The organism is Microcoleus sp. MON1_C5, assembly GCF_036701875.1.
In the GTDB taxonomy this organism is placed as follows: Bacteria; Cyanobacteriota; Cyanobacteriia; order Cyanobacteriales; family Microcoleaceae; genus Microcoleus.
This window is the reverse complement of sequence record NZ_JAUBRN010000001.1, coordinates 115,344-230,686: the sequence shown is the minus strand read 5'-3', so window position 1 is coordinate 230,686 and position 115,343 is coordinate 115,344. Positions and strand designations below refer to the sequence as shown.

The window sequence follows — 115,343 nt, the reverse complement described above, 5'->3', positions numbered from 1 at the left end:
TCCCCTGCAAAAATTTTATTTAATTGCTCTAAGGTAGGCTGCACGTCTTCAGGAAAAACCCACCTATCCCAATTCTCGTGCAAAAAATCTTGGCGATCGTATCCCAGCAAATCGCACAAAGCATCGTTCGCTTCCAACCACTGGCATTTTTCTGGGGCTGAGGGGGAAATAGGAGGAGCCAGAATGGCTATTCCGACGAGAGAATTCTCCACTACCGACCGATATTTTTCTTCGCTTTTTCGTAAAGCTTCTTGGTTGTGCTGTCGCTCAACTGCGTAGCGAAGCGATCTAATTAACACTTCGCTGTCGATTTTTCGCTTGACTAAATAATCTTGAGCTCCGGCTTGGATTGACTGCACAGCAAGCTCTTCATCGTTGCGGGCCGTCAGTACGACAATCGGAGTATTTAGGCTATATTCTTGTATTTTGACAATTGTATTTAAGTCTTGGCTGTCGGGCAGCGAAAGATCTAGTAAAATCACATCAAAATGTTCGCCGACCAAAAGTTTCTGCGCTTTGCTGAGACGGTCTGTACAAGTTACTGATAGCCTTTGGCGTTCGGCTCTACTGACATTTGTTTCTAATAATAATTCTTCGATCAGATCGGCTTCTGCGTGATTGTCTTCGACCAGAAGAACTTTAAAGCCGTTTCGCTTTGCGGGGGGGCTCAAAACTGATATCATATACCTTGTTCTTTGTCATAAAGCAGTCGAGCTAACTATTATAGCATATAAATAATTCCCTCGCTCAAAATCCCGCCGCTCCAAGTTAAAAACTCTGTGGTTCAATAATTACAATCCACTCTATGCGACTGTTTTTTGGCTCTAAGTAGATCCACGCAATCAGAGGCCAAAATTTTACGGTTTTTAGGATCTCGGTTTCAGGAAAAAACTAAGCTGCTGGGTGTTGTGTTTTTTTGAGCTAGCACCCCGGTCAGTCGATTTTAGATTTTAGATTTTAGATTTACTCCACAAATGAATCGGGGAGCTTGAACCTTAGTATAAAATTTTTGCCGAATCAGGACTCCTGTAGGAAACTTGTATCCGTTTTTGGGCGGGTTCAGCCGATCGCGCGATCGCACCCCACCCTTTGTTACCCTTCGATTCCGCTACCAACAAAATCCGAGCCATATCCCCGCAGCAATGTGCGCTCAGCGCCAAAAAAGCGGTGGCAAGTATATTCGATCTTCAGATTTTTACCATTTTTTTTATGATAGCTTACAGAAACTCCTTACTGCTATTTCTTTACTTTTTGCAATCAAATAAATTTTCTCCACAGGTCTTGCTATTTAGCAAAAAAGTGATAGTCTTTAAATAGAGGGGATCAAAAAATCTGCTGGATAGAGCATCGGGAAAAGTTAAATATTTTTGGCGACAAAACTACGTTTCAGAAATGACAGTAATTTGTTGAATGTCATTTGTTTACTCTCTTTAGACCTAAGAGAGATGAAGTTAAGAGGAAAAAAGTAATGCTAGAAAAATTAGCGCTTCAAGAAAAACAAGCTTTAATTCCGAAAGAAAAAGCCTTAGTATTGTGGTTTGATGAAGTCGGCATCGGCGACATCCCATTAGTAGGCGGAAAAAATGCTTCTTTAGGCGAAATGATTCAACAGTTAACCGCCCAAGGAGTCAGAGTTCCCAGCGGATTTGCAACTACAGCACACGCTTACCGCTACTTCATCCAGTCAGCGGGTTTAGAAGCTAAATTGCGCGAAATTTTTGCCGATTTAGACGTAGAAGATTTGCAAAACCTGCGACAAAAAGGCAAGCAAGCGCGGGCACTGATTCTGGACACGCCGTTTCCCCGAGAACTGCAAGCGGCGATCGCGGATGCTTACGAAAAATTGTGCGCTCGCTACGGCGACAGTACAGACGTAGCAGTGCGTTCCTCCGCCACCGCCGAAGACTTACCAGACGCCAGTTTTGCGGGACAGCAAGAAACCTACCTCAACGTCCAAGCTTGCGCTGGCGTCCTCGAATGCTGTCACAAATGCTTTGCTTCCATATTCACCGATCGCGCGATTTCCTACCGCCAACAGCGAGGTTTCGATCACTTTGAAGTCGCCCTATCAGTCGGCGTCCAAAAAATGGTGCGATCGGACTTAGCATCCTCCGGCGTCATGTTCAGCATCGACACCGAAACCGGATTCAAAAACGCCGTATTAGTCACCGCCGCCTACGGATTAGGCGAAAACGTCGTCCAAGGCACCGTCAACCCCGACGAATACTTCGTCTTTAAACCAACATTAAAACAAGGTTTTCTCCCGATTTTAGACAAACGCCTCGGCAGCAAAACACTCAAAATGGTGTACGATATCGGCGGTTCTAAATACACCAAAAACGTCTCCGTGATAGCAGCAGAAAAAAATAAATTTGCTATACAAGATGATGAAATTCTGCAACTAGCAAAATGGGCAGTCATCATCGAAGAACACTACTCTAAAGTGCGCGGAACTTATACCCCGATGGACATTGAGTGGGCAAAAGACGGCAATACGGGCGAATTGTTTATCGTCCAAGCGCGACCAGAAACAGTACAATCTCAAAAGTCGGCTAAAATTTTGCGAAACTACAAATTGCAAGGCACCAGTGCAGTTTTAGCAAAAGGACGCGCCGTTGGCGAATCAATCGGACAAGGAAAAGCCCGCGTAATTTTAGATGTTCACAGAATCGCTGAATTTCAATCAGGAGAAGTTTTAGTTACCAACAAAACAGACCCCGATTGGGAACCGATTATGAAAAAAGCAAGTGCGATCGTCACCAATTCCGGCGGCCGCACTTGTCACGCCGCCATCATCGCCAGAGAAATGGGAATTCCCGCCATTGTCGGCACCGGCGACTCCACCCAAATCTTGAAAAACGGGCAAGAAATCACGATTTCTTGTTCAGAAGGAGACGAAGGCAAAGTTTATGCCGGTTTGCTTCCTTTTGAAATTCAAGAAACTGCGATCGAGAATTTACCCCGCACCCGCACTCAAATTTTAATGAATGTCGGGAATCCAGAAGAAGCCTTTGGTTTATCAGCAATTCCTTGCGACGGCGTAGGCTTGGCGCGACTGGAATTCATCATTGCCAATCACATTAAAGCACACCCGCTGGCACTAATTCACTTTGACGAATTGGTAGATGAATCAGTCAAAGAAGAGATTGCAGAACTGACAGCACTTTACCCACACAAACCCGATTTCTTCACCGACAAACTCGCCCACGGGATTGCCACAATTGCCGCCGCATTTTATCCAAATCCAGTCATCGTGCGGATGAGCGATTTCAAGAGCAACGAATATGCTAACCTTTTGGGAGGGCGGCAGTTTGAGCCCAAGGAAGAAAACCCGATGATCGGGTGGCGCGGCGCCTCTCGCTACTACGACCCAAATTACCGCGAAGCTTACGCTTTGGAATGCAAAGCATTAAAGCGAGTTCGCGACGAAATGGGCTTGACAAATGTGATTCCGATGATTCCATTTTGTCGCACCCCGGAGGAAGGACGAAAAGTGTTAGCCGAGATGGCAAAACACGGTTTAGTTAAGGGCGAGAACGGCTTGCAAGTGTATGTGATGTGCGAATTGCCGAGCAATGTGATATTTGCTGACGAATTCGCCCAAGTTTTTGACGGATTCTCGATCGGCTCTAACGATTTAACTCAGCTAACATTAGGATTAGACCGGGATTCTGCTTTAGTCGCGCACATTTTTGACGAACGGAATGAAGCTGTCAAGCGAATGGTAGAAATTGCTATTAAAGCCGCTAAGAAGTACGGCCGCAAGATTGGGATTTGCGGTCAAGCGCCCAGCGATTATCCTGAGTTTGCTCGTTTCTTGGTTGAGTTGGGAATTGATTCGATTAGTTTGAATCCCGATTCGGTTTTGAAGACTTTGTTAGATGTTGCTAAAGTGGAAGGTGCGGGTTCGTTGATGGATTTAGCGGGGGATGTTGCTAAGGTTTAACCGTTTTGGTTTTTGAGAGCAACCGGGTTTCTCAAACAATAGCTGCCCCATGTTCTGACTTGGTTGTTTTTGAACTCGACCCGGTTTCTCATATCTAGTCCTGTAAAATAACCGATCTCGCGTTTGTAGTGATGAATCCAAGTCCTCTGATTTTTATCAGGACTTGCAGTCGTCACTACAAACCTATTTTATTGCGGGTAATTGACTGAACATAATATCACACCCTACCTGGGCTTCTGGCTTTGTTGGGCCGTGGCGATGCGCTTTACGAAGAAAGTGGCGCCAACAGCTCGCGCCCTCCTCACGAGCCAGCAAACGGTTAACGGTTTAATAGTTTGAGACTTGGCTCGGAACTTTTATGATTTAAAACCGTCTTTTCGGGGATGATTTTCTGTTGCCGATCGCCTAAATTAAAACAAATATTCTCCACATAAGCTCTGAAAAAGTGCTAACTGCTCTCCTGATTATTTTCATAGGTTTAGCTCCCTCGCTGCTGTCTTTGTGGGTGATGCGCTCTGCCCAGGGACAAGCCCGCGACAGAATTGCAGCGGCCAGACTTGCGGTAGCCAATAGATCCATGCCAACTCAACTACCAACTGCCGATCGCACTTACATACAAGGTCTCGGTTATCCGATCGGCGATATCACTTGCGAGTATAACGCCCGCTCTAATTACATTCGCTGCGCTGTCAATCCTTCTGGGCCCTGTCAAGATTGTCGGTACTACCAAGCCAGAACTCTTGACGTTCGCGGTGAAAAGATATAGCTTATATTGATGCTTGTATCTATGCCTATTTGGGGATGTAATAATCAATGAGTTAATATATACTTACGTGTAATGATTCTTGTTGGAGCTTGTTTTGGACGACCCACGCCAAAACTCAGCAATTAAAACCTAATCGAGCATTATTGCTTGGTTACAGTTGCCATAACTGGCGGAGTGCGATCGGTGTTTTTCTAGTTGAGGATTTACGATCAGAAACCAAGTTTAGATGATAAATTTTGGTTGGGCGGCGAGAAACCTAGGAATAAATTGGGTTTCTAGTCTTCTGGGCGTAACTCCTGCAGTTAAGAAAATTAGCCAACAAAAATCGTAAGTAGCTGAGGGGCAAATCTCCAAATCAGTTTCTCCAAAACATCATAAAAAATTCTGCACGAAACATTGTCCCGAGCATTTATCTTAAACAGAAACCAGCTCGAAGACTCTAAGTTGACAACTTGAGAAGTTGCTTGTGGGCGGCACTAATCTGTTTTTGCGATCGTAGCGAAACAGTCTCAAACCTAGATTGCTATCTCCAGACTCCAAGTCATGAATTTTTAAGACACTTCGTCGATACAGGGTATGCCAATTTCAATTGAATCTCATATGTTGCACCATTTTCAAGAATAGGCTTTCCGGCCTGTTTCACAACAAGTGAATTTTCTTATGGGCTGGGCAGGAGAACCCCCCAGAGAAGGCTTATTGAGAATGGTACAAGATTTCAGTTGAATAACACTTCGGGCACGGCCGCCATAATTATGTCACGGCTATAACTTCCTAATTAATGTCTGGTTGCTATTGTGAACCGGGCTGACACACCAAAACCAAAGAAACCTAGTTGTTTACCGGGAGCGAGGGCTGCAAAGAAGTCTTTTCGTCCCTCAAACCAGGTTTATACATCTAGAAATAGTGAATTTTCTCTGCTGATTAAAGTGCATTAGACGATGTACAGAAAACCTCATTAAGTAAATTTTTGAGAACTCGTGTTATTATCTACTGCGCTATGTAAGAGATAAGCGTGTAACAGATACACTCGCTAACAGAAAAGAAAAAAGCCGAAGGCAAAATATCACCTGATAGAGAGATTATGGGGATTTAACCCCCCAATCCTCAGCGCTTCTGCCGGCGATATTGGCAATGCTATCAAATATCAATATAGCACTGCTTTGTGCTGAGTAAAATTCGCTTTTTGCTCTTGCTCCAAGTCAAGCAGCAGAGCCTCTTACTCTGCAATTAAACCTTTTCAATAGGTGATAATGATCATCGGGAAATGGGTACATCATCTACAATCCGTGAGCCAATTTGACCATGCAAAGCATCTGCAACAAACCAATTTTTATCGCCCCCAAAATATGTGACTCCACCGCAAGGATTGCGGGCGCTAACTCCCAATCAACAGCAACTTATCATCAGAAAAAACCAATAAAACAAGTAAAAACAGAGGAGTGTTTCCTGTCCCAGAAACTTCGTGGCGACATCAGAATTGGGCATCCCCACAGAGAATTTTTGCGAGCAACCGTAGGGGCAAACCCCCCGTGGTTGCCCCCTCGGACTCTAAAAAATGTACTGTTCCTCGATGCCAGAGTAGAGAACGCCGACAGCTTGGCAAGAGGAGCAACAGCCGATACAGAGGTATTTGTACTGGACTCGACGCGGGATGGAGTCGAGCAAATTACTAGAATTTTGGCTAATTACAGCGATTTAGACAGCCTTCAGATAGTTTCTCACGGTCGAGAAGCGGGGGTGCAGCTAGGGTCGATCGAACTCTGCAACGACGACTTAGAAACCTACAGCCATTTGTTGCAGCAGTGGGGAAAAGCCCTCAGCGAGAGAGGAGATATCTTGTTATTCGGGTGCAGCGTCGCAGCGGGGGAAAGGGGCGAAGCCTTCGTGCGGCGGCTGAGCTTGATAGTCGGTGCAGATATTGCAGCTTCCGACAACTTGACGGGGAGTGCGGCACTCGGCGGCGACTGGCAATTAAAATTTGCGACCGGGGAAATAAAAGCGAGAATCGCCATTGAAAAAGAAGTGCTCGAAGCCTACCCTTACGCCCTCGGCACATTAGTTAACGAAACTTTCAAAAACTCCACAGTTAGGGGGCCTTGGATTTACGGGGGAAACAACGGGGCACTGTTCAATCCCACCAGCGGGGTTCCAGCAGCCAATCAACGTATCCCCGGCATTACCGGAGGCACAGTATCCGGCGTACTTCCGGCTTTGGGCGGTTCGACTCCCGGGGATGGCGCTCTGCAATTAACTCCAGCAGCACGTGATAGGGAAGCCTTTGTCATCTACAACAACCCCATTCCTTCAACCGACGGTCTCAGAGTCCAGTTTGATTTTTATTCTTACAATTCAAACCAGCAATATAGGGCTGAGGGCCCCTTTATTAGCCCTCAGCCAGGGGATGGTCTGGGTTTTTTCTTGATTGACGGCACTGCCAGCCCAACAAGGACTGGGGGTTATGGTGGTTCTCTGGCCTACGCTCCACGAACGGGTATACCCGGTATTAAGGGAGGTTATTTAGGCATTGGACTTGACGAGTTTGGCAATTTTTCCACATCCACAGAAGGGCGCTCCGGCCCGCAGCCACCTCCGATTCCCGGCTCCTCTATTGGTTCTTTCAGACCTGATTCAGTAACGGTTAGAGGCAAGGAAGCAGATGGTTATAAGTTTTTAACAAATGCGATCGTTCCCTTCGGCATCGATAACATTCCTACGAGCATTGACTTTAGCGGCCCTGAACCCGGCACCAGTTTTAACTTCAGCAATACGTTCACCAGCGATCGCAATTTAGCCAAAAGATCCGTTCAAATTACGCTGAATCCATCTAACGATCCGGTGAATCCGTCTCGCCTCACCGTTGCCTTCGATCAAAATTTCGACGACATCTACGAAACTACATTAATTGACATCCGCAACTTGGCCACCGAAAACGGCCCAGTACCGCCAATTTTCAAATTTGGTTTTGGCAGTTCCACAGGAGGCGCCAACAACATTCACGAACTTCAAAACGTGGTAGTTGAAACTATCAATCCTCCCACTCTCGCCGCTGAGGTTGCCACTATTAAGACCGGCCCGCAGTTCGTCAAGTCCCAAGGCAGCATTACCTACACGATTACTACAGTAAACAAGGGGCCAGCGCCTGCTACCAATGTTCTGATTCAAGACGAAATACCTTTAGAACTCCTGCTTCCGGGCGGATTGCAGCCGGATCTGATTGCCTCCAACAACGGCACTTACGTGAACGAAACGAAAGCTGTCACCTGGCCGTTAATTCCGGTTCTCAATGCCGGCGAGACTGTGACTTACACCCTGACAATTGATTTGCCGCCCGGTTTAACCAGCGGTAGCAGTTTTGCCAACGTTGCATTCAGCACTAGCTCGACTTTCGACCCCGACCTCAGCAACAACAGCGGTGTGCTTGCACCCGGGCAAATCGAGGGGCCTGGTGTAGTCTTTACCACAGTTGTCGATACAGTCGCGGATTTAGTTACTACCAAAAGTGGCCCTGTGACTACTTCGGCCGGGTCAAGCGTCGCCTACACATTGACTACCACTAACATAGGGCCAGACCCCGCTGCCGATGTGACCATCACTGACAGCATTATTCCGGGTTTAACAGGAGTCAGCGTATCGGACGGCGGCAGTTACGACCCAGTTTCGGGCATTGTCACCTTCCCAGCACTGACAGCGCTGGCAAATGCGGCTACTGCGACCCGCACCATCAGTTTCATTGCCCCAGCCACCCGTACCGACATCAGCAACACCGCCCGGAGTAGCGCGGCGACTTTCGATCCGATCGCCACTAACAACAACGGCTCGACAACCAACAAAGACGGCACTCCCACTAACTCTACGGTTACGACAAGTATTGCGCCCAACGCGGATCTGGCAACCACCAAAACCGGCTCTACGGATGCTCGCGCCGATAGCTCGGTCAGCTATACGATCGCCACAGTCAACTTAGGCCCGAGCCCTGCAGAAGCTGTAACCATCACTGACAGCATAGTTCCCGGGTTAACCGGAGTCACGGCATCTAACGGCGGCGTTTACGACCCAGTAACCGGCATTGTCACCTTCGGGCCCGTGGCAATAGCCAACGCGGAGACAGTCACCCGGACGATCGGCTTCACACTACCGCCCACCCTAACTTCCATCAGCAACACGGCAAGAAGTACCTCCATCACTCCCGACTCCACTCCGGCCAACAACAACGGTACAAACCCCAACGCCACCGTCACTACCTCGATCGATGCTGTGGCCGATGTTGTCACCCAAAAAACGGCTCCGGCCAGCATCAAGGTGGGCGACACGCTCCTTTATACAATTACTACTACCAACAACGGGCCGAGTCCCGCGACCAACGTAGTCATCACCGACAGCCTGATTCCCGGCTTAACGGGAGTCACCGTATTCGACGGCGGAACCTACAATCCTGCCACAGGGACGATCGAGTTCCCAGCGATCGCGACTTTAGCCAGCGGCAGCAGTGTCACCCGCCGCCTAATTTTTGTACCCCCGCCTACCCTGACGAGCATCACCAACATTGTATTGAGCCGATCGGACACTCCAGACCCGGACTTAACGAACAACAACGGTTCGACAGTCGCAGTGTCCGGTGAGGCGGGGGGCCGAGTCACCACCTCGATCGATCCTGTGGCCGACGTGGTTACGTCCAAAAGCGGTCTCACATCTGCTCCTGCTGGTAGTTCCGTAACTTATACTATAACTACCGCCAACACTGGGCCGAATGCTGCTGAAAACGTAGTGATTACAGACAGCATCATTCCCGGTTTAACGGGAGTCAGCGCATCCGATAACGGCACTTACGACCCCGTGACAGGGGTTGTCACCTTCCCAACAATTCCCAGTTTGACTAGCGGCAGCAACATCAACCGCGAGGTAACAGTAGTCGTTCCAGCGACAGGCACCATTAGCAATACTTCCCAGAGTCGAGCGACCACTTTTGACCCCGAACCCAGCAATAACAACGGTTCCGAGTCCAGAGCCACTGTCACCACCGCCATCAGCGCGCAGGCAACACCCAACAAACTTCCATCAGCCAACAGCAGCAACGCTGCGCTAGCGCCCAACAGCGTTGTCCAAATTAGCGGGCTCGGAGGCAGAGACTCAGACGGTACAGTGGTTACATTCACCATCAGCACCCTGCCACCGGCAAATCAAGGCGTCCTGTTATTGGGCGACCCCGCGACGGGGGGAGTCGCCGTCACGGCTGGTCAAACCCTGACAGCCGAGCAAATGACGCAGTTATTCTTCCAGTCGGCCGGCAATTTTACAGGGGCAAACTTTAGCTACACCAGCAAGGACAATCTCGGTGGCAGCAGTCCTGCAGCCACAGTTTCTCTGGTGTCGCTGGCGTTCAACTACCCGCCGGTACCTACAAACTTCAGCAAGACCCTGGCGCCAAACAGCACCGTCAACCTCACAGGGCTGACGGCCAAAGACCCCGACGACTCGATCGAATTCTTCACCATCCACACCCTGCCACCCACTAATCAAGGCGTCCTGTTCTTGGGCGATCCCAGCCAGGGAATCAGGATCACGGCAGGCCAAAGACTGAGCCCAACTCAAATCAGCCAGTTATTCTTCCAAGCAACCAGTGAATTCGCAGCCACCAACTTTACCTACAGCGCCACAGACCGCCGCGGCGCCATCAGTCCAGCCCCCGCTACAGCCTCCCTGCTAGCAGTATTAGCGACGGGCGACCAGCCACCCGTCGCCAACAACTCCAGCGTCGCTTTGTTGCTGGAAACAACCGTGAACATCCCCGGACTCGGAGGAACCGACCCAGACGGGACGGTGGTTTCCTTTACCATCAACACCTTGCCGCCCGCCAATGAGGGCACGCTGTTCTTGGGTGATTCCAGCCAGGGAGTCGCCGTCACGGCTGGTCAAACCCTAACAGCCGAGCAAATTACCGAGTTGTTCTTCCAGGCGTCCGGCAATTTCACAGGGGCAAACTTCACCTACAGCGCTACAGACAACCTCGGCGCCACCAGTGCGGCAGTCGCCACTGTCTCTCTCATTCCCCTTAAAGAATCGATACCGACGCCGACACCCGCGCCGACGCCGACACCCGCCCCGATACCGACACCCGTCCCAGAACCGGAACCAACGCCGACGCAGACACCTGCGCCGACGCCGACACCCGCGCCAGAACCAACACCCGTCCCAGAACCGGAACCGATACCCGTCCCAGAACCAACACCAACACCCGCGCCGACGCCGACACCCGCCCCGATACCGACACCCGTCCCAGAACCGGAACCGACACCCGTCCCAGAACCGGAACCGACACCCGCGCCGGAACCAATACCAACACCCGCGCCGGAACCAACTCCAACACCCGCGCCGGAACCAACTCCAACACCCGCGCCAACACCCACACCACCAACACCAGCCCCGGAACCAACACCAATACCAACACCCGCGCCGGAACCAACACCCGCGCCGGAACCAACACCCGCGCCGGAACCAACACCAACACCCGCGCCGGAACCAACACCAACACCCGCGCCAACACCAGCGCCGGAACCCGCCCCAGAACCAACCCCTATATTCAACCGAGTACCCGAACCCGATACCGGTTGCGGTTGCGACCCCTTGAAAGGGCCACCGAACTTCACATTTATCCAACCCCAGCCAGAGCAAATACTCAACTTCGACTCCAACGCCGCCCAACTCATCGACATCCAAAACACGATACTAGGCACTCTCGGAAACGATTCCTTAACAGGAAACGAAACTAACGAACTGTTTCTCTCCAAAGGCGGCGACGACACAGTGTTAGGTGAAGGCGGCAGCGATATCGTTTACGCCGACCAACAGCGAGACTTCATCGCAGCAGGTAAGGGCGACGACATCGTTTACGGCGGCAAAGAAACCGACGCCGTATTTGGCGGCAAACAAGACGATCGCGTTTTTGGTGATCGCAATGGAGACACATTGTACGGTGATCGTGGTTCCGACACCATAGTCGGCGACAACGGCAACAACATCGACTTGACCGACAACGACAGTGACCTGATTTTCGGCGGGTCTTCAAGCGACGCCATTGCAGGCACTCAAGGCAGCGACACCGTTTACTCCGGCAAAGGCCCTGACAGCGCCTATGGTGGCATCGACAACGACTCGATCTGGGGTGACAAAGGCCCGGACACCCTTTCCGGCGACAACGGAGACGACTCTTTGTTTGGTGGCGTACTCAACTCCCTAGACAGTGACCCCGACGGCTTCGATTTGCTATTGGGAGGTGATGGCAACGACGTACTTAACAGCCAAGAACAAGACGACACCTTGCTGGGCGGCAACGGAGGGGATTGGGTGTTTGCAGGCAAAGGGGGCGATCGCATTTTCGGCGAAACTGACTCGGATACTCTCTACGGCAATCGAGGTTCCGACACCATACTCGGCGACTACGGCACTCAGCAAGGCAGCACAATTGCGACTTCTGAAGCCGACTTAATTTTCGGTAACGACACCGGCGACATCATCGGCGGCGGCAGCGGTAACGACAGCATTTTTGCCGGCAAAGGTAATGACTTAGTTTACGGCGGCAAAGACAGCGACCGGATTTGGGGCGAACTCGGTTCCGATACCATTGTCGGCGATGAGGGAGACGACTCGCTTTACGGTGGCTTGCAAAACCAGTTAGTGTCCGATGTTGACGGCCGCGACTTGCTGTTTGGGGGAGATGGCAATGACTTTCTCAATGGTGGTGAAAGTTCCGACTCTTTGAGTGGGGGTTTTGCTAACGATACCCTTCGTGGAGGCAAGGATGACGATGTAGTACAGGCAGATGCTGGCGATGACTCGATCTACGGCGATGATGGCAGCGATATTTTGTGCGGCGATCAGGGTAACGATACCATTAGTGGCGATCGCGGGCAAAATGAGCAAGGCGCTGTAGGTGAAGACGGTCAGCAAGACTGTATTAACGGTGGTAGTGGCGATGACCTGTTATACGGCAATGAAGGTCAAGATACTCTCAACGGTGATGATGGTAATGACACTATTTACGGAGGGAAAGATAGCGATATTCTCAATGGGGGTGTTGGGGATGACTGGCTGTTTGGTGATGGGGGAGATGATACTTTGATTGGAGGTAATGGGAACGATCAGTTTGTGTTAAGCGCTAATAGCGGTATGGATACAGTGCTCAATTTTGATGTAGGAACTGATAAGTTTGTCCTGGCTGGTGGCTTGAGTTTTGAGGCTTTGCAAATTAACTTTACGGCGAATGCCACACTGCTGCAAGTTGCGGAGACTGGTCAGGTTTTGGCTCAGGTTTTTGGGGCTAATAATTCTTTGACTGCTGTGGATTTTCTGAGTCTTTCTCGTTAATACCAAAGCGCCGTAAACAGCGTGTAAGGTTTCATTTACACAGCACCTTACCGCTGTTTATTCAAAAAATCTAGTCCTAAAAAAATAGCTGCGATGCTTCCTGCTACACAAATTTCGCGGTTTTTTATTTTTCCCAAAACTTCAGCAATGGGGACTAACACTACTTCAATCTCTTCTGTAATATCTAATTGTGTTGTGGTGGCAAGCTTGACATTTTTAGCAAAGTATAGGTAGATAGAATTGGTGTCTTTTACAGGGTTATCATATAAGGTTGCTAGTTCCAAAATTTCTTCAGCAACATATCCCGTTTCTTCGGCAAGTTCCCTGGTTGCTGCCGATTTCCCGCTCTCTTCAGCAGGGTTGAAAGATCCAGCAGGCAGTTCCAGCAAAATTTCGCCTACTCCGTGCCTGTATTGGCGCACTAATACAAGTTCTTGCTGCTCTGTCGTGGCAAATACGAGGGCGATATTGGGTCGGACATTAACAAAAAAGTCGTCTATAATTTGTCCGCTTGGCAATTCTATTTCATCTTGTCTAACCTGACACCACTGGTTGTTAAGAACGAAGCGCGATCGCAATAATTTCCATTTAGTTAAATTTTTCATATCGCCATAATGCTAAACTTTCAGCGTCATCCGAAGGCACAATTTTCCCATCCATAATCTATTTGCGATCAAAAATTTCACCCAGCCGCCATGCCATACAAAAAATTACTCACCAGATTTGGGGAAGACTTACAAAAATTGACTGTTAATTCTCTACCAGCGGGATTGTTTGCGATCGAGTCACTGAGTCTGAGTCTAGCAGTCGTCGCCGCAGTTGCGACGGTGCCGGCAACACTGGAACCAGCAAATGCTTCTACAGTCACAAGTTGGAAATTCGATCCGGCCACAAATCAGCTAGAAATTACTCTTCCAGAGGGAATGACGCCCCAGTATTCTCTACTAAATCCCAGTCAGATTGCTGTGGATTTGCCCAATACGGACCTCGGAGTAGATGCAACTCAGCTATACCCAGAAGGCACAGTGCGTTCTGTGGGGGTTAGTCAAGTTCAACCGGGAAGGGCGAGAATTCTGGTCAATTTGGCTCCCGGAGTCGGTTTTAGCGGGGGGAAAGTTCAATTCCAAAGAATTGGGGTAGAAAATCGCTGGGTGTTACGCCCTTCGATCGAACCGACTGCGAGTATGGAAACTCCCGAAACTCAACCCCAGCCTGCAATACAAGTACCGCAAAACCAGTCGCCGACAGATTCCAACTCAACTGCTGCCACAGAGGTCGATCGACCTGAATCTCCTACTTCCCCGAATCCCGCTATAAGTTTTTCGCCGCAGTCAACTCCAAATGACCAAATCCGGCCGCTAAGAGTGCCTTTAGTCAATGTTCGCCTTGACGAACGCCGTGGGGTACAAGCGGCAGCAGTACCCCGTCTAGACCCTCAAAGAACGGCTGCTGCTGCACCCCAACAGCGGACGCTTACTTTTGGTGAACCACTTCCTCGCGGCCGCTCAAATGCTCCTTTGCAGGCTGCCGCTGGGGCGAATGTCTTGTTGCCGGCGGGCACGGAGCTAAGTTTGCTATACCCGGGCGATCGGGCTTTGCGGCTGCAAGCGAAGCCCAGCCCACAGGAATTGCTGCTGCTGCAAGGGGGAATTCTCGACAGTCGCGGTAATACGATCGTACCTGCTAATACGCCAGTCATCGGTCGGTTTGAAACAACCAACCTCGGCAGTCGATTTGTGGTCGAAGCTATTAGTCTCAACGGTCGCAATATTCCTCTCTTGGCTCGCTCGGAACCCGTGGGAGGCCGACGAGCTCAGCCTTCCGATCGCAGTTTGTTGCGAAATACTGGTATTGGTGGCTTAGCTTTGTTCTTGCTGAGCGGCTTTTCCGGCATCGGTTTGTTGGTTGGAGCAGCCGGTGGTGTTGCTACCACTTACGTGGCTGCTCCTCAACCTGCTACGATTCAACCCGGTCAAATTTTGCAAGTTCAGTTAACGGAAGATTTCCCCCAGTTTGGTTTTTGAAGGAAGAAGGAAGAAGGAAGAGGGAAGAAGGAAGAAGGAAGAGGGAAGAAGGAAGAAGCAAGAAGGAAGAAGGAAGAAGCAAGACTTTCTTCTTCGCTCGAACCTCTTCGTTCTATATTTACTTAGAGCAGTTTTCCATTCTCTGAAGTAAAGTAGGGACTTAAGCCAAGCCTAAGTCCCTACCCCATATCTGAAATTGACTCAACTGAAAACCGCTATATCGGCGATTTAGAAATTTTGACCTTCCGTGGTTGGAGCTATCGAACCCGGTTGGTTGAGGAACAGGTTTTTAGCGCCGTCGTTTTGGTAGATACAGTTAATTTCGGGTTGAGCTTCCAGCGGGCCGGTGAACCCAAAGGTGTTCATGCGATTTTTGCAATCCCGCACTTGGTCTTGGCTGATGAGTTTTCTTTGTTCCAGAATTGCCCAGTTATTGGTTCGCAGGACGCATCCGGGGCGCATACTCGGCTGCGAGATGTAAACGTTGAAGGGGTTGAGGGTGACGTAGAGGCGCATATCTGTCACCATCGCGCTTGCTCCAAACTGCACGCAAAGTTCTGGGTTCGGGGCGCTGCGATCGATAAATTCACGGGAGGCTACGTTCTCAGGACTAATTGTAGCTGTAGAGCTAAAGGCAATGCCAATCCCAATTCCCAGAATAAAGACGGCTGTTAAAATCCCTAGGGTGGCAGAATTGAGGAAAGAGGGTTTACCGGACTGAGGTTGACGCCGCGACTGTCCGCCAAATGAGCCGGAGTCTTCATCTCCCCGGGATGGGTCGCCGCTGAATCTGTCGTCGTTGTAGGATTTAGGTTTGCGTTTCATATAAGGTTCCCTCAGTTCTGGAGACTCAACAGGTAGTAGTTTGTTATTTTTAACCGATATCGCCTTTCTAATATTATGGCGCTAGGAAGGTGGTTGCGGAGGGCCCAGGACGCCCCCTCTGGGTTGGGTGGTGCCGTTCACAACTCGCGATCGACCTAGGGGCTGCCTTGTCTGAATTTTCAGATTTCAATAAAATAGCTGAAAGTGACATACTCTTGCACAGCGGAGGAATCCGGCTCAAGATTGTTGACAAATTTTAACATTTTACAAGTCAGGAGGTATAGATTAGTGTCTGTCGAAATTATTCAAAAGCCTTCCACAGTCCGCAAGCTTGCACCGCGCTACCGCGTTCTGCTGCACAATGATGATTTCAATCCTATGGAGTACGTGGTGCAGACTTTGATGGCGACGGTACCGAGTCTGACTCAGCCACAGGCGGTAAATGTGATGATGGAAGCCCATACTAACGGGATGGGATTGGTGATTGTTTGCGCTCTCGAACACGCTGAGTTTTACGCTGAAACGCTCAATAACCACGGATTGAGCAGCACCATCGAACCTGACGATTAGAACCTGACGGTACTGCAACGGATTCGCCCAGTTGGTTTCCGGCTCATACCGTCAACCCTCATACCAAAAAGCCAAGGGTTCGGCCCTTGGCTTTTTGGTATATTTAATCCGGTAGATATGGAAATTTGAAGAGCATAGGTTTTTCGGAACGGCCGGAAGTGGTTCCGAGCTAGGTGAGCTCGATCGCCACTTTCAACTCTCCAATCTCAAATCTTTATCCGAAGAAACTAAAGAGGAAATTAATAACGTCCTCCTCCGCCTCCTCCTCCGCGAGCAAATTTTCCAGGACCGCCGCCGCCCCGGTTGCCGCCACCCCGGCCGCCTTCATCTTCGCGGGGCTTAGCTTTGTTAACTTTGAGGTCGCGACCCATCCACTCTGCTCCGTCGAGAGCACTAATGGCTGCATCTTCTTCTGCATCTGTGGACATTTCTACAAAACCGAAGCCGCGGGGGCGACTGGTTTCTCTGTCGGTAGGTAGATGTACTCGCTTAACGGTTCCGTATTCGGCGAAGACGGTGGTGATGTCTTCTTGGGTAACTTGGTAGGATAAGTTACCGACGTATATCGACATGAGGAATAACTCCAAAATTTAGACAGTGCGAAGATTTCAGTTTCGGAGAGTCCCCTGCCGATACAGAAGGGCAAGTTTTTAGACAATTCTGTAGCAATGAACAAAGCCTGCAACTGAATCTGATTCACACTTGGTACTTTAACATAGAATAGCGTCTTTTGAGTAGGTTTCAGCAGTTAATTAAGTCGTTCTAATTAAACGTAAAACTTTTAGGCTATTCATAAACCTGGTTTATCGGTGTGATGTTTTGCCTGCAGTGGAAGCAGAGAAAGTTATGCCGCCCGCTTTCACCGCAGGAAAGATACATCCACCTTGCCAAAGTTGGTACTCAAAGCTAGGTTTACGTTTTCCAGGGCTTTGACTAACCACACCACGCCTTCTCGGGTACTGCATTCGTAGTGACCGAACAAAATTGCCAGCCGCTTTTCTAGGTAGGGCTTGACTTTGCCGCAAATTAGTACGATTTTCAGCAGCAAACCAGTGGTTTGGGTCGGCCCGAGGTTTGAGATCAGGTCGATGAAGACAAAGTGGTTGGGCCGCACAGGACTCTCTACTACTAAAAAGTTCAATAACTGGCTGCAAGTTCTGATCATTAAAAATTCATTAAACTTTTGATCGTCGCTGTGGGGCAGGGTATTTTGTAGTTGCTTATACAATTTTTCGTTAAAGAGACGTTTGCCGTAGCGCTCATCGGTGACAGAAGAAATCAGGTATTCGTACAAGTCGTCTTTAAAAGAACGGTAGGACTGATGTGTGCTGGCGTTCGCCGTGAAACGGCCCGCTAGCTCTCTGTAGGTATCGGCTCCTTCTACTTTGCCGACAAATTGCTTGAGGGCAAAGAATAGTTCCGGGTCGGTCAACAGGGTCGGATTTTTTATAGGCTGTATATTTCGGCCGAAGGAAATGGAGGTTTCCCGACGCGCTATTTGAGCTTTTCTCACTTGGTGAGCAACATATTGTGAGAGGTTGATCTCAAATTGCTGCTGCTTTTGAGCTTGGATTTTTTTAATAATTTTTTGTTGTTCGTAGGTGCTGTCGTCGCTGAGGAGGCAGTGTTTGTAGAGGTAAGGGTAACGGGGAATTAAGGTTCCGAGGGCAAGGCTAGCAGGGGTTTTGCTGTTGCTGCTATCTTCATTGCTGTGAGTTATGACTTTGGCTAAGCGTTTGAGGGTGAGGTACTGTTCGCTTTCGATAAATTGATTTACTAATTTGGGGATGGAGCCTCGCCCCCCCGATCGATTGTATCCAAATAATATTTTGGGCGCTTCTTCAAACACAGCTATCAATTCAGGGATGGCGGCTTGCTTGCTGGGGTAAGTTTGCCAGCGGTTGATCAGGATGTGGCAGCAGCGGTTGAGGATGTATTTGAATTCTTGTTGAGCGTGTGCTGAGCGTGCTATTTTTTCGAGGGCGTCGGCGATCGAGCGATCGGGATATCCGACGCCCTCGATAAACAAAGTGCGAAAGCGGCCGATCAGTTCTGCCGGCTGCTCTCGTTGTACCAACTCCAGCCAGTGGTTGTAAAGTAGCTGTTCTTCTTCGTAACTCTGTCTATTGTAGTCGTTCACTGTGGATTAACCCTCCGAGGCTAGGGCAGGAGCTTTCAGCGCTCTTAGCTTAATGAATTGGCCAATGAATCCCAATAATTGAGTCAACCGAGCTGCTCGCCGGATGAGGCTTATGGGTAGAATCTGCCAGCAGCTAAAGCAGATCGATATTTTTTGCTTAGTTAAACTAATTACCAACACCAGCATGACATGAATTGTTGGTAATTAGCAAGGCCTTAAATCACCATAGACTTTGTAAAGTATTGGTAAAGATTGTGAGGGGTACGGGAGAATTTCTTGGTTGCCTGACGATTTAATATTAGGATTGTCAAGGTCAATCCTGGTCGGCAGCCCCCAATCAGTTAAATGTGAGGTCGGGCGAGGTAGGATTAGCTATGAAAATAATTATTTGAAATGTGAGTGCTAGTTATGGTTTGTCGCGTAAGTATCGCCCAACTTGCTGAAATTTTAACTGTACCTTTGCCTGCTGTGTCTGAGGGCATTTTGACAGCTTTAGGGACAGGTATTGCCACGGATACGCGCACTCTTAAGGGGGGCGAAATATTTTTGGCGCTGCGGGGAGACAATTTTGACGGCCATCAATTTGTGGCAAAAGCCCGGGATTTGGGGGCAATTGCAGCGATTGTCGATCGAGAGTGGCAAGAGGAAGTGCCTAATTTTCCGCTGTTGCGCGTTGACGATACTTTAAAAGCTTATCAGTCGATCGCCCGTTGGTGGCGCGACCAATTCAGTATACCTGTAGTTGCTGTTACTGGTTCTGTAGGTAAAACTACTGTTAAAGAGTTAATTGCGGCGGTTTTGTCAACGAAGGGAAATGTTCTTAAAACTCAATATAACTATAACAATGAAATTGGCGTACCAAAAACTCTGCTGGAGCTTTCACCTTCCCACCATTATGCTGTAATTGAAATGGGAATGCGCGGGAGTGGCGAAATTGCGCTGCTGTCGCAAATTGCGAGTCCTACTGTGGCGGTAATTACTAATGTAGGAACGGCACATATCGGACGCTTGGGCTCGGAAGATGCGATAGCCCAAGCTAAGTGCGAACTGTTAGCCGAAATGCCTGCGGATAGCATTGCTATACTCAATCACGATTGTGACAGCTTAATCGCAACTGCGACCCAAGTTTGGCAGGGAAAAACTTTAAGTTACGGTTTAGAAGGCGGGGATTTGTGCGGGGAATTGCTGAATCATAATACAATGTTTGTAGAAGGTGTGGAATTGCCCCTGCCACTGCCGGGACGCCACAATGCTGTAAATTATTTGGCGGCTTTGGCGGTAGGAAAAGTGTTAGGTATTGATTGGGAATTTTTAAAGCAAGGTTTGTCTGTGCAGTTACCGGATGGACGGGCGCGCCGCTACGATTTGCCGCAGGATATTGTGATTCTGGATGAGACTTATAATGCTGGTTTGGAGTCGATGTTGGCGGCGCTGAGACTGTTAGCAGATACTCCAGGAAAGCGCCGGATTGCGGTGTTGGGAACGATGAAGGAATTGGGCGATAGGGCGATCGAATTTCACCGACAAGTGGGAAGGGCCGCGCGAGATTTGCATCTGGATGCTTTGTTTGTTTTTGCTGATTTTGAGGAAGCGGCGGCGATGGCGGCTGGTGCGGCGGGTTTGCCTTTTGTGGAGGTAGAAGATATTGCGAGGGAGAATTCCCGCGAAGATTTAGCAAGGCATTTAAAGGAGTTTGTCACACCGGGCGATCGTATTTTATTTAAGGCCTCTCATTCGGTGGAGTTAAATCGAGTTGTGGAGAAGTTTAGGGCAGATTTTGCGGGGGAGTAATAGAAAAGAAATTTTGGGGATTTGAAATTATGCGAGCGCTTCTAGTCGATCGTCGCGTCAAACTCACGTTTCGATCGCTGATGCGTAGGGTAAGATGCCCATCTGCACCTAAGTCCCGAGGGTTCAATATCCCGATCGCTCTAACGGCTCGATTTCGATATCTGGAGCAATCTCAATGGCTGCAATTCTGGCATTCTCAACTATCGTATTTCCTATCATTGTATTGTGTACTGCGTCAAACTTAGATTCGGCTTCCGAAATTTCTTCGTAGTGTACAATCACATGATAATATTTATTAATTGGTTTTCCAGAATCTGAAATTTCCACGGCAAGCGAATCTATATTCTGAGATTCTTCGGCTTTCTCGCGATACTCGTCGGCTAAATGTTCCAGGGCGATCGCGATCGCGTGTTCTTTCGTTTGTCCGTAAAAATTCATGGTATCATCAGGGCGATCGCTCATAGAGGAGGAAATCTGACAAAGATACTGCCCGTTTGATTGAGCGCAAACGTCGATCGCAATTGTTCCAGTAGTGCGATCGGGATTTATTTGATTCATAAGCTGTTCGGCATTTAAAAGACGATAGTAGGGTGCATCAGTCCATAAGCGTTTCCCTTGTCCAGTAAGTATTCTAACTGACGCACCCTACAAGGCTCAAACTCACCACAGCACAAGTTTTAGGAGCCGGGGAAGCATGACCTATTTCAGGATATGTCGAAAAAAAGCTAAAATATCGATTAGTTTTCGTTGGACTTGTAATGTCGGAGAACAAATATGAATTCAGTTGAGGAAACCGAATTGTCACAAATCGTTGACTTGCCACTGATAGGGTCTGCTGAACAATATCTCTTCTCAGTCGAAGACAATCGAGAGCGTGCTGATAAGCTAAAAGAATTACTTGCCCCTAAGCTTAAAATAATCATTAAACAAGCTTGTGACCAAATTCACCAAGTTTATGGCACAGATGTACTCTCAGATTGTCAGATATTGACTACACCATGGCACAGCCTTGTAGCCAAGAAAACCCGGCCCTTCAAAATAGCAACCGCTGGCTTGGCTATAAAAGGAAAAGGTTGGTATTTCCAACAGAGATTCGAGTGTACTTCTTATAGTTTATTTGTGAATTTTTTTGGATTAAGAGGGCTAGAAAGCAATCCGATTGTTCACGTTCTGAAAAACCATTTAGAAGATGTTACTAGGATTTTGAAGCATGGTAGATATAATATTTCCTCTGATAATATTGCACCGGAAAAATATGGTAAGTTAAAGTATGATGAGTTCATTAACAAACTGCAATTAATTCATGAAGGAGGTAGGAATGGTACTTATATTCAGAGTCCATCCCTAGTTATTCCTATTAAAGACCTAGATGCAGCTCAGCCAGTGATTAATAACTTTGTCGAAATCTTTGCTATCTTTCGTGCTGCAGCAAATGTGTTTCTTGGTGAGGAAGACCGTTTTGAGGAATACCTAAAATGTTTGTTGGATTGGCAAAATCAAAATCCGCTTCAGGTTCAGGAATCTGTAACTACTAGATTCTTTCCTGATGAAGTAGATGCAGTACAAACATTTCGTGAAGGGGCTGTACGGCAAGTTTCAGTCAATGCCTATGAACGAGAGCCTAAAGCTCGGCAAAAATGTATTGATTATTACGGTTCAAGTTGCTATATTTGTGATTTCGATTTTGGCAGAGCTTTTGGGCAACCGGGAAAAGGTTTCATTCATGTTCATCATCTAAAACCCCTTTCAGAAATTGCAGAAGAGTATGAAATTGACCCTATAAAAGATTTGCGTCCTGTTTGCCCAAATTGTCACGCTATGATTCATCGTCGTTCACCACCATTTAGTCTTGAAGAAATCCAGATGTTGTTGAAGTCTGCTCGTGGTTCTACTATCTAATATGTGGGGCTTGCTGAATAAGTCGATAGTTTACAAAAATTAGATCCCCGATTTCTTCAAAAAGCGGGGATCTAATTTTTCTGTTTGACTCCAGATAGCACCTACCAGGAGTCAAATACACTACTTCGCCGCTTGACGCTCTTTTGCCGCCTTAATCACTTCTTCAGCGATGTTATTCGGACAAGGAGCATAGTGCGAGAAGGACATTGAGAACTGTCCGCGCCCAGAGGTCATAGTACGCAAATCGCTAATGTAACCAAACATTTCGCTCAACGGCACATCTGCCTTGATCCGCGCTCCTGTCTGGCTTGTCTCTTGAGATTTCATCATCCCCCGGCGGCGGTTGAGGTCGCCGATCACGTCGCCCATGTAATCATCTGGAGTGAATACATCGACATTCATAATCGGTTCGAGCAACTGAGGCGCCGCTTTAGGCAGAGACTGCCGATAGGCCGCTTTGGCAGCAATTTCAAAGGCCATTGCTGACGAGTCAACTGGGTGGAAACCGCCGTCTAGTAGGGTGAATTTCAAGTCCAAGCAGGGGAATCCGGCCAAGACGCCTTTGTCGATGCAGCTTTCAAAGCCTTTTTCGACGGCTGGCCAATATTCTCTCGGCACGCTACCACCGGTCACTTTGGACTCAAACTGGAAGCCACTTCCCACCTCACCAGGCTCGATCACATAGCCGATTTTGGCAAATTGACCGGAACCACCTGATTGCTTTTTGTGGGTGTATTCGTCTTCGAGACGCTTGGTAATCGACTCGCGGTAGGCTACCTGCGGTTCGCCGACTTCTACTTCGATGCCGTGGGTGCGCTTGAGAATGTCTACTTTGATGTCGAGGTGTAACTCGCCCATCCCCTTGAGAATCGTTTCGCCGCTTTCTTGATCCGTCACCATGTGGAAGGATGGATCTTCTTGCACCATCTTGGTGAGGGCTGCTCCCATTTTTTCTTCGCCGCCTTTTTGTTTCGGTTTGACCGAAATCGAAATAACGGGATCTGGGAATACCATCGGCTCTAGGGTGGCGGGATTTTTGGGGTCGCAGATGGTGTGTCCGGTGCGGACGTTTTTCATACCGACGATCGCCACAATGTCCCCTGCTTGCGCGGATTCAATTTCTTCGCGAGAGTTGGCGTGCATCTCCACCAAACGGCTGACGCGCTCGGTTTTGCCCGTGGCGGTATTGAGTATGGTGTCGCCCTTGGACAGAGTACCGGAGTACAGGCGCGTGAATGTTAGAGCACCGTAGCGATCGTCCATGATCTTAAACGCGAGTGCCCGCAATGGCCTGTTGGGATCGACTATCGCAAACTCGCCGGTTTCCTCGCCCTCGAGATCGACTTCTGGCTGCGGTGTGACTTCCATCGGGTTTGGCAGGTAGTCAACTACGGCATCGAGAACCAACTGCACGCCTTTGTTTTTAAACGATGAGCCGCAGTAGGTGGGGAAAAATGCCCGATCGCGAGTACCTTTGCGAATGCAGCGCTTGAGGTCTTCCAGGCTCGGCTCGTTGCCTTCGAGATACTGTTCCATCACAGTGTCGTCTTGCTCGACGGCCAGTTCGATCAACTTTTCGCGCCAAGTTTCGACATCATCGACCATATCGGCGGGGACATCTTTAATTGTATAGTTCATCGGATCGCCGGAGTCATCCCAGATCCAGGCTTTGCGGGTCAGCAAATCGACTACGCCGCAAAACTTTTCTTCTATGCCGATGGGCAATACCATCACCATCGGTTTAGCTCCGAGGATTTTATCAACTTGCTGGACCACGCGGTAAAAATCTGCACCGGTGCGATCGAGCTTATTGATGTAGATGACGCGAGCGACTTTGGAATCGTTAGCGTAGCGCCAGTTGGTTTCAGATTGCGGTTCAACTCCACCCGAACCGCAGAACACACCAATGCCACCATCGAGAACCTTCAAAGAACGGTAAACCTCGATCGTAAAATCGACGTGTCCCGGAGTATCAATGATGTTGAGTTGATGCTCGTTCCAGAAGCAGGTGGTAGCAGCGGACTGAATCGTAATACCGCGCTCTTGCTCCTGTTCCATGAAGTCAGTAGTCGCCGCGCCTTCGTGAACTTCACCAATTTTGTGGATTTTACCTGTCAGCTTCAGGATTCTTTCTGTTGTGGTGGTCTTGCCAGCATCTACGTGGGCGAAGATGCCGATATTTCGATAACGAGTGAGATCTTTCATAATTACTGTTGAGATTAAATGCGACGAACCGTCGGCGACCACCTGCAAGCGTAACCAGCGAGGAATCAATGTTGCCTTAGGCGCCAGTACAGGCTAGATTTCCTTTCCCCTGTTTCTGGCAGAACTATCTTAATTTTGACACTTCTTCGTCAATCCTGCGAAGGATTCTTGGTGGAATAACTACCCCAAGCCTGGCTCCTCATAAAAATAGCGTAGATTAAGGCCAAAATCCTCTCCTAAAGTAGTTTGGGTTCAGGCACTCGTTTCTAACAAACTCGTGTTTTTGACGTTTCGATCGATCTGATATTTGGCAGCAGTCTCAGCAAAAAAGTATAAACCGCGTTTCCTGACAAAAAACCTAGGGTTTTACGTGAGTTTAGGGGAACAAAACCGGTTTCTGACATTAGTGACATTAAATAAGTAGCTGCAAATAAACCGCCCTATGGGGAGGAGGACGGGTGAGTGCAGCAATAAACTGGCGGCTTTGATATATCTTTGCTTAACCCGCCACTACAAAATATTATTAAAAACCCCGTTGCTGCGTCCAAAACTATCTAAGTCAAAATCGACCCGCTCATCATCCGCTGATATCTCCGCTCCAATTCATCCCGCACCACCGGCCACTGATTCAAACTTTCATCATTCTCAATTACCATTTGAGCCGCCGCCCTCGCCAACTCCAAAACCTCCTGATCCTCCACCAAACTCGCCAAAGCAAAATCCGGCAAACCCGACTGCCTAGTTCCCAAAACCTGACCAGGCCCGCGCAATCTCATGTCCATTTCCGCAATAAAAAAGCCATCTTGAGATTGTTCTAAAACCTTCATTCTCTGCATAGCTTCCGCCGTTTTGGAACCGGGCATTAACAAACAATAAGAACGGTTGCTGCCCCGACCCACTCGACCCCGCAACTGGTGCAGTTGCGACAGTCCAAAACGCTCAGAATTTTCAATCAGCATTACCGTGGCATTCGGCACGTCTACTCCCACCTCGACCACAGTAGTAGATACTAAAATATCAGTTTCTTTGTCCCGAAACTTAGAAATTGCTTCGTCTTTGTCGGCACTGCTCATTCTACCGTGTAGCAAACCAACCTTAAACTCAGGAAATACAATTTTTTCAAGTTTCTCTTTTTCCTCAATTGCCGATCGCACGTCCAACTTTTCCGACTCCTCCACCAGCGGCAGCACCACATAAACTTGACGCCCGCTCGCCACTTCCCGCCGAATCAAATCGTAAGCTTGAATGCGTTCTTTGGCAGACAGTACAGTTGTTTGAATCGCCTGCCTGCCGGGGGGAAGTTCATCAATCTGACTCACATCTAAATCCCCGTGCAGCGTCAGCGCCAGCGTCCGGGGAATGGGAGTTGCAGTCATTGTCAAAACGTGAGGAGCTTCGCCTTTTTGCTGCAATTTAGCACGCTGCTGCACGCCGAATCTGTGCTGTTCATCAATTACCGCCAACCCCAATTTATGGAAATTAACTGTATCTTGAATCAGCGCGTGAGTTCCCACTAAAACAGGTAATTCTCCGGTTTCTAATTGGTTGTGAATTTCGCGGCGCTTTGCTACTTTTGTCGAACCAGTTAACAGTTCGACCGACAAGTGCATCAAGTTAAACCAACCTACCAATTTGCGATAGTGCTGTTCTGCTAAAACTTCTGTCGGTGCCATTAAAGCGGCTTGATAGCCGGATTGAATTGCTGCTAGCATTGCCACGACGGCGACTACGGTTTTGCCAGCACCGACATCGCCTTGCACTAATCTGTTCATCGGTTGCGACGAAGCTAAATCGTTGAGGATGTCGTTAATTACTCTTTCCTGAGCATTAGTCAAGGCAAAAGGCAAGATTTCATAAAAATGTTCGATCAATTTGCCAGTAGGAAGGATGACTGCACTAGCTTGAGCTTTCCTTTGGGTTTGGCGGCGTTTTAAAAGTCCTAATTGCAGGTAGAAAAATTCGTCAAAAACTAAGCGGCGGCGGGCGGCGGCCAAACAATCTCGATCGAGCGGAAAGTGAATATTAGTCACAGCATCGGCTAAACCCATTAAACCGTAACGCTCGCGCAAATCTTCCGGTAGCGATTCTGGCAACATTTTCGCCGCCGGCATTGCAGCCAAAATCGATCGCCTCACCGAACCAGCATCCACCCCCTCCGTCAGCGGATAAACTGGTATCAGGCGGCCGACTTTCATTGATTCGATCGCACCGCCGGAATCGTCTAATACTTCTAACTCAGGATTTTCTAAAGTAATTCCATATTTACCCTGCTTAACCAACCCCGAAGCAGCCAGCACCGCGCCAGTACAATACTCGCGCTTTTTGAATTCTTGCCAGCCGCGATTGCTGTAGCGAGGCCCTGCAAAAAAACGACTTATTTTTATTTCTCCGGTGCGGTCTTTTAAAATTACTTCTAATATCGTTAACTTCTTATTCTTCGGACTAGAAAAGCAATTGCAGCGCTTTACTTCGGCGATTAAAGTGACAGTTTCCCCTGCTACTAGCTCGCGAATTTGTACTTGCTTTGCATAGTCGATGTGGTTGCGGGGATAGTAGTAAAGCAAGTCGTATACAGTGTATAAACCAAGTTTGGCCAAGCGGTTGCCGTTGGCGGGGCCGATGCCGGTGGCGCGGGTTAACTGTTGGTCAAGAGTCAGGCTGGGCGGTGGGGGTGCTGTACTCAGGGGTGCAGTTCGGGGAACGGAAACTGCTGGGGCGGTTGGTTCAGAAGCGTTAGCGTTTGCGGGTCTGACTTGTGCTGCTTGTTCTTGCTGGTGGCGAGTTTCTTGTTCCCAAACTTGCTCCATTTGCCTCAAAAAACTGACCGTAATGGCGATCGAATGTTGGCGCTGTTCGAGATCTTTCTGAGGGTAGGTGTCAAATTCAGCGGCTAGGTGTCTAGCTCGATCGCGCGAAGAAGCCGCCACCGAACCTGCCAACTGTCTCAAACTCATGCCCAGAAACTCGCTGAAGCGGTATTGACTGCCTTGGATGTCGTTAAATCCGCGATCGGCTTCTACTGAAAGAGCTTTTTGCAATCGCTGCCATTCGGGTCGATCGATAGTCATATCAATTTTAGATTTTAGATTTTAGATTTTAGATTTTAGATTTTAGATTTTAACTTTTTAAATTTTAACTTTTTAAATTTTAACTTTTTCTTTTAAGAAGCTTCCACCAAAAAAGTATAACACTGAGAAACCCGGTTTCTTTAAGAAAGCGGGTTTCCCAATAGCCTAAAAGTTTTACGTTTTTCCTTCTTCCCTCTTCCTTCTTCCTTCTTCCCTCTTCCTTCTTCCTTCTTCCTTCTTCCTTCTTCCTTCAACATCCGATCAATCTTCAAACCAACTCGATCGCCAAGCCGACTCAGCTTCCACCACAGCGAGTTCCCGCTGCTTTTTCTGGTAATCGCGGCCCAGGGAGTTCAACTTTACAGACAGGTTACGAATTTGCTGGCGCCAAGCCGAGGTTCCTGCATCGGCAAACTCTATTTCCGACAGCCGCAGTTTAATCGCTGTAATGTGCAGCGCCCTACTACCCAAGGTTTCTGCCAATTTTTGCGATGCTGATGAGGCATCAGTTTCAATGATTAAGTTTAATAAGTTAGGCGGCCCGGCAACACTATCGCCGGAGGATTCAGCACCAGAAGCAGCTTCTAGAACAGGTTCTGGCAATTGACTCGGCAAGATTCCCGACTGTTGCAGCAAGCGGTTGGTGTCGCGAGAAAGCAGCTTGAGTATATGGACGATCGACTTTTCAATAATATTTTGCCAGCGTGCCAAACTTTCTGGGGAATTGGCACTTGGCAATTGATAATTTGCCAATGAAAATAGATAGTTAATCGCGGAAACTTGGTTTTTTTCCTTTTGGTCTTCTTCCTTTTCGTCTTCTTCGTCTTCCTCTTCTTCCTCTTCGTCTTTGTCGAAGTCGTCTTCCTCTTCCTCTTCCTCTTCCTCTTCCTCTTCCTCTTCCTCTTTCTCGGCTTCTGATTCAGTCACCAGCGATCGCAATTTTTCCTCCGACGCCGCAGCCAAAGCCCTTACAGACTGCTGCATTTTTTGCCTCCCCTCGAAGGACAACTTGAGAAACGACTCCGGTACTGCTTGAGTGCAAAGGTGATAGCAAGCCAAAATTAACTGCTGCCGCACCGCTTGTCCCAACGCAGTTAAATAACCTTCGTAGGTACTGCGAAACTCCAAAGTCAAGGCTGCTAAAGCCTCTTCGAGTCCTGCCAAATCTTGCTCTATTCGCTCTTTTGGTCGCACCATATCTCTCGTATAAAATTAAAAATAGGACTTACGCAAGTTTTAAAGTATTACAATTTTTACGCTATCTGTCTGTAGTAGCAAGGTTTGCAGTCTACCTCCTACAAATATAGTCTGTCCATAAGTCCTGTAAAAATTAAAAATTAAAAATGCAAAAAATTGATTTTTCACATTTTTAATTTTTAATTTTTAATCTTAATTTGGGATTATTGAGCACCCATTTGGGCTGCCACTTCATCGGCAAAGTTAGCTTCTACCTTTTCAATGCCTTCGCCCAAGACAAAACGCACGAAGCGGCGCACTTGGACATTTTCTCCAATTTGGGCGATCGTTTGTTTCACCAACTCTTCCACCGAGATATTCTGATCTTTAATAAAAGGCTGATCCATTAAAGATAACTCTTTCATGCGCTTCTCAATCCGCCCTTGAACAATCTTTTCTTTGATGTTTTCCGGCTTGTTGCCCAAGTCATCTTTGCCCATTTCAATTGCCTTTTCTCTTTCGACAACTTCGGCGGGGATATCTTCAACTTTCACGTATTCCACATTCGGGCAAGCTGCAATTTGCATCGCAATATCCCGCACCAACTTTTGGAATTCTTCGCGACGTGCCACAAAATCTGTTTCGCAGTTAACTTCCACCAGCACTCCCACGCGGCCGCCGGTGTGAATGTAGCTGCCTACAAGTCCTTCTGAGGCGACTCGTCCACCTTTTTTACCTGCCGAAGCCAGACCTTTTTTCCGCAGCCACTCAATGGATGTTTCCATATTGCCTTCGTTTTCAACGAGGGCTTTTTTGCAGTCCATCATGCCCGCGCCAGTTTTTTCGCGCAGTTCTTTAACAAGTTTTGCAGATATGTCCGCCATCTTCTTTAAGTTCCCAATCAAAATTAGTTATTAGTCATTAGTCATCAGTCATTAGTCATCAGTCATTAGTCACTAATTTTAATGTTAATGATTAGACCAGAGTGAAGAAATACCCAGTCGATCTTAGTACCGACTTTGTAGGTGTAGCGCCAGAATTAATTCGGGCCCTGACACAATGAATGCTTTTGCCAGAACTCTACTAATGACTTAGACTCGTGCTATGTACAATTAAAAATTAAAAATATCCAACTAAAAATAATTATTATTTTTAATTTTCAATCTTTAATTTTTAATTTCCTGGTGTCAGATTGCGAGGGCAATACTAGCTCTCGGTTTCTTCGCCTTCAGCGTCTTCGTCGTCGGGTTCTACATAATTGGGGTCATCCAATTCTTCGATTTCGACATCATATTCGGCGCCTTCGTAGCCACCTTCGTAGTCGTAGTCTTCCTCAGAGTCGCCGCCCTGCTGACCGTGACGACCTTCGTAGATGGCATCAGCCAACTTGCCGACAATCAGCTTGATCGATCGAATAGCATCGTCATTCGCCGGAATCGCAATGTCAACCAAATCCGGGTCGCAGTTGGTATCCAACAGAGAGACGATCGGAATTCCCAACTTTTGGCATTCCAACACCGCATTATACTCGCGGCGTTGGTCTACCAGCACCACTCCGTCGGGAATCTTCCGCATAGATTTAATCCCGCCCAGATATTTCTGGAGTTTTGCCATTTCTCGGCGCAGTACCGAAGCTTCTTTTTTCGGCAGCAAATCGAGGGCGCCGATTTCCTCGCGGCGCTCCAAATCCTTGAGGCGCTCCACGCGGGACTTAATCGTCGTCCAGTTGGTGAGCATTCCCCCCAGCCAGCGCTGGTTGACGTAATAAGCACCGCAGCGTTGAGCTTCTTGGGCTACAATCCCTGCAGCTTGGCGCTTCGTACCCACGAACAAAAACTTTTTGCCTTTTTCTGAGGCAACTCTCATGTACTCGTAGGCGTCTTCCATAAGCTGAGCGGTTTGCACGAGGTCGATGATGTGAACCCCGTTGCGCTCTGTAAAAATGTATGGAGACATTTTCGGGTTCCACCGACGGGTTTGGTGTCCGAAGTGAACCCCTGACTCTAACATTTGAGCCAAACTGACTACTGGCATTGTATTTTTAACTCCTGATTCGGGTTAATCCTCCACCCGGTCGTATTTCTGAAGGTTTGCGCCCTCGAAACACCCGAAAACCCGGATGTGCGAATTTAAACAACTTTTCTAGTTTATCACAAGCGCGCTACTTTTTCTGACAATCTGATATCCGTAGGGTTGGCTTGGCACCCGGATGTGAGATTTAATGGGCGGGTTGGGTGCGGGGTGTGCAGGCTGCGGTTACAGTTAGTTGCAAGCGCTTCTTAAAAACGAAAAATCCAGATGGGAGGTTGCCAAAGCCTTTGTTGGCTTGTGAGAGAATGGCGTTGTTGGTGCGCCTCTTGTGCCTTCTACCTTCGATCGAGCTGGTATCCATTTTTTTCGATTCGGTAATTCTGTCGGCTTTAGTAGCCTGCCCTCTCGATCCGCAAAAATCCCAAAGCTAAAAACGCCATGCCCATACCCATTCTCGTCCTGCTTGAAGTTCTAATTGTCATCGCACTTTCGAGACTTGTAGGTTTAGGATTTCGAGCGATCAAACAACCTCAAGTCATTGGAGAAATTGTAGCAGGAATTATGCTTGGGCCTTCTCTGTTTGGCTTAGTTGCACCAGATTTAGCAACAGCACTTTTTCCAGCCGAAGCCGTTCCCTTCCTCAACGTGCTATCTGAGGTGGGGCTAATATTTTTCATGTTTTTGATTGGTTTGGAACTGAATCCCAAGTATCTCAAAAGCAATTTAGATATAGCGATTTTAACTTCCCACGTCAGCATTCTAGTGCCGTTTTCCCTGGGAAGCTTGCTAGCGCTGCTGCTGTATCCCATAGTTTCAAATAATAGCGTTTCCTTTACCGCCTTTGCTTTGTTTTTGGGCGCTGCGATGTCAATTACGGCTTTTCCGGTGCTGGCAAGAATTATTACAGAACACAATTTACAGAATACCAAATTGGGGACGCTGGCCTTGACTTGCGCTGCGGTAGATGACGTAACGGCTTGGTGTTTGTTAGCGGTGGCGATCGCAGTTACTCGTACTAATTCCATGCTCGGTGCTTTGCCGACAATTATTGCATCTTTAATTTACATCGGTTTCATGCTGACAGTAGTCCGCTGGTTCTTGCAGCGACTTTCCAAACAGTACAACCGCACTGGCAGATTAACACAGTTAGTGCTTTCGGGAATTTACATGGGAGTTGTAGCTTCTGCCTTAATTACTGAATGGATCGGCATTCATTTAATTTTCGGTGCATTTTTGCTGGGTGCTGCCATGCCTAAAAATGCGGGATTAACCAGAGAATTAGCCGAAAAAACCGAAGACTTTGTACTAATATTTCTGCTGCCCATATTTTTTGCTTACAGCGGCTTGCGGACTCAAATCGGCTTGCTCAACAGTCCAGAATTGTGGCTGCTGTGTGCCGCAGTTTTAGGAGTGGCTATTGTTGGGAAATATGTCGGCACTTACTTTGCGGCAAGAGTTTGTGGCATCAGCAACCGCGAATCTTCAGCGCTGGGATGGCTGATGAATACTCGCGGTTTGACTGAACTAATTGTCCTGAATATCGGTCTTTCCCTGGGGGTAGTTTCGCCGCTGCTATTTACGATGTTAGTTATCATGGCTTTAGTGACAACTTTTATGACTTCGCCGCTGTTGGAGTGGACTTATCCCAAACGATTAATTAGATTAGATATTTCAGAAGTTAACTCTGAGGATTCAGAATTAGAAGATTTACAAATTGGTGACAGCAGCGAAGAAACTGCTAACAAATTGCTGCCCACTTATCGAATTTTAGTACCTGTTGCCAATCCCAGCACGCAGAAAGGTTTACTGCGACTAGCGGTAGCGCTGGCGCAGCCTGCTGCTGGTATGGGCGGTGATGATTTAAAGTCGGCGGCAGTTCATCCTCTGAGTTTGATAGAATTAAATGATGACTATGCCTTTGAAAGTACGCCTGTGGAAGCCGATCGCATTATTCAAGAGCGTCGCTCGAAATTATCAGAGTTGATTGATAGCTTGGAACTGCCCGAGGCGAGAAAATTCGTACATCCCATCATTCGCGTTACTAATGATGTAGCCCGGGAAACGGCGCAAATTGCGGAAATAGATCGCGCAGATTTGATTTTAGTAGGATGGCACAGGCCTACTTTTACCAGCAACCGTTTGGGAGGACGTGTCGGTCAAATTCTCAGCAACGCAAAGGTGGATGTAGCAATTTTTGTTGACAGAGGCCGGGACAAATTGAATAACTTGTTAGTACCTTACGCGGCAAACATTCACGATGATTTGGGGTTAGAATTGGCGCTGAGACTGTTAGTTAATAGCGAGGAACGCCGTTTGACGGTGCTGCGGGTGGCGGTTGACGGGGAATCTGGAAATGAGCTGAGTTACGAGTTTCAGCGGGTGATGGATCAGTTACCAGTTGAGGTGCGATCGCGCATTGAAACTCCGATTGTGGAGGCTGCTGAGCCAATTCAAGCAGTGGTTGCGGCTTCTGCTAATGCTGATTTGACTATTGCGGGTACGAGTCGGGAGTGGGGAATTGAGCGCCAAACTTTGGGACAGTATACTGATGAATTGGCGGTGCAGTGTCATTCTTCGCTGCTGATTGCGCGGTGTTACGTTAAAGTGCGATCGCACTTGGCGTCGGTACTTCCTCAAATGTAGTCAGTTGACTGTTAACTGTTGGCAGTTGTTATTAGTTATTGGTTATTGGTTATTTGTTAGTTAGTACCAATGCCCAATTCCCAATGCCCAATGCCCAATTCCCAATGCCCAATTCCCAATTATTAATTACCAAGATGATGAATCATTTAAGCCTCAAATCGCTGGCATTTTACGGGGTTGCGATCGGCTCAGTTTCACTGCTGTTTAAAGTAGTAACTGCTTATGGGGAAGCAAATTTAAAGGCTCCTCCGGCAATTGCAGGAAATTATCGCTTCGATCCTAAAAGTTTGCCCGAATGTCTGGAATCTGATGTTTTGGTATTGACAATCGAGCAATCGGGTGTTTATTTGAGCGGTAATGTGCGATCGGGCAGCAGGGAGGGCAGGGAAAAAATAGCGCAGGAGAAACCTTCTCTATTTGGTAAGTGGGAAACTCAAGGATTGAACTTGTCGGGTGCGGTTGCTAATTTAGCTGGTTGCAGCGACTCCACAGCAACGGGTCAAAACAGTTCTGTTAAAATGCGCGGAATTGTGGAGCAAGAAAGCCTAAAAGGAAAAATTAGTCTAACTGATAAGGCGGCGGCTACAGATTTTACGGCTCAAAGAGAAGCGGCGGTGCAACCCCAGAAGCAGGAACATTGATTGATCCCAATAGAGAATAAGAAATGGGAAATGGGTAATTCTTTGTCGCTTTTCGACTCTCCCCTTCTCCCCTAACGAAGCAAGGAATCACAAAGCTCCGGCGACGTGGGTGGGGAGTGGCAGATCAAACTCCCGCTGGAGCTCGCCTGTGACGGTCGGTTGCTGCTAAATTAGAAAATATGCCTAAAAGTCAATGATAAAAATAAAGTATCCCAGAGAAGTTCTTGGTTGAGAATTTGTCTTGCTCAAGACCCCCCGTGCCCGTATAGTTTGTTTGGAATGGATGTTGCCGTGATATTAATGCCGTCAGAAACTTCGCTTACCCAGTCAAACCCGTTAATTTTAGACAGTTTGCCAGACTTGTCGCCTTCCGATGGGGGATGTCCCCGCCGAGCCAGATTACAAATTGACTTGATGTTGCTGGCGATCGAAGCCTTGTATCTCGGAGGTGCCGAAGAAATGCTGGCCGTGTCAAAGGAACTGGAATTGGAATCAATTATCAAAAATCGGGTTGCCCTTTGGCTGATGCGTAATACTAACCCGCTGAGACGCTACACGCAGCGCCGCTCGCTTACCATGGTGGAAGCAAAAGCGCTGGTGGCGATCGCCTGTAATATGGCGCGTAAGTTAACCGCCACAATTCGGCAGTTGCTGCTAGACTCGCAGCAGTTGCGATCGAGAAATATCCCCCTCAACCAGAACCTGCCGCTGGCCGAGTATTTAGAACGCTTTCGAGCTCACTTTCGATCGCGCATGAACCCCAAGCGATCGGTAGTTGCAGCTTACGATTCCGACGACAAGCTCAACGAACTAGCTTTGAACTTGTTGAGCAAACTGCTATTTTGTACAGGCACAGCCGGAATGCAGCGCTTCTGGGTTAGCCTGTTTGATGGAGAAGTTGAATAAAAAATGACTATTAGGCGTCAGTACAGTCTGCCAAATTGCACCCTAGTTCTAGAAGGGTTGAGCGATGGATCGGCAGCCAGCCAGTTAGATATACGGCCGGTGCTTTCCATACTAATGAGCGCTGAATGCTATGTGAAAGGTCTCGGCGAGCCCCTGACGGGGGGGCGGGAGTTTTTTGAAAGCTTGGTGAGGGCCGTCAGCAGCTACGCTCAAGAATTTATGAGCGGAGTGCATTATCCCGATCGCTACGGCCCGAATGTGGGTATGGTGCAGTTACACAGAATTGACGGGAATTTGCACCGATTGACCGTTCTACCCGCCTCCACAGGCAGCCCAACCCCAATCGATCAAAAAACAGAACTGTCGGCAAAAGTTGATTTGACGACGGTACAGCTATTTGACTTGGTAGAGGCGATCGATCAGTTTTTTGCCGACACGCAGACGCTGCCGGAATTGTCGCTGCAATTAACCCCAATTTCCAAGCGTTACGTCAAGTCTGCCGAACCTTTGGCGAAGCGGACTTTGCCTGCTGTGGTGGGGGTGTCGAGTTTGGCTTTGGCTGCGATGGCGTTTTTCTTGGTGCCGGTGCCGGAAGTCCAGCGCCAGAGAGATCCGGTGCCGCAGCCCAATCCAGCGGGCCAGAATCAAGGGACGCCGAATCCGGGCGGATCGGGTTCGCCTAATCCCAATCCCACGCCCCCTGCGGACGGTTTGGTGCCTGGGACTCAAACTCCGAACGCTGAATCGATTTCGCCGACTCCGAGCCCCGCGCCGCAGTCGGACGCTTCACCAAGCCCCACACCGCAGTCGGACGATTCACCTAGCGCCACACCGCAGTCGAACACTTCGCCGGAAAGCACGCCCAGTCCTGTTGCTGAAGGTTTGGCAAGCCCTGAGGCAGCAGCCGTGCCAATTACCGATTCAGGAGAAATTGAGCTGTTGAGGGGCAAACTTTCCCAGCAAATTGACGGAGCTGTGAAGAATCAGCCTCCGGATGCGGAGTTGGTTTATCGCGTGAGTGTGGCCCAAGACGGGGCGATTGTCGGTTACAAGCCCGAGAATTCGGCAGCGGTCGATCGATCCGAAACGCCGTTGTCGGAGTTGCTTTACAAACCGGTTGGCACCAGGCCACCGGCGGAACCGCTGGCTGATTTCCGCGTAGTTTTGGCACCAGACGGCAATGTTCAAGTCACTCCTTGGTAATGGTTGATTGTTGACTGTTAACGGTTAACTGTTGACTGTTAACGGTTGGCTGTTGACTGTTGACGGATACCAAATCCCGCTTAAATGCTCCCTCAATCTCTTAGTCTGCGGAGGCAGGCTTTGTTTTTCTAGTAGCGATTTCAATCGCCGAATCATCTACAAACCGATTGCTGATTCAAAGCCCTGTTGGTGCGATTGGCTCAATGTTTGGGTCAAATCCTCCAACTTGATTTGTGCGAATTATCCACAAAAATGCTCCCTGTTTTAAGAAAATTTTGGCTATTTCATCCTGGGTGCGCCTGGGCAGCATTGTTCGGTAACTAATAGCAGCTTTTATCAGGTTCACTATACCGACAAAAAAGGTTTTTTTCAGTTCCGCATCAATCCCCGCCAATCTTGCATTTTTGCGCCAATCTGGACGGACAATGCCGAGGGGCATTAATACTTTTTCTAAACTCTCTCCTAAAGCTACTAACTGGTGAAACCTTTGGGTTTGTGCGTCGGTGGGATGTGTTTTCAACCAGTCTTGAATCTGAGGATTTGACTCTATTTCGGAAGTAATTTTTTTAATTGTCGCGTAAATTGCCTGACTTGAATCTTGGACGCAAGAAGTTGCTGGGGTGACTAAACTTGCGCCGGTGCCGTCTCCGCTGCGGTAACGGGCCATCATGATATCTAGTTGCTGGTTTAATTCGGTTAAAGGCGACAAGGTGATGCCGTCAAAATCGTAGTCGCAACACACGCAATCTAATTTACAGATGATATCGCAAACCGGGCGATCGCCCAACCAGCCGCGCTGCAAGTCTCCCATGTAGCTTTGCCATTTGCTGGAACCGGCAACAATTCCGTCGGGATTATGGGCGTAAACTTGTTTGTATTCTATGTCAAAACGCAGTTCGCTGGTAAAGCGATCGCGCACTACTTTTGCTACTCCCAAAGCAAAATGTCCGGTGACAATCCCCAGCGGTGGCCGTTCGCCTTTTTTGCCGCCGATACCGCCGAAACTGTGAATCACTATCCCGATATCTCCTTCTTGCCAAGGAGAGATTGAATCGTTTTCTGTAGCCTCATTTGGGGTTAACAATACTCTTTTTGCTTGCCCTTTTTGGGCTGGTGTATTTTCCCAATTTTTGTAGTTTAAATAAGCGAGAGATTTTTTGAGGCCGAAATGTGTTTCATCTGGTGTTAATTGGGCAATTTTGCGGGGTTCGATTGCCTGCACTACAAATATACTGTCTTCGTCTCTTTCGCCGTAAATGTACCAGCCGTCTGGATTTAAGGGGGATTGTTCGATCAGGTGATTGGTAGACCTCGCTACGCCATTTTTGTCGGGCTGTACTTGAGGAATCCGAATTATTTCAGCGGCGCCGTCAAATTGTTGAGATGTTTTGTTGAAATGCCGGACAATAAATTTGTCGCTGTCGGCTTCTTTTCGCTGTAAAATAGAGACTAAGGCGCAGAAACGTCCGATAATTTGTACTGGTTCGCGATCGATCGTGAGTTCCTGGCGATCGCTGCTGCTATAATTAATTGCAATCACCGGCCTGCGTAGCATCACAGTCACGCTGTCTTCGAGTCTGCTGCCTGCTAGAGTTTCTAAAGGGCCGACATTTCGCCAGCCGTTCAATCTATCTGGATGGATATTGCCAGATTTTTTACTATTTTTAGCCTGTTTTGTGAAGTTGAGATCTTGGGTTACTGCGTGGACAAAAAACTGTACTTGGCGATTTGTACTCCATTTCAAAAATGCTGTTTTGCCAATGAAATATTGATATTTTTTGGGTGCATTTATCACTTCAAAATACACTGAACCGTAGGGCTGGCGTTCTTCCTTTGACGGCAAAATTAAGCGCCCGTGCCAAAGAGCGATCGGCTTGTAGAGGTAGGCAACTGCTGCTGGATTTTCACAGATTATCTCGGGCTCAAGCGCTTCTGAAATATCGCTTTTGCCTCCAAAAATAGTAGCCGTTAAATTGCCGTCACTTTCTACGAATCGGGGTTCTAAAAAAACATTTTCAGGTTGTGGAATATTAGCGGTTAAAGAACCCGTATTTTTTTTTAACGAACGTCTAAAAAAAAGGCGAGTGTTTTCCAATTTTCCATGCAACCAATTGAGAAAAAGGCGAATAAAAATAAATGCTGTTAAACCAAAAACAACAGCTAAAATAATCAGCCCCAGGGTCAAAATGAATTGGTTTAAAGACTGACCTGACACTAAAAAAATTGTTGGCCCGCTCAAAGAGAATACCGCCATAATATCTAAAAACGAGTTTTAGGTTCGCTCCAGTCTGTGCTGGCTTGACTGCCGAAAACTAGGGGTTTGTCCTCGGTGACTGCTACCGTTTGCCCTGTCATATCAACGGCACAAAGAGGCCAAGATCGATCGCCCAAATTGCCGGCGCGGAACAGAACTTTTCCGGGACAAACTTGACTCCAACCCAACAATACAGCATGAGTGTAAAGACTGCGAGCGGGAGCAACGGTATAAGTGTAATTATCATTTTTGTCCCAAATGACACCGTAGTCGGACATATCGGAAGAGTTGAAAAGTGCTTCAAATTCGCGGGCGAGAATGCGGGAACCGTCTTGATTCCAAGAAACAGGCACTAAAATGGCGATCGTCCCGGACATATCTGTATCATCGCTAGCATACATCCCACTTTCTGCCAGTGGCGAAGCAGCCGCCACTGTTTGCAGTTCGCCAGTTTTGAGATTTTCCACAAACATGACACTGCTAACCCGACACCGGGAGAATTCCGGCTGCACTTGCAACTCAATTCGACTGTAAGCTGCGTATTGGCCGTTAGTTGAAACTAGGGATGGACTGCGATAATAGCGGAGGCCTGTGCCGGCAGTGGAACTCACTTTAGCATGAGTGGCAGTAATCCATTCCCAAGGAACGGGATAAGGACTATTTAAAGGGTCAGTCATCGGTTTTTTTTCCAAAAGTTTTACTGAATTATCCAACAGATTCAGGCGGGCACGCAACGGACTAGAAATTTGCTTTCTGCCTCGATGCTTCGCCACTAAACCCCAGATTTATAGAAACCCGGTTTCTTTTTTAGATTTTAGATGGGAGGGCACATCTCAAATCTCAAATCTCAAATTTCCAATCGGATAGGTAAGATAGTATCGAAATTAATCTGGTATGTACACCGAGAGGGATGAAATATGACGCGATCTTTTAACCAAAAACCTTCAATCCCCCCCACTCGCGTCTCCAAGTCGCGGGGAAAAGGTTTGCTTGTACTGTCGCTGATTTTTCGACTGCTGCTGCTGGGGGTGGGCAGCGGTTTTGCGTGGGTTTTGGGGATGACGATCGCTCAAATTTATCCGTCAGGCGCGACGGAGATGCCGCTGGCAGAGAGATTGCTGCGTGTAACTCAAAATTTGACCTCCAGCCCGAAACGCGCCCCAGCAACGCCAATTCCAGCGCTCCCGCCACCAACCGCTACACCGACTCCCCAGTCCAAAGTCAGTCCTGCCCAGAGAGAGAAATTGCAGTCGGATTTGAGACAGTTGCAGGGTGAACTCAACGCGCTGATTGGTCGCACGGCAGCTTTGGAGAGTCAGTTGGGCAGCAGCCGCCCGACGGAAACTTTGGAAAAGCGTTTGCAGTTGATGTCCCGGGAATTGGCGGCGCCGGAAACGGCGGCAAGTGTTGCCCCTGCTTTACCAGCGATCGGCAGCAGCCCGAGTCTGAACCCTGAAACGGTGAATACTACGCCACAGAATGCCAATAATCCGGTGTTTGGGGGGGATGGGCTGATGGTGACTCTACCCAGCGATGTTTTGTTTGATACTGGCAGCATTTCTTTGCGCGCGGGAACTAATGCGATTTTGGACAATTTGGTGGCGGAGTTGGGCAATCACGAGGGGGCAACTGTGCGCGTTGCGGGCCACACTGACGACGCCGGGGAAGCGGGGGACAATCGCAATGTGTCGTTTGCGCGGGCTCAGGCTGTGGTGCAGTATTTGTCTGGTGTGCTAGGTCAGAAGTATCATTGGGTGGCGATCGGCTATGGGGAAAGTCGCCCTTCGGTGGATAATAGTTCTGATGCTAATCGGCAGCGCAACCGTCGCATTGAAGTGGCAATTAATCCTTAGTTTTTAGCGATCGGTAATCAGTCACCAATCATTAGACTTATTGCATAAATCTTTGATTTAGAGGGGAACCGCAGATGCAACGCAGAGGCATTTCAAGATAGTTTGCGAAGGCATACAATTCAAGTCTAGTCTTTAGTTAATAGTGCGAGATTAAGATATGGTGAGTGTTTTTTTTGCAATTTCTTAAGCTCGCACTGCACTTTCAAGCATATTATGCCGATGCCAACAGAAACGATATAAATTAAATATTTCACTTCCCCTCTCCCTATAGCCCCATTTCGGGAGCATCTCATATTTGTAAAAACACTTCTTCTGGCTCATTCCTTCTTCATCTTTCCTCCTGGCTCCTAACTTCTAACTCCAATTTCTAGCTTGACTGCTTTCATTGAGATGCTCCCCCCATTTCCCTATCTTCACCGCTATCACGCCGAAGGTGTAACAGGTGGCAAGTCAGAGTTATTTTTAGCCCGATCTATTGCTTCTCGATGTTCGCTCCTAAGTTTGGGTTTTAAATACAAGTTTTCAATCAAAGCTGCCACTCCCGCAAACCAAGGCGGCACAATTACAGCTCCAATAATTCCTAATACTTGAACGCCTCCCAAGACAGAAAGCAATTGATATAAAGGATGCACACCAACCGATGAACCAACCAGCAAAGGATCGAGTACGTAAGTTTCTAAATTTTGGATAATTACAAATAACAGTAATACCCACAAAAGTACCCAGCCACCTTTAGCTAAGGCTACGATTAATGCTGGTACTGCTCCCAACACTGGGCCGATGAAGGGAATCAAGTTGGTAACACCTGCGATCGCACCCAAGCCTAAAGCAAATTCCGGCATTCCCAAAATGCTCAAACCTGTGGTAATAAATATCCCTAAAATCCCCGAAACTAACACTCGCCCGCGAATATAACTCCCCATTCTTTGACCGATTGGCGCGGCTTGTGCGGCTAATCTTGCGTCCCAAGGTTTAGGGAAAAATTGCACCAAACTTTTGATTAATGTGTCGCTGTCGGCAACCATGTAACCTGAAATAAATAATGCTAAAACTAGGCTGAAAACCCCACCTAGAATGCCTCTCGTTAAACTGTACGATCGCAAAACCAGTTGTTGACTCGATCGAATCAGCCAATTAGTCAGCGATTGAGTGTCCACCAACTGACCCACCAAGGTTGGGGCATCGTCGGTTAGGCGACTCAATAAATTAGTTGCCACAGTTCGCAAACTTTCAACATACAGTGGTAACTGTCGCAGCAGTAACTCTATTTGTTCGATTACCGTGGGCCCGATTAACACTACCGTCCCGCTAAATCCGCCGATGAGAGTTAAATAAACCATAATCACCGCCAGCCAGCGGGGAACCCGCATCGTTTGGGCCCAATTAACGATCGGGACGATCGAAGCAGCCAGCACGACTGATATCATTAGAATTACTAGCAGGCTCCGCAATTGCCACAGCAGCACTAGCAGCAACGACGATGCTACAATTAGCAGCAAGTTAGGTAAAGAAATAGTTATCCGCTGTTCTGACATGATTAAGTAATCAAGGTTTGTATTGGCGCTTATGTCATCCCGCAGGGCGGGTTTATTTATCTTCTCATTTACCAAATATATGTCGGGTAAAACCCGCACCTACTCATCTTATAATAAAAAGTAACATCGGTTCAAAAAATAATATGCAACCCCCATATTCAACCCAAGATTTCTCCACTATTTCGTCTATAAAGTCACCAACGCTGTTTTACGAATGGCAAAATTATCGCTGTGCTTATGAACTTTATAACCCAACTACTGCGACAGAAGATAGCATCCCTTTGTTATTAATTCATCCGATAGGAGTTGGTTTGTCAAGAATCTTTTGGCATAGATTTTGTGAGAGTTGGTACAAAGCAGGTAACACCAACCCGATTTACAATCCCGACCTTTTGGGCTGCGGCGATTGCGAAATGCCGGCTGTGGCTTGCTATCCTGACGATTGGGCCGCACAGTTGCAGTATTTCTTGGAAACTGTAGTCAAAAAACCTGCGATCGTCCTCGTACAAGGTGCTTTACTATGTGTAGCCTTGGCTTTAGCAAAAAGGCAGCAGGAAAGCGGCTCAAATTTAATTCGCGGCTTAGTCCTCGCGGGGCCTCCCGCTTGGGCTGTGATGAACAAACATTCGACCGAAAGACAGCAACGGATTGTCTGGAATTTGTTAAATTCTCCCTTGGGAAACGCTTTTTACCGCTACGCCAGACGCGCTGAGTTTTTGCGTTCTTTTTCAGTAAAACAACTGTTTGGCGATGCGGCAAAAGTTGACAGCGAATGGTTGGATGCTTTGCAGGCTGGGGCGGCAAATCCTGACAGCAGACACGCGGTTTTCTCGTTTTTAGCGGGGTTTTGGCGCCAGGATTATAGCGGTACGATTCAAAAGTTCGATCGACCCGCACTCATTGTGATGGGAGAAAAAGCCTCAAGCATCAGTCAAGCGGGTAAGGAAGAGAAACCGGATGAAAGATTGGCGCAATATTTAGCCCATTTTCCCAACGCGGAAGGTTTATTAATGCCGGGGCGGAATGTTTTGCCCTACGAATCAACCGCAGAATTTGTCGCGGCTGTTGCGGAGTTTGTCAATGGGAGTTTTTAACCGCAGATATCAGCAGATGAACACAGATGAACGCGGATGGAATTTCATCTGCGTTCATCCGCGTTCATCTGCGGTTAAAAAACTCTAAATTTCAACTGCGATGCCAAATTGTTGTACCATCTTTTTGATCGATCAGAGTAATGCCCCGATCCTTAAGTTCGTTGCGAATGCGATCACCCTCAGCAAAATCCCTAGCTTTCCGGGCATCCTTCCGCTGCTGAATCATCACCTTAATCTCCTCATCAGTTAATCCGCTAATCACTTCAAGTTTATTAATAATCATTTTCGAGTTATCGGTAAAGATAGTCGCACTTCGCGGGACGAGGTTGGGTCTTTTAAGTCCTAAAACTTCTTCGGCTAACTTAACAAGAGTCTGCCACTTTTGTTGCAACACTTCCGAAGGCATTTCCGTTTTTCCCCCATGTACAATTATATTGCGTTCGCGCCGCAATTCCTTCGCCAATTCAAACAGAACAGCTAAAGCATTAGGAGTATTGAAATCATCATCCATCGCTGCTCTAAATTGCTGTACAGCCTCACTCTCCACTATGGGCAATTTCAGAATTTGATCTGGCTCCCAGCCCAATTGGGAACCGTGCAAATCACCAAAAAGTAGGCTTTCTTCAAGAGTCTGCCAGCCATTTTTTGCAGAGGCGATCGCCTCTTCGGTAAAATCAATTTGACTGCGGTAGTGCGCTGTTAACACAAACAGCCTCACCGCCATCGGATCTACCGCTTTTGACTTCTCGCTTCTTTCATTCTTACTCCCCTCCTTACCAAGGGGGGGCTGGGGGGGGTTAGATTCCAAATCACCCGACCAATTCCCCTCCAACAAATCGCGAATTGTAATAAAATTGTGCAAAGATTTCGACATCTTTTTGCCATTGACAGTCACAAAAGCATTGTGCATCCAATATTTAGCAAGTGACTTGCCCGTCGCGGCTTCAGATTGAGCAATTTCGTTTTCGTGGTGCGGAAAAGTTAAATCGGAACCGCCGCAGTGAATGTCAATAGTTTCACCCAAGCAATCGCGCACCATCGCCGAACATTCGATGTGCCATCCGGGGCGACCTTTTCCCCAAGGTGAATCCCAAGCAGGTTCTCCCGGTTTAGCGCTTTTCCACAGGGCAAAATCAGAGGAATCTTGCTTTTTCTGAGCTTCTATTTCTGCGGTTTCCAATCTGCCGCTAGCCCCGGCCTGCATTTCTTCCAACTTGCGGCCGGAAAGTTTTCCGTAATCGGCAAACTGTCTCACGTTGTAGTAAACGTCGCCGCCGGAAGCATAGGCATAACCTTTATTTTCTAATTCGTGAATCAGGCGTTTAATGCCGTCCATTGTATGGGTGGCGCGGGGATATTCATCTGCCCTGAGAATATTCAGCTTTTTCATATCTACGTAATATTCCTCGATGAAGCGTTCGGCCACAGCTTCCATTGTGGAATTGGTTTCGCGGGCGCGGTTGAGAATTTTGTCGTCAATATCTGTAAAATTCTGCACGTAGCGCACATCGTATCCCCGCCACATCAGATAACGCCGCACCATGTCCCAAACAATGTAAGCGCGGGCGTGGCCGACGTGGCAGTAATCGTATACCGTAACGCCGCAGCAGTACATCCGCACCTTTCCTGGTTCGAGGGGCTCAAAAGGTGATTCGCGACGGGTCAAGCTGTTGTAAAGCGTTAGAGGCATGGGATTTGAGATTTGGGATTGATGTACTGCTCTAATTTATTATATTGCGGTTGGTGAATCTTTCGGTGTCGCTACCAAACATCTGTTAAATCTAAGACAAATCCCGGTAACACATCTTCCCCTGACAAAGTGCTAGGATTATCTAATATTTCCACATCCTGATTTTGTCTGTATATCTCAACTTTCTGGTTTTTGCGATCGATTAACCACCCCAAACGAGATCCATTCGCGATGTATAGCGGTTCTCAAGAAAGTGAAATACACGGGCTAGTTCGATGCCCCATACTTTTAGGCCCGATGCCCAATCCCCAAGAGCACCTCATGTTACTGAGAAAGGCTATATTCCCGCATTTTTTCTCGCAATGGTTCCAGGTTGTCAGACTTAGAAAGCAATACAGATTCAGAAGAAATAGCGACCTTAGAAGGGAAGAGAGAAAGTAGTACGTCAACAGATGCTAGAATATCTCAGCCCCAAAGTTGCCTTTTATTTATCCAAACAGTAACCAAAACGGTTAAAGGGCGATCGCGCACGCTTAACAGTTATTTACAGTTTGTAGGGGAGGAGTTGACAGTGAAATATAAAGAAAAAAATAGTTTCAACACAGGAGTCAAATGGCTACTGTGGTCTAGTTTTCTCACTCTAGGCATCGGCGGCGGCTTATTTGCCTACGGGTTATATCAAAATCGACCTCCCGAACCCATAGGAGTGCGCTTGATACCCGTCAAACTTGGCGATATTGAAGATACGATTAACGAAAGCGGTATTGTTGAATTGGGTGGTCAACAAACTCTGAAATCTCCTGATGATGGTACTGTCGATCGGGTGTTAGTAAAGATCGGGCAAACCATCACATCTGGTCAGAACTTAATTACCCTTCGTAACCCCGAACAGAAAACAACTCTCATCAAGCAAGAATTGGAGATTCAGAAACAAAAACTCACTCTAGAAAGCTTCCGCCAAAAAGTTGCCGAAGCTCAGGAAGCACTAAATATCGCCCAAGGGAAACTTCAAAATTATAAATCCGGGCAAAATGACGAGTTATTAGAAATTCAACAAAAGGAACTTACCTTGGCAAATAATCGAAAGAAAGTTGTTGACGCTGAGGAGGGTTTGGCTGCTGCCGATCGGAAACTTACCAATTCTAAAGTATTATTTGAAAAAGGTTATATTTCGGGAGATGCCCTCCAATCGGAGGAAGGGGCAGTTCGCACCGCTAAAACCACTTTACGAGATGTACAGCTTCAAATTAACACGGATCTCCTCGCTCTTAAAGGTTTAAAAAATAAACTGCAAGACAAAGAACAACTACTTCAGAAAGAAGTGATTACTGCTGATTCCCTACTGCGAGCAGCTCAGTTCAACGTTAGCACAAATAGTCGCCTACTCCAAAGCTCTCTGCTTGAATACCAAGAAAAAGAACAAAAACTTAAAAACAATATTGTGACTGCATCTATTGATGGTAAGGTACTTAATGTTCAAGTTAAAAATGGCGACGGAGTGAAGCGGGAAACAGAACTTTTGACATTAGGTGACCCTTCACAAGAACTGGTAAAACTACAGCTTTCTACCCTCAATGCTGCTAAAGTTAGACCCAATCAGTCCGTTCGCATCAGCATTATTGGTCCCAATTCTAAGCAGTTTTCAGGAAAAGTAGACAGCTTATATATTCTTGCTCACAGTGGTGAGAGTAAAGGAAACGACCGCTCTAATCAAGGCAATCAACCAACGGTTCCTGCAACAGTAAGACTCGATGCTCCAACCCGGACTTTGATTCCAGGGAGTCAAGTGAATGTGGAGATAATTTTGCAGCAGCGCCAGAAGGTAGTAGTTTTAAATACAGAGGTAATTGTGCGATCGGAGTCTAAGCCTTTTGTGTGGATTCGTGACAGTCAAGGCAAAGCCCAGAAACGGTCAGTTACATTAGGTTTAGAAGGATTGACACAGGTAGAAATAACTTCTGGTTTGCGGCCAGGTGACAGTGTTGTGATACCCCCTCCTGAACCTTCCTTAAAACCAGGAACTCCTATTCAGGAAGAAAAAACAACTAAAAAGAAAGAAAAAACAGAGGGTGCCGAGCAGGAATAAAGATTAAAGAATAGGATCAAATCAGCTAATTTTATTAATGTACGAAATGTTGAGTTGTGATTTTTAATTACTTATGAGCCTTTCTCCTTTAGACCTCCTCCGCCTTACTTGCATTTCCCTAAGTGGCAATCTTTTGCGATCTGCCCTAACTACAGTCGGAGTTTTTATGGGTGTAGCTGCGGTCAGCGCAACGCTGCAAGTACGCAATATTAGTCGCGCCGTAATTGTTGAACAACTGGCCAAGCGAGAAGCACCTCAACTGGGAATCAGTATTTCGGATGACTTGGGTTTGAAGTTAGAAGATATGGAATTTTTACGGAATCGGCTGAAAGGAATTCAGGCGATTAGCGCAGCAAATTGGTTTGGTTATAACGAAAAAGTTATATTTCAGGCTGAAGAAGCGGAAACTAATATCTTCGCTGTTTCTCAAGATCATTTATTGACATCGGGGCGGCGATTAATGGAGGGGCGTTTTTTTTCACCTAATGATTTTACTAATTATCGACCTGTAGTGGTAATTGATGAAATGCTGGCGACACAACTTTTTAAAGGTGGCACCAAACGTGTAGGTCAGCGCATTTATGCTAAGCGTAGACCTTACATTGTTGTTGGCGTAATGGAGAGCAAGGAAGGCTTTTTTGACAAACCCGAAGCTGAAATGTGGGTGTCGATGTCGGTTTACAAAGCGATGACAGGTAGCCAAAGAATTGGGAGAATTTCGGTGCGCCCTTACAATCTTAAAGATATTAAAGGAATGGAAAAGCAGGCAGAAAAACTTTTGCAGCAGCGCTTTCCCAAGGCAGAGGTTAATACTTGGAACAATGTTCAGGAAATTTTGGAGCAGCAGGAAACTCTGGAACTTGCTTCACAGGGACTATTGGCAGTGGGGGTAATTTCGCTATTGGTGGGAGGGGTTGGTATTGCTAATATTACGATCGCGGCGGTGATGGAACGTACCCCAGAAATTGGTTTGAGACGTGCGATCGGGGCTACTCAGAGAGATATAATGTTGCAGTTTATTCTAGAAGCAGTAATTCTGAGTTTAGCGGGGGGAATTGCTGCTATTGTGACGGTACACGGGTTAACGGTGGTGGTAGCGGATGTTTTTAAGTTGCCTTATAAATTTGACAGCAACACAGCAGCTTTGGCTTTAGGAGCGGCATTAGCTGTGGGAGTGGGAGCTGGATTTCTCCCGGCTCTGCGAGCTAGTCAACTCGATCCTGTTAAAGCGCTGCGTCAAGGGTAGTCATCCCGTAGGAAATCGCCATAGAATTACTTGCAGAAATCACTGGAGCTAGCATGACTGAGCAACCGCACGAAGATTATCTCCCCAATAGCGATTCCCCTGCTCGCTACGAGATTCCTTGGATATTTCGTTTTAGCCTAGTTATGGTTGCAACCTGTGGGCTATTGGCGATATTTGCTGTTGCTTTTAAGTCTAGTTCAACAGTCAAAACTGATGTTAGCTCTAAATCGGCGATCGCGCCCAAAATTCTGCCACTTACCACTAAAAAACATCTCCCACACATCCAAAATCTACCGCAAAATCAGGCGCTCATTAAACCCCAAAATCAGAGAGAAACGCCAACTACCAACCAGAGAATAGTTATTCCTCAATTCCCCGGCGAAAATCCCACAAGTAAAATCAAACACTCACCAATTTCCCATTCCCAATCCCCAATCCCCAATTCCGAAGTATTAACAAAATCTACTCAAAAGAAACCTGTCCCACCAGAATCAATAGTAATTTCTGAAGTTCCACCCAATCCAGAAATAACAGCAGAACCCATACCTGAAAATACCCAAAATCCAACTCTTCAACAGCAATCTCTAGCGGATGAATTAGGGGTTGAACTGACACTCCAGGAAGTTGTATTTTTAGGCTTAGAAAACAACAGAGATATCAAAAATCAATACCTCGAACGCATCGTCCAAAAACAAGATTTAGCCGTAGCAGAAGGCTTATTTGTCCCTATTTTTACACCGAGACTATCCGTGTCATCAATTCCTTTGAGGAATGGGGGAAGAGTCGCTACTACTGGCGAAGTCGATTTATCTGCCCAGGTGAGTGTCAAAATTCCCACAGGAGGAAATATAAGTTTTGTGTGGAGTGGTAAACAAGGACAAGATGCGAATGGTTTTGGCATTAATAGTGAAGGTTCTTTAAGTCAAAATCTCAGGTTAAATTTTACCCAACCTCTGTTAAGGGGAGCTGGAGTTGCTGTCAATCGAGCACCAATTGAGATTGCTCGCCTGAGTGAAAAAGGAAATATTCTGAGTTTGAAATCGACGCTAATTGAGACAATTACCTCAGTAATTTTAATCTATCGAAAGTTGATTAGGGCTCAGGAACAAGTTAAAATTTCACAAAGTTCTCTGGAAATTGCCCGTCAGCAATTGGAGATTAATCAGGTTTTGATTGAGGCAGGAAGGGTAGCAAAAGTTGAGATTTTTACAAGTGAAAAAGCTGTGGCAGATCTGGAAGTGACAGTATTAGCTAGTGAGGAGCAACTGAAGAAGGCAAGATTAGCACTGCTGCAAGTTCTAGACCTCGATCGCAATCTTAATATAATAGCAAGAGAAGCTGCTGCTGTACAGACTAGCCCTCTGGATTTCTCTAAGATTCTACCATTAGCTCTGTCAAATAGTCCTGGTTATTTACAAGTACAGCTCGACCGGGAAATCGCTAAATATAATTTGCTACTAGCGGAAAATAATCGAAAATGGCAATTGGATGTAAATGCAAGTTATAATAATAATGCTACTAATCTTTCAGACAGCAGCTCGGATTTGAGAGCGGGACTGGTTTTGACTCGCGAATTTGGAAATAGAGGAATTGAGCGAGAGTTTCAGAATAGTCGTGTTAAGCTATTACAAGCTGAGAATAATTTAAAGGAGTACAATCAAAAGCTGGAAGTTGAGGTCAAAAATGCAATTCGAGATATAAATTTGAATCTTAAGCAAGTAGAACTAGCTCAAAAGTCAAGGGAGTTAGCGCAAAAGCTATTAGAAATAGAGAAAGAAAAAAGAAGATTGGGAGTGGAAAGTTCTCGGAGTATCGATATTGTGAATCTTCAGAAGGATTTAATAGAGGCTAGAAATGCAGAACTTGATGCGAAAATTGCCTATTTTAATGCTTTGACAAATCTTGATAAAATAATAGGTACTACTTTGGAGACGTGGCAGGTGAGGATTGAAAATGAAGAATGATGTTAGTTAGTTGTTATCGGATTGAATGAGACTTGTCAGTAATTCCAACCAGGCTCCATCGGATCGGGAGCGGTAGAATCAGCCGTCAAGCAGATAGGTACAAGGCTAAAAATTTCATTCTTCACAGTAGAAATCTGAAAGTGTTTCGCAAATGTTACAACTGCGTTGTGCCTACTTGAATGGTTAATTTGCAGTTTAATATTTTTGCAAAATCGGGATGCTCCCGCGAAGCCTTCTTGTTAGAAGGATTATAGAGCAATACGGTTCAGTTAAGGAAAATTGTAGCGAAAATGTTGGGCGGAGTGAAACGGAGGGTTCGTTCCACGGGCCCAACCTACGCACGATCTGTTTTTTAGCACTAACCCAAGCGTATTGGATTATAGAGAAAGTCTTCCACTTTGTCATATTCGCAAAGACATATCCATTCTAAACGATCACCCCCACCCTCCAAACCCATCAAAAGCCCCTCTCCCCATTTGTCATCAAATCCTGACATTTGCTTCAACACCGATCCCCCAAATCTCCCAAATGTCAAGATTCCCTGACATATTGATCCCCAAAATCCCGAAAATGCGTATAAGTACCCAGGATTGAGGGAAAAGACCCCTTGACCCGATCGCAACTTGTCTGCAACATTAAGTCATGACAAAGCGATCCCAAAGAAATGCTTGGATTAAGCAGCACTGGGAGTCGAATAGCGCGTGTGCTGCCAGCACAGCGTTGCTAGCAGCACCGATCGCACTCACAAAATCGATCTTGTCAATCAAGAATCGACAGATAAAGCTTTATTTAGATCGAACGGTGCGCGCAGAAGCCCAGAAGTCCAAACCCCCGATCGCATTGGGGACAAGACAAGCTAAAAACAAGCAAGGCTTCAAAGGTTGGAGAGATTTGGAAGCTCGATAATATGTGGATTAAAAAGAGTTTCTAACTCAAAAAGTCAACACTTTTGTGTTGAGAGGAAAAATCTAACCCGCCATCCCAAATTAGTGGAGAACAAACTCATGGCAAAAGAACGCCCACCATTAGAAGAGATGACTTTGCGACAACTCCGCAGAGTTGCTAGCGAATGTGGAGTCTCTCGCTACAGTCGGATGCGGAAATCGCAACTTCTGGCATCAATTCAAGAAATTCAGCGCACTAAATTTTCCTACAGCCCATCTCGCAAACTAGAGGCACAAGAAGCAGTGGAAGCAGCAAAGTTTGAACTCGGTCAAGAAGATAGAACAGGCGGTTCTTTGTCGTCTGTAGATGAAGGTTTAGCAGATTTGCCCAACGGCTACGGCGAAAGCCGGGTGGTGTTAATGCCCCGCGACCCAGAATGGGCCTACACTTACTGGGACATTCCCAACGATCGCAAAGAAGAATTGCGCCGCCAAGGAGGACAGCAACTAGCGCTGCGGCTCTACGACGTTACAGATGTTAACCTCGAAACTCAAAGCCCGCACAGCATTCAAGAATATCCCTGCGACGAACTGGCGCGGGAATGGTACGTGCCAATCCCCGTGAGCGATCGGGACTACGCGATCGACATCGGCTACCGCTGTGCAGATGGCCGCTGGCTGGTATTAGCTCGATCGGCCCAAGTCCGCGTTCCTCCCGTCTATCCCAGCGACTGGATTGAAGATCAATTCATCAGCCTCGATTGGGAAGAAGAGTTGCAAGGCAAAACCTTCGCCGAACTGGTTCCTCCGGCCAAGAAAATGGCACAAGCAGCTAATGGCTTCGGTTTCAGCCCCAGCAACGCCATCTACGAACAAATCTTCGGCATGGCAGAATCTGCCGAATCCCTGCGGGTAGCGGGTTCTATTTTCGGTTCCATGCAGCACGTCGCCGGTTCCGTCCAGCAAGTCGGCATCCACGAACAAGCTGTAAGTTCCTACGTGTTCCCCTCCGGCGTCGGAATGTGGGCTGCTCCCACCATGTCCGGCCTCACCGCGTCAGGTGTCGGTATGTCCGGCCTCACCATGTCGGGTGTCGGTATGTCCGGCCTCACCATGTCCGGTTTCGGTATGTCAGGTGTTGGTATGTCGGGAGTTGGCTTCGCCGCCCCGATGCGCCCCCGCCAGTTCTGGTTAGTTGCTGATGCCGAACTGATCGTTTACGGTGCCACCGAACCCGATGCTACCGTCTACGTAGGCGGACAGCCGATTAAACTCAATGCGGACGGCACTTTCCGCTTCCAGATGTCCTTCCAAGACGGCTTAATCGACTATCCGATTTTTGCCGTAGCCGCAGACGGCGAACAAAACCGCGCTATCCACTTGAAATTCAACCGCGAAACTCCAGAACGGCGCACCAATACCAAGCAGGATGCCGTTGTGGAATGGTTGGGCTAATCCCAAAGGTCGATCGAGCGGCGGGCGCTGATGCAGGTTTGTGCCAATTTTTGAACCATCACAAGGCATAGCCTCAGCCGATCGTGATTTGTTAAGGTTAATCGCAGACAACAACCCATAACACCCCCTATACACCGTTCTCCTGTTTTGAGGAGCGGTGTTTTTTGTATTTGGAAGGAAGAAGGAAGAAGGAAGAAGGAAGAAGGAAGAAGGAAGGAGGAAGTTCGGCAACGGATTCTGTAACGGATGTAACGGATGTAACGGATGTAACGGATGTCAGGAAGAAGGAAGAAGGAAGAAGGAAGAAGGAAGAAAAAAGAAGGGAGAAGGAAGAAAATTTTAGTTATCTAGGAGAGAAGTTTTAGTTATCTAGGAGAGAAGGAAGAATCAATCTACTGCATGGGTTTTAGCAATTAAGAATGTCCTCACCATCAGGGCGGTTGCTATATGGCAAAATACCTGGCAAGTGGGCGATCGACAAAAGTTATACCACTTCTTAAAAGTAGGGATAAATATAGATTGTATGCGAGCATCTGTAGGGACTTAGGCAAAGCCTAAGTTTCTACTTTATTTCATCCGATTGACAACGGCTATCTTACTTATATCGTTTCCGGTTGCAGCGGTATTGTTCAAATGTCCAAAAAGTCTGTTGGCGCGAAAGCATAATTTTAGTCAACAGCAAACAGTCAACAATCATGAGGAGGGCAACCGGAATTGATATCAGACAATTTTATTAATATCTATCTGTAGATAGATGTTTACTTAAAGGCCCTTGTTGCTAGTTAAATCAAAATTTGCACTCTTCACTCAAGCATTATTAAGTAAGCTAAAGTTTACTTAAATTTTTATTGCACAAACTCGGTAAATCCAGCGAAACAAAAGAAAGCGAGTTATGAGAGAAAGAAGGCGATCGCACAGCCACTTCTCAAAAACAAATGCAAAAAATCAATTCCCCGCCGCAACGAAGGCAGAAGCCTCGCCTTTTAGCCTTATTCGCTGTCACATTAGCCACCGTCTTGCTTTTATTTATTCTGCCGGCACTGACTCAACAGCCAGTCGTGCTCACCATGTTAATGCAAGGCCAAGACATTGTTAACTGGAGACCCTTTGTCAAAGAATTTGAACAGAAAAACCCCGACATTCGCATCAACCTCATAGAAGGGCCTTTTGACACCAACCTCATAGAAAATCTTTACACATCTGCCTTTCTTTTAGGCGAATCGCCCTACGACATCATCAACATGGATATTGTCTGGGTTCCCAAATTTGCAGCCGCAGGTTGGGTAAGCGATTTGACAGACAGAATTTCCCCCGAACAACTATCAAAATTCATCCAAGGTAACGTCGAAGGCGGGCGGTATCGGGGCAAACTTTACCGAATTCCCCACGCTTCCGATGCCGGAATGCTTTACTACCGCAAAGACATTTTAGAACAAGCGAAAATTCCAGTGCCAAAAACCTTTGAAGAGATGGTAAAAATCTCTCAAAACTTGCAAAAACAGGGAAAAGCAACTTGGGGTTATCTGTGGCAAGGCAAACAATACGAGGGAGTATCTGCGATGTTTGTCGAGGTACTTTCCGGTTTTGGCGGCTTTTGGGCTAACCCTCAAACTTTTGAAGTTGGGTTAGATAAACCCGAGGCAATTAAAGCAGTGGAATTTCTCAAAAAAACGATCGCCTCCGGTATCTCTCCTCCGGGCGTCACCACCTACGGCGAAGAAGAAACCCGGCTGTTGTTTCAAAATGGCAAAGCGCTGTTTTTGCGAAACTGGCCGTATGTTTGGAAGCTGGCAAATGCCGAAGGATCGAATGTTAGAGGCAAAATTGCGATCGAGCCAATGCTCAGCAGTACGGGTAAAACAGGCGGTTCCTGCTTGGGTGGCTGGGGCTGGGGAATTGCCAAAACCTCAAAACATCCAGAACAAGCTTGGAAAGCAATTCAGTATCTTACCAGCGAGGAAACCCAGCGCAAATTTATTTTAGAAACCGGTTTAATTCCCAGTTACAAATCGCTGTTTACCAACAAAGAAATAGTCGCCAAATATCCCCACTACCCGCAACTGCTAAAAGTAGTCGAACGGCCAGCTTTGCGCCCGCCCCTGGCACAATACGCTCAAGCTTCTGATATTTTGCAGCGCTATTTGAGTTCAGCTTTTACCGGGAGAATGAGTGCAGAACAAGCAATGAAAGCAGCAGCTAGCGAAACTCGCAATTTATTAGGCAGTTTAAAACAACCCCAAGCTTCGTAAAGCTGACATCTTGGTTTTCTGTTAGAAACAGGCAAGATGCCTGTTTCACAAAGAGTTAGAAACAGGCAAGATGCCTGTTCCACAAAGAGTTAGAAACAGGCAAGATGCCTGTTCCACAAAAAGTTAATTCAATTGTGGGCCGTTGCTCCTAGCCCGCCCAAAAATAAATTAAAGGTGAACAAGATGCAATTAGACAAGATGCGACAGCGCGAACAAAAGACCGGGTGGATATTAGTAGCACCAGCTTTGATAATTCTGATGCTAGTATTTGCTTACCCAATATTGCGCGCTTTTTGGCTGAGTTTATTCACCCAAAACCTCGGTACAGAATTAAAACTGGTTTTTTCCGGTTTTGCTAACTACAGTCGAATGTTAGAGGACGGGCGTTTCTGGCAAACTTTAGGCAACACCACTGTATTTACAGTCGTCTCTGTTTTACTGGAATTAATTCTCGGTATGGGCATTGCCTTAGTCTTAAATCAATCTTTCACAGGGCGCGGCATTGTTCGCACAATCTCCCTGCTACCTTGGGCGCTCCCGACTGCATTGATGGGAGTAGCTTGGGCGTGGATTTTTAACGACCAGTACGGCGTAATTAACGACATTTTAAGGCGATTAGGATTGATTCAAAATAGCATTAGCTGGCTGGGAGATCCGACTTTGGCAATGATGGCAGTAATTACAGCAGATGTGTGGAAAACGACGCCCTTTGTCAGCTTGCTTTTGCTAGCGGGATTGCAATCAATTCCCGGTGATTTGTACGAAGCCCACGCGATTGACGGCGCGAGTAGCTGGCAGAGTTTCCGTCAAGTTACTGTGCCCCTGCTGATGCCCCAGATTGTGATTGCTTTGCTGTTTCGATTTGCCCAATCTTTCGGCATTTTTGACTTGATTCAGGTGATGACGGGAGGGGGGCCGGCGGGGGCAACGGAGACGGTTTCTATCTACATTTACAGCACGGTGATGAGGTATTTAGACTTTGGGTACGGGGCGGCTTTGGTGGTGTGTACTTTTTTGCTGTTAGTGGCAGCAGTTGCGATCGCCGCTTACCTGTTATCGAGAGCCCGCGTCAATGCAGCCGGAGGAAACTAAGACGATTTTAGATGTGGGATTGCCAACAGTTACACTTTTATTTCATTGGTATAAATTATGTCGATCGCCCGCGAACAACCCACCAAAAAAACCTTTGACATCCGCCAATTAATCTTGCCAATCTCAGCACTATTAATCGTCGCATATTTCCTCGCACCTATTATCTGGCAGGTGCTAACTTCTTTCAAAGTAAATGCAGATATTTCAGCGATTCCCAACGTCTACATTCCCAAACGAATTACTTTCGAGCATTACCTGTCCCTATTCCAGCGCCGCCCGTTTGCACTTTACATTTTAAATAGCGCTTTTGTTTCGATTACTTCGACATTGCTGTGTTTGGCTGTAGGCGCTCCCGCAGCTTACGCTTTAGCCCGGTTGCGGTTGTGGGGGGAGAGAATCATCCTGGCAACTGTGACGATAGTTACCCTATTTCCGGCGGTGCTGCTATTTTTAGGACTTCTAGAAATTGTCAAAGCTTTGGGTTTAGGGAATAATTATTTAGCATTAATTATTCCTTACACCGCTATCAATCTACCGCTGACAATTTTGGTGATGCGGAGTTTCTTTCAACAGTTGCCAAAAGATTTGGAAGATGCGGCTAAAGTAGACGGATACAACACTTTTCAAATGCTGTGGCAAATCGTGCTACCGATGACATTTCCAGCTTTAGTCACAACTGGAATTTTGACCTTTATTTCAGCTTGGAACGAGTTTATATTTGCACTAACATTTATGACTCGCGAATCTCTAAAAACAATCCCCGTCGCCACGGCTCAACTCAGCGGAGTGTCAGTATTTGAGATTCCTTACGGCCCGATCGCCGCAGCCACCGTTTTGGGAACTTTGCCCTTAGTTTTTCTGGTTTTGGTATTCCAGCGGCGCATTGTTCAAGGTTTAACTGCGGGGGCGGTAAAAGGATAGTTTAGAACTCGTTCCTAGGCTCTGCCTGGGAACCGATATCTAGAGGCTCTGCCTCGCTTTTTAAACAGGAAAATTGGAGGCAGAGCCTCCGGATCTGCGTTACCAGGCAGAGCCTGGTAACGAGTAAACATCAACAGTCAACAGTCAACAGTCAACAGTTTAAAAATCATGGCAAAATTGCAACTCAAAAACCTCAATAAAACCTACAGCCCTAAAGTAGTTCCCGTAAAAGACATTAGTTTGGATGTCAGCGAAGGGGAATTTCTGACTTTGTTGGGGCCGTCGGGGTGCGGCAAATCTACGACTCTCAGGTTAATTGCAGGGCTGGAACAGCCGACTAGAGGCGAGATTAGAATTGGCGATCGCAATGTCACTTATCTCAGACCGGGCGATCGCGATATTGCAATGGTTTTTCAAAGTTACGCGCTTTATCCGCACATGACAGTATACGAGAATATGGCGTCGAGCCTGAAACTTCGCAAAATCCCCTCCAGCGAAATCAACCGATTAGTGACAGAAGTTGCAACATCCCTCGGATTGACGGAATTAATCGATCGCAAACCCGGAAAACTATCAGGCGGACAGCGGCAGCGAGTCGCCCTCGGCCGCGCTTTAGTGCGCCAACCGGAAGTATTTTTGCTCGACGAACCTTTGAGCAATCTCGACGCATTATTGCGGGAAAAAGTTAGGGCAGAACTCAAACAATTATTTTCCTCTCAAAAAGCTCCTGTAGTGTATGTAACTCACGACCAAACCGAAGCAATGACGCTTTCTACAAAGGTCGCAGTTCTCAACAGCGGCAACGTGCAGCAGCTCGATCCGCCACACTTAATTTATACCCGTCCTGCAAATCAGTTTGTAGCCGGTTTTGTGGGCAGCCCGCAAATGAATTTGCTCGTGCTTAAATGCCAGGGAAATTTTGCTAAGTTGGGGGATTTTCGAGTTCCACTCCCAAATATGCCGACTGTGCCGCCAGAAATTGTTTTAGGAATTCGCCCTGAACACGTCGGCTTTGCAGATGCTGAGTCCGGCAATGTGCCGGGCCCAGACGCCATTAAAGGTGAGGTTTATTTAGTGGAAAACTTGGGAATGCAAAATTTAGTTAGCGTCCGAGTTAAAGGCGTGGACTCAGTAACGGTGCGGGCTTTGCTGCCCAATGACCGCCACTGGAATTCAGAAATTGTAGAGCTGGTTTTCCCGCCTCAGTTGCTGCACTGGTTTGACGTGAAAACGGGCGATCGCTTGCAATAAGAATTTGCCCTGCATAGCATGATTGATTAGAAATGGTCTAACCCTGTGCTGAAAAATATTTTTTTTGCTTATAACTAAGTTATGACTTTAGTTAGAGGTAGAACTCTTTGGCTGCTGTTAAGGTGATATTCATGTGTGAAAAAGCTAATTGGCTGACACATAGGTTGCGTGTTTACCAGATTTTATCGCTAACCTATAACTCTATTATTTAGGTGGTTAATGGCAAGTTGAAGCTAAGTTGGCTTTCCCTCGCGTTAACTGCTGATGTTGGAGCAAGTCAATTAGTAGATGAAAAAATGTTGAAAATTATCACCAATCAACTTAGGGAGTATGACCGAGATGAATTTGATTTCCACAGCCATTGCTCGCATTAGTTCCCTGCTTAAGGGCTTTCAAATCAAGAGTTTTTTGAGTGTTGTCCTAGTCGGTTTTCTGCTTCTGACAACAAATGTTGATTCGGCGCGCAGTAACCAAGGTTTTGGCGGGCAAGCCAGCTCAAAGGCCGATCTAAACAATTCTGAAAGACCCCAAACAACGCGGGAATGGAGGCAAGAAGCTCGCGAAACGTCAGACTCTCCGGGCGAACGAGTTCAGAAGATTGGTCAAGAGGCAGGAGCAGCCGTGAAAGAATTCGGTGAAATGTACCAAGACACTGCTAAGAGAAGTGTCCGCGAATTAAAGGATAAGTAGGTCCAGCTAAAAAAATCTAACACAGAGAAACCTGATTGCTGTAGGGGCAGCCTCAAGAGTGTTCGCCCTTGCGGGTTTCTCAACTCGTGAACAGTTTGACGTTTAAATAGGTTGAGCTACTTAATACGGCAGAGACAATCAAGTAGGCGAGCATAAATAAACTAAGGCTGACGTTCAAAAACCCGGTTTCTCATGTGAAACTGGGTTTTTGAGTAGGAAGCTTTTTATGTTAAATTAAATCAAAGTCGCGTTAAAAACCCCTTGATAAGACTCGGCGGTTGAAACTGAGATATTGCAAAATTCTCAATCAGCATTTCAAGGGCGTTGCTCAGAGCAACGGCCCACAAGAAAATTGAAGTATGAGTGGAACAGACCGAAAAGCTGGTTCATGAAAATGGTGCTCTTGGGTCAGTTAAAACCGCTTTTCACCTCAAACTCCTATCTGGCTTCGATCGCCCCTGGAATGCGAGTTCGAGGTCAAACTACAGAAACTTTTGTCCCTCTCGCTTGAGACTAAGAAATAAGCGGTAAGGCACTTAGGTTGCACCCTACATATAGAAGTTCCGCGTAATTCCTGATGAATAAACATTTTAACAGTCTTTGCTTGACCGGCCTGCTGTTCATCCTGCCTGTTTGTCCGGCAACAATTGCCCGCGCTCAACTTCCCGAAACTTCGGATACTAACGCCAAGCAAACAAATCTCCTCAAAGATGAACTGTATTTTGGGTTAACTAAACCGGGAGGCGAGCCAGTTTCTGAAGCAGAATGGCAGGAGTTTGTCAGCGCAGTTATTACCCCTCGCTTTCGGGAAGGGCTAACGGTATTAGACGGATCGGGGCAATTTCTCAACAGTTCGGGAATTCTGATTCGAGAAAAATCTAAAATAGTTATTTTGATTTATGAAAGTAGCCAGGAAAAAAATCAAGCTATTAATGAAATTATCGAAACTTACAAGCGCACTTTCCAGCAAGAATCTGTGTTGCGGGCTACCAGCGAAGTTAAGGTTTCTTTCTGATGCGGTTATCCAATCAGTGTATTTATGATATTATTTGTGCTGAGCAAGGTCATACCCTCAAAGATGAGTAGGGTGCTGGTGCAAGAAAAATCATAATTTTTGGGTATCGATCGCACACTGCAACAAGTCGTTAGAAAAACCTGCCCGGGAGAAAACAAAAACATGACGAACGACGGCAACCAAAAAGCTGAACCGCCGGAAAGCGATGAGTCAAAAGATTTGGACGGTATGGCGAAAGCTTTTCTTGTGAGCGTGGCTTGGTCTTACGCAGAGGCATTGGAGCGAACGAAACGATCGCAAAATCCACAGGAAGCAGCGCCGGAATCTCCGACAGAACAAGTCGAACGCGATCCTGAAAAAAATTAATGAAAGACTATTAATGCGATCGATTTGCCAAACTATCTGTGCGATCGAACGCAATAGTCAGTTCGCTGTTTTGAGTTAAGAACAATCAACTCAGAACAGCGAGCTGTGCAGCTAAAAGCGAATTTGTATTGGATGTTACAAGAAAAAACTGAAAGCCCCGTGACCCTTCAACAAGCTCAGGAAAAGCTTTAGTCCGGTGATGACAACTGCGTTGCAGGTGTGAACCTCAAGCTATATCTATTCTTAAAAGAGATTTAAACTAAACAAAGTACGGTTTTACCGCTACAGTGTACAAAACAAATAACTAATTTTTAGATCGGTCTCATGTCTAATTCAAAAATGATTGGCAAAGCGATCGCAGGTGGCCTTTGCTTCGGCATCCTCGCCAGCTTCAACGCTTCACACGGCCCCGCATCCGCAGCAGCACCAATAATTGCCCAAGAAACAGCAGCCCCGGCCGCTAGCAGCATCGACAAGCAACTCCTAGGCCAATGGCAAGGCACAGTCCCCTCCGGTCAGTCTTTCACCTTCGTCTTTGCCCCAGAAGGCAAATTGTTCCTCATGGCTAAAGGCCCCGACGGAGCCGCCCGGGCCAAAGAAATGAGGTACAAAGTTAATCTCGGTGAAAAACCGATGCACATTGATGTCGGTCTCAGCAGCACAGAAACCGTTCAGACTGTTTTTGAGTTGACTCCCGAAGGTCAAATGCGCCTTCAGTTGCAAGGCACCAATCCCGGAGAGGCGAGACCTAATTCCTTAAACGAACAGGCAACCGTGTTTAAAAAGGTCTCCGAGGCCACTGCACTGCCTGCTGACACTCAAGTCATCGGTTTTTGAGGAAAATTATTGGCAGCCAGAAGGCACTCCAGTAGTTCTGAGTTTTGAGTTTTAAGTTATAAACCATTTAAAATTCAAAACTCATCCACGGCGAAGCGTTGCGAGGAATGTTAGCTTTCGCCGTCGGTTATCCAAAGCAATCTTAAAATCTTCCTACTGCCTTCTGCCTTCAACAGGCCCTGCTACAATCCACTTAATCTCCATTTAACTGCCATAGACCTCCATGAGTGAAACCGTCCTAGAAGTTCGCAACCTGCGGGTTCAATTTCAATCTGCGGACGCAGGCGATGCGTCTGCAACCGTCAAAGCGGTTGACGGCATTTCGTTTGAGGTCAAGCGAGGGCAAACTCTGGGCATCGTGGGAGAGTCGGGGTCGGGAAAATCGGTAACATCCCTCGCTGTTATGGGTTTGCTGTCGAGTTCGTCAACGAAAATCGACGGCGAAATTTGGTTTTATTCGACAAAAGACGGTGCTAGCAAGGGGCCTGTGAATCTGCTGGAAATGCCGGACAGGGAAAAACAAACATACCGGGGCAGCCAGATTGCGACGATTTTTCAAGAGCCGATGAGTTCGCTAAATCCAGTTTATACGATCGGATTTCAACTCACAGAAGCCATTTGTTTGCACCAACAGGTGTCGCAGACAGAAGCGCGGCGCCAAGCAGCTTCTCTGCTGCAAGAAGTGAAGCTGCTACCGGGCGACGATGAGCTCAGGCAGCGGTGTTTGACTTTGCGACAAGAGCATTCCCGGGCTGCTGCGGGGAATCAAGCAGTTATAGAGGACGATCGCGATTTGATGCAGCTCGTCAACGGCCAAAAACAAGCTATGCTCGATCGCTATCCCCACGAACTCTCAGGCGGTCAAATCCAGCGCGTGATGATTGCAATGGCCATTTCTTGCAATCCAACTTTATTAATTGCTGATGAACCTACCACGGCTTTGGACGTAACCGTGCAGGCAACAATCTTAGCTTTGCTGCGCGAGTTGCGCGACTCTAGAGGCATGGCAATGATTTTTATTACCCACGATTTGGGCGTCATTGCGGAAATTGGCGATACAGTGGCGGTGATGTACCGAGGCAAGATTGTTGAGTGCGGTGCGATCGAACAAATTTTCAGCAATCCCCAACATCCTTACACAAAAGGTTTATTAGCTTGCCGCCCAACTCTCGATCGGCAACTGCGCCGCTTGCCGACTGTTTCCGATTTTATGGATGTCACCACAAATGCTAGCGGCGAATTAGTAATTGTCGAGAAAAATGCCGATTTAGACGGCGACAGCAGCGGGGGAAATCCCGCTTTTGCAACAGGAAAACCGCCTCGGCTGCCGCATATTTCCGGCCCTTTGCTAGCTGTTGATAACTTGCGAGTCGGTTTTCCGGTGCAGGGAATGTTTGGCGAAACCAAACGCTTATTTATGGCGGTAAACGATATTTCTTTTGAGGTTTACCCGGGCGAGACTTTGGGTTTGGTGGGCGAGTCTGGCTGCGGCAAATCAACTTTGGCGAGAGCTTTGCTGCAATTAATTCCGGTGGCCAGCGGTAAAGTGTTTTTTGAAGGCCAAGAAATTACGCCTCCTGCGAAAAGTAGTTCGGCACCGCAGTGGATGGCTAATTATCGGAGGCAAAAAGAGTACGATCGCAAATTGCGGTGGCTGCGGCGCGATATGCAAATTATTTTTCAAGATCCTTTTAGTTCTCTCGATCCGCGCCTAAATGTTGGGGATGCGGTGATGGAACCGATGGTGATTCACCGCTTTGGTAAGAACCAGAAAGAACAGCGCGATCGCGCTGCTTATTTGTTGGAGAGAGTGGGTTTAAATCCCGATTTTATGCGGCGCTACCCTCACGAGTTTTCGGGCGGACAGCGGCAGCGAATTTGTATTGCTAGAGCTCTGGCTTTGAATCCTAAGTTTATTATTTGCGATGAGTCGGTTTCCGCATTAGATGTGTCGGTGCAGGCGCAAGTTTTAAATTTGCTGAAGGAGTTGCAAACAGAGTTTGGACTGACTTATATTTTTATTTCTCACGATTTGAGCGTGGTCAAGTTTATGAGCGATCGCGCGATCGTCATGAACAAAGGTAAAATCGAGGAAATTGGCACTGCCGAGCGCATTTACCGCCAACCGCAACAAGCTTACACGCGGCAACTTATAGCTTCTATTCCAGCAGGGAATTTGGAGCGAATTCGGCAACAGCAACTAGGTCGCCAAGCTGCTTGGCCCCCATCGCCTGCGGATGAATCGACACAGGTTTGAGCTCTAGTGTTTTAAACTGGTATCAATTACCAATTGCCCGTTACCAATTACCAATTACTAATTAGCCATTACGCGCGAACATCTCGGTCAACGAAAAACTGCTACGAAGATTTTTTTCATTTTATCTTCACAAATTAGCAGTTTATTTTTATTTTAAATTCATAATTTATGGTCAAATTCAACCTGCTTGAACTTGACTCATATTCCGGGTTTTTCAACCCACAGCCAGGGCGCTCCGCGCAGTATTTTCCTAAATCAAACCCAGTTATTTCTACACGAAAAAAGTTGGGTATAACACGCTAGTCTAACGCGGTAAGCAGCTTTAGGCGCAGCCTACATAATTAGGTACTGCACCTAGGAGTGCGAGTTTCTGCGCCCAGGACTAGCTAAATTAGGCCAAATGTCCAATGCCTAACAGCAATATCTAAGGCAGTATTATAGATAAACTCTCTCTCTGAGTCGGAAAAATTATAAAATGTGCACCCCAGCTAAAAAGAGATTGCTCGCTACTGCCGTAAATACACTTAGTTATCGGGTGGTTTTGCGTAATTTTACGTATATTCTTAAATGCTAGAGCTTGCCAAGAAGGAAATTTTTACAATATTTCAACCTCTTTATTGTAATTTTTAAATCAGGAAAAGTCCAAGTTAATATCGAGTCAAAAAATGAAACACTCACTTCAACTCGAAGCCTCAAAAAACGCTAAAGTGTTTAACTTACTGCCAGGGTTTTTAATAAAAATCCGAGAAGCCTTCACTAGAATACAAAAGGTAGAAAGCAGAAAGCAGGATGAAAAAACCAGATTAGCGACGATCGCCCCTGGCAGTGTCTTCTCAATTTTGATAATTGTACTGCTTGTCTTAAACGGGTTGCTCGTAGCTGGCAGCGGTGATAATTTCTACGATAGCCAACTCGCCCTGGGATTTTTGGGAGTAGCAAATATTGTCTTTTTGGGGGTATCGGCGCGCTCAAACGCCTCTTGGGTCCTAGCGCGCAACGATCGCCCATCCACCGAACCCAACGGAAGCGATCGGTTTTTTAGCCTGTCGCTAGATATGCTGTGCGTCCTTAGTTTTGACGGTTATGTAACACTCATCAACCCAGCAGCAGAAAAAATGCTCGGCTATGCACCAAGAGAAATGATTGGCGAACTATTCCTTGAATTCGTGCATCCAGACGATCGCGAAGCTACTTTAAAAGAAGCTGAAAGTATTGCTGCGGGGAATAATACCGTTGGGTTTGAAAACCGCTGGCGCTGTCGCAACGGTTCTTACAAGTGGATAGCCTGGACTGCTACCCGTTTCTGCGAGGAAGAATTGATCTATGGTGTCGGCCGCGACATTACCGCTCAAAAACAAGCAGAAGCAGCGCTGCAAGAGAGTCAGCGTTTTGTTGAGCGAATTGCCAATACCAGTCCAAATCTTCTCTATGTTTACGACGAAACCGAGCAGCGAAATGTCTACAGCAACCGCGAAATCGCTGACACCCTCGGCTATACCCCCGAAGAAGTTAAAAAAATGGGTAGCAGTCTGTTACCTACCATTATCCACCCTGAGGATTTAGCTAAATTTCCCGAATATTGGCAGCAATTAGAAAATGCTCCCGACGGCGAAGTTATTGAGTACGAATATCGGGTACGCGATCGACAGAATTGTTGGCACTGGTTAGTCAGCCGGAATATAGTATTTAGCAGAACCAAGGAGGGAAAAATTCAGCAGCGTCTCGGTGCTGCTACGGACATTACAGAGCGCAAAAGAGCAGAACAAGCTTTAGCAGAACAATTGAAACTTTCTCTATTCACAGCAGATGTGGGAATTGCTCTGACTCAAAACCAGACTTTGCTTGCAACTTTGCAATATTGCGCCGATGCAGTTATGCGCCATTTGGATGCTGCCTTTGCTCGGATTTGGACGCTGAATGAAGAGGAGAATGTATTGGAACTGGAAGCAAGCGCGGGGATATATACTGGCATTGACGGCGCTTACACCCGCATTCCTGTCGGCGAGTTCAAGATTGGTTTAATCGCCTTGGAGCGAAAACCTCACATCACTAATTCTGTGCAAGAAGATCCCCGACTCCACGACAAAGAATGGGCCTCACGAGAAGGAATGGTGGCTTTTGCTGGATACCCGCTAATTGTTGACAATCAGTTGCTGGGAGTAATAGCGATGTTTGCTCGCCAGGAGTTGAAGGAATCAACGCTGGTTGCTTTGGCCTCGGTAGCAGATGCGATCGCCCTGGGAATTAAGCGCAAACAAACAGAAGAAGCTCTCGCCATACAAAAGCAAACTTTGAGGGCAATTATTGACAACGCTCCGATTTGGGTGTGGCTGACTGACACTAAAGGCAAGATGCTGTTGGTTAACAAAACTTTTTGCGAATCAGTGAACGTTCCTGAAGAAAGATTTTTGGCAGCTTCTCACACTTCAGAAATTTTGGGAGCGGAAGCATTTGCTAACTGTATGGCATCTGACGTGCAAGTTTGGAGTCAAGATACTCCTTTTTATGCTGATGAAGTTATGCAGTTTGCTGACGGTAACAATCACCATTTAGAGGTGATTAAAGCTAAGGTAAAAGATGCCAACGGCAGCGCCATCGGCTTAATTGGCTTGGGTTTGGACGTTACAAAACAAAAAGAATCTCAAATACAGTTGCAACAGTCGGAAGCGAGATTCCGTAAATTAGCGGAGCAGGAAGCGCTGGTAAACCAGCTAGCTAGCAATATCCGGGAATCTCTGGACTTAGATACTATTTTAGCAACAACCGTGCAGCAAATTCGCGATTTGCTGCAACTCGATCGCTGTCTGTTTTTTTGGTATTTGCCCCACGAGTCATCACCAGTTTGGGATGTGATCTCCGAGGCAAAAAATACCGATTTACACTCGCTCTTGGGTTTATATTCTGTCAATCCAACTGCTTCTCTCGCTGAGCAGATTGGGAATTTAGAAATAATTCGTATCGACGATGTTGATGCATTAACCGATGCAGCAGAACGGGAATTTTTAAGGTATGTAGGCCTCAATTCTCTGCTGGACATTCCCGTTCAAACACAGTCGGGTAAAATTGGCGCAATCCTCTGCGGTGCTTGCAGCGGGGTGCGGCTGTGGAGAGACGAAGAAGTAGAATTATTAATGGCAGTAGGAACTCAATTGGCGATCGCAATTAATCAAGCCGAACTTTACGAAAAATCTCGCCTCGCCGCCGCCGAATCAAAAGCAACAGCAATGCAGCAAAAATTGCTCAACCAGCTAGGCAGTCAAATCCGCGCTTCTCTCGATTTAGATACTATCTTGGCGACAACTGTGCAGCAGATTCGCCACTTGCTGCAACTCGATCGCTGTCTGTTTATGTGGTATACGTCCGATGCCGAGACGGCTGCTTGGGATGTCGTCCACGAAGCTAAAAATGATGACTTGCTACCGCTTTTGGGTTATTACCCTGCTGAGGTAACGGGGACGCTGGCGCAAAAAATCGCTAATTTGGAAATCTATCAAATAGATGATGTTGCAGCTTTCAGCGATCCAGTAGAAAGGGAATTCTTTTTGCAGGTGGGTTACAAATCTGTCTTGAATTTGCCGGTTAAGAGTGCAGGGGGTTTAACTGGAGTTGTTGGCTGCACTTCTTGCCACGAGGTGCACAGGTGGACAAAAGACGAAGTGGACTTGCTATCGGCAATTTGCGATCAATTGTCGATCGCCATCAGTCAATCCGAACTCTACACTCAAAGCGTCGATTCAGCTCGGATAGCACAAGAACAAGCTGCCAAACTCGAAGTAACTCTGTGCGAACTCCAGCAAGCTCAAACTCAACTCGTGCAGGCAGAAAAAATGTCGAGTCTCGGTCAGATGGTAGCAGGAATTGCCCACGAAATCAATAACCCGGTCAGCTTTATTTTCGGCAATCTTACCTACACAGAAGAATACACCACAAACCTAATGAAACTGCTGCAAATGTATCGAAATGAATACCCAGAACCTTCTCCAGCTCTTCAGGAGGAAATAGAGGTGTTAGAAATGGATTTCTTGCTAGAGGACTTGCCGAAAATGCTGTCTTCTATGCAGATGGGAGCTACTCGCATCCGGGATATCGTGAGGAGTTTGCGGAATTTCTCTCGCCTTGATGAATCTGACATGAAAAAGGTTAACATTCACGAAGGCATCGACAGCACATTGATGATTTTAGAACACCGTCTGAAAGTTCAGCCCGAGCGCCCAGCAATTCAAGTCGTTAAAGAATACGGACAATTGCCGCTGGTGGAGTGCTACGCCGGACTGTTGAATCAGGTGTTTATGAATATTATCGCTAACGCTATTGACGCTTTACAAGAACCGCTAGAAAATCCGGGAATTATCCGCATTCGTACAGAGGTAGAAGGTACTTTCGCTCTGATTAAAATTGCTGATAACGGTGCAGGTATCACCGATCAAGTCAAGCAGCGGATATTTGACCCGTTCTATACTACAAAACCGATCGGTTCGGGTACTGGGATGGGTTTAGCGATTTCCCACTCAATTATAGTCGAAAAACATAAAGGTGAAATCAATTGTATTTCCGCTCTAGCGGAAGGAACTGAATTTACGATTAAGATTCCGCTTAAAAGCACAATATTTTAAAATATGTTTGTAGGAAAAATCACTAAGGTGAGTTAGTGGGAAAAACTAGATTTTTTTGTACTAACCTTAAGACTGGCGCATCCTACAGAATACACACAGATAATAGTTATTTTACCCAAAAGTTGTAGGGTACATATTGCGTACCCTACAACTAAAATTGATATGATATTAAAAATCTAAAATCTAAAATCTAAAATGGCATTACCTCCCGGCAGTTTCGGTTTACCCCTAATTGGCGATAGTATCAACTTTTTGCAAGATTCCCAATTCGCCAAAAAACGCCACCAGCAGTACGGAAATATTTTCAAAACCAGCATCTTCGGACAACCTACTGTGTTTGTGTGTGGCCAAGAGGCGAATTTGTTTGTTTTAAGCAATGAAAACCGATATTTTGTTGTGAGTTGGCCTCCCAGCACGAAAGCGCTTTTAGGACCGCTTTCCTTGGCGCTGCAAACGGGTGCTAACCACCAAAATCGGCGCAAGTTGCTGTACCAAGCGTTTCAGCCACGAGCTCTGGCTGGGTATATCGGCGGGATGGAAGATATCACTCAGCGCTATTTGGAAAAATGGGCTAAAATGGAAACCATGACTTGGTATCCAGAACTGAGAAATTATACTTTTGATGTTGCGGGTAAGTTGTTAGTAGGGGTTGATAATGGTTCGCACACGGCGCTAGGACATTATTTTAAAACCTTCAGTGATGGTTTATTTTCTATTCCTTTTGATGTGCCGTGGAGTCAGTTTGGTAAAGCTAAAAAGGGCAGAAAGTTACTGTTAGCCGAACTTGAAAAGATTATTCGCGATCGCCAACAAGGAACCCCAAGTGGCAATGATGCTTTGAGTTTGCTGATTTCGGCTCGCGATGACGAGGGAAATAGTTTGAGTTTGGAGGAGTTAAAAGATCAAGTGCTGCTGCTGTTGTTTGCGGGGCACGAAACTCTAACTTCGGCGATCGCCTCTTTTTGCCTTCTGCTAGCTCAAAATCCCGATGTGATGGCAAAAGTGCGGGCCGAACAGCAGCAGTTCCCCGCTACGGAACCGCTAACCTTGGAACAGCTCAAACAAATGACTTATTTAGAACAGGTGCTCCGAGAAGTGCTGCGGTTGGTTCCGCCAGTGGGAGGCGGTTTTCGGCAGGTAATTAATGCTTGCGAGTTCGGCGGCTACGAAATTCCCAAGGGTTGGAGCGTGCTTTATGAAATCAATCAGACGCATCAAGATACCGCTGTTTATCCCGAGCCCGATCGCTTCGATCCCGATCGATTTAACTCCGAGCGATCGGCAAAACCGTTCAGTTACGTGCCATTTGGTGGAGGTTTGCGAGAATGTTTGGGCAAAGAATTTGCCCGATTAGAGATGAAGTTGTTTGCGGCAAAGATTGTTCGGGAATTTGAATGGGAGCTTTTACCGGATCAAGATTTGAATTTAATCACAGTACCGACTCCGCATCCGCGCGACGGTTTGCGAGTAAAATTTCGTCGAACAACAATGAAATAAGTAGAAGCTTCAGTTCTACACCCTCCTGATTTTCCTCTTCTTCTTGAGAACAGGCTTTCCGGCCTGTTCCACAAGAGATGAATTTTATTGTGGGGAGTAGGGGTTGGGCTTCTAGCCCGCCCTGAAAGCCTGATTGATAATGGTGCAAGATCTCAGTCTCAATCCACATCCAATTGCATCGGCCCCAAATACTTAGTTAAATAAGGAGAAAAAACCTCATAAATCAGAGTCAATGGCTTACCATGATGCCAAAACAAATAGTGTCGCCCCCAAAAAGGGCCCGACTCTTCAAACGCTGATTCCAAAGCAGCCGAATCACCGCAATAAATCCCTTGCACATCCCGATACAATTCTGTCCGCAGTCTCGCTAAACTGGCCCAAATTGGCAAAGATTTATTTTGTAAATATTCATCTACGTGGCTCGCTTCCCACCAAGAAGTTGCATAGGCTAAGCGCTGTCCCGAAGCAGTCCGCAGCCACACTTGGCGGCGCAGCCGCGGCCCCGGAACCGCGACAATTTGCTGGGGCGCGCCGTCTGCGTCTTCACCCACTAAAGACATATCGATCACATCTACTTCAGTGGGTTCCCCTGTCAGCAGTTGCAGGTGACGGGTGGGGGAACCGTCGCCCAAGAGCAGTATTTGCCACGCCGGTGCGAGCTTGGTGTGGGGCAAACCCTTTTGTACTGCGTCTTCTGCTCCTTCCCACAGGGGGTTGAGAGCGTGCCAGGTTCGGCTGTTTTTAGGTGTGAATGTTGCAGTCAAGGGTCTTTACAAAACTTAATTTTTTGTTTATTATAACGCTTCTTCAATTATCCACTCAAAAATTAAAAATTGATCGACCGAGGACGATCGCCCATAGGATGTCCGGTTAAATAGTTATAATACTTCTGTTCGGGATTTTTATTCTTCCTTCTTCCTTCTTCCTTCTTCCTTCCACTATATGTTACGAATAACCGAAATAAAACTCCCCCTCGATCATCCTGAAGATGCGATCGCTAGCGCCATTCTCAAAAAGCTGCAAATTCCCCCCGAAGAATTACTCAGCTATTCCATCTTCAAGCGCAGCTACGATGCTCGTAAAAAAGCAGAAATCCTCCTTGTCTATATTGTGGATGTAGAGACGACACAGGAAAAGCAACTTCTCCAACGCTTCAAAAAAGATCCTCATGTGATGGTGACGCCAGACACGAATTATCGCTATGTAGCCAAAGCCCCCAGCAATTTGACGATTCGCCCCATTGTGATTGGTACAGGGCCGTGCGGTATGTTTGCGGGTCTGATGCTGGCACAAATGGGGTTTCGCCCCATCCTTTTAGAACGCGGAAAAGCAGTGCGCGATCGCACGGTTGATACCTTTGGATTTTGGAAGAAAAAAGCAGAATTCAACCCAGAATCTAACGCTCAGTTTGGCGAAGGTGGTGCGGGTACTTTTTCCGATGGCAAGCTCTACAGCCAAGTTAAAGATCCTCAGCATTATGGGCGGAAGGTGCTGACGGAACTTGTGAATGCAGGAGCTTCACCGGAAATTTTATATATTAATAAACCGCATATTGGCACGTTCAAACTGGTGGGAATTGTCCAAAGTCTACGCGCCCAAATTGAATCATTAGGCGGAGAAATTCGGTTTCAAAGTCGTGTAGAAGATATCCACATCGAAAATGGAAAAGTGCAGGGACTTACCCTCGCCAGCGGAGAATATATTGCTAGTAATTATATAGTTCTGGCGGTGGGACACAGCGCCCGCGATACTTTTGAAATGTTGTTTTCGCGCGGGGTTTACATCGAACCTAAACCTTTTTCCATTGGTTTTCGGGTGGAACATCCCCAAACTATCATCGATCGCTGTCGTTTTGGCGATCGGGCCGGCCATAAGCTTTTGGGCGCCGCCGATTACAAACTGGTTCACCATTGCCAAAACAATCGTTCTGTGTATAGTTTCTGTATGTGTCCCGGTGGTTTGGTAGTGGCGGCTGCGTCAGAACCGGGGCGACTTGTCACTAATGGGATGAGTCAATATTCTCGCAATGAACGCAATGCTAACAGCGGGATTGTGGTGGGTATCACGCCGGAAGATTATCCGGGTCATCCCTTAGCCGGAATAGAGTTTCAGCGTCGCTTAGAAGAACGGGCATTTGAGTTAGGCGGTCGCACTTACAACGCCCCTGGGCAGCTTGTGGGGGATTTTTTGGCGAATCGCCCTTCCAGGGCGCTAGGCAGTGTGCAGCCGTCTTATACGCCGGGAGTTGTGATGACTGATTTGAGCGAAAGTTTGCCAGATTATGCGATCGCAGCTATCCGCGAAGCACTTCCGGCTTTTGACAAACAGATTAAAGGATTTGCGATGGATGATGCGGTTTTGACTGGTGTGGAAACGCGCACTTCTTCACCGATTCGGATTAAACGCAAGGAAGATTATCAGAGTTTGAATACAGAAGGTCTTTATCCTGCTGGGGAAGGTGCAGGATATGCGGGTGGAATCCTGTCGGCGGGGATTGATGGGATTAAGGTGGCGGAGGCGGTTGCTTTGAGCATATTGCAATCTTCAAACCACAAAATTTGAGGCTGGATTTGAGGATTTTTAGATGATTTGAAGATTGCCGTCAACCGTCAACTCTCAACTGTCAACTGTTCAAACAGCAGCTAAACGCGATCGAATTTCCGTATCGGTATACTCAGGCGTCCAGCCTTCTTTGGTGGTAAAATAGCGCACCGCTTTAATTTTCCGGGCTGCTGTCAAATAAAACCAGTGTTCTGTATTCGCCGGCACGTTGATAAATTCTTCCGGCTGCACTGTGAGTTCGACTTGGCTGCCGTCGGGCCGCACGAAGCCGAAAATGCCCTCACCTGCTACGATATAGCGGACTTCATCATCGGCGTGGATGTGGCACTTGCTGAATTTGGACAGCATGGTGTCGAGGTTGGGAATGTCTGGGTGCAGTACAATTAAGTCGCGATCCTGATAGCCTGCACTTTCCGACAACTGGTGAAAGTAGCCGTCGAGGGCTTGCAGCACTTGCTCTTTTTGATTGTCGTCAAGAGCATCTTTAGCTAACAAATTTTGAATTTCAGCGCTGTCACCCACTGGCCAGCGGTTGAGTTGAATGTTTAAGGAAGCGAGTTCTCGGGTAATGTCGCTTTGTTGAGTGTAGGTTGTACCGTTTTCGAGTCGCAGGATAGCCATTTTTGCACGTTCCAATTTTTGGGTGAGGCGATACACAGGCACTGTGAAAGATGTTTGTCGATCGCGCCTGTACCAGAATCACAATTTTAACGCTAATTTGAACAGGCAAGGTGCCTGTTCCACAACAGTTCAATATTTGTCGCGATAACATTGATAAGTCAGGCGCCAGCTAGCACCAGCAGCGAGCGGCAACACTGAAATATTTTAGATGTAATTTTTGCAACAACCATGCCTACTTATACTGGAATTTCTAGCGAAGCTTTTCAACATCCCCTCGATCGCCAAGCCGAGGCAGCGTTACGCAGCGTGCCTGGATTTGACTTAATTGCCAGCAAATTTGTAGAATTTGTCTACGAACGACCGCAATTCGTTTACCTAATGGGAAATAGCATTCAAGTCGGCCCGCGCCAATATGCCAGCATTTATCATATATTTCGCGAGTGCGTGCAGGCTTTAGATGTTTTTCCAGAACCGGGTTTGTTTGTTTCTCAGAATCCCTCAGTTAACAGCTATGCCCTGGGAAAAAACCAGCCTTATGTAGTATTACACACGGGTCTTTTAGACTTGTTGGACGAGGCGGAACTGCGGGTAGTCTTGGCTCACGAGTTGGGACACATTAAATGCGGCCATCCAACTTTAAATCAAATGGCGATGTGGGCGATGAGCGTCGCATCGACAATTGGCGAGATGACTTTCGGTTTGGGAAATATGGTCGGCAGCGGTTTAATTTTCGCTTTTTACGAGTGGCGGCGCAAGGCAGAATTGTCGGCGGATCGGGCGGCTTTGTTGGTGACGGATGACTTGAACAGTGTGATGAAGACGATGATGCAACTTGCGGGAGTTAGCAGTAAATATGCTGACCAATGCAGTTTGCAAGAATTTATCCGCCAGTCTGACAACTATCAAGAGCTCGATCGAGACAATCTCAACCAAGTGTATAAATTTTTACTTTACAACGGCGGCCAAGGCGTGATGCTGAGTCACCCTTTCCCGGTGGAAAGGCTGCGGTATTTGCGAGACTGGGCAAGTTCCGAGGAATACCGCCAAATTAAGCGAGGGAACTACAAGCGGGCTGTAGCTGAGGGTGCGGTTGATGTGAAGTCGCAAGCGCCTAACAGTGAGACGGAGGCTTTGCGCCGTCAGATTGAAGAGTTGCAGCGGGAGATCGATCGGCAAAAATCAAAGCGAAACTAAGTTTAAATTCCTCGTCCCCAGGCTGTGCCGGGGAACCAGCTAAATGTTTTGTTGAAGATTTACCGGATTTGAGGGAGGGGGAAACGTAAAAGGAAGGTAAACCAGTGAGAGACTTACTCGCAACTGGCCTCCAATCTAAAAACTGTCCCCTCCTTTCGGAAATCTGTTTCTGAGGAGGTGTAGTTTAAATCAAGAGAAGCTTATAAATCAACGGGGCTAAAAAAAATGAATATTGATAACGCAATGAATACTAACAAGCCAACTTCTAATTTTTTCGGCAATGTGGGAAAAGTCACGATGGCTCTGACTCTTCTGGCGGCGGGCATGGCATTTACAAATCCTGGGAGAGACAAATACCTAACTTATGCTTCCGGCGTACTCCAAACCGAGCTGGAAAGCACTGTGTGCAAGGATTCTCGCGTTCCGAAAGCTTTGAGCGGCATTACAGATAGTTTAATCGGCAGTTGCAAAAATTTGCTGACTTCGCAGCGGAACACAATCGAAAGCTTGCTCGACAATACAACGCAGCGTCAAAACTTAGGTGTGGTTAGTATTTACACCACTGAATTAGGCAAAAAAAGCTATCAAACGGTTGGAGCTTTTGGTAATTTTGTTACCCTGCCACCGAGTTCTGAAAATGCTCCAAATTAGACTCAAATTAAGTTCAATTGTCGAAACCGGGTTTTGTAGAAAGCCCGGTTTTTGCTTACGTAATTCTCTCTCAGTAAATCTCAATAAATTCGGAGAGCGGTAGCACATATTTTTAATGAGGCCCGCTATTAGAGACAAAATATTAAGTTTTCTTAAAGAAGAAAAGTTATTGTCCCACTTAATATTAACATGAACGCTATAAAGTTTGATGTTTAACAAATAAGCAGATGGCAATGCAATTAAGTAAGGGTGAGAGATTTAATATCTCTAAAGAAGCGCCCGGTTTAAAAAAAATGGCGATCGCCCTCGGTTGGCAGGTGACAGGGGCAGGAGAAAGCTACGAGATTGATGTCTCTGCCTTTATGCTAGGTGCTGACGGCAAAATCCCTAACGATAAATATTTTATCTTTTACAATAATCTGCAATCCGGTGACAGTTCGGTACTGCAATTGATTCGGGATAAAAACAACCGAAGTCAAGAGAATAAAACGATTTACGGCGTTATCTTAAAAAGAGTTAATCCTGAAATTGAGGAAATAACTTTTGTTGTCACTATTGACGAAGCAGAAAAAATTAATGCAAATTTTAGCAATATAAAAAATGCTTTTATCAAGATTTACAATTTGGATACAGAAAAAGAACTTGTTCGTTATGAATTAAAAGAGAATTTTTCGCGAGAGACTGCTGTAGAATTTGGTCGCTTGTATAGAAAGAATGGAGAGTGGAGATTTCAAGCGGTAGGAGCAGGATATCAGGCAGGATTGCAGAGTTTTGTGGATAAGTATTGCAGCTAAAATAGTAATAATATTGCTCCAATTCCTCACGAGTTGGCAGCGGGAACTGCCGATGATTTGCAGTTTCCGGCTGGGGAGTTGGAGGTGGAGTCAGAACCGGAAGCGGAACAGTCTCGTCTGGAGCTTTTGGTAAATTTGTTACCTTGTTACCTAGTTCTGAAAATGCTCAAAAGTAGGGTCAAATTAAGTTTAATTGTAGAAACCGGTTTGGGAGAAAGCCAGGTTTTTAATTACGTAATTGTACTTAAGTAAATCTCAATAAATTTCAGATACAGGCAGCACATATTTTTAATCAAGCCCGCTATTAAAAGCAAAATATTAAGTTTTATTGAATAGCAAAAATTATCCGGGGACTTAATATTAACATGAACACTATAAAGTTTGATGTTTAACAAATAAGCAGATGGCAATGCAATTAAGTAAGGGTGAGAGATTTAATATCTCTAAAGAAGCGCCCGGTTTGAAAAAAATCGCGATCGCCCTCGGTTGGCAGGTGACAGAGGCAGGACAAAGCTACGAGATTGATGTCTCTGCTTTTATGCTAAGTGCTGACGGCAAACTACCTAACGATAAATATTTTATCTTTTACAATAATCTTCAATCCTGTGACGGTTCGGTACTGCAATCGATTCCTGACAAAAACAACCGAGGTCAAGAAAAGAAGACTATTTACGGCGTTATTTTAGAAAAAATTAATGCTGAAATTGAGGAAATAACTTTTGCGGTCACTATTCACGAAGCAGATAAAATCAAGGCAAGTTTTAGCAATATCAAAAAGAGTTTTATCAAAATTACCAATTTGGATACGGGAAGCGAACTGGTTCGCTATGAATTAAAAGAGAATTTTTCGCTAGAGACTGCTGTAGAGTTTGGTCGTTTGTATAAAAAGAATGGAGAGTGGAGATTTCAGGCAGTAGGAGAAGGATATCAAGCAGGATTGCAGAGTTTGGTTGACAAGTATGACAGCGGAAATACCAATAATATTTCTCCAATTACTCACGAGTTGGCAGCGGGAACAGCAGCAGATGATTTGCAGTTACCGGCTTGGGAGTTGGAGGTGGAGCCCGAACCGGAAGCGGAACAATCTCGTCAGACTCGAAGGGTACAGCCATCACGAATTAACAATCAAGTTAATAACTCGCGAAGCCGCAAAATACCCGCAGCTTTATTAGCAAGTTTAGGGGTTTTGATGTTGGGGGCAGGTGCAGGGATGAGCGCCTTTATGCGATCGGGAAATGAAACGCTTAAGCAAGCGCAAATACTGGCTGTTGAAACGCAGAATGCAGGGAAAGTGACCGATGTCAATTTGCTCAGAAGTTTCGATAAACGACTTAAAGAAACGATCGCCAATTTAGACAAAATTCCTAACTTCCCTGGCTTTGGGTATCAACAAGCTAGAGCTGATTTGCTGAAACTGCGCCCGAGCTTGGTTCCCGTAGCGCAAAATTTACAGGCCGCAGAAAGTCTAGAAAAAGCTCAACAATTGGCAATGGAAGCTGCTGTGGTTGTGCAAAAACCGCCTCATCCGATGGAAGTTTGGCATCAGTCGCAAAGTAAATGGCAACAGGCGATCGCACTTTTAGAAGCGATCGATTCACGTACACCTGTTTATAATCTAGCTCAAAATAAGTTATCTAATTACCGGGCCAATCGCGCTGTTATCAGTCAAAGAGTTGCGATCGCTCAAAAAGCTGCAAATTTCAGCAACCAAGGTTCTTTGAAAGTTCAAAAGGGAGATGTTCCGGGGGCGATCGCCAATTTTACTCAGGCTTTAGCGCTGAATCCGAACATACCTCAAGCTTACCTCGGATTGGGGATTGCTACTGGCCAACAAGGAAACAAGCAGCAGGCAATTTACAATTACGATCGAGCGCTGCAATTTAATCCTAACTTGGCAGAAGCTTATTTCGGTCGCGGTCAAGCATACTATGAATTGGGAAACAAACAAAAGGCGATCGGGGATTATGAACAAGCTATTCGCGTTAATCCTAATTATGGTTTGGCTTATTTGGAACGAGGTGCTATTCGCTGTATGTTGGGAACTAAATCGCAAGCAGTAGCAGACTTTCAACAAGCTGGAGAACTTTTCTCAAAGCAGGGAGACGGCAAGAATTACCAATTAGCCCAAAGCTTTATTAATGATTGTCAAGAACCGATTGCAGAGGCGGCAATCTGCGATTATCGAAGGAAGATAGACTCCTTCGGCCGACCTTGCGGTCGATCTCTTAATGTTCCGATTATAATTAGAAGAAAATCGGTCATTGATGCCTCAAACTCTGACTCTACTAATATTAAAAGCAATAGCAGCGTTGAAAAAATATCACCTGCAAATTCTGATAGCAGCGGCACAATAACTCGCAGCAGGCGAAGAAGCAGAAGGTAAACTGCTGTGGCATTAGTTAGTAGACGACAAAATCTGCTGGTAAGCATCGATGGTTTGCTGGGCGATCGCATCCCAGTTATAATGCTTTTTGGCATACTCTTTGCCGTTCAATCCCCGCCGTTGGCGTTCCTGTGGATTCAGAAGTGCAGATTTAATTGAATCGGCGATCGCCCCTACTTCCAAAGGCCCCACCCAACCAGCTTCTGCTTGCTGTATGTCTTCCGCAATATGTATGCGATCGGAAATGGCGACAGGTACACCCGCAGCCATCGCTTCTGCTACAGCAATGCCAAAGTTTTCGTAATAAGAAGGCAAGACAAATAAGTCGGCGTTTGTCAACAGTTCACTTTTTAAATCGCCGCTCACAAAGCCAGTTATTGTTGTATATTGTGCTAAGATCGAATTCTGAATTTGTACTTTAATTCTTGTTTCATAACCAGCATCTTGGGGATTTGAACCCGCTAAAATAAACTTAAAATTTATTCCCGATGCCAAAATACTTTCTAATGCTGTAATTAGCAAGTCAAGCCCTTTTTTAGGTTCAATTCGCGACATAAATAAGATGATTGGCACTTGAGATTCTCGCAATCTCTTAGGAAAAAAACCTGCTGTCACCCCCAATGGAATCACCAGATCCAGTGGCCCCGGCATCTTGCCTGGGAAGTCCAAATCCCGTGGCACAGGCATCTTGCCTGTGCAGTTCAAACCAAATCTTTCTGAGATTTTAGCCTCTTCTTTACTTGTGAAATGAATGGCGGCTGCACCTGCTAAATTAGGGCGTTCTAAAACTGCTGCATAAATCTGTTTTAAGCGCTTTTTTTTCTGCAAATCGGCGGGGTCAAGCATACCGCAGGGACGGATAATATACGGTAAGTGGCGATATCTAGCAATTGTGGCAGCAAAGGTAGTTACCGGTGAGAAAAGAGCGTGAATGTGGGCCAGGTCAAATTGTCGCGCATTTTCATTCAACCACTGCAATAACGAGAATGAAAATTTATATCTGCGCCAGGGATAACAGCGGAAATAAATAATCTGATAGCCGTTTTGTTGTATTGGTTGATTTAAGGGGACATCTAAGGGATGTTGACCGATATCTCCGTTAGAATCTGTGGTGATAATTGTGAGCTCAATACCTCGCGAAGCGAGGGCGTCCGAAAGTCCGAGTACCATTTGACTCGGCCCGCCGTAGACGAGGGAAATCGAGGGGATAATTTGGAGAATTCGCATGGGGGATAGTTCTTTCAATCAAAATATCAACATCTCCCATGACAAATTTAATTATCTGGAAAAGGCTGCCCGTCTAGCTGTTCCGCTTCCTCTCTCTTTGTCGCTGTAATTTGGGTATTGTGAGCCATTGTCTTGGAAAATTCATACATTTCACTGGCTTTGGCTTCCGCAGCTTTCACAATTTCAAGGATTTCCAGGAGTTGGCTTTCATCTGGTAATTGTTTCATGGTAATGCTTCTAATCTCTCAATTACTTGGTCTATCATAATTCTCGCTTCAGGAGCCATACGTAGCAATGCTGCTAAATAATCTCCTGCTTTTTGAACATCTTCATCGGGCACACTAGCCATCAATACATTGCCCACAATGTGCTCTGCTTGTAAGCGAACACCTGATACGCAGAATTGAAAATTACTGATCGAAGAAAAGTATTGCATCAGTATTTCATTTTCTGGAAAAAGAGACATTGCTCTTCTAAGTGCAAAAAGTCCCTGGGTGGCTTGGCGTTCGGTCTCGTGTAGTACCTGGTAGAGTTCGTCAACCAAAGAGCGTAGGTCGGAAGGAATAGACATTTACTACAGCTTTTATTTAACACTTGCATTATACTGCTAAAAGTTACAACAATTCTTTGTAAAATTCCAACAACTGCTCAGCTAAAGCTTGATTGGTATAATTGCTCATCGCTCTCTGATAACCCCGATCGCCCAAATCAGCAGCCAACTGCCGCCGCTGCATCAATTGCTGCAAACACTCGCGCAAAACCCCTGCATTTCCCTCCGGGAATACTAACCCCGCATCGCCGATGACATGGGGAATTTCCCCGCAGTCGGAACCGATAACCGGAATTTTACAGGCCATCGCTTCAATTAAAACGTGACCGAATTGTTCTTTCCAGCCCACAGTGGTCAAAGTTTTGAATTTATAGCTCGTTTGCGAGGGCAATACCAAACAGTTCATTAAGTTAATGTAGGGGGGAATCTCTTCGTGGGAAACGCTTTCTACCCAGATTATTCGATCGCTGATTCCCCATTCAATACATTTTTCTGCGAGGCGCGTTCGCAATTTTCCTTGTCCTACTAACAGCCACTTCCAAGGGATTTTTTTCAACCCTGCCAAAGCTTCAGCTAAAGTCAACAGTCCTTTTTCTTCTACAAATCGCCCTACAAATCCTACCACAAAATCGGTCGGCTCAATGCCGAACCTGCGCGAGAAATCAGCGTCTTTACCCGTGCGGCGAAACAAAGTTTCATCTACTCCGAGTTGTGGCATTACTTTTACCGCACCTTGATAGCCCCGCTGCCGCAAAATTTTAGCCCCATCTAAGTTGCCTGCAATAATTCCGTCGGTGTGCTGAAGATTGTAATTTTCTAAAAGTGAAACAGGCCAATTCAATTGATAAGGCAGATTCCACCAAGTAAATAGTATATTTTTTGCTTTTAATTTGAGAAGTTTATTTAATAAAATTAATTGAGCGCAAGCAAGGGATTTTGAACCTTGTTCAACTTGGATTATCTGGGGTCTAAAGTTTTGCAAAACTTTAATTAAATCAAAACCAAAGGTTAGCAATCCTTGATTGTTTTGACTAAAGTTAGACACGGGAATTACTTTAAAGGAACCCTTTTGATAAAATTCCGTTTCTATAATTTTATTTTGAACCCCTCCGGGTTTCCAACGCTGCGGCACTACAACTGTTACTTCAATATCGGGTTCTAGGTTGGCTAATATCTTGAATTTTTCCCGGTTAATGTCCACAATATAGGTGTGACTGGCAACGAGAATTCTCATTTAGGGGAAGGGGGAAGGAATAGGGAATTATTGAGCGTTAATGTTGTCTTGATGGCTGTAAATTTGTCCATCATTCCACAGAGATTGAATTACTGTATTTATAGCACTGAGAAAACCCAAGATATAAAAAGCAAATCTAGTTATAATTTTAATGGGCGAGTGGCTTTTATAACAAGGCGGATTTCCCAAAACGTGGCAGTCAAAGAGTTTGGCAAAAAATCGCAGGCATTGAAAAGCTGTTAAATTTTTCAATCCCATTAGAAAGTGATTGTGATAAAATGTGATTTGATATTCGATCGATCGCGTGCTGACATCGTGACACCCGCCACTCTCTTCCCCCAAGTGAACTAAACACGCATTGGGATCGTACCAAATTTTCAGGCCAGTCGATCGCAATCTCAAACAAAAATCCGACTCCTCCCGCACCGCACTCCCTGCAAACCGCTCGTCAAACCTCAGCCCCCATTCAGCAAAAACCTGCCTGCGAAATGACATATTGCAGCCTCTAGCCGAGAGCACCTGCTGCGGTTTTACTGTATGCACCAAATCGATAAAATACCAGGCAATGCCCGCATCCATCGCTTCTGAGGGCAAATATTCGATCGCCAAATCGCCTCCCGAATTATCCAGTTTCATTCTGTCAAAAACCCGGCCCGCCACACATCCCACATCCGGTTTTTCTAAATAGTTGTCAGCGTGAGCCGCCAAAAAACCATCTGGCAATTGTACATCATCATCAATAAATAAAATAATCTCTCCACCTGCGCGGCGCACTGCATAATTTCGAGCGGCAGGCAAACTTGCCCAATCTACCCGAAACCACCGAATTTTGCCAGCATTTGCCAATTCCTCTAAATAAACTTGAGTTTCCGACTCGTGGGTGCGAGTTTGATCGATTACCAACACTTCAAACTTCGGGTAATTTTGCCGAAGCGCATCAGCCAATGTCTCTCGCAGAGGTTGCTCGCGGTTGTAGGTGGGTATCACAACAGAAATCATCATGTGCAGTTGCCACTTTCCTTATTTCTCTACACGCCAAAGCCAGACATCACCCGGTTTGTAAATTGGTGTGATTTTATATTTTTGCACTTTTTCTAGTTCAAATTGCAATGATTCTGTAGCTCGGTAGAGAAATACATCGCTAAAACCATCAGAAATTTTTACTTGTTCGGGTTTAACTGCCAGCAAAAGCTGTACTTGCGCCTTCAGGAGATAGCTGACCGACAGTATTTTTCCTGTGAGGTTGTTGCCTCCGTGACTGATTACTAAAGGTTTTTTCGCTTGATTGACAATCGCGGCTACTTGGGGATTATATTTAGTGCTAGAAGGATATTTGTTCCACCAAAGTTGTGACTGTGAGCTGACCCCACAAGAAACTATTCCACTCGATATTAGCGCTATTAAACCGAGCTGCCACAGTTTTTGTTGACGGGGATTGGTGGCGACTGCAATTTTAGCGGTGAATAGATAGGCAACAGCTATTTGGATTGCTAAAATATAGGGAACCAGATAGCGATCGGCAACGCCTCGCACTGCTATCAATACTATCGCTGTAATTCCGATCGCTGTCAATAGAAACAGCCAAACTCGTTTGGGAGTTGAGCGGCAGAGCGAGTATATTGAATGTGCGATCGCTAACAGCAATACGGCCACTACAATCAGTCGGATTAAATCTGTAGTCATATTGCTCGAAGCCAATTTGATGATTCCGCCCGCCCAATGCGTGTCGATAAACATTCGGCAGGTGATGAAAATTAAAGGCTTAAGTGAAGATATAAAAGACAGGGAAAGGCGGGGCAAGCCTACTGTTGCTTCGATTTTTGGCGCGTTCTCCAGTAATACCCAAATCCAAGGATCAAAAAGAATTAGTGCTATCGCGGCAGTTACTAAATAAGTAATTAATGTCTTGCCAAAACGCCAATTCTCCTTGATAATCACATAGATGCCGTGGGCGAATATTACTAAAAAAAATAATAAACTACAATACAGTCCTAAAGTCAGGGCGATCGCATAAATAAACCAAACAGCCTTGCTCAATTTAGAGATGGCGGGAGAAATTTGTAGGGCGATCGCCCGCAGCAGAATTGCATTCGACAGCAAGACGAGGACTGCAAACATCATGTAGGGTCTTGCCTCTTGCGCGTATAAGACGTGAAAGGGTGAAACAGCAACAATTGTAACAGCCATCCATCCCACAGACGCAGAGCGAAATAATTCCCAGCACAGCCAATAAATGCTGGGGAAAACTAACAAACTAATCAAAGCTGAAAGACTTCTGACAGTCGCCACTTGCGGGCCGAACAACTGCACCCAAAACCTGGCTAAAATAAAATACAACGGCGATAGTTGGGGTTCTTCTGTAGCTAAACCTTTAACAGTATCCCACCAAGTTTTTTCGGGATTTATCTGCTGGTATTTCCGCTGCAAATCTGCGACGCTAATTGTTTTGCCTTGAAAATCTTGCTGCACCATTTCCGTCCCAGTGTAGCCAGAAATTCGCAGCGAGGTGATAGATTCGTCGAACGAGTAGACTTTGCGATCCAGGTTAGTAAACCTAAACCATATCCCCGTTATTAATATGACGACAATTAAAAAATTTAACGAAATTAGATGCAGCCGCCCATTTTGAATTGATTTGGTGTTCATACAATCAGAAATGGGGAAATGAAGAAAGAAGGATTTAGTTATTTAGGAGAGAGGGAATAAGCAAGAGGTAATAAAGAATGAGAAAGTGGTTTCAATAGCCCCTATATTTATCTAGAGGCTTCTTCCTTCTTCCTCCTTCCTCCTTCCTTCTTCCTTCTTCCTTCTTCCTTCTTCCTTCAGATTAATTCCCCATTTCCATCAGATAGCTATGTGTTGCTGAACCGCTAAAACTAAATTTTCAGTCCAGAAATTAGCCAATTCGGCGCTAGCAGCTTCCACCATAACTCGGATTAGCGGTTCAGTGCCAGAAGCGCGAACCAAAACCCGTCCCTGTTCTCCCATTGCAGTTGTAGCACGTTCGATCGCCTTTTGCATTGCCTCGCACTCATGCCATTTCAGGCGTTTTTCGCGATCGTCCACCCGAATATTTCGCAGCAACTGCGGATAAGTTTGGAAACTGCCACTTACCAATTGTGCCAAAGATTGCCCGGACTGGCGCACCAGCGAAGCCAAATGCAAAGCTGTCAGCAAACCGTCGCCGCTGACACCGTAATGCGGACAAAGAATATGTCCAGACTGTTCGCCGCCCAACATTGCACCAGTGCGCTGCATTTCAGCGTGAACGTACTGATCTCCCACGTCGGTTCTAGTTAGTTTGCCCCCCAATTCTTCCCAAGCTCGCTCGAAGCCGAGGTTAGCCATTACAGTAGAAATAATTAAATTGGATGGTAACTGTTGGGAGTCGCGCAACTGTCGGCCCCACAGATAAAGAATGTAATCGCCGTCAATCGTTCGACCTTGGTTGTCAACACACAAAACTCGATCGGCATCGCCGTCAAAAGCAAATCCCAAATCAGCATTGTGTTCCAAAACTGCCGCTTGCAAACTGTCGAGATGAGTAGAACCGCAGTTAACATTAATACGATCGCCATCCGGAGAGTCGTGCAAACAGATCACATCCGCCCCCATTTGCGCGAACACCTGCGGCCCCAAACCCGCAGCCGCCCCCCAAGCCAGATCCAAAACTATCCGCATTCCCTCCAAATTCATCTGTTGCAGCGAATCACAGAGCGAAGTGGCATAATCTTTCACCAACTCAGAGCGATGGTAGTGGTGTCCCCAACCCAAGCTAGCAACCGGAACCTTTGCCCCCCGGATTCCCGCTTCGATTTGTTCCTGCAACTGCTGCGACAGCTTCGAGCCGTTTGAGCCAAAAAATTTAATGCCGTTGTCTTCTGGGGGATTGTGAGAAGCCGAAATCATCACTCCGCCGACAGACTCCGAAACGCTTGCCAGGTAAGCAACGCAGGGAGTGGGACACAATCCCAAATTCCACACTTCCAAACCTGCGGCCGTCAAACCTGCTGACAGAGCCATTGCCAGCATATCGCTGGAATTCCTGCTGTCTTGCCCCAAAATCACAGGCCCCTGGTTGGGGGAATGTTGCCGTAGAACTTGTCCAGCCCAGAAGCCCACTTGCAGGGCTAGGGGTGCATTCAGCAATTCTCCAACTTTCCCGCGAATGCCGTCTGTGCCGAAGAGTTTGGTATTTGGCAGGGAGAGGCTATTTCCCAGCAGAATCGTATCCAGTTTGGCTGGCTGTACCGAGTTAACAGCCGGAAACTCGCTGCCACGAGGGCGCGAAGGTGTCTGAACCATATTCACTCCTTTAGGAATATTCACACTCACACTTTGGGTTCATGTTACAACTGAAAGTCTTTATTTTCAGCGTAAACTCCATTTATTTCGTCGATTGCTTAAGCAACTTGCTTTGACAACCTACGCACAAAGCTTAACTTCATCGGAAAAATTTGTATTGTACCCAAGGGAAAAACTTGGAGTCCCGGGCGCGCCAACGCCATGAAACCCGGTTTCTTTTTGCGTCGAGTAGTGACGCTGCTGCTGTTTGAGCCTGTCAGCAACTGCGTGTGTAGAAGGTTAATGCTGTATTGCCGTATACTTTGTGGCGGCAAATTTCTAGGCCGGAAATCGCTTGTGCCGATCGATCCGGGCTGTGCTCGATCGCGATTTCGCCGTTTGGTGCTAGCATTTCTTGGCTGGCGATCGTGTTTAACACAGGTTCGTACAAGTCACTGGCGTAGGGCGGATCGAAGTAAATGCGATCGAACTGCTGCCCCGCTAGTGTTGCCAACTTCGCCGTCGCGTTTCCCCGCAGTATTTGGAATGTTTGGGACGAGTCTGCTACTTGCTCCCAGTTTTCGCGGATAATCGCACAAGCTTTCGCCGACTGTTCGATGCCAGTGACACTCGCGGCTTGACGACACAAAGCTTCTGCACCCATCGAACCGCTGCCGGTACAAATGTCAAGCCATCTGCAATCTGCGATCGTCCCTTGCCAAATATTAAATAAAGCTTCTCTGACTCGCGAAGGTGTAGGGCGAGTTGCGAGTCCCGGCAGAGTTTTTATTTGGCGGTTGCCACAGATTCTCAGGCTCATTTAGGAAGAAGGAAGAAGGAAGAGGGAAGAAGGAAGAAGACTTTTAAAAATGTCAAACCCGGTTTCGGCAATATACCGGGTTTTTTAAGATTCATGCCACCTAAGCCGGTACTTTTGCCCTTACCAGACTGACAAAATTTGACAGCATTTGCAATCCCGTACTCGAAGACTTTTCCGGGTGAAATTGCACGGCCATCAGATTATCTTTAGCTATAGCAGCCGTCACATTTTGACTACCGTGAGTCACCATTGCCGATCGCACTTCCCAATCAACAGGATCGACATAATAAGAATGCACGAAATAAACCCAAGGATCAGACGGTAAATTTTGCCACAGTGGCAAATTCTGCTGAGTAAGTTCCAATTGATTCCATCCCATATGCGGAATTGTCAAACCCGGTTCCGAGCGAAATCGGCGCACTTTTCCCGCAATAACGCCCAATCCCGGTTCTACACCTTCTTCGGAACTTTCAAACAGAATTTGCAAACCCAAACAAATGCCTAAAAAAGGTTTTCCCGAGGCGATCGCCCTTTTTATCGGTTCTATCAAATTGCGCGATCTTAAATTCTGCATTGCCGGGTCAAACGAACCAACTCCCGGCAAAACCACCGCATCAGCCTGCTCGATTATAGCAGGGGAATCTGTAATTTTTGGCACTGCACCCACATTTTCCAAGCCTTTACAGACTGAGTGCAGATTGCCCATGTCATAGTCTACTACTGCAATGACAGACATTGACTTACTTGCCTTATATTATCAATATCAGTATTATTGCACAAATATGACGGCCAAAATCCTGCTAACCTCATTTGATACTTGGCTTCCCCATCAGCAATCCAACTCTTCGGACGACTTATTAGCAAAGATTTCCCAAATCAAATCTTTGCCTAATTCCCTGACTTTTTTGAGGAAACTGCCAGTAGATTTTCAGCTAGCACCTAATTTAGCGATCGCCAAAATCAACCAACTCCAACCCGATACTATTATCTGCTGCGGCATGGCCGAAAGCAGGCAAAAATTAACCGTAGAATCTTGCGCTTGTTGCGATAGCGACATTCGGAAAACCGCAGTTAATCTGGAACCGCTAGTCGCTGATTTAGCTGCCACAGAAATCAGTCACGAAGCCGGAAAATTTGTATGCGAAGCCCTATATTATGCGGTTTTAAAACATATTTGCGATTCTCAAATACCCGCTAAATGTATTTTCGTCCACGTACCAATTTTAACTCCAGACAACGCTGACAGAATTGTCGCCGATTTTTTATTAGTTATGCGACGCCTAACTCTCGCAAGTAATAAATAGGTCGCTCTAATTCAACTTAAAAATTTGTTTAGTATTCAGAAACCCGGACTTTTAAAGAAACCGGGTTTCTCAGTGTTAGTTTTTTTTACTAACAACTGCCAACTGCCAAGTCTTTAGCCGCCGTAATTCCAACCCGTGCTTTCTAGCAGCAACGGATTGCCTTCTCGGTGGACGCCTGCAGCCACAACTTCTCCCACATAAACCGTGTGATCCCCGTGTTCCACAGCACCGACAACTTTGCACTCGACGTAACCCAGAGAATCCGAGATAATCGGACAACCAGTTTCCGCGCCGGGATAAAATTCTACATCCTCAAATTTATTGCCAACGCGGCGCTGCTGCTTGAAGAATTTCTGGGCTAACTCTTTTTGCCCTGCTTCTAGGAAACTCAAAGCAAAGACACCGCTGGCTTTGATCATGCCGTGGGATTTGGAGTCTTGCTTGACGCAGTTGACAACTAAGGGAGGGGTAAAGGAAGATTGCATCACCCAGCTAGCGGTGAAACCGTTGACTTCCTCCCCGTCTTTGACACCGCAGATGTACAATCCGTGAGGGATTTTCCGCAAGATGGTCTTTTTAGCTTGTTCGTCTAGCACGGGCTTACCTGTTCGATCGATAATTCTACACCGCCCAGTTTACCAATGTTGGGCCCACAAACTTACCTGTCTTAAGGGCTATTCGCTAATATTGACTTTTTCAATCCCAAACTTGACACCTGTTGTAAGTCAAAGTTAACAACTCACAACTATTAAGAAACTCCATACTTTTTAAACCAATCTTGCATCCGTTTCCAAGCATCCTCAGCTTCTTTTTCCCGGTAAGTGGGGCGATAGTCGGCGTTAAAACCGTGCGGCGCATCTGGATAAAGCACAATTTCGGAACCGCTGCTGCCAGTTTTGAGAACTTCCTGCATTTTCTCGACTGTATCGTTGGGAATTGACTGGTCTTTGCCACCGTAAAGACCCAATACGGGCACTTTCAAAGTTGCTGCAATGTCTATTGGCTGTTTGGGAGTTAAATCCGTAGAATTGCCCACCACACGCCCGTACCAAGCAACTCCCGCTGTGACTTTAGGGTTGTGGGAAGAGTAGAGCCAAACAATTCTGCCACCCCAGCAAAATCCTGTAATTCCCAACTTATTAGTATTGCCTTTTCCTGACTTTTGTGCCCACTCTACGGTAGCATCTAAATCAGACATAACTTGAGCGTCAGGAACTTTCGAGACAACTTTACTAATAATTTCTTGAACCTCGGTGAGTTTAGAAACATCACCTTGACGGGCAAACATTTCTGGGGCGATCGCTAAATAACCTAATTTTGCAAAACGGCGACAAATATCTTGAAGGTGGGCGTGAACTCCGAAGATTTCTTGAATTACTAAAATTACTGGAAAATTGCTGCCGCTGGCTGGCATTGCTCTGTAGGCTGGAATTGAGCCGTCTTTTACCGGAATTTTTACCTCACCTGCAACTAAACCAGCAGCATCGGTATTGATAACGGCAGCCGCAATAGGATGAACTGCTAAGGCAAATCCGGCGCTTAATGCGGTGACAGTGATAAATTGTCTGCGAGTTAAATCAGTCATGGCGATTTTAGATTTTAGATTTTAGATTGGGGAATTGAGAATTGGTAATTGGTAATTGGTTATTTCATAATTGCTCCTTCTTCCCTCTTCCTTCTTCCTTCGATGCTCGGAAAAGCCGATCGTGCTCTGGATGGTACAAGCGCGATCGCGCTTCTGCTGATTTTCCCAACGCCGGACTAATCACATACATTGTCGTTCTGATCAAATTATTTTCGCGCGTAGCAACGGCCATTTTGTCAAGGGGAACAAGCACAATTTTTTCATCCGGCCAGCCCAACCGATAACAAATCGCTACAGGTAAATCCGATGGGTAATGTTCCATCAATTTAGCTTGAGCTTGTTCGACATGGCGGGCGCTCAAATACAGACACAAACTCGCTTGATGAGCCGCTAAACTCGCCAATTCTTCGCGTTCCGGTACTTCTGTTCTGCCGCTAATTCGCGTCAAAATAATTGTCTGCACAACTCCCGGGACTGTCAACTCAATTTTAAGTTTAGCTGCGGCAAGTTGGAAAGCGCTAATTCCCGGGATTACCTCAAAAGCAATTCCCTCGGAAGCCAAAGCTTGCATTTGTTCGCCGACAGCCCCGTAGAGACAGGGATCGCCCGAATGGAGGCGGACGACGCTTTTTCCGCCGCGCACTCGTTCCACCATCAAAGGTACAATCTCTTCGAGGGTCTTATCCGCAGTTTGGATCACTTCAGCATCCGCGCGCACCCCCTGCAAAATTTGCTCTGGGACTAAGGAATCCGCAAATAATATGACATCAGCCGCAGCCAGTAATTTTTGAGCCTTAACAGTCAACAAATCCGGGTCTCCCGGGCCTGCACCTACAATGTATACCCTTGGAATTAAGGCTTCAATCTCTGTCAAACTCATTGCTGCTAAAAAATTTGCTAAATTTACGGACTCTTCCGGATGCACCTATTTTGCTTGGAAGTAAGGGATGGTAGATGCACCCTGGTTTTGAACCCTAGAGACTAACCTCTCTGGGGTTTTTTATTGATCCTCTGGGGATTTATGAGTGATATTTGCCCGATCGCTATTTGGGGAGACAACATCGGGCAAAGGTCGATCGAGCAAATAAAGCCAAGCTAACCCACCCAAGCCTAAAACAATCCCAGTCAAGCTTACCATTTGTGCCGTCCGCAGCGGCCCCAACATCAAACTATCAGTCCGCAACCCTTCAATCCAGACTCGACCGGAACTGTAAGCTGCGATATAAACCAAAAATAAAGCACCAGTTTTCAAGCGAATTTTGCCCTGCAAATCTCGGAAAAATAAAGTCAGAAGCAACCCAAATACTGTCAAATTCCACAGAGATTCGTAGAGAAATGTGGGGTGGAAGTATTCAAAATTAGCGTAGGCGGGCGGGCGGCTGTTTGGCGGAATATAGAGTTTCCAAGGCAAATCCGTAGGACTGCCAAAAGCTTCCGAGTTAAAGAAATTTCCCCAGCGTCCGATCGCCTGACCGAGAATTGCCGAGGGCGCGATTAAATCTGCCAATTGCCAAAAAGAAACTCGCTGGATTTTCGCAAAAATTAAAGCTGCGATCGTGCCGCCCAAAATCGCCCCGTGAATGGCAATTCCGCCTTTCCAAATCGCAATAATATCTTCAGGCCTCTGGGCGTATTGCTGCCACTCGAAAGCCACGTAATAAATTCGAGCGCAGGGAATAGCGCCCAGAACCAGCCAAATTGCCAAATCACCCAATAATTCCGGGTTGACGCGGCGTTTTTGGGCCAAGTATTGGGACAGACTGACCCCAATCAAGACGGCAGAAGCTATCAACAGCCCGTACCAGCGGATGGCTACGGGGCCAAGTTGAAAGATAATTGGGCCGGGCGATGTAAATTGAAACGCTAAGGGCAGCGCAAGAATATTTAGCACCATAAAAGTTGCATTAATTGTGATGGAAAGCTGTCAAATTTGCATACCCTTTAACAAACTCCAGAGTTTATTTTAGGTGGCTGCGGTCATTTACACGCAATATTTGGGGAATTTTACCAAAAATTAACTGGATTCTTGATTGTGCAGATTTCTGTCTTGAGTTTTCTTTGTGAGTCCACAATAAGAGCCCCCTAACCCCCTTTTTTAAAGGGGGGAACCGGATTATTCTTAAAGTCTCTCTGATTAAGGGGGATTGAGGGCGATCGAGATTCCGCCTTCTGCATAAGTACCTTCAGGAGGATTAACGGCAGCTTTGGTCGAGAAGTTTTAAGATAGAGGGTGGCTTTAAATTTTCTGATGACCTATGTCTCCTACTTCCGTTTCTCAGGTGTACTCTTCTGGTAATTCCAAGGGTGCGAATCAGTCTCGCAAGACTGCTGCTTTGGCTGTTGAGTCGGGTAAAATTCCGCCCTTGCTGGGGGCCAGTTTAGCTGAGTTAACGGAGTGGGTGCAGCAGCAGGGACAACCGGCTTATCGCGGAAAGCAGTTGTACCAGTGGATTTATGAGAAAGGCGCGCGATCGATCTCTGATATTTCTGTATTCTCGAAACAGTGGCGCGAGACTGTTGCTAAAATTCCGATCGGGCGATCGACGATTCACTATCGATCGGTCACACCAGACGCCACCGTAAAATATCTCTTAAAATTGGCAGACGGTCAAATCATTGAAACAGTGGGCATTCCCACCGATAAACGGCTGACTGTGTGCGTCTCAGCCCAAGTTGGCTGCGCGATGGGCTGCGACTTTTGCGCTACCGGAAAAGGCGGTTTCAAGCGCAACTTAGAAAAACACGAAATCGTCGATCAAGTCTTGACAGTACAGCAAGATTTCGGCCGCCGAGTCAGCCACATCGTATTTATGGGAATGGGCGAACCCCTGCTGAATTTCGATAATGTTGTAGCTGCTGTCAAGTGTTTGAATCAAGACGTAGGAATTGGACAGCGAAATATCACCATTTCCACAGTAGGAATTCGCAATCGCATCAGCCAACTAGCCGAACATCAACTGCAAGTTACCCTCGCCGTCAGCCTCCACGCTTCCAATCAAAGATTGCGCGAAGAGTTAATTCCTAGCGCCCGCCCTTATCCTTTGGGTGAGTTAATCGCAGAATGTCGGGAATATGTGCGATCGACGGGGCGCAGATTAAGTTTTGAATACGTGCTTTTAGCAGGTGTGAATGACTTGCCGGAACACGCAGCCGAGTTAGCAACTCACTTGCGCGGTTTTCAGTGTCACGTCAATTTGATTCCTTACAATCCGATTCAGGAAGCTGAATATAAGCGACCGACTCCCAATCGAATTAACAGTTTTGTATCGGTTTTGAAGGAAAAGAAAATTGCAGTTAGCGTGCGGTATTCTCGCGGCTTAGAAGCAGATGCAGCCTGCGGACAGTTGCGGGCATCGGAGGTTTAGGATTGGATTTTAACCGCTAAAATTTGTTGTAGGGTGCGTCATTATTTCGCGTTATTTTCTCGATAATTGAGAAACTAGGTTCTGACGCACCTCATATCAAATCCGGTAGCATCAAAATTATAAAATCGACTCAACATTTAACAGTCAATCACCGCGTCAGTTTTTCGATTGAGGGTCGTACCGCCAACAGCCAACAGTCAACAATCATGTATGAGTGCAACCGGAATTGAGCTGACGCAAATCTTGCACCATTCTCAAGAACAGGCTAGGATGGCCTGTTCCACAAAGAGTAGATTTTATTGTGGGGTTGGCCCTCCTAGCCCGCCTATAAAAATCCTATTGAGAATGGTGCAATATCTCAGATGCACCCTACTACTGTGCTTAAACTGTTCGGAAATCGTTAACACCAATTAGCGAAGCGTTGACTCCAATTAAAGAGGCGATCGCAATTCTATTTACTTTTATCAAAGTATTGTTATTACTCTGACTAATTTCCAATTGATTAAAAGTCAAACCGCGAGACAATCCTCACACATTTTCGCCTTTAATAAAATCGGAAATAATATCAAGTCCGAGATTACTTGCGATCGCAAACGTGTCATTACCAATCCCGCCAATCAAGCTGTCCTCTCCTAAATCTCCGAACAATAAATCCTTGCCAGTACAACCGAGGATAGTGTCGTTGTTTCCCACCCCATAAATTGTATCATTTCCAGCACCGCCATCTATCAAATCATTATTCTCATTGCCACCGAGTAAATCATTGCCAGCATCGCCGCACAGGGAGTCATTTCCTGATTGTCCGAAAATAGAATCATTGCCTTGACTTCCGACTATGACATCGTTATCTTGGTCGCCGATGAGGATATCGTTGCCTTTGCCCCCATCAATAAAGTTGGCGCCTTCATTGCCATAAATGAAGTAATTGCCACCTTCACCGTTAATCGAATCGTTCCCATTATTTCCGAAGATGATATCGTCGCCTCCACCGCCTAGTACCAGGTCGTTACCTTGGCCGCCAATCAGGAAGTCATTGCCACGCTTTCCGTTGAGGAAATTTTTGCCTTCATTGCCCTTGAAAATGTCTGGGGTGTTGCCACCAATTAGGTTGTCGTTACCTGCTTTGGCATCGAATATATTGGGACTGTTGCTGCCCAAATAACCGTCATTTTTGGAAGTACCAATTAGGATGCCAGAATGGCAGTTGATAATATTATCGACTGGATTTGGTCGATCGAGGTTTGGTCGTTCAATGCGATCGCCAATGCAGTTTGGATCGGGTGCGGGCGTACCTGTAGGCGTTGGTGTGGGAGTTGGTGTGGGAGTTGGTGTGGGAGTTGGCGTTGTATCTACGAGCGTCAAAATCGCCGTATTTTGATTTCCCAAACTAGCATTATTTGTGGCATTTGTAAAACTGAGATTGACAGTTTCATTCCCTTCTACTAAGGTGTCCTGAGTGATGGGAATAGTGAAAATTTTGCTAGTTTCGCCAGAGAGAAAGTTTAACGTACCCGACGTAGCAGTGTAATCACTTCCAGCGGTGGCGCTACCGTCAGCAGTACCGTAACTCACAGAGGCGGAGACATTGGTTCCACCTGTATGATTAACTGCAATTGTTTGGGTTGTGCCGTTTTCATTAACGCTGTAAGCAGCGCTACCGAAATTAAAGCTTCCCGGTGCTACTATCTAAAGTTTACGATCAGAATGCTATTCAAGCATTTGAGGACTCAGTTTTGGACAAAGGAGTTTATGAGCCACACAAATAAGCAAAATGTTGAAAAATTTCATTTGGACGCATTTAACTAATCTCTTTCGGTTCGTAGCAAGGCTGCTTAAGCGAAGAAGCAACATTATGGCAATCGCTACAGTTGTCGCTGTTGCCATCTTAGCCGGACACACAGCATCGGCTCAAGTCGGTCCCAGACCGCCTAATCCACTGGCTTCGCTTAAAACCGTAGCAGTCCCTGAGCCACCAAACTTAGGAGAATTCGTCAAAGACAAACCGGCTGCAATTGCCTTAGGAAAAGCCCTGTTCTGGGATTTGCAGGTGGGCAGCAACGGCAACCAGTCTTGCGCCAGTTGCCACTTTCACGCTGGAGTTGATAATCGTGCTAAGAACCAGCTCAGCCCTGGGCTGTTGCAGGTAAATGCCAGCGGTGGGCCAAATCCAGACACTACCTTTAATGCAGGTAAGGGTCCCAACTCTGTGCTGCAGCCAGCGGACTTTCCGTTCCACAAGCTGGCAGACCCGAACAATCGCTTGTCGCAAGTTCTAGGTGACACGAACGATGTTGCAGGATCTCAAGGGGTAAGTCTGGCAAAATTCATCGATATTGTCCCTGGTAGTGCGGTGGATAAGGTAGAGGTTCAGCCAGATCCAATTTTTAACGTCCAGGGCACTAACGTGCGTCAGGTAACTGAGCGCAACACGCCCAGCACAATTAACGCTGTGTATAACTTCCGCAACTTTTGGGACGGACGCGCCCAAAACGAATTTAATGGTGTGAATCCGTTTGGGTCAAGAGACCCAGGTGCCTTTGTCCTGAAAGCACCCACAAAGCAATCCCCTCTGCAGCAGGTGAAAATTAGCCTGAAGAATTCATCGCTGGCGTCGCAGGCAGTGGGCCCACCGCTAAGCTCTGTGGAAGAATCCGCAACGGGTCGGGTATTTCCTGATATCGGGCAGAAGTTCGATCGGATTAAAGTCAAAAAGCTGCCTAGAGAGACAGGTAAAAAGCTCAAACAGCTACGGCCGCTTGGCCAACAGCTTGTGCATCCCGAAGACAGCGTTCTGGGCACCTTGAGCCGTTGGCCCCAGCCCGGACTCAAAGATAAAAGTTACGAAAACATGATTGAGGATGCGTTTAAACCAGAGTGGTGGGACTCGAAGCAAATCATCAAGGTTGATGCTAGAGGAACTCGGTCTTTCAAGCAGCCGCAGGGAGCGTTGGCAACCGATGAGTTTACACTGATGGACTACAACTTCTCATTGTTTTTCGGATTAGCGATTCAACTGTACGAGTCCACCTTGATTTCTAACGATTCACCTTTCGATCGATTTATGGAGGGAAACAGCAACGCGCTGACTGTACAGCAAAAGCAAGGCAAGGATCTGTTTGAAGGTAGAGCGGGGTGTGTCTTCTGTCACGGTGGGGCTGAAACGACCAACGCCTCCGTCAAAAATGTGGAGAATCAACGGGTCAGACGGATGAGGGTGGGAAATGGTGGACAAGCTGTCTATGACAATGCCTTCTACAATATTGCCGTTCGACCGACTGGGGAAGACTTGGGCGTGGGCGCCAATGATCCTTTCGGCAATCCCCTTTCAGAATCGCGGCTAGCTGCGCGAGGACTCTTTCCGTCATTACTAAATGCAACTCCAAATATACCCGTCGGTGCAGATGAGCGCATTACAGCAGACGGTGCATTCAAAACGCCTGGATTGCGGAATATTGAGTTGACGGCTCCCTACTTCCACAACGGTGGGCAACTCACTTTGCGACAGGTCGTTGATTTCTACAATCGAGGCGGGGATTTTGCTGAGAACAACATTGACAATCTCGATATTGGCATCCGCAACCTCAACCTCAGCGAGGAAGAGAAAACGTCTTTGGTCCTATTCATGGAATCTCTGACCGACGATCGCGTTCGCTATGAGCGTGCCCCGTTCGATCATCCACAACTGTTTATTACGAATGGGCATCCCGGAGATCAGAACGCCGTGACCAATGATGGCACAGGGCAAGCGACCATAACACTGCTAGAGTTGCCTGCGGTGGGTCGGAACGGGACTACTGTTCCTCAACCAAACTTCTTGGGCGTCTCCCCGGAGCGATCGACGACAACGATTACTCCGCAATCTACTCCGCCATCATCAAGGAATCCACTTGAGGGAAGCATTACTGAGGAAGACTGTCCACCAGGCTCAACACCTAAGTTTGTCAGCGGAGGATTTATGTGTGTCACTAAGTAATGATTTCTTGCGGTATTGAACACCGCTTTAAAGGGGATTACCAGGCGATTTTCGCGGTTGAAGCCTGAGAAAACCCATGCAGCGCGATCGTGAGATCTATGGCAATCCCCTTTGAGTCGTGAACTTAACCGTTAAAATCCCCAACTTCTTAAAGAGGTTGGGGATTTTGTATTCATCGCTTGAGTGTGGAGCCCCAACGAGCTTTGCACGAGGCACAAAGAGCTTGCTCAACTTTTCCGTACATGATTGTCAATGGTGATGCAAGGGTTTTGAGGCATTAGATCGCTATTTTTTTTGCACTCCCCCACCTTTTTTCGGTCAGACAACCCAACGCCGCGTCTCCTTTTTCACCTTATTCAGCAAGCCGTATATAAAATCCTGACCTTTAACAAAATTCAAGATAATATCAAATCCTCGGCCATTTCCCCGACAAAAGTATCCTCGCCCAAACCTCGGACAAATTTCGACAATTTTTACCTAAAAATTGAGCGAAAACAATAAACTCTACAAGCGTTTAACAAGTATCCACCGCAACTCTAACGGCGGTGTTTGTTGCACAGAAAATAAATCGCGCCCGCTAGCCCAACTGACAAACCAAGGTGTCGGCGGCCACGCAGAGTCAGGCAAATGTTTTTGTTCGTATTCAATCACAGATTCATCAGAAATAATTTCTAACGGCAAACCCTCTATTGCTGCTTGCAATTCTTGTCTGGTAATCAGATAAGACCAACACAATTCAGACATTTGTTTTGCCATCTCGTCGGGTTCGTACCCATCTACTGCTAAGAAAGCACTGAATAAGATAAACCCGCCACTTAAAACAGCATCGGACATTTTGCCGAGGAAAAGACGAATTTGTTCGGGGTAGCGGAAATGAGAGAGAACTTCGGTAGCAATGGCTAATTTGTACCGATAAGTTTTCATCCTCAATAATGGATCTAAAACGTCGCCTTGGGTGACATTTATCGGCAAGTTTTCGGCGGTTGCTGCAACTGATAGTTTTTCGGCAAATATCGGTGTTAGTTCGATCGCATCCACGGAATGACCTAACCTTGCTAAAGGCAAACTATTGCGCCCTGGCCCCGCACCGACATCTAAAATAGGTGCTTTTCCCGGTTCACCTAATTCGGCGGCAATGGCGATGACTTTGGCATCGGGATGGCTGCCGAATAAAGGTTCGGGCCGAATATCCGGCCAGCTATGATATTTCTGGGCCATCGATTCGACTTGAATCTTGGTATTCAGAGTAATGCCCCCGGCTAAACCGCTTTGGGAATTAGCGGGAAAATATGAGACTATTAGATTAGCGTGGGGGGAATTTTTGAATCCTTCTGCTAAGGCGTTGGCGATTAATGTTCGCAAGTTTTCGGCTTGGGCAGCGTCGATGTTTTGTCCGAGAATGTTTAAGAAGTCTGACAGTAATTTAAGATAGTCATCTAGCATCGATGGCAAGCAAGGCAGATAGAATTCTCCCTTGAGGCCGATGCTCCTTTTGAGCCTTTCTTTGAGAATTAATTTCAGGCGATTCGAGTCTGTCAGCGGCGGGCCTGTTTCGGGTGATTCGCTGACAGGGAATTCCGGGGAAGATGCGGCACTGGTGAGGTTTTTAGTCACAATATTTTCGATTAGATTCGGCAATAAGTGCGATCGCACCGAGCATAATCTTGTGCTCTTGCACCTGAATTCTCGCGTGCAGTGTTTCTGCAGTATCATCAGGCAATACCGGCACCGCAGCCTGCATTAAAATCGGCCCGCTGTCTACTTCTAAACGGGCGATATGCACAGTACAGCCGGTGATTTTAACCTTGGCAGCTAGTGCTTGCTCGACGGCGCGAATTCCTGGGAAACTCGGCAGTAAGCTGGGGTGAATGTTAATAACGCGATCGGGAAAAGCATCAAACAAAACTGTGGTAACAATTCGCATCCAACCCGCCATCACGACCCATTCTACATCATATTCTTGAAAAGTTTTGACAATTTTTGTATCTAATTCTTCGCGGCTTTTGCAGTCGCGGTGATTGAGCAGAATCGAGGGAATGCCGTATTTTTCTGCTCTAGCTGCGGCTTTGGCTTCGGGGTTGTTGTAAATTAATACTGGGATTTTAGCGTTGAGTTGTTGATTTTGGATGGCTTGGGCAATTACCTCGAAGTTGCTGCCGCTTCCTGATGCTAAAACTCCTAATTTTAATGGAGGATGGGCCGGAGCTATCGAACTTTTGCCAATCTCAGGAGAAATCAGGCAGGCATTGGAATTAACAGATACTGGATTAGCGGTCATTCGATTTTAGATTTTAGATTTGAGATTTTGGATTGACCCCACGGATAAATTCGGGGGCTTGAGGATTTTAGATTTGAGATTTGGGATTGATTCCACGGATAAATCCGGGGGCTTGTACCATCTAGAAATTCTTGGTCATAAAGATAAAAACTATTCTCTCGTTTTTTACACTACAGGTAAAGGGTCATTCGATTTTAGATTTTAGATTTGAGATTTTGGATTGACCCCACGGATAAATCCGGGGGCTTGTACCATCTAGAAATTCTTGGTCATAAAGATAAAAACTATTTACTCGTATTCTACTATAGAGGTAAAGGGTAAGGTGTGCTTCGGCGCACTCTACATGGAGATATTGCGTAAGTCCTAAGTATATTATTTTTTTTCGCTGACCTACTGATTCACTCCTATTCTACAATATTGTCAAAAAACTCTTCCCTGAGAATCGAATAAAGTTTTAGATCCCAATATCTGTCTTTCACAAATAGGTGCTGTCGCAATACCCCTTCCAATTGCATCCCCACTTTTTCCATCACCCGAGCGGAAGCAATATTGTTAACTTCACATCGAGCCATAATTCGATTCAGCAACATCTCCCGAAAGCCGAATTCAATAACTGCATTGACAGCCTCGCTCATGTATCCTTCGCCCCAATAGCTTCTAGAGAGTGCGTAGCCAATTTCCGCGCGGCTGTGCGTCATACTCCATTCCACAAATCCGCAAGTCCCGATAAACTTTTGCTCGACTTTGTGGACAATTCCCCAATCTACAAGCTCTCGTCTTTTGTACATTTTTGTAAGTGACTTGAGAAAGTATTTAGTGTCTTCGAGCGAGGTGTGGGTTGACCACATTGTGTATTGTGATACTTCGGGGTTTGAGGCATACTCAAACATATCGCTCGCATCGTTTAAAGTAATTTTTCGGAGCAGGAGCCTTTCAGTTTCTATAGTGGGTAAATGAGCTAATATATCGAGAAGGTTCATTTTGAGATTGACCTATTTTGTGATACCATTTAAAACTAAAAGCTAAAATTTACAAGCCAATGGTTCGGATTAAATTTGGGCGTTTTAACTGGTTGGATAATGATGCGATCGCAGCTTGGACTTTCCTGGCCCCAGCTTTGCTATTTCTGGGTACTTTTTTGATTGGGCCGATCGCCTATTTATTTTACCTCAGCTTTACCAGCGGCAGCTTTACCCAGTCGGGAGTGCGTTGGATTGGCTTGAACAACTACTGGCGTCTAGTCACAAACCCGGATTTTGGGCAAATTCTCCAAAACACGCTCTATTTTACTACTGCAACAGTCATTCCCAGTTTAGTGATTCCATTGGGTTTAGCAGTTTTGCTAAATCGCTCGTTTGCTTGGCGAGGAGCTCTCCGCACCGCTTATTTTATTCCTTCGATTACCTCTTTAGTTGCAGTTGGCTTGGGCTGGCGGTGGTTGTTTCAAACCGAAGGCCCGGTGAATAATGCCCTAAATGCGATCGGCTTAAATCCAATTCCTTGGCTTAGCACCACAGTTTGGGCAATGCCAGTGATAATTCTGCTCAGTGTTTGGAAACAATTAGGCTTTAATATGGTAGTATTTTTAGCAGGATTGCAAGCAATTCCGGTAAATCGTTACGAAGCCGCAGAACTGGATGGAGCTAATGCTTGGCAGCAATTTTTGTACATCACTTTACCCGGTTTGCGGCCGACTTTAGTATTTGCTACTGTCACTACTGCTATTTTTACTCTGCGGAGTTTCGAGCAAGTTTACGTCATCACCGGCGGCGGCCCTTTAAACTCTACTAATTTGCTAGTTTATTATATTTACGAGCAAGCTTTTTCGCAATTTGATTTTGGCTATGCAGCCGCTGCGGCAACTTTCCTGATGGCTGTAGCTTTGCTATTAGTTTATTTACAACTAAAAGTTTGGGGCGAAGATGCTTGACATCACGTCCAGTAGCATCCTTCGTGTATGTGCGGGGCGGGTTTACCGAATTGTTTGTTGTAGGCAATTATGGTTGGTAAAACCCGCCCCAACGCGCCAATTATACAATTAACAATGCCCGATACCCGATGCCCAATGCCCAATTACCAATTCCCAATTTTATATTCCATGTGTTCTGCTGTTTGTTCAGCTTGTGCTGTTCCCAAAAGCTTGCCGACAACGTGCAAAGACATATCAATTCCCGCAGCAATTCCCCCAGAAGTGATGATTTTGCCGTTATCTACAAATCGCTGATTTTCGATAATAGTTGTGTTGGGAGCTAATTCTTTCAATAAATCCAATACTTGATGGTGTGTAGTTGCTTCCAAACCTTCCAACAAGCCAGCTTTTGCCAAAAGCAGCGAACCCGTACAGACAGAAAGCACTAATTCTGCTGTTCGCGCACAATCTTTTATCCAATTAATAACTGCTGAATTATCGATTAACTTTCTCGTACCTTGTCCTCCCGGTACAATTAAAATATCCGGTGGCGGACAATCGGAAAAGGTGCAGTCGGGATTTACACTCAAACCGTTGCGGGCGTTGACAGCACCGGGATGTTCGGCTACGGTAGAGACTGCAAAAGGTCGCTCGCCCTTATTTAATTCTGATGTCACCGAAAACACTTCAAAGGGGCCTGCAAAGTCCAGTACCTCAACATCATCGAACATTAAAATAGCTACGTTCCTAGTTGCCATAAGACATACTTCTGATAGAGACCAAAATATCGGCGATTTGTTATCGTAGAAGTGGTATAATTTAAATCCTTAAAGCTATGCCGAAAAAAATTCGCCATCGCGCCCTGAAACTCTGTGTTTTGTGTCTGGCTTGTGCCTTAGCAATTGCTGTTTCGCCAATTTTTACACCCGCTCAATCCACAACTCAATTAGAATTTCGCATTATTCAATTAGAACGTCAAATTTCTGAACTCAGAGGACAAATCTACAGTTTGCAGAATCAAGGTTCTAGAGTTAACCGGTCTCAGTCTCCTTCCGGTTCTGGTCGGACAAATGCTAGAATGCTGTCGGGAGACCCGCTGTTTGACAATTTAGCAACTTTGGCAATTGAAACTAAGCAAGATGTTATCAAAATTCAAGAGCGGTTGTCAAAGCTAGAATCGTCCAGAAATCGCTAGAGAAGTCATTAGTTAGAAGAAAGAGAGAAGAAGGAAGGCACGACACAGATTTTGACACGGATACAGGGATTAATTATTGAGCCAAAGTCGGAAGTCAGGAGTCAGGAGTCAGAAGGAAGAGGGAAAAAGTCAGTAGTCATTAGTTAGAAGAATGAAGTCATATTCTCGCCAACTCCAAACTCCAAACTGTCCCCCTCTCCATCTCTCCCATTCTCCGACGTTGAGGTCGAGAACAGCAGGGTCTGCTAAACGTTAACTTGCAGAACTATTCAATGATATGGAAATAAAAGCCTGCAACCACAAAATTGATTGCTAACAGCAAGAGAAACCAGCCTGCGCGAAAGGTGTAAGGGAATTTGCCCGTTTTCATCACGGAGTCGGATTTTAATTGGTTCTTCGCTATCTCTGGCATAGGTAAAGCTCCTAATTCATAATGTCACTCTATTTACAAATAGCAGAGAGCGTCGCACTTATGCACAATCCTCTAGAGTTATTTTTTGTAACAAGGAGTTTATACCGAGTTGAATTCAAATTAGTTTCAATCGCTCTCTCCGGCGTGGTAGGAACTGCGGACGAGAGGCCCCGATCGCACGCGCTCAAACCCCATCTCCCGGGCGATCGACCCGAAACGGTCAAATTCGGCTGGCGTCCAGTATTTACGCACTGGGAGGTGCTCTAGAGATGGTCTCATGTATTGACCGAGGGTGAGCCGATCGCACTTGGCATCCCGCAAATCGGTCATCGCTTCAACTATCTCGGCTTCGGTTTCCCCGTGTCCCAACATCAAACCAGATTTGGTGGGAATAGTTGGGTCATATTGCTTAACAATACGCAGAACATCGATCGAGCGATCGTACTTCGCCCCCCTCCGCACCGGCCCTTGCAATCGGCGCACCGTCTCAATATTGTGGTTGTAACAAGCCGGTTTAGCCTCCACCACCGTGCGAATCCGCTGTCGCTGCAACTCATCGAGCCCTGAATTCTCCTCTGAACTCCTCCCCATTCCCCCCCAAAAATCCGGCGTCAGTACCTCAACTTCAGTATCCGGGTTAAGAAGGCGGATTTGGGCGATCGTCCTGGCAAACCAACCCGCACCCCCATCCGGCAAATCATCTCTCGCCACCGAAGTCAGCACCGCATAGCGCAAACCCAACAACTGCACAGCCTCGGCCACCTTTTTCGGTTCCTCCGGGTCTAGCGGCATCGGAGAATGACCTTTATCTACTTGACAAAAAGCACAAGCGCGGGTGCAAGTCGGCCCCATCAACAAAAAAGTCGCCGTTTTTTGCGCGTAGCACTCGCCCCGGTTGGGACATCTCCCCTCCTCACAAATCGTGTGAATTTGCCGCTGTTTGATAATTTTTTGCACTTGGGAAAGTTCGCTAGCTTTGCCAACGGGTCTACGCAACCATTCCGGCATCGCCTCGATTTCACCCCGCATTGGGGCGGCAACTGCTTTAACAGTAGGAGTTTTAGGAGTTTGGGGCGACATAAAATTAAGTGGCGATTGAGTTAATTCCTTCGATCGTATCCGAAATCAAAGCCCCTGAACTTGTAGGAGTATCACCCGAAATCAGAATCGCGCCGAGGTGCAACAAAACTAAACTCGCCCAGAATTATGGGTAGAATTCTGTTAGGGATATACTGAAGGTTGCAAATCATCACTCATTCATTACTGAAGGAGTCAGTCGTGGCTGGTCAAAAAATCTTGGTAATCGATGACAGTAAAGTCATCCGCGTCCGAGTCCGAGAGATGTTGCCTCAGGGTAACTTTGAAGTTCTAGAAGCAAAAGACGGCGAAGAGGGACTCAAACTGATCCGTCAAGCCCGGCCAAATCTAATTATGTTAGATTTCCTACTGCCCAAAGTCAGCGGTTGGGAAGTGTATCAAAAAGTGCAAGCCCATCCTGAGCTTTCTAAAATACCTTTGGTGATCATGTCGGGCCGCGAAGAAGAGGTGATGGAAAAAATTCCGAAACCCTTTGAGAAGCATTTTTTTGCATTCATCGCCAAACCGTTTGAGAAGAAGCAGCTAACCGAGGCGATCAAATCGGCGATGGTACTGGCCAAAAAGAAACCAGTGCCGGAAGCCCCAGCAGCCGCCGCTGCACCCAGCTCTGGAGCGGACGCCGCCGAAATTCAGGCGATGACTGCGAAAATGGCGAAAATGCAAGCGGAAATTGATGCACTCAAAAAACAAATGAGTCAGGTGATTACGATCATCAAGCAGAAATTGAAATAATTCTGCTGTTTTTTGAAGGCACTTATGTAGAAGGAAACTTCCACACCGTGCAACTTTCAGTTGAGTCTCAAGGGCGGCGATTTTATCCGCATTTTTTTGCCCAATTGTTTGAGCGAGTGCGATCGCAAATAGCCTGCAACTGGTTTCTCAAAATCCCAGTGAGAAAATCAATTAAAAGTTAAAAATAAAACAAGGGAGGAAATTAATTATTAATTAATATTAGGATTTTTAATTCCCGCTCGTTCCACACTCAATTATTAACTCCTCAGTCTCATTTTTTTGGTTAATGACTAACGACTATTCCGATTTTTTGCCTCAACTGCGTGCCTCAACAGAGCAATTATTGAAAAGATTAGACTGCTTCGATCGAGCGCAGGTATTAGCGATCGGAGATTTGACCTTGGACGAGTTTCTTACCGGACAAGTAGAGCGAATTTCCCGCGAAGCACCTGTGTTGATTTTGCGCTACGAAAATACTCAGCAAGTACCCGGAGGTGGCGCAAATGCTGTCTATAATTTAGCCAAACTGGGAGGCAAAGTAAAAGTTGCTGGTTTGGTGGGAAAAGACGACCAGGGAAAGGCTTTGTGCGGTATTTTTGAGGCGGCGGGAATTGATACGGGTGGGATTTTAATCGATTCGCAGCGTCCCACGGTCACCAAAACTCGAATTTCCGGACACGCGCGGCAGTCAGTGACTCAGCAAATTGTCCGAGTCGATCGCAAATCGGACGAGTTGCCGGATTTAGATTTGCAGTTGCAACTGGCAGACTACATCCGGCAGCAAATACCGACAGTAGATGCAGTGGTTTGTTCCGACTACGGCGACGGAGTTTTGACGAATTTGGCGATCGAATCGGCAGTGGTTCCCGGCAAAACAATAGTAGACGCTCAAACAAATTTGCAGCGATATTCTGGAGCAATGTTATTTACTCCGAACTTGCCCGAAGCCGAGCAAGCCGTCGGATATGCTATCAAAAACCCTCAAACTTTAATGCAAGCAGGACGCGATTTGTTGAACTTAACTCAAGCTCAAAAAATCCTGATTACTCGCGGCGAAGAAGGGATGACTTTGTTTGAAAGGGCGAACGGCGAAGAAATCAAAAATTCACCCCCTCCAACATCCATTTGTGAAAAGGGGGAATTTGCCATTCAAAGTTGGGACATTCCCCCTTTTAACAAGACTGATGTATTCGACGTAACCGGTGCTGGAGATACAGTTGTAGCAGCAATGACTTTAGCTTTGTGCGTCGGTGCATCTGGTTGGGAAGCGGCAGTTTTGGGCAATTTGGCGGCTAGTATTGTCGTGCGTCAGTTCGGTACGGCAACGACGACAGCAGACGAAATGAAAGAAGCTTTGAAAACGATGATTGCACTATAGGGGCGGCTAAGCTGTATAGCATTTAAATTGCATATTTCGGACGTTGATTAGAGCAGCGGGTCACAATAGTTTTATTACTGGTTCCCAGCCCAAGCCTGGGAACCAGTTATTGTTGAGGGCGACGCACCCTACTCACTTACTCTTTTTCAAAATTTGTCCCTTGTCATCAATTGTCAAACCGCTATTGGGAAAATCGCTCTTTGTCAAACGGTCAATTAACCCCACAGTCCTAAAATTGTTATCAACAGCCGGCACACCTCGCCCGTCAAGTTGGATGGGGATAATCTTACCAGAAACAAAATCCCCTTGCGGAGTCATTTTCACATCCAAAATTAGAGATTTACCGAGTGCTCCTGCTGAGGACAAAGTGCGATAACCCAAAAAATTGCCCAGCGAATAAGCAACCAATTTCCCTTTATAAAGTTCCATAGCTCTGGGAACGTGCGGGCCATGTCCCAAAATCAAATCTGCTCCCGCATCAATCATCGTCCGCGAAAACAAAACCATATTTCCCCGGTTTTCTCCGTAAAAGAACTCAGTTTTATTTCTCACATTCAGAGCTCCCGTTCCTTCAGAGCCAGCATGAACTGATATCACTACAATATCAGCTTTTTCCTTAGCTTTTTTGACAACTTCGGCTCCTGCTTTCAGTTCCAGCAAAGAATTGTGAACGTCGCCGTAGTTGCTGAAACCGATAAATGCAAAATTCACACCCTTGACATTTTTATAAACAATTTGATCTCTTTTGCCAACAGCCTTCATGCCATTGCTGTCGATGTTTTTAATGGTGTCATTAAATCCCTGCTCGTGAAAATCGTAAGAGTGATTGTTGGCAATACTCAAAATATCAAAACCAACATCTTTGAAGATTTTGGCATAACTCGGAGGCGTCCGAAAGGCAATCAGCATTCGTCCGCCGCCTGCTTTGGAACTGTAAGGATAATCGGTCATCGTGCTTTCAAAATTGCCAAACAGAATATCAGCTCCTTTGAGGTACGGTTTTACCGACTCTAATAACATCTCTTTTTTTGCCGGCAGTTTGTTGTAGGGATAATTTGTACCGGGAACCATGTCGCCAACTGCTTTGATGCTGACAGTTGCGGGCACAGTGGCAGGTTTTTTGGCAGCCGGGGAGGGCGATTTTGGATCTGGAAGGGGTTTGGCTGCGGCTGCTGGTGCTGGTGTCGAGATCACTTCTTGTACCGCAGGCTTGGACGTTAGAGGGTTATTAGTAGCGGTGGTTGAGGATTTGTAAAGTTGAGAAGCCAGCACAAAGCCGGATATCGGCACGAGAATTAGACTCAGAGCACCGAGTGACAGCCCAGATTTTTTAGTTTTAGTGCGGGCTAACTCTGGCTGGGGTGATTGCTTTTGCTGCCTTTGATTTGGGGGTTTTGGGGTGGGGATTTTAGGGGGTTGGGGCGGAGATTTTTCTGGTGTTGGAGGGGGCGCAGTTGTGACATTTTGAGGTTCTTCTAGCTTGGGCAAAGTTACAGGAATGGGAGAAGCGGGTAGACTCGCGGCTACTGCTGCACTCGCAGCTACTGCGGCATTCACGGCAACTAATGGACTCACGGGTTCGGAAGTCAAGCGTTTTTTTAATTCTACCGTCTGAGTCCAAGCGGGTAATTGCTGGCCGCCCTGCCGCCCGTAAACTGTCACTGAGTAAAGGTTATTTGGTTGCAGCCGCTGCAACCCTTTGACTGCGACTCGGAGACAGGCTTCTTCTGCGGGCAATTGTTCTGCTTCCAGCAGCAGGTGCAGGGTGTCATTTTCCCGGCTGGCTTTAGCCGTGACGCCGAAGCTTTGGAGTGCTTGGCCGATCAGAAATGCGATCGCCCTAGCATCGCCTTCTTTTGCTAAATTTAAAATATCTTGTTGGCTCACAAACGCCTCTACTCTCACACTAGAAATTTAGCTCGATCTTATATCAAATTTGGCGGCACAGCATTAAATACCGATTGATTTAACTTAAATAAGTGGGTAGAAATAAACAAAACGTTGGCATAGGACGCCTGCGTGAAAGGGTCTACTCGCTGTCACTATAGCTCCTAACTAAATCCGACCCTACTTTTACAAGATAGTATGATTTTTGGCGCTGGCTAGCTGAATACAATATTTCCTAACGGTTATCTTAGCCGATCGCCCAAACACTTCTATCCGGCATAATTGCCCCCTTCAAATTAACATCTGTCAAATCAGCGCTCTCTTTCTTACAGCATTTTTGGTAAATAAAACTGGTTTACGATCTCCAGAGTGCGTCCTTGAATGTACTGAAAATATGCGGTTTAGTAGCGAAGAATTAACGAAAAAACCAGGTTTCTCGTTTCCAGTGCCAATCCCCCTGTCCCACTTCCGCCCAAATTCAGACAAAAACGATCGACCCGCAGGCTCGGAAGCTTGTTAAACTCTTGGTCATACCACGCTATTAGTGAGAAATCGACGGCGAGCCACAATCGTCTGCTAGTGCCCCTGCAGTGCTGCGCTGCGGGGCCTGCACTGCACACTGCACGTAGGTGAGATTAGCTGCAATCAACTTTCGGGATGCCGCTGCTAAAGTCGCGGCCGCCGATGTAGTTGTTCGTTTTAAACTAATTAAACTAATGATTTAAAGGAGTTGCACGTCAATGACACAATTGTGGTTATGAGAGCTGGCTCGGTGCCCTCTCAAACCAGGGTTTTTCGTTAGTCTGGTGCTATTAGTGAGTTAGTTAAGTCCATAGCAGCTAGGATCGAGCTAACTCAAGGTTAAACTAAAGCTCGTCATGCGGCGTTGCCTCTCAAAACCCGGATTGAGTCTTATGGCGCATTACCGCTCCTCTGTATGTTTGTTCACCTGCATTGCCTGTCTGGGCGCTGCGTTCAGTCCAAGTGCGGACGGAAAGCACCAGGCTCTCAATGCTTCCTACCGGGCTGTTTCCCCAGAAATTGCTCAGGCGAACTCTCCCCCGGGCGATCGCCAGGATTCCAAGCCTTCAAAACCGTCTCCAGCGCCCGATAAAAACAAATCTCAGCCGTCCAAAACGTCCAAATCTAATTCTAAGATCCCGAAATCAGTATCCAATTTGATCGTCATTTTGTCTCGTCAGCGGGGGTTCTTAATGTTGGGTTTGGCAGCAGTTGTCGTCACGGCAGCGGCAGTATTTATCATGCTCAAATTAGTTAGCAGTGACGAGTCAAATTATTCTAAGCGAAGACGGGGAAGATTTGAGCGCCACAACCAAAGAAACTCTCAATTTACTAATTCCGATTCTCCTACAAACTCGCACGCAATTACACAGCAAGAAGCTTCTTTTGGGCTATCAAAACCGCTGTCAGCCTTGCCCTTCCCTTTGGATTTGCCAAAAGACAACAGTCTCGACAGCGATCGGCCTTTTATCCTGGAATCCGGGGAATCAGAATCCGACGATGCAGCATTCGAGGGCGATGGAATTAATTCCGACACCTCGCCCTTGGAACATCACAGCAATGGGTACAGCAACACAGGTTTCAACATTCCCGAAACAACTAATCAAGGCGATTCCCTAGCGAGCCCCAAGAAAGATATTGCCCTTCCCGAAACGGATGGTAGACCTAAAGTTGATATTATTGAAGCACTGATTGAAGATTTGCAGCACCTAAATCCGGCAAAGAGGGGCAAAGCAATTTGGGAACTCGGCCAGCGGGGAGATTCCAGAGCAGTTGAGCCGTTGCTCGATTTGCTAGCAAATTCCGACTCCAAGCAGTACAGTTTAATTTTGGCAAGTCTCTCGGAAATTGGCATTCGCACGCTCAAACCCATGAATAATGCGTGGTCAATTTCGCTGCAAAATGAAAATCCCGAAGTGCGTAAAAATGCAATTCGCGACTTGACGCGAATTTACGAATTGGTGAATCAAATCAGTTACTTGTTGCACCGTGCGACGGACGATCCAGATCCCGAAGTTCAGGAAGTTGCTCGCTGGGCAATCAATCAGTTGAATCGCCTCCGTCCGCGTTCTGGGAGGGATTAATAAATGTAGCAATTTTAAAATTATTTTAAAATTGAGATTTGAGATGGGAGAATTTATAATTTAGATTATGTTAAAATTAGTGAATGCTGACTAATGATTAAGGATTAATGACTAATAACCCTTTAAAACTATTGTTCCTGTCAACTTCGGTCGGTCAACTAGGTTCGGGGTTGGGTGGCGGTGTCGAACTTACAGTCCTTAACATTGCTAAAGAATTGCAGAGTCGGGGTCATAAAATAGCAGTTGTAGCGCCGATAGGTTCAGTCTTAGAATCAATTCCAGTAATCGAAATAACGGGCGATTTGCAAGTAACCGCCCAAACACAAGATTACAACGATCCTATTGTGATGCCCGCAGATTCTGTGCTGGCGAATATGTGGGAATATGCTCGCCAAGTTCAGGATGAATGGCATGTCATTGTTAACTTTGCCTACGATTGGCTGCCGTTTTATTTGACACCATTTTTTAGGACTCCGATCGCACATTTGATCAGCATGGGCTCCCTTTCCGCCGCCCTCGATCGCATTGCCGGACAAACCGCCCTCCAGTTTCCTGGTACGATCGGAGTTCACACCGCTTCTCAAGCCAAAACATTCGCCTTTGCCGATGAATGTCAGTTGTTGGGAAATGGCATAGATTTATCCCTGTACGAATTTTGCAACAAACCGCAGTCTAAATTAGCTTGGCTAGGCCGCATCGCCCCGGAGAAAGGCTTAGAAGATGCAGTAGCAGCAGCGAAAATTACAGGCATTCCCCTGAAAATTATGGGCAAAATGCAAGATGAGGATTATTGGCAAAAAATTTGTGCAGATTACCCGGATGCTCCGGTAGAATATTTAGGGTTTCTGACAACAACCCAAATGCAAGAGCAAGTCCGTCAGTGCCGAGCATTGTTGATGACACCACGTTGGGTGGAAGCTTTCGGAAATGTCGCGATCGAGGCTTTAGCGTGCGGTGTGCCCGTGATTGCTTACGAGCGCGGGGGGCCGGCCGAAATTGTTAGAGACGGACTGACGGGCTTTTTAGTGGAGCCTGATAGTGTAAATGGCTTGGTAGGTGCGATCGCCCACTTAGACCAAATTGACCGCAGCGCTTGCAGGCGACAAGCAGAGGTAGAATATTCTTTAGCAGCTTTGGGCGATCGTTGTGAACACTGGTTCAAATCTATCACTGCTAGTAGGGTGTGTAAGTAATAATACTGGCACATTTTTAGAAAGATTCGCTGACTGATGCACCTTACAAGTTTATTGAACAGCGATTCACATCTATTCTAAAATTGAGTTAAATAAACTCTTAATCGACCACAAAAAAAGCAAACTGAAAAAACTATGGCAACCGAACGTTTAGTGCTTTTATCCAGTAGAGAAATCGAAAAAATGCGCCAAGCAGGCCGTTTAGCGGCCGAACTTCTGCTACATCTCGAACCGATGGTAAAACCCGGAGTTAGCACTCTGGAAATTAACGACGAAGCCGAACGCTGGACTTTGGCACACGGAGCAAAAAGCGCTCCGCTAGGCTATAAAGGATTTCCCAAATCTCTGTGTGCTAGCGTCAATGAAGTAGTGTGTCACGGCATCCCCAATGCGAAACAAATTCTGAAAGAAGGTGACATTATTAATATTGATGTAACACCTTTAGTTGATGGTTATCATGGCGATACTTCCAAAACTTTTTTTGTGGGCCAACCTTCACCTGTAGCGAAAAAGTTAGTTGAAGTAACCGAGGAATGTTTAAGAAGAGGAATTGCGGAAGTCAAACCGGGTGCTCGTACCGGCGACATCGGTGCCGCGATTCAAGAATATGCTGAAGCACAGGGCTTTTCGGTAGTGCGAAATTTTGCGGGGCACGGGATTCACCGAGTCTTTCACACTGAACCGGAAATTCTGCATTACGGCAAGCGGGGTACAGGAAAAAAGCTCAGACAAGGCATGGTTTTTACGATCGAGCCGATGATTAATGAGGGTACTTGGGAAGTAGAAATTCTCGCCGATGGTTGGACTTCTATCACCAAGGATGGAAAGCTTTCGGCTCAATTCGAGCACACTCTGGCTGTGACTGATTCTGGGGTAGAAATTCTGACTTTACCGTAGTTAATGATTCACAAACAATCTGAAAAACTCACTCCTAAATCAATAATCAACCATATCCCGTAGGGGCGGGTTTCACAGACAATATCTAACGATTATCGCCAATCTAGATAAACCCGCCCCGCCACAACCGATAACCTATATCAACCTGAAATTTTTTGCCTCGAATCCGAAAATGTAGGTTTGTATTTATGGATGGGTGGGGGCGGGTTTTCGAGATTGTCTGTTTCAGTCAGAAATTGTCTGTAAAAGTCGCCTCTACAGAATTACGATCGATTAACCAAACAAGATATAACAAATAACAAATAACTCATAACTAATAACTAATGACTGACATAAAATTTCTGCAACCGGGAGATTTGCTGCGCGTAATTGCTCCCAGCGGCCCTCTGCGAGAATTAAGTACCTTTGAACGCGGTGTAGAAATTTGGAAATCCCGCGGCTATCGAATTGAATTAACACCGGGTTTTGACGATCGCTGGGGCTATTTGGCCGGTTCCGACGAAAACCGCGTCCGACAGTTGGCAGATGCCCTCAATGACCCGGATTGTCGAGGTATTCTCTGTGTTCGAGGCGGTTTCGGCAGCACTCGACTTTTGGAAAAAGGAAATGTGGGAAAGGCGGAAAATTCCCAATTTCCCACTCCCGATTCCCATTCGCCGAAATGGTTAATCGGCTTTTCCGACATTACTGCTTTGCTGTGGAATCAGGCTAAATTGGGTGTTTGGGGTGTTCACGGGCCGATGCTGACAACTTTGGCTGCGGAACCGGATTGGTCTGTCGATCGACTTTTTGACTGCATAGAAGGTCGTCCCTTACAATCTTTGCAAGGTAAAGGATGGGGCAGCGGAAAAGCCACGGGGCGGCTGTTTCCTGCGAATCTGACGGTTGCTTCTCATATGCTCGGAACCCCGTATCAACCGGATTTGACCGGGGTTATTCTCGCCTTTGAGGATGTTTCCGAGGCTCCTTACAGGGTCGATCGAATGCTGACTTTGTGGCGGATGGCGGGGGCTTTCGCTGGGGTGCGGGGCATTGCTTTGGGGCGCTTCAGCCGCTGCGAGATTGATCCAAGTATTCCCAGTTTTAGCATTGAAGAGGTTTTGCGCGATCGGCTCGGGGATTTGAATATTCCCATTGTCTCGGATTTGCCCTTCGGCCACGAGGGGGTTAACGCTGCTTTACCTATGGGAATCATGGCTTGTCTCGACGCTGAATCGGGATTGCTGATTTGCGGCGATAAATCGCAACTTTAGATTAGAGATCAACGTCTATAACTTTAACTTGAGATTTTCCACCAGCTAAATAGCGGGGTTGGGTGAGGTTGACACGGTTGGCAGAAATTACATTTAAAATGGATTGTGTATGCAAATGTCGGCGCCAACAAAGCAAAAAGATTTTAAATTTTTCCAGAGGTTGATATGAGAACGCACAACTTGTTAAACAGTATTGCGGCCACTGTGCTAGTTGCAGGATTGGCACTCACTGGCATTTCGTCTAGTGCAGTTGGCGAACAGATACAGAATAACGATCGCATAGATGGAGTAATTCGCCGCACTTCCCCGATTTACCGTTTCCGGAATATGTGGGTTCCGGGCTCTCCGACGGAAGAATTGCGCGGCCAAGAATACACCTTCAGCGCTCGGGAAGGCGACAACATTGAAGTGTTTTTAGACACAGATACAAGGAGCGGTTTTGCTCCCGTCATGGTGCTTTTTTACGGGAACAACAAACAAGTCGCTTTTACCCAAGAGCGTTCTTTTAATTATCAAATTCCTCGTAGCGGCGATTATAAACTGTTAGTGTTAGCAAAAGATGCTGCCAGAGGCGGTAGCTACACGCTGGAAGTGGCGGGAATTGATGGGGGCGACAGACGAGCTCGCAATTCGCGGGACGATTGGTACACCAGGCGAGATGACGGTCGATATGACGGTCAATATGACAGAGCACAGCTTCTGCAAGATGATTTTGGCTTGCGGTCTGTTGATTGTCGCGAGAGACGTTCTATGGTGAGAGTCAGGTTTGACGATGCTAATCAAGACTCGACTTACTGCGCTGTCCCGACTAGAAACTTCCCGGCGGGAGATTATTATTACAATTCGCGGACTAGAGATTTAGACTCGGCGAGGCGGAATGATAGTAGATTCGATGCGGGCCGAGATCAATGTCGGGTAGTGGTGGGCGGAATCTGCGTGACGAGGTAAGTAGGTCAAACTGTAGCGCGGAATCAGAAACCCGGTTTCTACGAAGAAACCGGGTTTCTGAGCCTATACACAGGACTTATACAGTCCTTTATATACGAGTCGATCTCTGGCTATCGCCTCACTTTCTTTGGCAATGACAAAATACACATTTGTACACACAACGATTTTGTCAAAAAGGACGATCGCACAGTGGTAAGCTACCAAAGGCATTGAAATATCTAAGGTAGAGAAAAGTTAAAATGTCGGCATTAAATGAAGTTCCCTTGTTGTTGCGGGCAGCCCGCGGCGAAACCCTAGACCGCCCGCCCGTGTGGATGATGCGTCAAGCCGGCCGCTACATGAAGGCTTATCGAGATTTGCGAGAAAAGTATCCCTCGTTTCGCGAACGTTCCGAAATTCCCGAAGTTGCGATCGAAGTTTCCCTTCAGCCGTGGCGCGCGTTTCAACCCGACGGCGTTATTCTGTTTTCCGATATTGTCACCCCCATGCCCGGTTTGGGCATCGACATGGACATCGCCGAAGGTAAAGGCCCGATTATCCACGCACCCATCCGCACTCAGCAGCAAATCGACGACCTGCAACCGCTGAACCCGGAAGAAAGCTTGCCGTTTATCAAAACAATCCTGAAATCCCTGCGCGAGGAAGTCGGCAACAAATCCACCGTGCTCGGTTTTGTGGGCGCGCCGTGGACGCTGGCGGCCTATGCGGTTGAGGGTAAAGGTTCTAAGGATTATGCCATCATCAAAAACATGGCATTTTCCGATCCAACTTTACTACATCAGTTGCTGTCGAAATTCGCCGATGCGATCGCCGTTTACGTGCGCTATCAAATCGACTGTGGCGCGCAAGTAGTGCAAATGTTCGACTCCTGGGCCGGCCAACTCTCCCCGCAGGACTACGACACCTTCGCTTTACCTTACCAGAAGCAAGTATTCGAGCAAGTCAAAAAAACCCATCCCGACACCCCGCTAATTCTGTTAGTCACTGGAAGTGCCGGCATCCTCGAACGTATGGCAACATCCGGCGCGGATATCGTCAGCGTCGATTGGACTGTTGACATGGCCGACGCGCGCCGACGTTTGGGCCCGAATATGAACGTTCAAGGAAATCTCGATCCGGGCGTGTTGTTTGGTTCTCAACCGTTTATTCGCGATCGAATTCTTGATACAATTCGCAAAGCCGGTCATCGCGGACACATCCTCAATTTGGGACACGGCGTATTACCGGGAACTCCCGAAGATAACGTGCGTTTCTTCTTTGAAACCGCAAAACAAGCCGACAAATTGCTTGCAGTTGCTGCTTAATTTGATTTCGATTGTAGAATCCGATCAAATCCGGTTAATTGCACCTGATATTGGTGGGGATACGGCAATGGCGTATCCCTACCGTGGAAAAAGATTATATAATCGGAGCGAATCCGGTTAATTGCACCTGATAGTTGTAGGACACTCCAAGAGTCCATTAGTGTCAACTTAACGTAAAACCGACCGTCTCTGTTGTTTGTATCAAAGTCTAGATCCCCCCTAACCCCCCTTAATAAGGGGGGGACATGAAGCACTCAAAGTCCCTTCTTAAGGGGGATTTAGGGGGATCTGGACTCGAATAAAAGGGATATTCCTCATCGACTTTAGGTTTAAGTTGACACTAATAGGCCATCCCGTTTCCCTACCGTCAAAAAAGCGTCAAATCCTCCCTCTTCCCCTGCGGCAAAATGAACTCCAAAAAAATTTTTGTGACGGGTGCAAGTGGCTGTATCGGTCACTACATGGCCGAAACTTTGATTCAAGAAACAAATCACGAACTTTACCTCTTAGTTCGCAACCCCGAAAAATTAAAATTTGATTGGAAAGCCCGCCCCGGCATCCATATAATACAAGGCGATATGCGAGATATCGATCGACACGCCGAACTTCTGCAAACAATTAATGTCGCAATTTTAGCTGCCACTGCTTGGGGAGGAACTCAAGAAGTGTTTGACGTTAACGTCACCAAAACTCTCCGCCTAATTCAACTACTTTCGCCACAGACTTGCCAGCAAGTAATTTATTTTTCAACTGCCAGTATTCTCGGTAGAGACAACAATTTGCTCAAAGAAGCCGGGGAACTGGGGACAGATTATATTAGCTCAAAGTACAAGTGTATGGTGCATTTGTCAGCCTTGACAAATGTGCCTCCGATTACGGCACTTTATCCGACATTAGTATTGGGAGGAGACGCAGAAAAACCCGTCTCTCACTTGTCATCGGGCTTGCCACTTGTCGCAAAATGGATTGGTTTGATTCGCTGGTTTAAGGCAGATGGCAGTTTTCACTTCATCCACGGCGCAGATATTGCTAAAGTAGTTAATTATTTAGTTGAACATCCGCCGGCTTCCGAGGAACCGCGACATTTTGTGCTAGGAAATCCGGCGATTACAGCTAACGAAGTGGTAGAACAAGCTTGCCAGTATTTGAATAAAAAGATATTT

Annotated in this window: 92 protein-coding genes and 2 pseudogenes (2 of these 94 cut by a window edge); 53 read left to right on the top strand and 41 right to left on the bottom strand. The window is 46.6% G+C overall.

Going from position 1 to position 115,343, the window contains the following annotated elements; genetic code table 11:
* Window positions 1-683, bottom strand: the 5' end (the start) of a protein-coding gene (locus tag QUA71_RS00940; RefSeq protein WP_333281082.1) for a PAS domain S-box protein. The gene continues 5,815 nt to the left of window position 1, outside the view; only the first 683 of its 6,498 coding nucleotides appear in the window; the start codon lies at window positions 681-683; its stop codon lies off the left edge, out of view.
* A gap of 312 nt (window positions 684-995) precedes the next feature.
* Complete coding sequence (locus QUA71_RS00935) at window positions 996-1,130, bottom strand: hypothetical protein (protein WP_333281079.1); 135 nt, start codon at window positions 1,128-1,130, stop codon at window positions 996-998.
* A 338-nt stretch (window positions 1,131-1,468) separates the two neighbouring features.
* On the opposite strand from QUA71_RS00935, the gene ppsA reads away from it, so the two are divergent.
* The 3 genes from ppsA (at window position 1,469) to QUA71_RS00920 (ending at window position 13,073) form a co-directional block, all read left to right on the top strand.
* Window positions 1,469-3,946: a phosphoenolpyruvate synthase gene (gene ppsA / locus QUA71_RS00930; RefSeq protein WP_333281075.1), complete on the top strand. Its 2,478-nt coding sequence runs from the start codon at window positions 1,469-1,471 to the stop codon at window positions 3,944-3,946.
* Between the two features lie 445 nt (window positions 3,947-4,391).
* Window positions 4,392-4,712: a DUF6464 family protein gene (locus tag QUA71_RS00925; RefSeq protein WP_333281072.1), complete on the top strand. Its 321-nt coding sequence runs from the start codon at window positions 4,392-4,394 to the stop codon at window positions 4,710-4,712.
* Between the two features lie 1,302 nt (window positions 4,713-6,014).
* Window positions 6,015-13,073: a DUF4347 domain-containing protein gene (locus QUA71_RS00920; protein ID WP_333281069.1), complete on the top strand. Its 7,059-nt coding sequence runs from the start codon at window positions 6,015-6,017 to the stop codon at window positions 13,071-13,073.
* Window positions 13,074-13,120: 47 nt separating this feature from the next.
* Here QUA71_RS00920 and QUA71_RS00915 read toward each other — a convergent pair whose 3' ends face one another.
* A complete protein-coding gene (locus tag QUA71_RS00915; RefSeq protein ID WP_190658445.1) occupies window positions 13,121-13,678 on the bottom strand; it encodes an NUDIX hydrolase in 558 nt (185 codons plus the stop codon).
* 90 nt (window positions 13,679-13,768) lie between these two features.
* Here QUA71_RS00915 and QUA71_RS00910 point away from each other — a divergent pair, with 90 nt between their 5' ends.
* Complete coding sequence (locus QUA71_RS00910) at window positions 13,769-15,097, top strand: AMIN domain-containing protein (protein WP_333281065.1); 1,329 nt, start codon at window positions 13,769-13,771, stop codon at window positions 15,095-15,097.
* Complete coding sequence (locus QUA71_RS00905; protein WP_333281062.1) at window positions 15,094-15,243, top strand: hypothetical protein; 150 nt, start codon at window positions 15,094-15,096, stop codon at window positions 15,241-15,243. Before QUA71_RS00910 ends, QUA71_RS00905 begins: the two co-directional genes overlap by 4 nt.
* Before the next feature lie 82 nt (window positions 15,244-15,325).
* Here QUA71_RS00905 and QUA71_RS00900 read toward each other — a convergent pair whose 3' ends face one another.
* Window positions 15,326-15,922 carry a DUF3172 domain-containing protein gene (locus tag QUA71_RS00900; protein WP_190736215.1) on the bottom strand — a complete coding sequence of 199 codons (597 nt, stop codon included), beginning with the start codon at window positions 15,920-15,922 and terminating at the stop codon, window positions 15,326-15,328.
* A 288-nt stretch (window positions 15,923-16,210) separates the two neighbouring features.
* Between QUA71_RS00900 and clpS the strand changes: the two genes are divergently transcribed.
* A complete protein-coding gene (gene clpS / locus QUA71_RS00895) occupies window positions 16,211-16,492 on the top strand; it encodes an ATP-dependent Clp protease adapter ClpS (protein ID WP_190658451.1) in 282 nt (93 codons plus the stop codon).
* Window positions 16,493-16,731: 239 nt separating this feature from the next.
* On the opposite strand, the gene QUA71_RS00890 is transcribed toward clpS, so the two are convergent.
* Both QUA71_RS00890 and QUA71_RS00885 read right to left on the bottom strand, forming a co-directional pair.
* Window positions 16,732-17,064, bottom strand: a complete 333-nt coding sequence (locus QUA71_RS00890; protein ID WP_006635107.1) for an RNA recognition motif domain-containing protein — start codon at window positions 17,062-17,064, stop codon at window positions 16,732-16,734.
* A 287-nt stretch (window positions 17,065-17,351) separates the two neighbouring features.
* Window positions 17,352-18,632, bottom strand: a complete 1,281-nt coding sequence (locus QUA71_RS00885; RefSeq protein ID WP_333214428.1) for a hypothetical protein — start codon at window positions 18,630-18,632, stop codon at window positions 17,352-17,354.
* Window positions 18,633-19,040: 408 nt separating this feature from the next.
* Between QUA71_RS00885 and QUA71_RS00880 the strand changes: the two genes are divergently transcribed.
* Window positions 19,041-20,423, top strand: coding sequence for a UDP-N-acetylmuramoyl-tripeptide--D-alanyl-D-alanine ligase (locus QUA71_RS00880; protein ID WP_333281058.1), 1,383 nt, complete (start codon window positions 19,041-19,043; stop codon window positions 20,421-20,423).
* Window positions 20,424-20,546: 123 nt separating this feature from the next.
* Here QUA71_RS00880 and QUA71_RS00875 read toward each other — a convergent pair whose 3' ends face one another.
* Entirely contained in the window at window positions 20,547-20,981 is a 435-nt protein-coding gene (locus QUA71_RS00875; protein WP_333281055.1) for a hypothetical protein, read from the bottom strand.
* Window positions 20,982-21,197: 216 nt separating this feature from the next.
* On the opposite strand from QUA71_RS00875, the gene QUA71_RS00870 reads away from it, so the two are divergent.
* The gene (locus QUA71_RS00870) at window positions 21,198-22,322 is read left to right on the top strand and encodes an HNH endonuclease (protein ID WP_333281052.1); all 1,125 of its coding nucleotides are present in this window, start codon (window positions 21,198-21,200) and stop codon (window positions 22,320-22,322) included.
* A gap of 120 nt (window positions 22,323-22,442) precedes the next feature.
* Here the strand turns inward: QUA71_RS00870 and fusA are convergent, their stop codons facing one another.
* From fusA to QUA71_RS00840, 6 genes are all read right to left on the bottom strand, one after another.
* A complete protein-coding gene (gene fusA, locus QUA71_RS00865; protein WP_333281049.1) occupies window positions 22,443-24,527 on the bottom strand; it encodes an elongation factor G in 2,085 nt (694 codons plus the stop codon).
* A gap of 554 nt (window positions 24,528-25,081) precedes the next feature.
* Entirely contained in the window at window positions 25,082-27,595 is a 2,514-nt protein-coding gene (gene recG / locus QUA71_RS00860; RefSeq protein WP_333281045.1) for an ATP-dependent DNA helicase RecG, read from the bottom strand.
* Window positions 27,596-27,856: 261 nt separating this feature from the next.
* Entirely contained in the window at window positions 27,857-28,792 is a 936-nt protein-coding gene (locus QUA71_RS00855) for a hypothetical protein (protein ID WP_190658471.1), read from the bottom strand.
* 203 nt (window positions 28,793-28,995) lie between these two features.
* Window positions 28,996-29,655, bottom strand: a complete 660-nt coding sequence (gene tsf, locus QUA71_RS00850) for a translation elongation factor Ts (protein ID WP_190658473.1) — start codon at window positions 29,653-29,655, stop codon at window positions 28,996-28,998.
* A 322-nt stretch (window positions 29,656-29,977) separates the two neighbouring features.
* Window positions 29,978-30,805: a 30S ribosomal protein S2 gene (gene rpsB / locus QUA71_RS00845; protein WP_190731913.1), complete on the bottom strand. Its 828-nt coding sequence runs from the start codon at window positions 30,803-30,805 to the stop codon at window positions 29,978-29,980.
* Window positions 30,806-30,989: 184 nt separating this feature from the next.
* Complete coding sequence (locus QUA71_RS00840) at window positions 30,990-31,163, bottom strand: hypothetical protein (protein WP_333281040.1); 174 nt, start codon at window positions 31,161-31,163, stop codon at window positions 30,990-30,992.
* 77 nt (window positions 31,164-31,240) lie between these two features.
* Between QUA71_RS00840 and QUA71_RS00835 the strand changes: the two genes are divergently transcribed.
* The 4 genes from QUA71_RS00835 (at window position 31,241) to QUA71_RS00820 (ending at window position 36,195) form a co-directional block, all read left to right on the top strand.
* Window positions 31,241-33,445 carry a cation:proton antiporter domain-containing protein gene (locus tag QUA71_RS00835; protein ID WP_333281037.1) on the top strand — a complete coding sequence of 735 codons (2,205 nt, stop codon included), beginning with the start codon at window positions 31,241-31,243 and terminating at the stop codon, window positions 33,443-33,445.
* 104 nt (window positions 33,446-33,549) lie between these two features.
* Entirely contained in the window at window positions 33,550-34,086 is a 537-nt protein-coding gene (locus QUA71_RS00830) for a hypothetical protein (protein WP_333281034.1), read from the top strand.
* Between the two features lie 279 nt (window positions 34,087-34,365).
* Complete coding sequence (locus QUA71_RS00825; RefSeq protein WP_190658477.1) at window positions 34,366-34,992, top strand: DUF3038 domain-containing protein; 627 nt, start codon at window positions 34,366-34,368, stop codon at window positions 34,990-34,992.
* A gap of 3 nt (window positions 34,993-34,995) precedes the next feature.
* A complete protein-coding gene (locus QUA71_RS00820; protein WP_333281031.1) occupies window positions 34,996-36,195 on the top strand; it encodes a DUF4335 domain-containing protein in 1,200 nt (399 codons plus the stop codon).
* 175 nt (window positions 36,196-36,370) lie between these two features.
* Here the strand turns inward: QUA71_RS00820 and QUA71_RS00815 are convergent, their stop codons facing one another.
* Window positions 36,371-38,449: an abortive infection protein gene (locus QUA71_RS00815; protein WP_333281029.1), complete on the bottom strand. Its 2,079-nt coding sequence runs from the start codon at window positions 38,447-38,449 to the stop codon at window positions 36,371-36,373.
* A gap of 5 nt (window positions 38,450-38,454) precedes the next feature.
* Window positions 38,455-39,126 (bottom strand): hypothetical protein, encoded by a 672-nt coding sequence (locus QUA71_RS00810; protein ID WP_333281027.1) that lies wholly within the window; start codon window positions 39,124-39,126, stop codon window positions 38,455-38,457.
* A gap of 240 nt (window positions 39,127-39,366) precedes the next feature.
* On the opposite strand from QUA71_RS00810, the gene QUA71_RS00805 reads away from it, so the two are divergent.
* Entirely contained in the window at window positions 39,367-40,302 is a 936-nt protein-coding gene (locus QUA71_RS00805; protein WP_333281024.1) for an OmpA family protein, read from the top strand.
* A 422-nt stretch (window positions 40,303-40,724) separates the two neighbouring features.
* Here the strand turns inward: QUA71_RS00805 and QUA71_RS00800 are convergent, their stop codons facing one another.
* Window positions 40,725-41,837: an AI-2E family transporter gene (locus QUA71_RS00800; protein WP_333281021.1), complete on the bottom strand. Its 1,113-nt coding sequence runs from the start codon at window positions 41,835-41,837 to the stop codon at window positions 40,725-40,727.
* Between the two features lie 143 nt (window positions 41,838-41,980).
* On the opposite strand from QUA71_RS00800, the gene QUA71_RS00795 reads away from it, so the two are divergent.
* Complete coding sequence (locus QUA71_RS00795; protein WP_333281018.1) at window positions 41,981-42,931, top strand: alpha/beta hydrolase; 951 nt, start codon at window positions 41,981-41,983, stop codon at window positions 42,929-42,931.
* A 91-nt stretch (window positions 42,932-43,022) separates the two neighbouring features.
* Here QUA71_RS00795 and cysS read toward each other — a convergent pair whose 3' ends face one another.
* Together cysS and QUA71_RS00785 are read right to left on the bottom strand one after the other, a co-directional pair.
* Window positions 43,023-44,621 (bottom strand): cysteine--tRNA ligase, encoded by a 1,599-nt coding sequence (gene cysS / locus QUA71_RS00790; protein ID WP_333281016.1) that lies wholly within the window; start codon window positions 44,619-44,621, stop codon window positions 43,023-43,025.
* A gap of 71 nt (window positions 44,622-44,692) precedes the next feature.
* Window positions 44,693-44,857, bottom strand: a pseudogene (locus QUA71_RS00785) (Uma2 family endonuclease); the annotation flags it as partial.
* 137 nt (window positions 44,858-44,994) lie between these two features.
* On the opposite strand from QUA71_RS00785, the gene QUA71_RS00780 reads away from it, so the two are divergent.
* The 19 genes and pseudogenes from QUA71_RS00780 to QUA71_RS00690 all read left to right on the top strand — a co-directional run bounded on the left by QUA71_RS00780 (window position 44,995) and on the right by QUA71_RS00690 (window position 69,044).
* Window positions 44,995-46,707 (top strand): HlyD family efflux transporter periplasmic adaptor subunit, encoded by a 1,713-nt coding sequence (locus tag QUA71_RS00780; RefSeq protein WP_333281013.1) that lies wholly within the window; start codon window positions 44,995-44,997, stop codon window positions 46,705-46,707.
* Between the two features lie 73 nt (window positions 46,708-46,780).
* Window positions 46,781-47,953, top strand: coding sequence for an ABC transporter permease (locus QUA71_RS00775; protein ID WP_333281010.1), 1,173 nt, complete (start codon window positions 46,781-46,783; stop codon window positions 47,951-47,953).
* Window positions 47,954-48,006: 53 nt separating this feature from the next.
* Entirely contained in the window at window positions 48,007-49,917 is a 1,911-nt protein-coding gene (locus QUA71_RS00770; protein ID WP_333281008.1) for a TolC family protein, read from the top strand.
* 54 nt (window positions 49,918-49,971) lie between these two features.
* A pseudogene (locus QUA71_RS00765) lies at window positions 49,972-50,104 on the top strand (ISKra4 family transposase); the annotation flags it as partial.
* Window positions 50,105-50,559: 455 nt separating this feature from the next.
* Window positions 50,560-50,823 carry a hypothetical protein gene (locus QUA71_RS00760; protein WP_333281007.1) on the top strand — a complete coding sequence of 88 codons (264 nt, stop codon included), beginning with the start codon at window positions 50,560-50,562 and terminating at the stop codon, window positions 50,821-50,823.
* 98 nt (window positions 50,824-50,921) lie between these two features.
* Window positions 50,922-52,256, top strand: coding sequence for a DUF4912 domain-containing protein (locus QUA71_RS00755; RefSeq protein ID WP_333281004.1), 1,335 nt, complete (start codon window positions 50,922-50,924; stop codon window positions 52,254-52,256).
* Window positions 52,257-52,420: 164 nt separating this feature from the next.
* Window positions 52,421-52,621, top strand: coding sequence for a hypothetical protein (locus tag QUA71_RS00750; RefSeq protein WP_333281001.1), 201 nt, complete (start codon window positions 52,421-52,423; stop codon window positions 52,619-52,621).
* 570 nt (window positions 52,622-53,191) lie between these two features.
* Complete coding sequence (locus QUA71_RS00745) at window positions 53,192-54,505, top strand: ABC transporter substrate-binding protein (RefSeq protein WP_333280999.1); 1,314 nt, start codon at window positions 53,192-53,194, stop codon at window positions 54,503-54,505.
* A gap of 183 nt (window positions 54,506-54,688) precedes the next feature.
* On the top strand, window positions 54,689-55,597 hold the full coding sequence (locus tag QUA71_RS00740) for a sugar ABC transporter permease (RefSeq protein WP_333280996.1): 909 nt from the start codon (window positions 54,689-54,691) through the stop codon (window positions 55,595-55,597).
* A gap of 57 nt (window positions 55,598-55,654) precedes the next feature.
* Window positions 55,655-56,518, top strand: a complete 864-nt coding sequence (locus QUA71_RS00735) for a carbohydrate ABC transporter permease (protein ID WP_333214384.1) — start codon at window positions 55,655-55,657, stop codon at window positions 56,516-56,518.
* A gap of 168 nt (window positions 56,519-56,686) precedes the next feature.
* Window positions 56,687-57,769, top strand: a complete 1,083-nt coding sequence (locus tag QUA71_RS00730) for an ABC transporter ATP-binding protein (protein ID WP_333280993.1) — start codon at window positions 56,687-56,689, stop codon at window positions 57,767-57,769.
* Between the two features lie 339 nt (window positions 57,770-58,108).
* Complete coding sequence (locus QUA71_RS00725) at window positions 58,109-58,459, top strand: hypothetical protein (RefSeq protein WP_333280990.1); 351 nt, start codon at window positions 58,109-58,111, stop codon at window positions 58,457-58,459.
* A 388-nt stretch (window positions 58,460-58,847) separates the two neighbouring features.
* The gene (locus QUA71_RS00720) at window positions 58,848-58,970 is read left to right on the top strand and encodes a hypothetical protein (RefSeq protein WP_333280986.1); all 123 of its coding nucleotides are present in this window, start codon (window positions 58,848-58,850) and stop codon (window positions 58,968-58,970) included.
* A 66-nt stretch (window positions 58,971-59,036) separates the two neighbouring features.
* Window positions 59,037-59,474, top strand: coding sequence for a DUF3574 domain-containing protein (locus QUA71_RS00715; RefSeq protein WP_333214378.1), 438 nt, complete (start codon window positions 59,037-59,039; stop codon window positions 59,472-59,474).
* A gap of 162 nt (window positions 59,475-59,636) precedes the next feature.
* Window positions 59,637-59,840 (top strand): hypothetical protein, encoded by a 204-nt coding sequence (locus QUA71_RS00710; protein ID WP_333280984.1) that lies wholly within the window; start codon window positions 59,637-59,639, stop codon window positions 59,838-59,840.
* A 324-nt stretch (window positions 59,841-60,164) separates the two neighbouring features.
* A complete protein-coding gene (locus tag QUA71_RS00705; RefSeq protein ID WP_333214374.1) occupies window positions 60,165-60,677 on the top strand; it encodes a hypothetical protein in 513 nt (170 codons plus the stop codon).
* Between the two features lie 223 nt (window positions 60,678-60,900).
* Window positions 60,901-62,934 (top strand): ABC transporter ATP-binding protein, encoded by a 2,034-nt coding sequence (locus QUA71_RS00700; protein WP_333280981.1) that lies wholly within the window; start codon window positions 60,901-60,903, stop codon window positions 62,932-62,934.
* Between the two features lie 665 nt (window positions 62,935-63,599).
* Window positions 63,600-67,547 (top strand): GAF domain-containing protein, encoded by a 3,948-nt coding sequence (locus QUA71_RS00695; RefSeq protein ID WP_333280978.1) that lies wholly within the window; start codon window positions 63,600-63,602, stop codon window positions 67,545-67,547.
* Between the two features lie 195 nt (window positions 67,548-67,742).
* Window positions 67,743-69,044: a cytochrome P450 gene (locus QUA71_RS00690; RefSeq protein WP_333280975.1), complete on the top strand. Its 1,302-nt coding sequence runs from the start codon at window positions 67,743-67,745 to the stop codon at window positions 69,042-69,044.
* Between the two features lie 158 nt (window positions 69,045-69,202).
* Here the strand turns inward: QUA71_RS00690 and QUA71_RS00685 are convergent, their stop codons facing one another.
* Window positions 69,203-69,808 (bottom strand): chorismate lyase, encoded by a 606-nt coding sequence (locus QUA71_RS00685; RefSeq protein ID WP_333280972.1) that lies wholly within the window; start codon window positions 69,806-69,808, stop codon window positions 69,203-69,205.
* A 178-nt stretch (window positions 69,809-69,986) separates the two neighbouring features.
* Between QUA71_RS00685 and QUA71_RS00680 the strand changes: the two genes are divergently transcribed.
* Window positions 69,987-71,606 carry an NAD(P)/FAD-dependent oxidoreductase gene (locus QUA71_RS00680; RefSeq protein ID WP_333280968.1) on the top strand — a complete coding sequence of 540 codons (1,620 nt, stop codon included), beginning with the start codon at window positions 69,987-69,989 and terminating at the stop codon, window positions 71,604-71,606.
* 69 nt (window positions 71,607-71,675) lie between these two features.
* Here QUA71_RS00680 and QUA71_RS00675 read toward each other — a convergent pair whose 3' ends face one another.
* Window positions 71,676-72,227 carry an acireductone dioxygenase gene (locus QUA71_RS00675; RefSeq protein WP_333280966.1) on the bottom strand — a complete coding sequence of 184 codons (552 nt, stop codon included), beginning with the start codon at window positions 72,225-72,227 and terminating at the stop codon, window positions 71,676-71,678.
* Window positions 72,228-72,455: 228 nt separating this feature from the next.
* Between QUA71_RS00675 and QUA71_RS00670 the strand changes: the two genes are divergently transcribed.
* From QUA71_RS00670 to QUA71_RS00650, 5 genes are all read left to right on the top strand, one after another.
* Entirely contained in the window at window positions 72,456-73,421 is a 966-nt protein-coding gene (locus tag QUA71_RS00670; protein ID WP_333280962.1) for a M48 family metallopeptidase, read from the top strand.
* A 225-nt stretch (window positions 73,422-73,646) separates the two neighbouring features.
* Window positions 73,647-74,072 carry a DUF4359 domain-containing protein gene (locus tag QUA71_RS00665; RefSeq protein WP_333280959.1) on the top strand — a complete coding sequence of 142 codons (426 nt, stop codon included), beginning with the start codon at window positions 73,647-73,649 and terminating at the stop codon, window positions 74,070-74,072.
* A 227-nt stretch (window positions 74,073-74,299) separates the two neighbouring features.
* Window positions 74,300-74,866: a TerD family protein gene (locus tag QUA71_RS00660; RefSeq protein WP_190738642.1), complete on the top strand. Its 567-nt coding sequence runs from the start codon at window positions 74,300-74,302 to the stop codon at window positions 74,864-74,866.
* A 33-nt stretch (window positions 74,867-74,899) separates the two neighbouring features.
* Window positions 74,900-75,118 (top strand): hypothetical protein, encoded by a 219-nt coding sequence (locus tag QUA71_RS00655; protein ID WP_333280956.1) that lies wholly within the window; start codon window positions 74,900-74,902, stop codon window positions 75,116-75,118.
* Window positions 75,119-75,275: 157 nt separating this feature from the next.
* The gene (locus tag QUA71_RS00650) at window positions 75,276-77,249 is read left to right on the top strand and encodes a TerD family protein (RefSeq protein WP_333280953.1); all 1,974 of its coding nucleotides are present in this window, start codon (window positions 75,276-75,278) and stop codon (window positions 77,247-77,249) included.
* A 12-nt stretch (window positions 77,250-77,261) separates the two neighbouring features.
* On the opposite strand, the gene hpsP is transcribed toward QUA71_RS00650, so the two are convergent.
* The 9 genes from hpsP to hisH all read right to left on the bottom strand — a co-directional run bounded on the left by hpsP (window position 77,262) and on the right by hisH (window position 86,100).
* Window positions 77,262-78,476 (bottom strand): hormogonium polysaccharide biosynthesis glycosyltransferase HpsP, encoded by a 1,215-nt coding sequence (gene hpsP, locus QUA71_RS00645; protein WP_333280950.1) that lies wholly within the window; start codon window positions 78,474-78,476, stop codon window positions 77,262-77,264.
* Between the two features lie 47 nt (window positions 78,477-78,523).
* Window positions 78,524-78,703: a hypothetical protein gene (locus QUA71_RS00640; RefSeq protein ID WP_190738631.1), complete on the bottom strand. Its 180-nt coding sequence runs from the start codon at window positions 78,701-78,703 to the stop codon at window positions 78,524-78,526.
* On the bottom strand, window positions 78,700-79,047 hold the full coding sequence (locus tag QUA71_RS00635) for a hypothetical protein (protein ID WP_006635155.1): 348 nt from the start codon (window positions 79,045-79,047) through the stop codon (window positions 78,700-78,702). Before QUA71_RS00635 ends, QUA71_RS00640 begins: the two co-directional genes overlap by 4 nt.
* Before the next feature lie 43 nt (window positions 79,048-79,090).
* A complete protein-coding gene (gene hpsO, locus QUA71_RS00630; protein ID WP_333280945.1) occupies window positions 79,091-80,260 on the bottom strand; it encodes a hormogonium polysaccharide biosynthesis glycosyltransferase HpsO in 1,170 nt (389 codons plus the stop codon).
* A 27-nt stretch (window positions 80,261-80,287) separates the two neighbouring features.
* Window positions 80,288-81,262, bottom strand: a complete 975-nt coding sequence (gene hpsN / locus QUA71_RS00625) for a hormogonium polysaccharide biosynthesis glycosyltransferase HpsN (protein WP_333280943.1) — start codon at window positions 81,260-81,262, stop codon at window positions 80,288-80,290.
* 18 nt (window positions 81,263-81,280) lie between these two features.
* Entirely contained in the window at window positions 81,281-82,906 is a 1,626-nt protein-coding gene (locus QUA71_RS00620) for a glycosyltransferase family 39 protein (RefSeq protein WP_333280940.1), read from the bottom strand.
* A 198-nt stretch (window positions 82,907-83,104) separates the two neighbouring features.
* A complete protein-coding gene (gene glmM, locus QUA71_RS00615; protein WP_333280937.1) occupies window positions 83,105-84,565 on the bottom strand; it encodes a phosphoglucosamine mutase in 1,461 nt (486 codons plus the stop codon).
* Window positions 84,566-84,821: 256 nt separating this feature from the next.
* Window positions 84,822-85,364 carry a 16S rRNA (guanine(966)-N(2))-methyltransferase RsmD gene (rsmD, locus tag QUA71_RS00610; protein ID WP_333280934.1) on the bottom strand — a complete coding sequence of 181 codons (543 nt, stop codon included), beginning with the start codon at window positions 85,362-85,364 and terminating at the stop codon, window positions 84,822-84,824.
* A gap of 100 nt (window positions 85,365-85,464) precedes the next feature.
* Entirely contained in the window at window positions 85,465-86,100 is a 636-nt protein-coding gene (gene hisH / locus QUA71_RS00605; RefSeq protein WP_333280931.1) for an imidazole glycerol phosphate synthase subunit HisH, read from the bottom strand.
* A gap of 46 nt (window positions 86,101-86,146) precedes the next feature.
* Between hisH and QUA71_RS00600 the strand changes: the two genes are divergently transcribed.
* Window positions 86,147-86,668, top strand: a complete 522-nt coding sequence (locus QUA71_RS00600) for a pyroglutamyl-peptidase I family protein (RefSeq protein WP_333280928.1) — start codon at window positions 86,147-86,149, stop codon at window positions 86,666-86,668.
* Window positions 86,669-86,781: 113 nt separating this feature from the next.
* Here QUA71_RS00600 and QUA71_RS00595 read toward each other — a convergent pair whose 3' ends face one another.
* From QUA71_RS00595 to lgt, 4 genes are all read right to left on the bottom strand, one after another.
* Window positions 86,782-87,264 (bottom strand): flavin reductase, encoded by a 483-nt coding sequence (locus tag QUA71_RS00595; RefSeq protein ID WP_190659726.1) that lies wholly within the window; start codon window positions 87,262-87,264, stop codon window positions 86,782-86,784.
* A gap of 152 nt (window positions 87,265-87,416) precedes the next feature.
* The gene (locus QUA71_RS00590; RefSeq protein WP_333280925.1) at window positions 87,417-88,253 is read right to left on the bottom strand and encodes a dienelactone hydrolase family protein; all 837 of its coding nucleotides are present in this window, start codon (window positions 88,251-88,253) and stop codon (window positions 87,417-87,419) included.
* Between the two features lie 64 nt (window positions 88,254-88,317).
* On the bottom strand, window positions 88,318-89,133 hold the full coding sequence (gene cobM, locus QUA71_RS00585; protein WP_333280922.1) for a precorrin-4 C(11)-methyltransferase: 816 nt from the start codon (window positions 89,131-89,133) through the stop codon (window positions 88,318-88,320).
* A 120-nt stretch (window positions 89,134-89,253) separates the two neighbouring features.
* Window positions 89,254-90,147 (bottom strand): prolipoprotein diacylglyceryl transferase, encoded by an 894-nt coding sequence (gene lgt, locus QUA71_RS00580; RefSeq protein WP_006635166.1) that lies wholly within the window; start codon window positions 90,145-90,147, stop codon window positions 89,254-89,256.
* 361 nt (window positions 90,148-90,508) lie between these two features.
* On the opposite strand from lgt, the gene rlmN reads away from it, so the two are divergent.
* Window positions 90,509-91,618 carry a 23S rRNA (adenine(2503)-C(2))-methyltransferase RlmN gene (gene rlmN, locus QUA71_RS00575; protein WP_333280918.1) on the top strand — a complete coding sequence of 370 codons (1,110 nt, stop codon included), beginning with the start codon at window positions 90,509-90,511 and terminating at the stop codon, window positions 91,616-91,618.
* Window positions 91,619-92,146: 528 nt separating this feature from the next.
* Here the strand turns inward: rlmN and QUA71_RS00570 are convergent.
* Window positions 92,147-93,304, bottom strand: a complete 1,158-nt coding sequence (locus QUA71_RS00570; protein ID WP_333281255.1) for a Calx-beta domain-containing protein — start codon at window positions 93,302-93,304, stop codon at window positions 92,147-92,149.
* A 166-nt stretch (window positions 93,305-93,470) separates the two neighbouring features.
* Here QUA71_RS00570 and QUA71_RS00565 point away from each other — a divergent pair, with 166 nt between their 5' ends.
* Window positions 93,471-95,591 carry a cytochrome c peroxidase gene (locus QUA71_RS00565; protein ID WP_333280915.1) on the top strand — a complete coding sequence of 707 codons (2,121 nt, stop codon included), beginning with the start codon at window positions 93,471-93,473 and terminating at the stop codon, window positions 95,589-95,591.
* Window positions 95,592-96,095: 504 nt separating this feature from the next.
* On the opposite strand, the gene QUA71_RS00560 is transcribed toward QUA71_RS00565, so the two are convergent.
* From QUA71_RS00560 to QUA71_RS00550, 3 genes are all read right to left on the bottom strand, one after another.
* Window positions 96,096-97,205: a class I SAM-dependent methyltransferase gene (locus QUA71_RS00560; protein ID WP_333280912.1), complete on the bottom strand. Its 1,110-nt coding sequence runs from the start codon at window positions 97,203-97,205 to the stop codon at window positions 96,096-96,098.
* Window positions 97,198-97,869 (bottom strand): phosphoribosylglycinamide formyltransferase, encoded by a 672-nt coding sequence (purN, locus tag QUA71_RS00555; protein WP_333280910.1) that lies wholly within the window; start codon window positions 97,867-97,869, stop codon window positions 97,198-97,200. The genes QUA71_RS00560 and purN overlap by 8 nt, the downstream gene beginning before the upstream one ends.
* A gap of 404 nt (window positions 97,870-98,273) precedes the next feature.
* On the bottom strand, window positions 98,274-98,849 hold the full coding sequence (locus QUA71_RS00550; RefSeq protein WP_333280907.1) for a GNAT family protein: 576 nt from the start codon (window positions 98,847-98,849) through the stop codon (window positions 98,274-98,276).
* A gap of 59 nt (window positions 98,850-98,908) precedes the next feature.
* Here QUA71_RS00550 and QUA71_RS00545 point away from each other — a divergent pair, with 59 nt between their 5' ends.
* A complete protein-coding gene (locus QUA71_RS00545) occupies window positions 98,909-99,799 on the top strand; it encodes a sugar ABC transporter permease (RefSeq protein ID WP_333280904.1) in 891 nt (296 codons plus the stop codon).
* A gap of 143 nt (window positions 99,800-99,942) precedes the next feature.
* Here QUA71_RS00545 and QUA71_RS00540 read toward each other — a convergent pair whose 3' ends face one another.
* The gene (locus tag QUA71_RS00540; protein ID WP_333280901.1) at window positions 99,943-100,536 is read right to left on the bottom strand and encodes a DJ-1/PfpI family protein; all 594 of its coding nucleotides are present in this window, start codon (window positions 100,534-100,536) and stop codon (window positions 99,943-99,945) included.
* Window positions 100,537-100,613: 77 nt separating this feature from the next.
* On the opposite strand from QUA71_RS00540, the gene QUA71_RS00535 reads away from it, so the two are divergent.
* Complete coding sequence (locus QUA71_RS00535) at window positions 100,614-100,973, top strand: hypothetical protein (protein WP_333280898.1); 360 nt, start codon at window positions 100,614-100,616, stop codon at window positions 100,971-100,973.
* A 265-nt stretch (window positions 100,974-101,238) separates the two neighbouring features.
* Here QUA71_RS00535 and psaX read toward each other — a convergent pair whose 3' ends face one another.
* Together psaX and lipA are read right to left on the bottom strand one after the other, a co-directional pair.
* Window positions 101,239-101,343, bottom strand: a complete 105-nt coding sequence (psaX, locus tag QUA71_RS00530) for a photosystem I protein PsaX (protein WP_333137367.1) — start codon at window positions 101,341-101,343, stop codon at window positions 101,239-101,241.
* Window positions 101,344-101,511: 168 nt separating this feature from the next.
* Window positions 101,512-102,465 (bottom strand): lipoyl synthase, encoded by a 954-nt coding sequence (gene lipA, locus QUA71_RS00525; protein ID WP_333280895.1) that lies wholly within the window; start codon window positions 102,463-102,465, stop codon window positions 101,512-101,514.
* Between the two features lie 198 nt (window positions 102,466-102,663).
* Between lipA and QUA71_RS00520 the strand changes: the two genes are divergently transcribed.
* Both QUA71_RS00520 and QUA71_RS00515 read left to right on the top strand, forming a co-directional pair.
* Window positions 102,664-103,215 carry a response regulator gene (locus QUA71_RS00520; protein WP_333214307.1) on the top strand — a complete coding sequence of 184 codons (552 nt, stop codon included), beginning with the start codon at window positions 102,664-102,666 and terminating at the stop codon, window positions 103,213-103,215.
* Window positions 103,216-103,501: 286 nt separating this feature from the next.
* The gene (locus QUA71_RS00515) at window positions 103,502-104,593 is read left to right on the top strand and encodes a PfkB family carbohydrate kinase (protein WP_190659697.1); all 1,092 of its coding nucleotides are present in this window, start codon (window positions 103,502-103,504) and stop codon (window positions 104,591-104,593) included.
* A 132-nt stretch (window positions 104,594-104,725) separates the two neighbouring features.
* Here the strand turns inward: QUA71_RS00515 and QUA71_RS00510 are convergent, their stop codons facing one another.
* Window positions 104,726-106,480 (bottom strand): CapA family protein, encoded by a 1,755-nt coding sequence (locus QUA71_RS00510; protein WP_333280891.1) that lies wholly within the window; start codon window positions 106,478-106,480, stop codon window positions 104,726-104,728.
* 914 nt (window positions 106,481-107,394) lie between these two features.
* Here QUA71_RS00510 and QUA71_RS00505 point away from each other — a divergent pair.
* From QUA71_RS00505 to QUA71_RS00475, 7 genes are all read left to right on the top strand, one after another.
* Window positions 107,395-108,585, top strand: a complete 1,191-nt coding sequence (locus QUA71_RS00505) for a HEAT repeat domain-containing protein (RefSeq protein ID WP_333280889.1) — start codon at window positions 107,395-107,397, stop codon at window positions 108,583-108,585.
* A gap of 107 nt (window positions 108,586-108,692) precedes the next feature.
* Complete coding sequence (locus QUA71_RS00500; RefSeq protein ID WP_333280886.1) at window positions 108,693-109,778, top strand: glycosyltransferase family 4 protein; 1,086 nt, start codon at window positions 108,693-108,695, stop codon at window positions 109,776-109,778.
* Between the two features lie 135 nt (window positions 109,779-109,913).
* Window positions 109,914-110,675 carry a type I methionyl aminopeptidase gene (map, locus tag QUA71_RS00495; RefSeq protein ID WP_006635181.1) on the top strand — a complete coding sequence of 254 codons (762 nt, stop codon included), beginning with the start codon at window positions 109,914-109,916 and terminating at the stop codon, window positions 110,673-110,675.
* 323 nt (window positions 110,676-110,998) lie between these two features.
* A complete protein-coding gene (locus QUA71_RS00490) occupies window positions 110,999-111,928 on the top strand; it encodes an LD-carboxypeptidase (protein WP_333280883.1) in 930 nt (309 codons plus the stop codon).
* A gap of 165 nt (window positions 111,929-112,093) precedes the next feature.
* Window positions 112,094-112,876: a hypothetical protein gene (locus QUA71_RS00485; RefSeq protein WP_006635183.1), complete on the top strand. Its 783-nt coding sequence runs from the start codon at window positions 112,094-112,096 to the stop codon at window positions 112,874-112,876.
* Between the two features lie 239 nt (window positions 112,877-113,115).
* Complete coding sequence (gene hemE, locus QUA71_RS00480) at window positions 113,116-114,180, top strand: uroporphyrinogen decarboxylase (RefSeq protein WP_333280878.1); 1,065 nt, start codon at window positions 113,116-113,118, stop codon at window positions 114,178-114,180.
* 407 nt (window positions 114,181-114,587) lie between these two features.
* Window positions 114,588-115,343, top strand: the 5' portion of a protein-coding gene (locus QUA71_RS00475; protein ID WP_333280875.1) for an NAD(P)-dependent oxidoreductase. 210 nt of this gene lie beyond the right edge of the window; 756 of the gene's 966 nt are visible here — the first part of the coding sequence; its start codon is at window positions 114,588-114,590; its stop codon lies beyond the right edge, outside the window.

Excerpts from the sequence above, each read along its gene's own strand:
- QUA71_RS00935 (WP_333281079.1), bottom strand. The coding sequence starts at position 1,130 with ATGGCTCGGATTTTGTTGGTAGCGGAATCGAAGGGTAACAAAGGGTGG.
- ppsA (WP_333281075.1), top strand. The coding sequence starts at position 1,469 with ATGCTAGAAAAATTAGCGCTTCAAGAAAAACAAGCTTTAATTCCGAAA.
- QUA71_RS00920 (WP_333281069.1), top strand. The coding sequence starts at position 6,015 with ATGCAAAGCATCTGCAACAAACCAATTTTTATCGCCCCCAAAATATGT.
- QUA71_RS00915 (WP_190658445.1), bottom strand. The coding sequence starts at position 13,678 with ATGAAAAATTTAACTAAATGGAAATTATTGCGATCGCGCTTCGTTCTT.
- QUA71_RS00910 (WP_333281065.1), top strand. The coding sequence starts at position 13,769 with ATGCCATACAAAAAATTACTCACCAGATTTGGGGAAGACTTACAAAAA.
- QUA71_RS00900 (WP_190736215.1), bottom strand. The coding sequence starts at position 15,922 with ATGAAACGCAAACCTAAATCCTACAACGACGACAGATTCAGCGGCGAC.
- QUA71_RS00890 (WP_006635107.1), bottom strand. The coding sequence starts at position 17,064 with ATGTCGATATACGTCGGTAACTTATCCTACCAAGTTACCCAAGAAGAC.
- QUA71_RS00880 (WP_333281058.1), top strand. The coding sequence starts at position 19,041 with ATGGTTTGTCGCGTAAGTATCGCCCAACTTGCTGAAATTTTAACTGTA.
- QUA71_RS00875 (WP_333281055.1), bottom strand. The coding sequence starts at position 20,981 with ATGAATCAAATAAATCCCGATCGCACTACTGGAACAATTGCGATCGAC.
- QUA71_RS00870 (WP_333281052.1), top strand. The coding sequence starts at position 21,198 with ATGAATTCAGTTGAGGAAACCGAATTGTCACAAATCGTTGACTTGCCA.
- fusA (WP_333281049.1), bottom strand. The coding sequence starts at position 24,527 with ATGAAAGATCTCACTCGTTATCGAAATATCGGCATCTTCGCCCACGTA.
- recG (WP_333281045.1), bottom strand. The coding sequence starts at position 27,595 with ATGACTATCGATCGACCCGAATGGCAGCGATTGCAAAAAGCTCTTTCA.
- QUA71_RS00855 (WP_190658471.1), bottom strand. The coding sequence starts at position 28,792 with ATGGTGCGACCAAAAGAGCGAATAGAGCAAGATTTGGCAGGACTCGAA.
- tsf (WP_190658473.1), bottom strand. The coding sequence starts at position 29,655 with ATGGCGGACATATCTGCAAAACTTGTTAAAGAACTGCGCGAAAAAACT.
- rpsB (WP_190731913.1), bottom strand. The coding sequence starts at position 30,805 with ATGCCAGTAGTCAGTTTGGCTCAAATGTTAGAGTCAGGGGTTCACTTC.
- QUA71_RS00840 (WP_333281040.1), bottom strand. The coding sequence starts at position 31,163 with ATGGATACCAGCTCGATCGAAGGTAGAAGGCACAAGAGGCGCACCAAC.
- QUA71_RS00835 (WP_333281037.1), top strand. The coding sequence starts at position 31,241 with ATGCCCATACCCATTCTCGTCCTGCTTGAAGTTCTAATTGTCATCGCA.
- QUA71_RS00830 (WP_333281034.1), top strand. The coding sequence starts at position 33,550 with ATGCCCAATTCCCAATTATTAATTACCAAGATGATGAATCATTTAAGC.
- QUA71_RS00825 (WP_190658477.1), top strand. The coding sequence starts at position 34,366 with ATGGATGTTGCCGTGATATTAATGCCGTCAGAAACTTCGCTTACCCAG.
- QUA71_RS00820 (WP_333281031.1), top strand. The coding sequence starts at position 34,996 with ATGACTATTAGGCGTCAGTACAGTCTGCCAAATTGCACCCTAGTTCTA.
- QUA71_RS00815 (WP_333281029.1), bottom strand. The coding sequence starts at position 38,449 with ATGGCGGTATTCTCTTTGAGCGGGCCAACAATTTTTTTAGTGTCAGGT.
- QUA71_RS00810 (WP_333281027.1), bottom strand. The coding sequence starts at position 39,126 with ATGACTGACCCTTTAAATAGTCCTTATCCCGTTCCTTGGGAATGGATT.
- QUA71_RS00805 (WP_333281024.1), top strand. The coding sequence starts at position 39,367 with ATGACGCGATCTTTTAACCAAAAACCTTCAATCCCCCCCACTCGCGTC.
- QUA71_RS00800 (WP_333281021.1), bottom strand. The coding sequence starts at position 41,837 with ATGTCAGAACAGCGGATAACTATTTCTTTACCTAACTTGCTGCTAATT.
- QUA71_RS00795 (WP_333281018.1), top strand. The coding sequence starts at position 41,981 with ATGCAACCCCCATATTCAACCCAAGATTTCTCCACTATTTCGTCTATA.
- cysS (WP_333281016.1), bottom strand. The coding sequence starts at position 44,621 with ATGCCTCTAACGCTTTACAACAGCTTGACCCGTCGCGAATCACCTTTT.
- QUA71_RS00775 (WP_333281010.1), top strand. The coding sequence starts at position 46,781 with ATGAGCCTTTCTCCTTTAGACCTCCTCCGCCTTACTTGCATTTCCCTA.
- QUA71_RS00770 (WP_333281008.1), top strand. The coding sequence starts at position 48,007 with ATGACTGAGCAACCGCACGAAGATTATCTCCCCAATAGCGATTCCCCT.
- QUA71_RS00760 (WP_333281007.1), top strand. The coding sequence starts at position 50,560 with ATGACAAAGCGATCCCAAAGAAATGCTTGGATTAAGCAGCACTGGGAG.
- QUA71_RS00755 (WP_333281004.1), top strand. The coding sequence starts at position 50,922 with ATGGCAAAAGAACGCCCACCATTAGAAGAGATGACTTTGCGACAACTC.
- QUA71_RS00745 (WP_333280999.1), top strand. The coding sequence starts at position 53,192 with ATGCAAAAAATCAATTCCCCGCCGCAACGAAGGCAGAAGCCTCGCCTT.
- QUA71_RS00740 (WP_333280996.1), top strand. The coding sequence starts at position 54,689 with ATGCAATTAGACAAGATGCGACAGCGCGAACAAAAGACCGGGTGGATA.
- QUA71_RS00735 (WP_333214384.1), top strand. The coding sequence starts at position 55,655 with ATGTCGATCGCCCGCGAACAACCCACCAAAAAAACCTTTGACATCCGC.
- QUA71_RS00730 (WP_333280993.1), top strand. The coding sequence starts at position 56,687 with ATGGCAAAATTGCAACTCAAAAACCTCAATAAAACCTACAGCCCTAAA.
- QUA71_RS00725 (WP_333280990.1), top strand. The coding sequence starts at position 58,109 with ATGAATTTGATTTCCACAGCCATTGCTCGCATTAGTTCCCTGCTTAAG.
- QUA71_RS00720 (WP_333280986.1), top strand. The coding sequence starts at position 58,848 with ATGAAAATGGTGCTCTTGGGTCAGTTAAAACCGCTTTTCACCTCAAAC.
- QUA71_RS00715 (WP_333214378.1), top strand. The coding sequence starts at position 59,037 with ATGAATAAACATTTTAACAGTCTTTGCTTGACCGGCCTGCTGTTCATC.
- QUA71_RS00710 (WP_333280984.1), top strand. The coding sequence starts at position 59,637 with ATGACGAACGACGGCAACCAAAAAGCTGAACCGCCGGAAAGCGATGAG.
- QUA71_RS00705 (WP_333214374.1), top strand. The coding sequence starts at position 60,165 with ATGTCTAATTCAAAAATGATTGGCAAAGCGATCGCAGGTGGCCTTTGC.
- QUA71_RS00700 (WP_333280981.1), top strand. The coding sequence starts at position 60,901 with ATGAGTGAAACCGTCCTAGAAGTTCGCAACCTGCGGGTTCAATTTCAA.
- QUA71_RS00695 (WP_333280978.1), top strand. The coding sequence starts at position 63,600 with ATGAAACACTCACTTCAACTCGAAGCCTCAAAAAACGCTAAAGTGTTT.
- QUA71_RS00690 (WP_333280975.1), top strand. The coding sequence starts at position 67,743 with ATGGCATTACCTCCCGGCAGTTTCGGTTTACCCCTAATTGGCGATAGT.
- QUA71_RS00680 (WP_333280968.1), top strand. The coding sequence starts at position 69,987 with ATGTTACGAATAACCGAAATAAAACTCCCCCTCGATCATCCTGAAGAT.
- QUA71_RS00675 (WP_333280966.1), bottom strand. The coding sequence starts at position 72,227 with ATGGCTATCCTGCGACTCGAAAACGGTACAACCTACACTCAACAAAGC.
- QUA71_RS00670 (WP_333280962.1), top strand. The coding sequence starts at position 72,456 with ATGCCTACTTATACTGGAATTTCTAGCGAAGCTTTTCAACATCCCCTC.
- QUA71_RS00665 (WP_333280959.1), top strand. The coding sequence starts at position 73,647 with ATGAATATTGATAACGCAATGAATACTAACAAGCCAACTTCTAATTTT.
- QUA71_RS00660 (WP_190738642.1), top strand. The coding sequence starts at position 74,300 with ATGGCAATGCAATTAAGTAAGGGTGAGAGATTTAATATCTCTAAAGAA.
- QUA71_RS00650 (WP_333280953.1), top strand. The coding sequence starts at position 75,276 with ATGCAATTAAGTAAGGGTGAGAGATTTAATATCTCTAAAGAAGCGCCC.
- hpsP (WP_333280950.1), bottom strand. The coding sequence starts at position 78,476 with ATGCGAATTCTCCAAATTATCCCCTCGATTTCCCTCGTCTACGGCGGG.
- QUA71_RS00640 (WP_190738631.1), bottom strand. The coding sequence starts at position 78,703 with ATGAAACAATTACCAGATGAAAGCCAACTCCTGGAAATCCTTGAAATT.
- QUA71_RS00635 (WP_006635155.1), bottom strand. The coding sequence starts at position 79,047 with ATGTCTATTCCTTCCGACCTACGCTCTTTGGTTGACGAACTCTACCAG.
- hpsO (WP_333280945.1), bottom strand. The coding sequence starts at position 80,260 with ATGAGAATTCTCGTTGCCAGTCACACCTATATTGTGGACATTAACCGG.
- hpsN (WP_333280943.1), bottom strand. The coding sequence starts at position 81,262 with ATGATGATTTCTGTTGTGATACCCACCTACAACCGCGAGCAACCTCTG.
- QUA71_RS00620 (WP_333280940.1), bottom strand. The coding sequence starts at position 82,906 with ATGAACACCAAATCAATTCAAAATGGGCGGCTGCATCTAATTTCGTTA.
- glmM (WP_333280937.1), bottom strand. The coding sequence starts at position 84,565 with ATGGTTCAGACACCTTCGCGCCCTCGTGGCAGCGAGTTTCCGGCTGTT.
- rsmD (WP_333280934.1), bottom strand. The coding sequence starts at position 85,364 with ATGAGCCTGAGAATCTGTGGCAACCGCCAAATAAAAACTCTGCCGGGA.
- hisH (WP_333280931.1), bottom strand. The coding sequence starts at position 86,100 with ATGTCTGTCATTGCAGTAGTAGACTATGACATGGGCAATCTGCACTCA.
- QUA71_RS00600 (WP_333280928.1), top strand. The coding sequence starts at position 86,147 with ATGACGGCCAAAATCCTGCTAACCTCATTTGATACTTGGCTTCCCCAT.
- QUA71_RS00590 (WP_333280925.1), bottom strand. The coding sequence starts at position 88,253 with ATGACTGATTTAACTCGCAGACAATTTATCACTGTCACCGCATTAAGC.
- cobM (WP_333280922.1), bottom strand. The coding sequence starts at position 89,133 with ATGAGTTTGACAGAGATTGAAGCCTTAATTCCAAGGGTATACATTGTA.
- lgt (WP_006635166.1), bottom strand. The coding sequence starts at position 90,147 with ATGGTGCTAAATATTCTTGCGCTGCCCTTAGCGTTTCAATTTACATCG.
- rlmN (WP_333280918.1), top strand. The coding sequence starts at position 90,509 with ATGTCTCCTACTTCCGTTTCTCAGGTGTACTCTTCTGGTAATTCCAAG.
- QUA71_RS00565 (WP_333280915.1), top strand. The coding sequence starts at position 93,471 with ATGGCAATCGCTACAGTTGTCGCTGTTGCCATCTTAGCCGGACACACA.
- purN (WP_333280910.1), bottom strand. The coding sequence starts at position 97,869 with ATGACCGCTAATCCAGTATCTGTTAATTCCAATGCCTGCCTGATTTCT.
- QUA71_RS00550 (WP_333280907.1), bottom strand. The coding sequence starts at position 98,849 with ATGAACCTTCTCGATATATTAGCTCATTTACCCACTATAGAAACTGAA.
- QUA71_RS00545 (WP_333280904.1), top strand. The coding sequence starts at position 98,909 with ATGGTTCGGATTAAATTTGGGCGTTTTAACTGGTTGGATAATGATGCG.
- QUA71_RS00540 (WP_333280901.1), bottom strand. The coding sequence starts at position 100,536 with ATGGCAACTAGGAACGTAGCTATTTTAATGTTCGATGATGTTGAGGTA.
- QUA71_RS00535 (WP_333280898.1), top strand. The coding sequence starts at position 100,614 with ATGCCGAAAAAAATTCGCCATCGCGCCCTGAAACTCTGTGTTTTGTGT.
- psaX (WP_333137367.1), bottom strand. The coding sequence starts at position 101,343 with ATGAAAACGGGCAAATTCCCTTACACCTTTCGCGCAGGCTGGTTTCTC.
- lipA (WP_333280895.1), bottom strand. The coding sequence starts at position 102,465 with ATGTCGCCCCAAACTCCTAAAACTCCTACTGTTAAAGCAGTTGCCGCC.
- QUA71_RS00515 (WP_190659697.1), top strand. The coding sequence starts at position 103,502 with ATGACTAACGACTATTCCGATTTTTTGCCTCAACTGCGTGCCTCAACA.
- QUA71_RS00505 (WP_333280889.1), top strand. The coding sequence starts at position 107,395 with ATGGCGCATTACCGCTCCTCTGTATGTTTGTTCACCTGCATTGCCTGT.
- QUA71_RS00500 (WP_333280886.1), top strand. The coding sequence starts at position 108,693 with ATGACTAATAACCCTTTAAAACTATTGTTCCTGTCAACTTCGGTCGGT.
- map (WP_006635181.1), top strand. The coding sequence starts at position 109,914 with ATGGCAACCGAACGTTTAGTGCTTTTATCCAGTAGAGAAATCGAAAAA.
- QUA71_RS00490 (WP_333280883.1), top strand. The coding sequence starts at position 110,999 with ATGACTGACATAAAATTTCTGCAACCGGGAGATTTGCTGCGCGTAATT.
- QUA71_RS00485 (WP_006635183.1), top strand. The coding sequence starts at position 112,094 with ATGAGAACGCACAACTTGTTAAACAGTATTGCGGCCACTGTGCTAGTT.
- hemE (WP_333280878.1), top strand. The coding sequence starts at position 113,116 with ATGTCGGCATTAAATGAAGTTCCCTTGTTGTTGCGGGCAGCCCGCGGC.